The sequence below is a fragment of the Streptomyces sp. NPDC049687 genome (assembly GCF_044465285.1).
Classification (GTDB): Bacteria; Actinomycetota; Actinomycetes; order Streptomycetales; family Streptomycetaceae; genus Streptomyces.
Genome location: NZ_JBITLN010000016.1, coordinates 1 through 109,442 on the forward strand (window position 1 = coordinate 1; position 109,442 = coordinate 109,442).

General features: G+C 71.3%; 95 protein-coding genes, 2 tRNA genes and 1 riboswitch. Of the genes, 40 read left to right on the plus strand and 57 right to left on the minus strand.

The annotated features are described in order from the left end of the window. Nucleotides 1-105: 105 nt before the first annotated feature. The 4 genes from ACIBVL_RS35785 to ACIBVL_RS35800 all read right to left on the minus strand — a co-directional run bounded on the left by ACIBVL_RS35785 (nt 106) and on the right by ACIBVL_RS35800 (nt 3,318). Entirely contained in the window at nt 106-435 is a 330-nt protein-coding gene (locus ACIBVL_RS35785; RefSeq protein ID WP_399104078.1) for a DUF952 domain-containing protein, read from the minus strand. Between the two features lie 9 nt (nt 436-444). Continuing rightward, nucleotides 445-648 (minus strand): hypothetical protein, encoded by a 204-nt coding sequence (locus ACIBVL_RS35790; protein ID WP_399104080.1) that lies wholly within the window; start codon nt 646-648, stop codon nt 445-447. Between the two features lie 148 nt (nt 649-796). Next, nucleotides 797-1,888 (minus strand): family 2 encapsulin nanocompartment cargo protein polyprenyl transferase, encoded by a 1,092-nt coding sequence (locus tag ACIBVL_RS35795; protein ID WP_399104082.1) that lies wholly within the window; start codon nt 1,886-1,888, stop codon nt 797-799. Between the two features lie 23 nt (nt 1,889-1,911). Beyond that, a complete protein-coding gene (locus tag ACIBVL_RS35800) occupies nt 1,912-3,318 on the minus strand; it encodes a family 2B encapsulin nanocompartment shell protein (RefSeq protein ID WP_399104084.1) in 1,407 nt (468 codons plus the stop codon). Between the two features lie 173 nt (nt 3,319-3,491). On the opposite strand from ACIBVL_RS35800, the gene ACIBVL_RS35805 reads away from it, so the two are divergent. Then, complete coding sequence (locus ACIBVL_RS35805; protein ID WP_399104086.1) at nt 3,492-4,379, plus strand: 1-aminocyclopropane-1-carboxylate deaminase/D-cysteine desulfhydrase; 888 nt, start codon at nt 3,492-3,494, stop codon at nt 4,377-4,379. Nucleotides 4,380-4,527: 148 nt separating this feature from the next. Here the strand turns inward: ACIBVL_RS35805 and ACIBVL_RS35810 are convergent, their stop codons facing one another. Next, nucleotides 4,528-6,123 (minus strand): Na+/H+ antiporter, encoded by a 1,596-nt coding sequence (locus ACIBVL_RS35810; RefSeq protein WP_399104088.1) that lies wholly within the window; start codon nt 6,121-6,123, stop codon nt 4,528-4,530. Between the two features lie 59 nt (nt 6,124-6,182). On the opposite strand from ACIBVL_RS35810, the gene ACIBVL_RS35815 reads away from it, so the two are divergent. The 3 genes from ACIBVL_RS35815 to ACIBVL_RS35825 all read left to right on the plus strand — a co-directional run bounded on the left by ACIBVL_RS35815 (nt 6,183) and on the right by ACIBVL_RS35825 (nt 8,278). After that, nucleotides 6,183-6,443: a UBP-type zinc finger domain-containing protein gene (locus tag ACIBVL_RS35815; RefSeq protein ID WP_399104090.1), complete on the plus strand. Its 261-nt coding sequence runs from the start codon at nt 6,183-6,185 to the stop codon at nt 6,441-6,443. 291 nt (nt 6,444-6,734) lie between these two features. Further along, nucleotides 6,735-7,148 (plus strand): anti-sigma regulatory factor, encoded by a 414-nt coding sequence (locus ACIBVL_RS35820; RefSeq protein ID WP_004925829.1) that lies wholly within the window; start codon nt 6,735-6,737, stop codon nt 7,146-7,148. Continuing rightward, entirely contained in the window at nt 7,145-8,278 is a 1,134-nt protein-coding gene (locus ACIBVL_RS35825) for a SigB/SigF/SigG family RNA polymerase sigma factor (RefSeq protein WP_399104092.1), read from the plus strand. Before ACIBVL_RS35820 ends, ACIBVL_RS35825 begins: the two co-directional genes overlap by 4 nt. A gap of 40 nt (nt 8,279-8,318) precedes the next feature. Here ACIBVL_RS35825 and ACIBVL_RS35830 read toward each other — a convergent pair whose 3' ends face one another. Next, nucleotides 8,319-8,771: a hypothetical protein gene (locus ACIBVL_RS35830; protein WP_399104094.1), complete on the minus strand. Its 453-nt coding sequence runs from the start codon at nt 8,769-8,771 to the stop codon at nt 8,319-8,321. Between the two features lie 116 nt (nt 8,772-8,887). On the opposite strand from ACIBVL_RS35830, the gene ACIBVL_RS35835 reads away from it, so the two are divergent. Further along, on the plus strand, nt 8,888-9,856 hold the full coding sequence (locus ACIBVL_RS35835; RefSeq protein ID WP_399104096.1) for a diacylglycerol/lipid kinase family protein: 969 nt from the start codon (nt 8,888-8,890) through the stop codon (nt 9,854-9,856). A gap of 320 nt (nt 9,857-10,176) precedes the next feature. Next, nucleotides 10,177-10,434, plus strand: coding sequence for a WhiB family transcriptional regulator (locus ACIBVL_RS35840; RefSeq protein ID WP_016639615.1), 258 nt, complete (start codon nt 10,177-10,179; stop codon nt 10,432-10,434). Nucleotides 10,435-10,625: 191 nt separating this feature from the next. Here ACIBVL_RS35840 and ACIBVL_RS35845 read toward each other — a convergent pair whose 3' ends face one another. Continuing rightward, nucleotides 10,626-12,092, minus strand: coding sequence for a sensor histidine kinase (locus ACIBVL_RS35845; protein ID WP_399104371.1), 1,467 nt, complete (start codon nt 12,090-12,092; stop codon nt 10,626-10,628). Nucleotides 12,093-12,505: 413 nt separating this feature from the next. Here ACIBVL_RS35845 and nagB point away from each other — a divergent pair, with 413 nt between their 5' ends. After that, on the plus strand, nt 12,506-13,291 hold the full coding sequence (gene nagB / locus ACIBVL_RS35850; protein ID WP_399104098.1) for a glucosamine-6-phosphate deaminase: 786 nt from the start codon (nt 12,506-12,508) through the stop codon (nt 13,289-13,291). A 66-nt stretch (nt 13,292-13,357) separates the two neighbouring features. Here the strand turns inward: nagB and ACIBVL_RS35855 are convergent, their stop codons facing one another. The 4 genes from ACIBVL_RS35855 to ACIBVL_RS35870 all read right to left on the minus strand — a co-directional run bounded on the left by ACIBVL_RS35855 (nt 13,358) and on the right by ACIBVL_RS35870 (nt 18,031). Continuing rightward, nucleotides 13,358-14,839 (minus strand): glycoside hydrolase family 3 protein, encoded by a 1,482-nt coding sequence (locus ACIBVL_RS35855; RefSeq protein ID WP_399104100.1) that lies wholly within the window; start codon nt 14,837-14,839, stop codon nt 13,358-13,360. An 8-nt stretch (nt 14,840-14,847) separates the two neighbouring features. After that, complete coding sequence (locus ACIBVL_RS35860) at nt 14,848-15,684, minus strand: carbohydrate ABC transporter permease (protein WP_399104102.1); 837 nt, start codon at nt 15,682-15,684, stop codon at nt 14,848-14,850. A 5-nt stretch (nt 15,685-15,689) separates the two neighbouring features. After that, nucleotides 15,690-16,676, minus strand: a complete 987-nt coding sequence (locus ACIBVL_RS35865) for a carbohydrate ABC transporter permease (RefSeq protein WP_399104104.1) — start codon at nt 16,674-16,676, stop codon at nt 15,690-15,692. 74 nt (nt 16,677-16,750) lie between these two features. Then, nucleotides 16,751-18,031 carry an extracellular solute-binding protein gene (locus tag ACIBVL_RS35870; RefSeq protein ID WP_399104107.1) on the minus strand — a complete coding sequence of 427 codons (1,281 nt, stop codon included), beginning with the start codon at nt 18,029-18,031 and terminating at the stop codon, nt 16,751-16,753. 344 nt (nt 18,032-18,375) lie between these two features. Between ACIBVL_RS35870 and ACIBVL_RS35875 the strand changes: the two genes are divergently transcribed. From ACIBVL_RS35875 to mctP, 3 genes are all read left to right on the plus strand, one after another. Continuing rightward, nucleotides 18,376-19,140 carry a GntR family transcriptional regulator gene (locus tag ACIBVL_RS35875; protein ID WP_399104109.1) on the plus strand — a complete coding sequence of 255 codons (765 nt, stop codon included), beginning with the start codon at nt 18,376-18,378 and terminating at the stop codon, nt 19,138-19,140. Between the two features lie 100 nt (nt 19,141-19,240). Continuing rightward, nucleotides 19,241-19,498, plus strand: a complete 258-nt coding sequence (locus ACIBVL_RS35880; RefSeq protein WP_399104111.1) for a DUF3311 domain-containing protein — start codon at nt 19,241-19,243, stop codon at nt 19,496-19,498. Continuing rightward, on the plus strand, nt 19,495-21,123 hold the full coding sequence (gene mctP / locus ACIBVL_RS35885) for a monocarboxylate uptake permease MctP (RefSeq protein WP_399104113.1): 1,629 nt from the start codon (nt 19,495-19,497) through the stop codon (nt 21,121-21,123). Before ACIBVL_RS35880 ends, mctP begins: the two co-directional genes overlap by 4 nt. A 203-nt stretch (nt 21,124-21,326) precedes the next feature. Here the strand turns inward: mctP and ACIBVL_RS35890 are convergent, their stop codons facing one another. Then, a complete protein-coding gene (locus ACIBVL_RS35890) occupies nt 21,327-24,908 on the minus strand; it encodes an ATP-binding protein (RefSeq protein ID WP_399104115.1) in 3,582 nt (1,193 codons plus the stop codon). A gap of 140 nt (nt 24,909-25,048) precedes the next feature. On the opposite strand from ACIBVL_RS35890, the gene ACIBVL_RS35895 reads away from it, so the two are divergent. The 3 genes from ACIBVL_RS35895 to ACIBVL_RS35905 all read left to right on the plus strand — a co-directional run bounded on the left by ACIBVL_RS35895 (nt 25,049) and on the right by ACIBVL_RS35905 (nt 29,245). Beyond that, a complete protein-coding gene (locus ACIBVL_RS35895) occupies nt 25,049-25,555 on the plus strand; it encodes a GNAT family N-acetyltransferase (protein WP_399104117.1) in 507 nt (168 codons plus the stop codon). A 90-nt stretch (nt 25,556-25,645) separates the two neighbouring features. Then, nucleotides 25,646-25,736, plus strand: a riboswitch (cobalamin riboswitch). Between the two features lie 144 nt (nt 25,737-25,880). Further along, nucleotides 25,881-28,232 (plus strand): ribonucleoside-diphosphate reductase subunit alpha, encoded by a 2,352-nt coding sequence (locus ACIBVL_RS35900; protein WP_399104119.1) that lies wholly within the window; start codon nt 25,881-25,883, stop codon nt 28,230-28,232. Continuing rightward, nucleotides 28,232-29,245 (plus strand): ribonucleotide-diphosphate reductase subunit beta, encoded by a 1,014-nt coding sequence (locus ACIBVL_RS35905; protein ID WP_399104121.1) that lies wholly within the window; start codon nt 28,232-28,234, stop codon nt 29,243-29,245. The genes ACIBVL_RS35900 and ACIBVL_RS35905 overlap by 1 nt, the downstream gene beginning before the upstream one ends. A 56-nt stretch (nt 29,246-29,301) precedes the next feature. On the opposite strand, the gene ACIBVL_RS35910 is transcribed toward ACIBVL_RS35905, so the two are convergent. From ACIBVL_RS35910 to ACIBVL_RS35955, 10 genes are all read right to left on the minus strand, one after another. Next, a complete protein-coding gene (locus ACIBVL_RS35910; protein ID WP_399104123.1) occupies nt 29,302-30,672 on the minus strand; it encodes a cytochrome P450 in 1,371 nt (456 codons plus the stop codon). Beyond that, a complete protein-coding gene (cyc1, locus tag ACIBVL_RS35915; RefSeq protein WP_399104125.1) occupies nt 30,669-31,766 on the minus strand; it encodes an epi-isozizaene synthase in 1,098 nt (365 codons plus the stop codon). The genes ACIBVL_RS35910 and cyc1 overlap by 4 nt, the downstream gene beginning before the upstream one ends. Before the next feature lie 274 nt (nt 31,767-32,040). Further along, nucleotides 32,041-32,691, minus strand: a complete 651-nt coding sequence (gene def / locus ACIBVL_RS35920; RefSeq protein WP_399104127.1) for a peptide deformylase — start codon at nt 32,689-32,691, stop codon at nt 32,041-32,043. A gap of 76 nt (nt 32,692-32,767) precedes the next feature. Then, nucleotides 32,768-33,748: a tetratricopeptide repeat protein gene (locus ACIBVL_RS35925; RefSeq protein WP_399104129.1), complete on the minus strand. Its 981-nt coding sequence runs from the start codon at nt 33,746-33,748 to the stop codon at nt 32,768-32,770. Between the two features lie 105 nt (nt 33,749-33,853). Next, entirely contained in the window at nt 33,854-35,125 is a 1,272-nt protein-coding gene (locus tag ACIBVL_RS35930) for an HD-GYP domain-containing protein (RefSeq protein ID WP_399104131.1), read from the minus strand. Continuing rightward, nucleotides 35,122-36,426: an HD-GYP domain-containing protein gene (locus ACIBVL_RS35935; RefSeq protein WP_399104133.1), complete on the minus strand. Its 1,305-nt coding sequence runs from the start codon at nt 36,424-36,426 to the stop codon at nt 35,122-35,124. Before ACIBVL_RS35935 ends, ACIBVL_RS35930 begins: the two co-directional genes overlap by 4 nt. Before the next feature lie 149 nt (nt 36,427-36,575). Next, nucleotides 36,576-36,878, minus strand: a complete 303-nt coding sequence (gene rsrA / locus ACIBVL_RS35940; RefSeq protein WP_399104135.1) for a mycothiol system anti-sigma-R factor — start codon at nt 36,876-36,878, stop codon at nt 36,576-36,578. Beyond that, nucleotides 36,875-37,570, minus strand: a complete 696-nt coding sequence (gene sigR, locus ACIBVL_RS35945; protein ID WP_399104373.1) for an RNA polymerase sigma factor SigR — start codon at nt 37,568-37,570, stop codon at nt 36,875-36,877. Before sigR ends, rsrA begins: the two co-directional genes overlap by 4 nt. 258 nt (nt 37,571-37,828) lie before the next feature. Then, a complete protein-coding gene (locus ACIBVL_RS35950; RefSeq protein WP_399104137.1) occupies nt 37,829-38,458 on the minus strand; it encodes an alpha/beta family hydrolase in 630 nt (209 codons plus the stop codon). 1 nt (nt 38,459) lies between these two features. Next, nucleotides 38,460-39,275, minus strand: a complete 816-nt coding sequence (locus tag ACIBVL_RS35955; protein WP_399104140.1) for an SOS response-associated peptidase — start codon at nt 39,273-39,275, stop codon at nt 38,460-38,462. Between the two features lie 50 nt (nt 39,276-39,325). Between ACIBVL_RS35955 and ACIBVL_RS35960 the strand changes: the two genes are divergently transcribed. The 4 genes from ACIBVL_RS35960 to ACIBVL_RS35975 all read left to right on the plus strand — a co-directional run bounded on the left by ACIBVL_RS35960 (nt 39,326) and on the right by ACIBVL_RS35975 (nt 42,911). Next, a complete protein-coding gene (locus ACIBVL_RS35960; protein WP_399104142.1) occupies nt 39,326-40,048 on the plus strand; it encodes a M50 family metallopeptidase in 723 nt (240 codons plus the stop codon). Between the two features lie 113 nt (nt 40,049-40,161). Next, complete coding sequence (gene aroA / locus ACIBVL_RS35965; protein WP_399104144.1) at nt 40,162-41,469, plus strand: 3-phosphoshikimate 1-carboxyvinyltransferase; 1,308 nt, start codon at nt 40,162-40,164, stop codon at nt 41,467-41,469. Nucleotides 41,470-41,480: 11 nt separating this feature from the next. Next, nucleotides 41,481-42,491, plus strand: coding sequence for a ribosome small subunit-dependent GTPase A (gene rsgA / locus ACIBVL_RS35970; protein ID WP_399104146.1), 1,011 nt, complete (start codon nt 41,481-41,483; stop codon nt 42,489-42,491). A 96-nt stretch (nt 42,492-42,587) separates the two neighbouring features. Continuing rightward, the gene (locus ACIBVL_RS35975) at nt 42,588-42,911 is read left to right on the plus strand and encodes a DMT family transporter (protein ID WP_399104148.1); all 324 of its coding nucleotides are present in this window, start codon (nt 42,588-42,590) and stop codon (nt 42,909-42,911) included. 40 nt (nt 42,912-42,951) lie between these two features. Here ACIBVL_RS35975 and ACIBVL_RS35980 read toward each other — a convergent pair whose 3' ends face one another. Beyond that, the gene (locus ACIBVL_RS35980; protein WP_399104150.1) at nt 42,952-43,572 is read right to left on the minus strand and encodes a TetR/AcrR family transcriptional regulator; all 621 of its coding nucleotides are present in this window, start codon (nt 43,570-43,572) and stop codon (nt 42,952-42,954) included. A 142-nt stretch (nt 43,573-43,714) separates the two neighbouring features. Here ACIBVL_RS35980 and hisN point away from each other — a divergent pair, with 142 nt between their 5' ends. The 6 genes from hisN (at nt 43,715) to ACIBVL_RS36010 (ending at nt 48,533) form a co-directional block, all read left to right on the plus strand. Beyond that, complete coding sequence (hisN, locus tag ACIBVL_RS35985) at nt 43,715-44,515, plus strand: histidinol-phosphatase (RefSeq protein WP_399104152.1); 801 nt, start codon at nt 43,715-43,717, stop codon at nt 44,513-44,515. 167 nt (nt 44,516-44,682) lie between these two features. Next, nucleotides 44,683-45,075: a cyclic nucleotide-binding/CBS domain-containing protein gene (locus ACIBVL_RS35990; protein WP_399104154.1), complete on the plus strand. Its 393-nt coding sequence runs from the start codon at nt 44,683-44,685 to the stop codon at nt 45,073-45,075. Between the two features lie 128 nt (nt 45,076-45,203). Next, a complete protein-coding gene (locus ACIBVL_RS35995; protein WP_399104156.1) occupies nt 45,204-45,620 on the plus strand; it encodes a Fur family transcriptional regulator in 417 nt (138 codons plus the stop codon). Between the two features lie 134 nt (nt 45,621-45,754). Further along, entirely contained in the window at nt 45,755-46,522 is a 768-nt protein-coding gene (locus ACIBVL_RS36000) for an ABC transporter ATP-binding protein (protein WP_399104158.1), read from the plus strand. Next, nucleotides 46,519-47,391 carry an ABC transporter permease gene (locus ACIBVL_RS36005; protein WP_399104160.1) on the plus strand — a complete coding sequence of 291 codons (873 nt, stop codon included), beginning with the start codon at nt 46,519-46,521 and terminating at the stop codon, nt 47,389-47,391. Before ACIBVL_RS36000 ends, ACIBVL_RS36005 begins: the two co-directional genes overlap by 4 nt. After that, nucleotides 47,388-48,533 carry an ABC transporter substrate-binding protein gene (locus tag ACIBVL_RS36010; RefSeq protein WP_399104162.1) on the plus strand — a complete coding sequence of 382 codons (1,146 nt, stop codon included), beginning with the start codon at nt 47,388-47,390 and terminating at the stop codon, nt 48,531-48,533. The genes ACIBVL_RS36005 and ACIBVL_RS36010 overlap by 4 nt, the downstream gene beginning before the upstream one ends. Before the next feature lie 50 nt (nt 48,534-48,583). Here ACIBVL_RS36010 and ACIBVL_RS36015 read toward each other — a convergent pair. From ACIBVL_RS36015 to ACIBVL_RS36030, 4 genes are all read right to left on the minus strand, one after another. Then, nucleotides 48,584-48,657, minus strand: a tRNA-Met gene (locus ACIBVL_RS36015). An 81-nt stretch (nt 48,658-48,738) separates the two neighbouring features. Next, the gene (locus ACIBVL_RS36020; RefSeq protein ID WP_399104164.1) at nt 48,739-50,580 is read right to left on the minus strand and encodes a sel1 repeat family protein; all 1,842 of its coding nucleotides are present in this window, start codon (nt 50,578-50,580) and stop codon (nt 48,739-48,741) included. Between the two features lie 207 nt (nt 50,581-50,787). Further along, a tRNA-Met gene (locus ACIBVL_RS36025) sits at nt 50,788-50,861 on the minus strand. A gap of 40 nt (nt 50,862-50,901) precedes the next feature. Next, nucleotides 50,902-53,871 carry a UPF0182 family protein gene (locus ACIBVL_RS36030; RefSeq protein WP_399104375.1) on the minus strand — a complete coding sequence of 990 codons (2,970 nt, stop codon included), beginning with the start codon at nt 53,869-53,871 and terminating at the stop codon, nt 50,902-50,904. A gap of 163 nt (nt 53,872-54,034) precedes the next feature. On the opposite strand from ACIBVL_RS36030, the gene ACIBVL_RS36035 reads away from it, so the two are divergent. Beyond that, nucleotides 54,035-54,577, plus strand: coding sequence for a PPA1309 family protein (locus ACIBVL_RS36035; protein ID WP_399104166.1), 543 nt, complete (start codon nt 54,035-54,037; stop codon nt 54,575-54,577). Between the two features lie 9 nt (nt 54,578-54,586). On the opposite strand, the gene ACIBVL_RS36040 is transcribed toward ACIBVL_RS36035, so the two are convergent. From ACIBVL_RS36040 to ACIBVL_RS36055, 4 genes are all read right to left on the minus strand, one after another. Further along, a complete protein-coding gene (locus tag ACIBVL_RS36040; RefSeq protein WP_399104168.1) occupies nt 54,587-55,678 on the minus strand; it encodes a PDZ domain-containing protein in 1,092 nt (363 codons plus the stop codon). 55 nt (nt 55,679-55,733) lie between these two features. Continuing rightward, nucleotides 55,734-55,916 (minus strand): hypothetical protein, encoded by a 183-nt coding sequence (locus ACIBVL_RS36045; protein WP_399104377.1) that lies wholly within the window; start codon nt 55,914-55,916, stop codon nt 55,734-55,736. Between the two features lie 191 nt (nt 55,917-56,107). Next, entirely contained in the window at nt 56,108-56,566 is a 459-nt protein-coding gene (locus ACIBVL_RS36050; protein WP_399104170.1) for a molybdenum cofactor biosynthesis protein MoaE, read from the minus strand. Nucleotides 56,567-56,700: 134 nt separating this feature from the next. Continuing rightward, entirely contained in the window at nt 56,701-57,810 is a 1,110-nt protein-coding gene (locus ACIBVL_RS36055) for an SDR family oxidoreductase (protein WP_399104172.1), read from the minus strand. 196 nt (nt 57,811-58,006) lie between these two features. Between ACIBVL_RS36055 and ACIBVL_RS36060 the strand changes: the two genes are divergently transcribed. Then, on the plus strand, nt 58,007-59,467 hold the full coding sequence (locus ACIBVL_RS36060) for a zinc-dependent metalloprotease (RefSeq protein WP_399104174.1): 1,461 nt from the start codon (nt 58,007-58,009) through the stop codon (nt 59,465-59,467). Then, nucleotides 59,464-59,979 (plus strand): NUDIX hydrolase, encoded by a 516-nt coding sequence (locus tag ACIBVL_RS36065; RefSeq protein ID WP_399104176.1) that lies wholly within the window; start codon nt 59,464-59,466, stop codon nt 59,977-59,979. Before ACIBVL_RS36060 ends, ACIBVL_RS36065 begins: the two co-directional genes overlap by 4 nt. Nucleotides 59,980-60,054: 75 nt before the next feature. Here ACIBVL_RS36065 and ACIBVL_RS36070 read toward each other — a convergent pair whose 3' ends face one another. The 4 genes from ACIBVL_RS36070 to ACIBVL_RS36085 form a co-directional block, all read right to left on the minus strand. After that, complete coding sequence (locus tag ACIBVL_RS36070) at nt 60,055-60,810, minus strand: AIM24 family protein (protein WP_399104178.1); 756 nt, start codon at nt 60,808-60,810, stop codon at nt 60,055-60,057. A gap of 18 nt (nt 60,811-60,828) precedes the next feature. After that, complete coding sequence (locus ACIBVL_RS36075) at nt 60,829-61,509, minus strand: AIM24 family protein (protein WP_399104180.1); 681 nt, start codon at nt 61,507-61,509, stop codon at nt 60,829-60,831. 11 nt (nt 61,510-61,520) lie between these two features. Further along, nucleotides 61,521-63,197, minus strand: a complete 1,677-nt coding sequence (locus ACIBVL_RS36080) for a TerD family protein (RefSeq protein WP_399104182.1) — start codon at nt 63,195-63,197, stop codon at nt 61,521-61,523. A gap of 145 nt (nt 63,198-63,342) precedes the next feature. Further along, nucleotides 63,343-63,939, minus strand: a complete 597-nt coding sequence (locus ACIBVL_RS36085; protein ID WP_399104184.1) for a M48 family metallopeptidase — start codon at nt 63,937-63,939, stop codon at nt 63,343-63,345. Nucleotides 63,940-64,179: 240 nt separating this feature from the next. On the opposite strand from ACIBVL_RS36085, the gene ACIBVL_RS36090 reads away from it, so the two are divergent. Together ACIBVL_RS36090 and ACIBVL_RS36095 are read left to right on the plus strand one after the other, a co-directional pair. Further along, entirely contained in the window at nt 64,180-65,418 is a 1,239-nt protein-coding gene (locus tag ACIBVL_RS36090; protein ID WP_399104186.1) for a TOMM precursor leader peptide-binding protein, read from the plus strand. After that, nucleotides 65,411-66,787, plus strand: coding sequence for an ABC1 kinase family protein (locus tag ACIBVL_RS36095; RefSeq protein ID WP_399104188.1), 1,377 nt, complete (start codon nt 65,411-65,413; stop codon nt 66,785-66,787). Before ACIBVL_RS36090 ends, ACIBVL_RS36095 begins: the two co-directional genes overlap by 8 nt. 139 nt (nt 66,788-66,926) lie before the next feature. On the opposite strand, the gene ACIBVL_RS36100 is transcribed toward ACIBVL_RS36095, so the two are convergent. From ACIBVL_RS36100 to ACIBVL_RS36115, 4 genes are all read right to left on the minus strand, one after another. Continuing rightward, nucleotides 66,927-67,250 carry a hypothetical protein gene (locus ACIBVL_RS36100; protein WP_399104190.1) on the minus strand — a complete coding sequence of 108 codons (324 nt, stop codon included), beginning with the start codon at nt 67,248-67,250 and terminating at the stop codon, nt 66,927-66,929. Continuing rightward, nucleotides 67,247-67,615 (minus strand): WhiB family transcriptional regulator, encoded by a 369-nt coding sequence (locus ACIBVL_RS36105; RefSeq protein WP_019072119.1) that lies wholly within the window; start codon nt 67,613-67,615, stop codon nt 67,247-67,249. The genes ACIBVL_RS36100 and ACIBVL_RS36105 overlap by 4 nt, the downstream gene beginning before the upstream one ends. Nucleotides 67,616-67,777: 162 nt before the next feature. Next, nucleotides 67,778-68,095 (minus strand): hypothetical protein, encoded by a 318-nt coding sequence (locus tag ACIBVL_RS36110; protein ID WP_399104192.1) that lies wholly within the window; start codon nt 68,093-68,095, stop codon nt 67,778-67,780. Nucleotides 68,096-68,240: 145 nt separating this feature from the next. After that, nucleotides 68,241-70,475, minus strand: coding sequence for an ATP-dependent DNA helicase UvrD2 (locus ACIBVL_RS36115; protein ID WP_399104194.1), 2,235 nt, complete (start codon nt 70,473-70,475; stop codon nt 68,241-68,243). A 171-nt stretch (nt 70,476-70,646) separates the two neighbouring features. Here ACIBVL_RS36115 and ACIBVL_RS36120 point away from each other — a divergent pair, with 171 nt between their 5' ends. Further along, nucleotides 70,647-70,889, plus strand: coding sequence for a mycoredoxin (locus ACIBVL_RS36120; protein WP_399104196.1), 243 nt, complete (start codon nt 70,647-70,649; stop codon nt 70,887-70,889). 54 nt (nt 70,890-70,943) lie between these two features. Here the strand turns inward: ACIBVL_RS36120 and nudC are convergent, their stop codons facing one another. From nudC to ACIBVL_RS36145, 5 genes are all read right to left on the minus strand, one after another. Then, entirely contained in the window at nt 70,944-71,888 is a 945-nt protein-coding gene (gene nudC / locus ACIBVL_RS36125) for an NAD(+) diphosphatase (RefSeq protein ID WP_399104198.1), read from the minus strand. A 150-nt stretch (nt 71,889-72,038) separates the two neighbouring features. Beyond that, complete coding sequence (locus tag ACIBVL_RS36130) at nt 72,039-73,451, minus strand: dipeptidase (RefSeq protein WP_399104200.1); 1,413 nt, start codon at nt 73,449-73,451, stop codon at nt 72,039-72,041. A gap of 10 nt (nt 73,452-73,461) precedes the next feature. Beyond that, entirely contained in the window at nt 73,462-77,004 is a 3,543-nt protein-coding gene (locus tag ACIBVL_RS36135) for an ATP-dependent helicase (protein WP_399104202.1), read from the minus strand. A 103-nt stretch (nt 77,005-77,107) separates the two neighbouring features. Continuing rightward, the gene (locus tag ACIBVL_RS36140) at nt 77,108-80,428 is read right to left on the minus strand and encodes an ATP-dependent helicase (RefSeq protein ID WP_399104204.1); all 3,321 of its coding nucleotides are present in this window, start codon (nt 80,426-80,428) and stop codon (nt 77,108-77,110) included. 159 nt (nt 80,429-80,587) lie between these two features. Continuing rightward, nucleotides 80,588-80,974: an MGMT family protein gene (locus tag ACIBVL_RS36145; protein ID WP_399104206.1), complete on the minus strand. Its 387-nt coding sequence runs from the start codon at nt 80,972-80,974 to the stop codon at nt 80,588-80,590. Between the two features lie 185 nt (nt 80,975-81,159). On the opposite strand from ACIBVL_RS36145, the gene ACIBVL_RS36150 reads away from it, so the two are divergent. Next, nucleotides 81,160-83,874 (plus strand): lysylphosphatidylglycerol synthase domain-containing protein, encoded by a 2,715-nt coding sequence (locus tag ACIBVL_RS36150; RefSeq protein WP_399104208.1) that lies wholly within the window; start codon nt 81,160-81,162, stop codon nt 83,872-83,874. Nucleotides 83,875-84,095: 221 nt separating this feature from the next. Next, complete coding sequence (locus ACIBVL_RS36155; protein WP_399104210.1) at nt 84,096-85,658, plus strand: alpha/beta hydrolase; 1,563 nt, start codon at nt 84,096-84,098, stop codon at nt 85,656-85,658. A gap of 65 nt (nt 85,659-85,723) precedes the next feature. Here the strand turns inward: ACIBVL_RS36155 and moeZ are convergent, their stop codons facing one another. From moeZ to ACIBVL_RS36190, 7 genes are all read right to left on the minus strand, one after another. Continuing rightward, nucleotides 85,724-86,902 carry an adenylyltransferase/sulfurtransferase MoeZ gene (gene moeZ / locus ACIBVL_RS36160; protein ID WP_399104212.1) on the minus strand — a complete coding sequence of 393 codons (1,179 nt, stop codon included), beginning with the start codon at nt 86,900-86,902 and terminating at the stop codon, nt 85,724-85,726. Between the two features lie 63 nt (nt 86,903-86,965). After that, nucleotides 86,966-87,724, minus strand: coding sequence for a spherulation-specific family 4 protein (locus ACIBVL_RS36165; RefSeq protein ID WP_399104214.1), 759 nt, complete (start codon nt 87,722-87,724; stop codon nt 86,966-86,968). After that, nucleotides 87,712-88,668 carry an NAD-dependent epimerase/dehydratase family protein gene (locus ACIBVL_RS36170; protein ID WP_399104216.1) on the minus strand — a complete coding sequence of 319 codons (957 nt, stop codon included), beginning with the start codon at nt 88,666-88,668 and terminating at the stop codon, nt 87,712-87,714. The genes ACIBVL_RS36165 and ACIBVL_RS36170 overlap by 13 nt, the downstream gene beginning before the upstream one ends. A gap of 607 nt (nt 88,669-89,275) precedes the next feature. After that, the gene (locus tag ACIBVL_RS36175) at nt 89,276-90,583 is read right to left on the minus strand and encodes a hypothetical protein (protein WP_399104218.1); all 1,308 of its coding nucleotides are present in this window, start codon (nt 90,581-90,583) and stop codon (nt 89,276-89,278) included. Continuing rightward, nucleotides 90,580-92,352: a DUF3492 domain-containing protein gene (locus tag ACIBVL_RS36180; protein WP_399104220.1), complete on the minus strand. Its 1,773-nt coding sequence runs from the start codon at nt 92,350-92,352 to the stop codon at nt 90,580-90,582. Before ACIBVL_RS36180 ends, ACIBVL_RS36175 begins: the two co-directional genes overlap by 4 nt. Nucleotides 92,353-92,541: 189 nt before the next feature. Next, nucleotides 92,542-93,564: a DUF3152 domain-containing protein gene (locus ACIBVL_RS36185; protein WP_399104222.1), complete on the minus strand. Its 1,023-nt coding sequence runs from the start codon at nt 93,562-93,564 to the stop codon at nt 92,542-92,544. A gap of 319 nt (nt 93,565-93,883) precedes the next feature. Continuing rightward, on the minus strand, nt 93,884-94,855 hold the full coding sequence (locus tag ACIBVL_RS36190) for an alpha/beta fold hydrolase (protein WP_399104224.1): 972 nt from the start codon (nt 94,853-94,855) through the stop codon (nt 93,884-93,886). Between the two features lie 199 nt (nt 94,856-95,054). Between ACIBVL_RS36190 and ACIBVL_RS36195 the strand changes: the two genes are divergently transcribed. The 4 genes from ACIBVL_RS36195 to ACIBVL_RS36210 all read left to right on the plus strand — a co-directional run bounded on the left by ACIBVL_RS36195 (nt 95,055) and on the right by ACIBVL_RS36210 (nt 96,937). Continuing rightward, nucleotides 95,055-95,276 carry a hypothetical protein gene (locus ACIBVL_RS36195; protein ID WP_399104226.1) on the plus strand — a complete coding sequence of 74 codons (222 nt, stop codon included), beginning with the start codon at nt 95,055-95,057 and terminating at the stop codon, nt 95,274-95,276. Nucleotides 95,277-95,465: 189 nt separating this feature from the next. Then, the gene (locus ACIBVL_RS36200; RefSeq protein ID WP_399104228.1) at nt 95,466-96,107 is read left to right on the plus strand and encodes a TetR/AcrR family transcriptional regulator; all 642 of its coding nucleotides are present in this window, start codon (nt 95,466-95,468) and stop codon (nt 96,105-96,107) included. Nucleotides 96,108-96,253: 146 nt separating this feature from the next. Next, nucleotides 96,254-96,481 carry a DUF3107 domain-containing protein gene (locus tag ACIBVL_RS36205; RefSeq protein WP_030784015.1) on the plus strand — a complete coding sequence of 76 codons (228 nt, stop codon included), beginning with the start codon at nt 96,254-96,256 and terminating at the stop codon, nt 96,479-96,481. Nucleotides 96,482-96,664: 183 nt separating this feature from the next. Then, nucleotides 96,665-96,937: a hypothetical protein gene (locus ACIBVL_RS36210; RefSeq protein ID WP_399104230.1), complete on the plus strand. Its 273-nt coding sequence runs from the start codon at nt 96,665-96,667 to the stop codon at nt 96,935-96,937. Nucleotides 96,938-96,947: 10 nt separating this feature from the next. Here the strand turns inward: ACIBVL_RS36210 and ACIBVL_RS36215 are convergent, their stop codons facing one another. Next, nucleotides 96,948-97,718, minus strand: coding sequence for a ferritin-like fold-containing protein (locus ACIBVL_RS36215; RefSeq protein WP_399104232.1), 771 nt, complete (start codon nt 97,716-97,718; stop codon nt 96,948-96,950). 521 nt (nt 97,719-98,239) lie between these two features. Here ACIBVL_RS36215 and ACIBVL_RS36220 point away from each other — a divergent pair. Together ACIBVL_RS36220 and ACIBVL_RS36225 are read left to right on the plus strand one after the other, a co-directional pair. Beyond that, on the plus strand, nt 98,240-100,906 hold the full coding sequence (locus ACIBVL_RS36220) for a DEAD/DEAH box helicase (protein WP_399104234.1): 2,667 nt from the start codon (nt 98,240-98,242) through the stop codon (nt 100,904-100,906). A 113-nt stretch (nt 100,907-101,019) separates the two neighbouring features. Continuing rightward, a complete protein-coding gene (locus ACIBVL_RS36225; RefSeq protein WP_399104236.1) occupies nt 101,020-101,904 on the plus strand; it encodes an alpha/beta fold hydrolase in 885 nt (294 codons plus the stop codon). A 107-nt stretch (nt 101,905-102,011) separates the two neighbouring features. Here the strand turns inward: ACIBVL_RS36225 and ACIBVL_RS36230 are convergent, their stop codons facing one another. Next, nucleotides 102,012-102,908, minus strand: a complete 897-nt coding sequence (locus ACIBVL_RS36230; RefSeq protein WP_399104379.1) for an NYN domain-containing protein — start codon at nt 102,906-102,908, stop codon at nt 102,012-102,014. 169 nt (nt 102,909-103,077) lie between these two features. Here ACIBVL_RS36230 and ACIBVL_RS36235 point away from each other — a divergent pair, with 169 nt between their 5' ends. Beyond that, complete coding sequence (locus tag ACIBVL_RS36235; RefSeq protein WP_399104391.1) at nt 103,078-103,254, plus strand: hypothetical protein; 177 nt, start codon at nt 103,078-103,080, stop codon at nt 103,252-103,254. Between the two features lie 77 nt (nt 103,255-103,331). On the opposite strand, the gene ACIBVL_RS36240 is transcribed toward ACIBVL_RS36235, so the two are convergent. The 3 genes from ACIBVL_RS36240 to ACIBVL_RS36250 form a co-directional block, all read right to left on the minus strand. Then, on the minus strand, nt 103,332-103,937 hold the full coding sequence (locus ACIBVL_RS36240) for a MarC family protein (RefSeq protein WP_399104238.1): 606 nt from the start codon (nt 103,935-103,937) through the stop codon (nt 103,332-103,334). 67 nt (nt 103,938-104,004) lie between these two features. Continuing rightward, nucleotides 104,005-104,862: a PHP domain-containing protein gene (locus ACIBVL_RS36245; protein WP_399104240.1), complete on the minus strand. Its 858-nt coding sequence runs from the start codon at nt 104,860-104,862 to the stop codon at nt 104,005-104,007. Nucleotides 104,863-104,985: 123 nt separating this feature from the next. Then, the gene (locus tag ACIBVL_RS36250; protein ID WP_399104242.1) at nt 104,986-105,627 is read right to left on the minus strand and encodes a DUF6758 family protein; all 642 of its coding nucleotides are present in this window, start codon (nt 105,625-105,627) and stop codon (nt 104,986-104,988) included. A gap of 148 nt (nt 105,628-105,775) precedes the next feature. Here ACIBVL_RS36250 and ACIBVL_RS36255 point away from each other — a divergent pair, with 148 nt between their 5' ends. Beyond that, a complete protein-coding gene (locus ACIBVL_RS36255; protein WP_399104244.1) occupies nt 105,776-106,999 on the plus strand; it encodes an MFS transporter in 1,224 nt (407 codons plus the stop codon). Nucleotides 107,000-107,039: 40 nt separating this feature from the next. Here ACIBVL_RS36255 and ACIBVL_RS36260 read toward each other — a convergent pair whose 3' ends face one another. After that, nucleotides 107,040-107,624 (minus strand): suppressor of fused domain protein, encoded by a 585-nt coding sequence (locus ACIBVL_RS36260; RefSeq protein WP_399104246.1) that lies wholly within the window; start codon nt 107,622-107,624, stop codon nt 107,040-107,042. A gap of 463 nt (nt 107,625-108,087) precedes the next feature. Between ACIBVL_RS36260 and ACIBVL_RS36265 the strand changes: the two genes are divergently transcribed. Beyond that, entirely contained in the window at nt 108,088-109,233 is a 1,146-nt protein-coding gene (locus tag ACIBVL_RS36265; protein WP_399104247.1) for a magnesium and cobalt transport protein CorA, read from the plus strand. The last annotated feature ends 209 nt before the right edge of the window (nt 109,234-109,442 follow it).

A 109,442-nucleotide genomic window follows, 5' to 3' on the forward strand; every position in this document is an offset into this window, starting at 1 on the left:
ACGTGCACACCGTCCGCAAACCAGGCACTACGAAACAGCGAACCAAGAAGTCAACAACCCCACGACCCCGCCGCACAGGTTAAAGATCAAGCTAGGGGTGCCCCGTCACCCCCAGCTTTCCACGTCCACCACGGCGTCCACCGGGATCGGCCCGTACACGTGCGGGAACTCCTCACCGCCGGGCTCCGGGGCCTCATACCTCAGCGGGACGTCCAGCCGGGCGGGATCCACGACGAGGACCACCAGGTCGTCGGGGCCGTCGTAGGAGCCGTAGAGGAAGGCGGCCACCTTGGGGAGCTGGGCTCGGGTGGAGCAGTGGATGAAGCCCTCCTCCGCGAGGGTGCGGCCACGCGTGGACCAGTCGTACGCGCCCTGTTCGCGGGCCGCCGCCCAGAGCGCGCGTTCGGTGATGTGGAGGATGTGGGGTTCGGTCATGGAGGCACGCTAGCCGGTCGGCTCGGCCCGGGCGTCGTGCTCCTCGCGCTCACGAGGGACGGGAGCGCCCTCCGCGACGTACGCCTCGCATTCCGGGTTGTGGCACGGGCCCGGCACCCAGCGCGGGACCCACGCGCCCAGGGTCTTGTGGCGCCGGACGACGGACTGGACGGGCTGCCCGCAGACCGGACAGACGCGTTGTTCTCTGTCCATGCCATCAGGGTAGGGCGGACCGGCCGTCAGTGCTCCCTTCTGTACGTCCGAAGCGCGCCGGACCGGTCCGGCGCAGACGCCGGTCGGCCCCGCACACCGTGGGGATGCGCGGGACCCACCGGGGTCTGCACCGGGCGCCGCACGACGACTACGCGCTGCGCCGCGTCACGAACTCCGCCAGGGCCAGCAGGCCGCCCGCCGACTCCGGGTCCGGGATGGCCCGGGCCAGTTCGTCCATCGCGCGGGACATCCGCTCGGCCGCCTGGTCCTGGGCCCAGGCGCGGCCACCGGCCCGTTCGACGGCCAGGGCCGTGCGGTCCAGGTCGGCCGGCTGGTACGGGGCCGCGTAGAGCCCGGCCAGTTCCGCGGCGGCCGGGGTGCCGGAGGCCAGGGCGGCCACCACCGGCAGGGACTTCTTGCGGACGGCGAGATCCGCGCCGGCCGGCTTGCCGGTGTACCGCGGGTCGCCCCATATGCCGATGACGTCGTCGATGAGCTGGAAGGCGAGCCCGGCCTCCCGGCCGAACGCGTCCAGCGCCTCGACGTCCTCGTCCGCCGCGCCCGCGTACAGCGCGCCCACCGCGCAGGCGCACCCGAGCAGCGCGCCCGTCTTGGCCTCGGCCATGGCGAGCACCTCGTCGAGGGTGACCTCGGCCGGGCCGCGCTTCTCCATGGCCGTGTCGGCCTGCTGGCCCTCGCAGAGTTCGACCACACAGGCCGCGAGCCGGGCCACGGCCGCCGAGGACGCCGGGTGCGGGTCCCCGGCGAGCATGCCGAGGGCCAGCGCCTGGAGGGCGTCCCCCGCGAGGATCGCGTCGGCGTCGCCGAAGACCCTCCAGGCGGTGGGGCGGTGCCGGCGGGTGGTGTCCCGGTCCATCACGTCGTCGTGCAACAGCGTGAAGTTGTGGACCAGTTCGACCGCCGCGGCGGCCCGGACGGCGGCGGGCGGGTCCGCCGGTCCGCCCAGCGCGGCGGCCGCGGCGAGGACGAGCGCGGGACGGATCGCCTTGCCCGCGTTGCCCTCGGCCGAGGTGCCGTCGGCGTGCTCCCAGCCGAAGTGATAGCGCGCGATCCGGCGCATCGAGGAGGGCAAGGCGTCGACGGCCGCGCGCAGTTCGGGATCGACCGCCACCCGGGCGCGCTCCAGGATCGCCGCCGCCTCCTGCCCGTCGCACGCCGCCGGTCCGGCCGCCGCCCGGCTGTCCCCCCGGCTCCCGATGGACGTCCGCCTGTCCCGCATCCCGTACGGCCTGGTGGCGAAGGTCACCGCCAGCGGCCGATCTCGACGTTCTCCAGTACGCCCAGCGCGTCCGGCACCAGGACCGCCGCCGAGTAGTAGGCGGTCACCAGGTACTTGATGATGGCCTGTTCGTTGATGCCCATGAACCGCACGGACAGGCTCGGCTCGATCTCGTCCGGGATGCCGGACTGGCGCAGGCCGATGACGCCCTGGTCCTGCTCGCCGAGACGCATGGCGATGATCGAGCTGGTGCGGGCCTCGCTGACCGGGATCTTGTTGCACGGATAGATCGGCACTCCGCGCCAGGTGGGGATCCGGTTGCCGCCGACGTCGATCGTCTCGGGCACGAGCCCGCGCTTGTTGAGCTCGCGGCCGATCGCCGAGATGGCGCGCGGGTGGGCGAGGAGCATCTTGGTGCCGCGCCGCCTGCTGAGCAGCTCGTCCAGGTCGTCGGGGCTCGGCACACCGTCGTGCGGCTGGAGCCGCTGGTCGTACTCGCAGTTGTGGAGCAGCCCGAACTCCCGGTTGTTGACCAGCTCGTGCTCCTGGCGCTCCTTGATCGCCTCGACCGTCAGCCGCAGCTGCTGTTCGGTCTGGTTCATGGGCTGGTTGTAGAGGTCCGCCACGCGTGTGTGGATGCGCAGCACGGTCTGGGCGATGCTCAGTTCGTACTCGCGCGGACGGGCGTCGTAGTCCACGAAGGTGTGCGGGATGTCCGGTTCACCGGCGTGGCCCGCGGCCAGGTCGACGGCCTTCTCGCCGTACTTGTTGGTGCGCTGCTCGGGGATCGCGCGCTGCCGCTGGAGGTGCTCGCGCAGGGAGTCGGCGCGCTCCGCGACCTGCTCGACGTCCTGACGGGAGAGGATCAGGACCGTGGTCGCCGTGACGGTTCGGGCGGTGTACTCCCAGATGGGGTCGGCGTCGAGCAGGGCGTGCTCGCCGAAGTACGCGCCGTCGGCGAGGACGCCGAGGACCTGGTCGTCGCCGTAGGGGCCGGTGCCGACCTTCTCGATCCTGCCGTGGGCCAGCAGATAGACCTCGTCGGTCTGGGTGCCGAAGGAGGTGATGACCTCGCCCGCGGCGTACTCCCGCTGCCGGCAGCGGGAGGCGAGCTCCGACAGCACCTCCTCGTCCTCGAAGTCGCGCAGCGCCGGCAGTTCGCCCAGTTCGGCCGGGATCACCTCGACACGGTCGCCGGTCTTGACGAACGTGATGCGGCCGTCCCCGACCGCGTACGTGAGCCGCCTGTTGACCCGGTACGTACCACCCTTCACATCGACCCAGGGCAGGTTCCGCAGCAGCCAGCGGGAGCTGATCTCCTGCATCTGCGGTGCGGACTTGGTCGTGGTGGCCAGGTTCCGCGCGGCCGCGGTGCCGAGACTCTGCTGCGGCTTGACCGAATCCGTGCGGACCTCTTCGCCTACCGACATGGAGAAATGCCCTCCCGAATCACGCACGGGCGCCGAACTGCGCCGGTGCACTGGTACGTGCACCAGGCTTCCATCACGGTGTGTGCTCGTGCTATTACCCGAAAGAGCGGGAATGGATCATCACGGGCCGGGGAAGCAGGCCGGTTCCGCGATCGGTGTTCGACAATGGGCGGGTGACCGATCTGCGCCCCCGTCTGCCCTCCCCGCTCCAGGAAGTGGCCGACGACCGGTTCGCACGGCACGGCGTACGGCTGCTGCTGAAGCGGGACGACCTGATCCATCCGGAGCTGATCGGCAACAAGTGGCGCAAGCTGGTGCCCAATCTGGAGGCGGCGGCCGGGCGCACGGTCCTCACCTTCGGCGGCGCCTACTCCAACCACCTGCGCGCCACGGCCGCCGGCGGCCTGCTGCTGGGACTGTCCACGGTGGGCGTGGTGCGCGGTGACGAGCTGTCCGGCCGACCGCTGAACCCCTCGCTCGCCCGGTGCGCGGCCGACGGTATGCGGCTGCACTTCGTGGACCGCTCCACCTACCGCCGCAAGGCCGAGCCGGACGTGCTCCGGAAGCTCTCGGCCGCGGTCGGCGCCGAGGAGGCGTACGTCGTCCCCGAGGGCGGCAGCAACGCGCTCGCCGTCCGCGGCTGCCGGGCCCTCGGCGCGGAGCTGCGCGGCCGCGCCGATGTCGTCGCCCTCGCCTGCGGCACCGGCGGCACCCTCGCGGGCCTGGCCGCCGGCCTCGGCCCCGGACAGCGGGCCCTGGGCATACCGGTCCTCAAGGGCGGCTTCCTGGGCGACGGCATACGGGCCCTGCAGACCGAGGCCTTCGGCGCTCCCACGCGCGCGTGGGACCTCGACGAGCGCTTCCACTTCGGCGGATACGCCCGGGTCACCCCCGAGCTCGACGCCTTCGCCGAGGACTTCGAGCGCCGGCACGGCGTTCCGGTCGAACGTCTCTATGTCGCCAAGTTGCTCTACGGACTGGTCGCCCTCACCGAGGAGGGCGCCTTCCCGCGCGGGACCCGCCTCGCGGCGGTGGTGACCGGATCACCCTTCACCGTCTGAGCGATCCGAACCCGACACCGCACCTCTAGGGCGTGTTGTGACCCGCAGCGTTGTTCACACGGCTGATGGGTGGCCGGCCGCCGAGTGCGGTGTGGCAGCGGTGGTGGTTGTGGGTGTGCAGGAAGTCTGCCAGGGCTGCGGTGCGGTCCTAGGCCGTCTCCCGGTAGGCCGCCGCCTCCTCCAGGTCCAGTCGGCGCAGCAGGGTCCGCAGCATCTCGTCGTCGATGTAGCGGCCGTCGCGCAGCCGTACGAACATCGTGCGCTCGGCGCTGATCATCTCGCGGGACAGCCGGCGGTAGGTGTCGTCGACGGTCTCACCGGTGATCGGATTGACCTGGCCGAGGCGCTCCCAGACGGCGTTGCGGCGGCGTTCCAGGACGTCGCGCAGACGGTCGGCGAGCGGCGGGGGCAGGGCGTTGCGCTCGTCGGACAGCAGGGCTTCCAGGCGCTCCTCGGCCACGCGGGAGGCCTGCGCCTGGGCGTTGGCCTCGGCGAGCGTGGCGGCCTGCGGGTCGGGCCCGGGGAACTTCAGCACGCGGATCAGCGGGGGCAGGGTCAGGCCCTGGACGACCAGCGTGCCGATGACCGTGGTGAACGTCAGGAAGAGGATCAGGTCGCGGCGCGGGAAGGGCGCGCCGTCCTCCACGGTGAGCGGGATGGAGAAGGCGATGGCCAGCGAGACCACGCCCCGCATGCCGGCCCAGCCGATGACGAAGGGTCCCCGCCAGGTGGGGTTCTCCTCCCGCGAGCGGATGCGTGCCGACAGCGCCCAGGGCAGGAAGGTCGCCGGATAGACCCACAGGAAGCGGGCGACGACGACCACGAGGAAGAGGGCGACCGCGTACCAGGCGGCCTCCACACCCTCGTACGAACCGAGGCCCCTGAGGACCACCGGCAGTTGCAGGCCGATCAGGGCGAAGACCGCCGACTCCAGGACGAAGGCGACCATCTTCCACACCGCCTCCTCCTGGAGCCGGGTGGCGAAGTCGACCTCCCACGCGCGGTGACCGAGGTAGAGGGCGACGACGACCACGGCGAGCACGCCGGAGGCGTGGAACTGCTCGGCGGACGCGTACGCGACGAACGGGATCAGCAGGGAGAGCGTGTTCTGGAGGAGGGGCTCCTTCAGGTGGGTGCGCAGCCAGTGCAGCGGGGCCATGAGGATCAGGCCCGCGACGACCCCTCCGACCGCCGCGACCAGGAACTCCTCGATGCCGCCCGCCCAGGACGCGCCCTCGCCGACCACGACCGCCAGGGCCACCTTGTAGGCGGTGATCGCGGTGGCGTCGTTCAGCAGGGACTCCCCCTGGAGGATCGTGGTGATCCGGGACGGCAGGCCGACCCGGCGCGCCACCGCCGTCGCCGCGACCGCGTCCGGCGGAGCCACCACCGCGCCCAGCACGAGCGCCGCGGTCAGCGGAAGTCCGGGGACGAGCAGGTAGGCGGCCCAGCCGACGACGACCGTCGCGAAGAGCACGTAGCCGACCGACAGCAGGGCCACCGGTCTGAGCTGGGCGCGCAGGTCGAGGTAGGAGCTGTCGGTGGCCGAGGTGTACAGCAGCGGCGGCAGCAGCAGCGGCAGGACGACGTCCGGGTCCAGGGTGTAGTCAGGGACTCCGGGCACGTACGACACCGCCAGGCCGACCGCGACCAGCAGCAGCGGGGCCGGCACCGGGGTGCGCCGGGCCGCCGCCGCGATCGCAGCGCTGCCCGCCACCAGCAACAGCAGTGGCATCACGTCCATGTCTCGCCCGCCTCGTTTTTCCGCGCGGGCGTCCGCACGCCCGTCGTAATCTGGCAATCATGAAACAGTGCACGCACGCCGACGCGCTGCCCGACCCCGAACCCGTCCCGCTCGGCGAGACGTGTCCGGAGTGCCTGCGTGACGGCACCCACCCGGTGCAGTTGCGGCTGTGCCTGACGTGCGGCCACGTCGGCTGCTGCGACTCCTCGCCCAGCCGGCACGCGACGGAACACCACAAGGAGACCGGGCATCCCGTGATGCGGACCTTCGAGCCCGGGGAGAATTGGCGTTGGTGCTTCGTCGACCACGTCCTGGTGTGAACATCTGAGGAGGTCCGGACGTTCTACTTCCGAGACGGTCAGGCCGTCCGGCGGGTACGGTTCGACCATCTGACGCCTGGGTACGTCAACCCGGCGCGCCCTCTTCCCTTTTGGGCCCGCAGCCCCCTAGACACGGAGCGTGTTCACAGCTTTACTGTGAGTGACGCCAGGGGGTTGGGGTCCCAGGGACAGAAACGTGAGAGCGCGATAGCGTCACCGCTGCACCACACACGCGTTACCCCGGGGGGCAACCCTCGGCCCCGAAAAGCTTGTACCACCTTGGAGGTGAGGGTGTCCCAGATCGCAGGCGAGCCCGCGACCCAGGACTTCGTGGAAGTCCGGCTGCCGGCTGCGGGTGCCTACCTGTCGGTGCTGCGGACGGCCACGGCCGGTCTCGCGGCCCGTTTGGACTTCACCCTGGACGAGATCGAGGACCTGCGCATCGCGGTGGACGAGGCCTGCGCGATCCTGCTCCAGCAGGCCGTGCCCGGCTCGGTGCTCAGTTGTGTCTTCCGGCTCGTCGACGACTCGCTCGAGGTCACCGTCTCGGCACCGACCACCGACGGACATGCCCCCTCGCGGGACACCTTCGCCTGGACCGTGCTGTCCGCCCTCGCGGGCAAGGTCTCCTCCGCCGTCGACGAGGACAAAACCGTTTCGATCAGCCTCTACAAACAGCGCGGCGCGGGACCCGGGCCGGCGTGAGGAACGGGGACGGGCCGGTGCGGGACGAAGAGCGCGGCACACGGGAGCTGCCGGCCGAGAACGATTCAGTCTCTCCGGGCGGTTCCCGACGCATGACGGCGGACGGTATCGACGGTATCGACGGCATTCCCGAGCAGGCCCGGCCGCATCCGGAGGATGCCCCGGGACAGCGGCGGGACCTGGATACCGTGCAGGACCCGCCCCGTGAGGGGCGGATCGGGGGCTCCCCCGGCCGGGCTGAGGACAGGGCTCGACAGAGGGCGACGGGCGGGACGATGAGCGAGCACGAGCGAGACGACGAACACCGCGTGCCGGGCACGCAGCACGAGCCACGCAACCAGCAGGAGCCCCGCAACCAGCAGGAGCCCCGGGAGCAAGGGGATCGCAGCGGGGCGCGGGCGATGTTCGTCGAGCTGCGCGGGCTGAAGGACGGCAGCCCCGAGTACGCGGAGCTGCGCAACCAGCTGGTCCGTATGCACCTTCCGCTCGTCGAACACCTGGCGCGGCGTTTCCGCAACCGCGGCGAGCCGCTGGACGACCTCACCCAGGTCGCCACCATCGGCCTGATCAAGTCGGTCGACCGCTTCGACCCGGACCGCGGCGTCGAGTTCTCGACGTACGCGACCCCGACGGTCGTCGGCGAGATCAAGCGGCACTTCCGGGACAAGGGCTGGGCGGTGCGTGTCCCGCGCAGGCTCCAGGAGCTGCGCCTCGCGCTCACCACGGCGACGGCGGAACTCTCCCAGCAGCACGGCCGCTCCCCCACCGTCCATGAGCTGGCCGAGAAACTGGCCATCTCGGAGGAGGAGGTCCTGGAGGGCCTGGAGTCCGCCAACGCGTACTCCACGCTGTCCCTGGACGTCCCCGACACCGACGACGAGTCCCCCGCGGTCGCCGACACCCTCGGCGCGGAGGACGAGGCGCTGGAGGGCGTCGAGTACCGGGAGTCGCTCAAGCCGCTCCTGGAGGACCTCCCGCCGCGCGAGAAGCGGATCCTGCTGCTGCGGTTCTTCGGCAACATGACCCAGTCGCAGATCGCGCAGGAGGTCGGGATCTCGCAGATGCACGTCTCCCGGCTGCTGGCGCGCACACTGGCACAGCTGCGGGAGAAGCTGCTGGTCGAGGAGTAGGGCTAGGGGGAGGTGGTGAGGCCTTCCCGCGGAGCGACCGCTACTTCGGCGGGTTGCCGGGCCCCCGGATCCCGAGGGCCCGGGTCGTCTCGCCGTTGACGAGCAGGACGAGCGCCGCGACGGCGACGACCGCCAGGGCGATGCCCGCCGGGATCGCCATGCTGTCGGCCTGCAACAGGTTGTAGGCCACCGGCAGCGCCATGACCTGCGTGATGACGGCGGGCCCCCGGCTCCAGCTGCGCCGGCCGAGCAGTCCACGGGCGGCGAGGAGCGGCAGCAGCGCGAGCACCATCAGGGTCACGCCGCCGGTGACGGCCTGCTGACGGTCGTCCGGGTCGCCGGTGATCCCCAGGACCGAAATCCACACCCCGCCGACGACCAGCGCCAGCCCCTCGAGGCCGGCCAGCGCGGCGGCGTAGATCAGCCGGCGCGGCCGCGGACCGGTGGCGTCCGGGGCGGTTTCGGGGGCGAGGGGGCTCTGCTCACTGCTCACCTCTGAAGGGTAGCCCCGCCCGTGCGCGGGCCCGTGTCGAGGCTCACGCCCGATCTCTTACCGCTTCCCCACCTCGGCCTGTGCCCGGGTACCACCCAGTAGGTACGCTGCAACTCATGCGTGCACTCCTCGTGGTCAACCCGGCAGCCACCACTACGAGTGCACGGACGCGTGACGTCCTCATCCACGCGCTCGCCAGCGAGATGAAGCTGGAGGCGGTCACCACGGAGTACCGCGGACACGCGCGCGACCTCGGCCGGCAGGCGGCGGAGAGCGGGAACACCGACCTGGTGGTGGCCCTCGGCGGCGACGGCACGGTGAACGAGGTCGTCAACGGCCTTCTGCACGCCGGCCCCGAGCCGGACCGGCTGCCCGGTCTCGCGGTGGTCCCCGGCGGCTCCACGAATGTCTTCGCCCGCGCCCTGGGTCTGCCCAACGACCCCGTTGAGGCCACCGGCGCCCTGCTGGACGCCCTGCGCGAGCGGAGCCAGCGCACGGTCGGCCTCGGTCTCGCCTCCGGCACGCCGGGCACGGAGGACGAGGCGGTGCCCTCGCGCTGGTTCACCTTCAACGCCGGGCTCGGCTTCGACGCGGGAGTCGTCGGCCGGGTCGAACAGCAGCGGGAGCGGGGAAGAAGGTCCACGCACGCCCTCTATCTCATGCAGGCCGTGCGTCAGCTCCTCGGAGAGCCGGACCGCCGGCACGGATCGATCACGCTGGAACGGCCGGACGCGGACCCGGTGACCGATTTGGTGCTTTCCATAGTCTGCAACACGGCTCCGTGGACCTATCTGGGCAATCGCCCGGTGTACGCGTCGCCTAAGGCCTCGTTCGATACGGGGCTCGACGTACTCGGTCTGAGCCGTCTGTCCACGCCCGCGGTTGCCCGGTATGGCACCCAGTTGCTCACTTCGTCCCCCGAGCGGGGACCACAAGGGAAGCATGCCCACTCCTTCCACGACCTGGACCGGTTCACCTTGCATTCGAAGGTGCCCCTGCCCCTCCAGATGGACGGCGACCACCTCGGGCTGCGTACGAGCGTGACGTTCACAGGCGTACGCCGTGCACTGCGTGTGATTGTGTGAGCAGAAAGGGCTGAAGTCCTTTCACTCGAACGTTTAGGCCAGGGTCCACCCCATGGAAGTACGGCTGTGACCTAGTCGACACCGAGGAATCAAAAAAAACTTTCCGGAAGGGGTTGTATCCGCCGCTGAGGTTTGCGAGTCTCTACGTGGCGATCGGGACGGCCCGCAACACCAGCCTCCACTGATCACCAGAACCCCTCTTCAATCCACAGGACCACGCCAGCGAACCTGGCGGGTTGGCCCTTCACTTGTTGAGGGATTCGTGAAAGCGTTCACATTCACAAGCAACCTGCACGTAATACCAAGGAGAGGTAGCAGCCATGGACTGGCGTCACAACGCCGTTTGCCGCGAGGAAGACCCCGAGCTCTTCTTCCCCATCGGCAACACCGGTCCTGCGCTGCTGCAGATCGAGGAAGCCAAGGCCGTCTGCCGTCGCTGCCCGGTTATGGAGCAGTGTCTGCAGTGGGCGCTCGAGTCCGGCCAGGACTCCGGCGTCTGGGGTGGTCTCAGCGAGGACGAGCGCCGTGCCATGAAGCGTCGCGCCGCCCGCAACCGGGCCCGTCAGGCCTCCGCCTGACAACACCCGCCCCGCACACAGCCTGAGCTTGGCGGCGCGTACAGCGAGTACGCTTCTCCCGCCCCCGAGCCGCAGCGCGCAGTACCCCCGATGCGCAGCTAATCGCTGGCAACGAGCATTCGAGCCCCGGACCCCTGAACGGTCCGGGGCTTCTTGCTGCGTGCCGCCCCCTTACCGGCTCGCCTCTCCCCCTACTTCTGCGCGCGCACCGGGATGTCCAGGATCACCTGGGTACCGCGCTCCGGTGCCGGGACCATGTCGAAGCTGCCGCCCAACTCGCCCTCCACCAGCGTCCGTACGATCTGCAGGCCGAGGTTGCCGGAGGTGTGCGGGTCGAAGCCGTCCGGCAGGCCCACGCCGTCGTCCTGGACGGTGACCAGCAGGCGGGCCTCCTTCGTCGTCCCGCCGCGGACCGCCGAGACCTCGACCGTGCCGGTGTCGCCCTCGCGGAAGCCGTGCTCCAGGGCGTTCTGGAGGACCTCGGTGAGGACCATGGACAGCGGGGTGGCGACCTCCGCGTCCAGGATGCCGAAGCGTCCGCTGCGCCGGCCGGTCACCTTGCCCGGCGAGATCTCCGCCACCATCGCCAGGACGCGGTCGGCGATCTCGTCGAACTCCACGCGCTCGTCCAGGTTCTGAGAGAGCGTCTCGTGCACGATGGCGATCGAGCCGACCCGGCGGACCGCCTCCTCCAGAGCCTCCCGGCCGCGCTCGGAATCGATTCGACGGGCCTGCAGGCGGAGCAGGGCGGCGACCGTCTGGAGGTTGTTCTTCACCCGGTGGTGGATCTCCCGGATCGTGGCGTCCTTGGTGATCAACTCACGTTCGCGACGACGGAGTTCGGTGACGTCCCGGAGCAGGACGAGCGAACCGATGCGGGTGCCCTTGGGCTTGAGCGGGATCGTACGGAACTGGATGACCCCGTCGCTGGACTCGATCTCGAACTCGCGGGGTGCCCAGCCGCTCGCGACCTTGGCGAGCGCCTCGTCCACCGGGCCCCGGGTGGGGGCGAGTTCGGCGGTGGTCTGCCCCAGGTGGTGGCCGACGAGGTCGGAGGCGAGGCCGAGGCGGTGGTAGGCGGACAGCGCGTTCGGAGAGGCGTACTGGACGATGCCGTCGCCGTCGACGCGGATCAGGCCGTCACCGACACGCGGGGCGGCGTCCATGTCCATCTGCTGGTTGGGGAAGGGGAAGGAACCGGCCGCGATCATCTGCGCGAGGTCGGAGGCGCTCTGGAGGTAGGTCAGCTCCAGCCGGCTCGGGGTGCGCACGGTGAGCAGGTTGGTGTTGCGGGCGATCACCCCGAGGACGCGCCCGTCACGCCGTACCGGGATGGACTCGACACGGACGGGGACCTCCTCGCGCCACTCCGGGTCGCCCTCGCGCACGATCCGGCCCTCGTCGAGGGCGACGTCGAGGAGGGGGCGGCGGCCGCGCGGCACCAGATGGCCGACCATGTCGTCCTGGTAGGAGGTGGGGCCGGTGTTGGGGCGCATCTGGGCCACGGAGACATAGCGGGTCCCGTCGCTGGTGGGGACCCACAGGACCAGGTCGGCGAAGGAGAGGTCGGAGAGCAGCTGCCACTCCGAGACCAGCAGATGGAGCCACTCGAGGTCGGAGTCGTCGAGTGCGGTGTGCTGGCGTACGAGTTCGTTCATGGAGGGCACGTCTGCGAGCGTACCCGGGCGCCGGGACGTGTCCGAAAAACACCCGCGGGCCGCGGCGCCTGGGAGGGACCCTCAACCCTCCCGGCACCGCAGCCCGGAGCAATATCGACCACGGGGTGTGCGGTCCCGTCGGCCGAAGGTGAGGAGCCGGGGCAGTCAGGGCAGAGAGCTCCGGACCCTCGGTCCGCCTTCCTGTGCGGGGAAGACGGAAGTTCTCGTGTGGTTCCTCCGGGGTTGTTCCCCCGTGAACCATTGTGGACTAGACCACAAGGTGTGTCCATGCCCCCGCGTGCATAACGCAGCCTAGCCGCTGCGGGTTCCTCCAAGGGATGAGATATGGGGGGCAATTTCACGACGCTCTGCTAGATTGGTCTAAACCACTCAGCTCAGAACGGCAGGCCAGCGTGGAAGTTGTCATCGTTCCGGACGCCAAGTCGGGTGGCGAGCTGATCGCCGAGGCCATGGCGGGGCTGCTGCGGCGCAAGCCGGACGCGCTGCTCGGCGTGGCCACCGGCTCCACCCCGCTGCCCGTCTACCAGGCGCTCGCGGCCAAGGTGCGCTCCGGCGAGACGGACACCTCACGAGCGCGGATCGCCCAGCTCGACGAGTACGTCGGGCTGCCCGCCGAGCACCCCGAGTCCTACCGCTCGGTGCTGCGGCGCGAGGTGCTGGAGCCGCTCGGCATCGACATGGAGGCGTTCCTCGGGCCCGACGGCACGGCTGTGGACATCCAGGCGGCGTGCGCGGCGTACGACGCGGCGCTGGCCGCGGCCGGCGGGGTGGACCTCCAACTGCTCGGGATCGGCACCGACGGGCACATCGGTTTCAACGAGCCGTGCTCGTCGCTGCGCTCGCGGACCCGGATCAAGACGCTGACCGAGCAGACCCGGGTGGACAACGCGCGCTTCTTCGACGGGGACATCGAGCAGGTGCCGCACCACGTCATCACCCAGGGCATCGGCACGATCCTGGAGGCGCGGCACCTGGTGCTGCTCGCCACGGGGGAGGGCAAGGCCGACGCGGTCGCGGCGACGGTCGAAGGGCCGGTTGCCGCGGTGTGTCCGGCGTCGGCATTGCAGCTGCATCCGCATGCGACGGTCGTCGTCGACGAGGCGGCCGCTTCCAAGCTGAAGCTTGCGGAGTACTTCCGGCACACATATGCCAATAAGCCGGAGTGGCAGGGAATTTGACGCGGGGATGAAGCACTGCGGGCGCCGGTTCCGAAAAGGGAACCGGCGCCTTTCGTGTCGTGGGATTCACTTTCCGGCGATGATCTCCGCCGCCGCCCGGCCGCACACACGGGCCGCGCCGTGGGTCGCTATGTGCAGGGCGCCGCGGGGGGACGCCTGGGGGACGCCCATCTCCACCACGATCGTGTCGGGGCGGGCCGTCAGGAGGGTGTCCAGGGCCGCTGTCATCCAGGGGTGGCGGTGCTCGTCGCGGAGCACGGCGACGATGCGCCGCTCCCCCGCCGCGGCCAGCGCCGCCCGTCCGGCGTCCTCCCCGGTGAAGCTCCCCGTCATGGTGCCGGGCAGGATCCGGGCCAGCTCGGGTGCCAGGCCCCACGGCGTCTCGTCACCGACGGCGATGTTGGCGACCGGGGTGAGGGCGGCGACGTACGGGGGTTCGGTGAGGGGGGTGAACGTGCCGGCGCCGGTGACGCCGAGGGCGCGGCGGGCGGCCAGCAGGCCTACGTCCGGCCTGGCCCCACCGGTGTGCTCGGGAGCCGCCCCCGTCCAGCGGGCCAGGGCCCGTACCCGTTCCGCCGCGTCCGCCAGGCGCTCCTCGGGGAGCTCGCCGGTGCGGACGGCGGTGATCAGGGCGTCGCGGAGGCGGCGTACCGTCGCGTCGTCGGCGAGGCCGCCGCCCACGCAGATGGCGTCGGCGCCGGCGGCGATCGCCAGGACGCTGCCGCGTTCGATGCCGTAGGTGGCGGCGATGGCCTGCATCTCCATGCCGTCGGTGACGATCAGGCCCTGGTAGCCGAGGTCGCGGCGGAGGAGGTCGGTGAGGACGGGACGGGACAACGTTGCCGGGCGGATGGGGTCCAGGGCCGGGACCAGGATGTGCGCGCTCATGATCGCCCTGGTGCCGGCCCCGATGGCCGCGAGGAAGGGGATCAGTTCGCGTTCCGCCAGGGCGTCGGCCGGTACGTCGATGCGCGGGAGCGCGTGGTGGGAGTCGACGGCCGTGTCGCCGTGCCCCGGGAAGTGCTTGGTGCAGGCCGCCACGCCCGCCGACTGCAGGCCGGTGACGTAGGCGGCGGTGTGGCGGGCGACCAGGCCGGGGTCGGCGCCGAAGGAGCGGACGCCGATGACCGGGTTGGCGGGGTTGGAGTTCACGTCCGCCGACGGGGCCCAGTTCAGGTTCACCCCGCACTCCGCGAGCCGGCGTCCCAGTTCGTACGCCACCTCCCGGGTCAGGTCCGGGTCGTCCACCGCGCCCAGCGCGTGGTTGCCGGGGAAGCTGGAGCCCGTACGCACCTCCAGGCGCGTGACGTCTCCGCCCTCCTCGTCGATCGCGACCAGGACGTCGTCCCGTTCCGCGCGCAACTGGGCCGTGAGTGCGGTGAGTTGTTCCGGGGAGGCGATGTTGCGGCCGAACAGGCCGACCGAGGCCAGGCCCTCGCCGAGGCGGCGCAGCAGCCAGTCGGGGGCGGTGGTGCCGGGGAAGCCGGGCTGGAGGACCGTCAGGGCGTCCCGGGTCAGCGTGTCGGTGCCGCTGGCGAGTGTCGTCATCGGGGGCGTCATCCCTTCACGGCGCCCGCGGTCAGACCCGCGGCCATCTTGCGCTGGACGAGGAGGAACAGGACGACGATGGGGATCGCCATCATGGTGGCGCCGGCCATCATCGGGGCGTACTCGGTGCCGTGCTTGGTGGTGAAGTTGCCGAGCCAGACGGTCGCGGTCTGGTTCTTCTGACTGAGCAGCATCAGGGCGTACAGGTACTCGTTCCAGGCCTGGATGAAGCCGTAGACCGAGGTGGCGACCATGCCGGGGGCGAGGAGGGGGAAGACCACACGGACGAAGGCGCCGGTGCGGCTGCAGCCGTCGACCATCGCGGCCTCCTCCAGTTCCTTCGGGATGTTGACGATGAAGCCGCGCAGGGTCCACACCGTGAAGGGCAGGACGAAGGTCAGGTAGGTGATGATCAGGCCGGAGAGCTTGTCGTACTGCTCCAGGTCGTTCAGGAGCAGGAAGACCGGGATGATCATCGCGACCAGCGGGACCATCTGGACCGCGAGGATGCCCACGATCACGATCTTGCGGCCTCGGAAGGCGAACCGGGAGATGGCGAGGGCGGCCAGCATGCCGACGACGACGCCGATCGCCACGACCGCCAGGGAGACGATCAGGCTGCGGCCGACCGGGCCCCAGAAGTCGGCGATGGCCAGCGCGCGACGGAAGTTGGACAGCGTGACACCCGTCGGCAGCAGGCTCGGGTCGGGGTCGATCGCGTCCTTCGCCGGCTTGAACGCCGTGTTGAGCATCCAGTAGACGGGGAAGCCGACGACGGCGAAGACGAGGAGGCCGAGGAGGTTCCAGCCGAGCTTCGGCCGCCTCGGAGCGGAAACCGTACTCATGCTGCTCATTCGACTTCTCCGATCTTCAGCATCTGACGCATGTAGACGGCGACCACGCCGAGCAGCAGCAGGACGGTGATCAGGGCTATCGCCGAGCCCTGGCCGTAGTCGTTGACGACGAAGGCGCGGTCGTAGGAGTACGTGGTCAGGAGCTGGAACTCGGGCTCGGGGTGGCCGTTGCGCATCACGAACACCTGCGGGAAGACGCCCATGTCCCAGATGACCGAGAGGGTCGTGAGCATCACGACGATCGGCTTGAGGACGGGCAGGGTGACGTACCGGAAGACGCCCCAGGAGCCGGCGCCGTCGAGGCGGGCGGCCTCCTCCAGTTCGGCCGGGACCTGGGTGAGGCCGGCGCTGAGCGTGATGACCACGAAGGGGACCGCGCCCCAGATCACCAGCAGCATGATGACGGCCAGGCCCTGCGGTCCGCTGGCGAACCAGTTGTGGCCGATCAGCTCGACACCGGGCAGCTTGCTCAGGACCGCGTTGAGGATGCCGTAGTCGGAGTCGAACAGCCACTTGAAGACGGTGGTGGCGACGATGACGGGCATGCCCCAGCTGGCCACGAGCGCGATGTTGACGAGGGTCTTCACCCAGCCGGAGACCCGCTGGAGCAGCAGCGCGACCAGCATGCCGAGGACCATCGTGAGGATCACGCAGCCGGCCGCGAAGACGATCGTGCGGACGACGACCTGCCAGAACTCGCCGTCGCCCAGCACGCCCGCGAAGTTGTCGAAGCCGACGTTCTCGGCCGGCTGGAAGCCCCACAGCTGGGACTGGCCGAACTTCTGGAAGGAGAGCGTCACCAGGCGGACCAGCGGATAGCCCATGACCAGCGCGAGGATCAGCAGACAGGGCGCGAGGAGCAGCCAGGGGGTGGTGGCGGAGGTCTTCCGCCGCCCCCGGGGCTGTCTCGCCTCGGTCCGTGGTGGGGGTGACGGCCGCGTCGGCGGCACCTTGACAGGGGTGGTCGTGTCTGCGGCACTCATCCGCGCGCTCCTCAGCGGTCCCTCGGGTCGTACGGGAGGCGGCGCCCGGCACAGGGCGGGGCGCCGCCTTCAGGTCACTTGGTGTTGATGACCTTGTCGATCGCGGCGTCCGCTTCCTTCGCGGCCTCCTCGACCGACTTCTTGCCGGTGCCGATGCTCTGCAGCATGTTCTGCAGGACCTGGGCCTTCTCGACCTGGCCCCAGCCGGGGGCCATCGGGACGAACCAGTTGGACTCGGCCGCGGTGGCCGGGACGGCCGTCGCCGGGTCGTTCTTGAGGGTGGCGAGGTCGGTCTTGTTGTTGGGCAGGTTGCCCTTGGCCATCAGACCCTTCTGGCCGGAGGGGCCGGTGAAGGCGTTGATCCACTCTGCGGCGAGGTCCTGCGCGTCCGACTTCACCGGGACGGCGAGGTCGGAGCCGCCCAGGAAGACCGGGAGGTTCTTGCCGGACGGGCCGGGCATCACGAAGTTCTCGACGTTGCCCGCGAGCTTGCCGGTCTTGTCGTTCTCCTTGGCCGCGGCGGTCGCGCCCTCCCAGGCGGGGGCGAAGATCATGCCGGACTTGCCCTGGCCGTAGACGATGTACCGGTCGGACTCGTCCTTGGTCTTGTCGCCGTGCATGTACGAGTCGACGACCTTCTTGAACTCGGTCAGACCCTTGAGGGAGTCGGCGGAGGAGAGGTTGCCCTTCCACTGACCGCCGGACTCGACGGCGATCGAGCCGCCGGCGTCGTAGACGAAGGACATGGCCGCGTACCAGTCGCGGGTGGGCTGGTACCAGGCGGAGAACTTGTCGCCCTCCTTCTTCTGGACCTTGTCCAGGGCGTCGGTCAGCTCGGCGTACGTCTTCGGCGGGGACTTCACGCCCACCTTGGCGAAGACGTCCTTGCGCCAGTTGGCGACCCGGCCGCCGGCGTAGTACGGGACGCCGTAGATCTTGCCGTCGTAGGTCACCGAGGCCTTGAGGCCGTCCAGCCAGGCGGAGGAGTTGTCGAACTTCGAGGCGTCGAGGGGGGCGAAGGCGCCCTTCACCATGTAGCTGAGCATCTCGGTGTTGCCCATCTCGACCACGTCGGGCGCCTTGTCGGTGGCGAGGACCGCGTCGAGCTTGGCGTTCTTGTCGGGCCAGCCGTAGTACTCATGGGTGATCTTGAGGCCGGGGTGCTTCTTCACCATCGCCGCGTCGGCCGCCTTCACCAGCGCGGGCCAGTTGTTCTGGGCGTCGACCGTCAGCCAGACGGTCAGTTCCTTGGCGTCGGAGCCCTTCGAGTCCCCGCTGCCCTTGTCGTCCCCGCACGCCGCGATGGAGATCATGATGCCCGCGATTCCGATCGCGGCTATCAGCTTGCGCTTCACGCCACCCTCCTCAGGATGCCCACACACCCCCCGCGCCACGACGCCGGGACCTGGACCAATGGTGTAGACCAGTGCGCAGAGCTTGGCTCAGACCAATAGGCCTGTCAAGGGTGGCCGAAAACGCTTTGACCAGCCGTTATGCGACCTACATATGCAGGAACCTTTAAGTAAGAAACCGTCGAAAACATCGAGACCTGCGACCGCGCCTCCGCTAGACCACTCGGCGGTTGGACTAGACCAGCAAAGGTTGCGACGGTATACAGAGGGGATCACGGAACAGCGGGGCACTCACCGCCGTATCCGTGCCACGATGTGACCCGCATCCGGAGCCGGGAAGGCAGGCCATGACCACCGACGTCAGCAGTGCGGAGAACGAGGGTGGGACGACCGTCCGTACCGCGCGCGTGCCCAAGTACTACCGCCTGAAGAAGCATTTGCTCGATATGACGGAGACCCAGGCCCCGGGCACCCCCGTCCCGCCGGAGCGGACGCTGGCGGCCGAGTTCGACACTTCCCGCACGACGGTCCGTCAGGCGCTGCAGGAGCTGGTCGTCGAGGGCCGGCTGGAGCGCATCCAGGGCAAGGGCACGTTCGTCGCCAAGCCGAAGGTCTCCCAGGCCCTGCAACTCACCTCCTACACCGAGGACATGCGCGCGCAGGGCCTCGAACCCACCTCGCAGTTGCTGGACGTCGGTTACATCACCGCCGACGACACCCTCGCCGGTCTGCTCGACATCACCGCGGGCGGACGCGTGCTGCGCGTCGAGCGGCTGCGCATGGCCAACGGCGAGCCGATGGCCATCGAGACCACCCATCTCTCCGCGAAGCGTTTCCCCGCCCTGCGCAGGTCACTGGTCAAGTACACGTCCCTGTACACGGCGCTCGCCGAGGTCTACGACGTCCATCTCGCCGAGGCCGAGGAGACCATCGAGACCTCCCTGGCCACCCCGCGCGAGGCCGGCCTGCTCGGCACCGACGTCGGCCTTCCGATGCTGATGCTCTCCCGCCACTCGCTCGACAAGGACGGCCAGCCGGTGGAGTGGGTGCGGTCGGTGTACCGGGGCGACCGCTACAAGTTCGTGGCACGGCTGAAGCGGCCGGCCGAGTAGAGAGTCTGTGGAGGGTCTTCCGCTGGGCTTACCCGTCACTTACATTGCCTGCGCATTACAACGGTGATCAAGGCGATCAGTGAGGGGACGGAAGCCGCCGATGTCAGAATCCCCGGAAGTGACCAAGGAGCCGGTGGTGACGCCTCTGCGCGTCGTCATCGGCCTCTGTCTGCTCGCACCCTTCGTGGCGATGCTGTGGGTGGGTTCCTACGCGAAGGTGGACCCGGCGTTCATCGGGATCCCCTTCTTCTACTGGTACCAGATGCTCTGGGTGCTGGTCTCGACCGTGCTCACGATGGTCGCGTACAAGCTGTGGCAGCGTGACCGGCGGACGCGCCGGGGAGGTGCCGGCCGATGAACGACGGCGTGAACGGCGTCGCACTCGGCGTCTTCATCTTCTTCTTCCTGGCCGTGACGGCCATGGGCTTCCTGGCCGCGCGCTGGCGCAAGGCCGAGAACGAACACAGCCTCGACGAATGGGGCCTGGGCGGCCGGTCGTTCGGCACCTGGATCACCTGGTTCCTGCTCGGCGGCGACCTGTACACGGCGTACACCTTCGTCGCCGTGCCCGCGGCGATCTACGCGGCGGGCGCGGCCGGCTTCTTCGCGGTGCCCTACACGATCCTGGTGTACCCGCTGATCTTCACGTTCCTGCCGCGCCTGTGGTCGGTCTCGCACCGGCACGGGTACGTGACGACCTCGGACTTCGTGCGCGGCCGCTGGGGTTCGAAGGGCCTGTCGCTGGCGGTGGCGCTGACCGGCATCCTCGCGACGATGCCGTACATCGCGCTCCAGCTGGTCGGCATCCAGGCCGTCCTCGACGTGATGGGCGTGGGCGGCGGCGAGAACACGAACTGGTTCGTGAAGGACCTGCCGCTGCTGATCGCGTTCGGCGTGCTGGCGGCGTACACCTACTCCTCCGGTCTCCGGGCGCCCGCGCTGATCGCGTTCGTGAAGGACACGCTGATCTACATCGTCATCGCGGTGGCGATCATCTACATCCCGATCAAACTGGGCGGTTTCGACGACGTCTTCGCCAAGGCGGGCGAGGCGTTCAGCCAGACCAACCCGGCGACGGGCAAGCCGCGTGGCGCCCTGGCACCGGCGGAACCGGGCCAGTGGACGTACGCCACGCTCGCCCTCGGCTCCGCGCTCGCGCTCTTCATGTACCCGCACTCGATCACCGCGACCCTCTCCTCCAAGAGCCGTGAGGTGATCCGCCGCAACACCACGATCCTGCCGCTGTACTCCCTGATGCTCGGCCTGCTGGCCCTGCTGGGGTTCATGGCGATCGCGGCGGGCGTGAAGGTGCAGAACGGCCAGCTGGCGATCCCGCAGCTGTTCGAGAACATGTTCCCGGACTGGTTCGCGGGCGTCGCCTTCGCGGCCATCGGCATCGGAGCGCTCGTCCCGGCGGCCATCATGTCGATCGCGGCCGCGAACCTCTTCACCCGCAACATCTACAAGGACTTCATCAAGCCGGACGCGACGCCCGAGCAGGAGACCAAGGTCTCCAAGCTGGTCTCCCTCCTGGTGAAGGTGGGGGCCCTGGTCTTCGTCCTCACCATGGACAAGACCGTCGCCATCAACTTCCAGCTCCTGGGCGGCATCTGGATCCTGCAGACCTTCCCGGCCCTGGTCGGCGGCCTCTTCACCCGGTGGTTCCACCGCTGGGCCCTGCTCGCCGGCTGGGCGGTCGGCATGATCTACGGCACGGTCGCCGCGTACGGCGTCGCCTCCCCGACCCAGAAGCACTTCGGCGGCTCGGCGAAGGAGATCCCGGGCATCGGCGAGATCGGCTACATCGGCCTGACGGCGTTCGTGCTCAACCTGGCCGTGACGGTGGTCCTGACCTTCGCCCTGAAGGCCCTGAAGGCCCCGGAGGGCGTCGACGAGACCAGGCCGGAGGACTACACGGCGGACGCGGGCGACCCCGGGGTCGAGGTGGAGCTCCCGCCGGCGACCGCGGGCACGTCCCACTAGGGCGTTGGTGAAAGTAGCGTCGTCCGCCCGGAGGGCGGGCCCGGCGGTGCCCGGTGCGTGCGATCGCAAGGCGGAGGGTCGCCCCGACACTGGATGTATCGGGGCGACCCCGACAACGCAGCGAGCGTGCGTGCCAGGCGCCGCCGGGCAGGCGGGACTTTCACCACATGCCCTAGGAACGGGACTTTCGCGACACGGCCCGGTCAGTCCCGGGTCCGTCTGGCCATCGCGTCCCAGAAGCGGTCCAGTTCACGGACTCGCATGCCGACCCAGTGCGGGGTCTTCCTGCGCACTCCCCGGGGCAGCCAGCGCCGGACGCTGCCGGGCAGCAGGGCCTGCTGCTGGCGGCAGAACGGCTCGCGGATCTCTCCCCGGGGCAGACCGCCCCGGGGAGGGTACGGGCAGAGCTGGAACTTGCAGTCGGGCAGACAGGTGGAGCCCGGTGCGGGCGGGGTGGAGGTGCCGATCCGCAGCCCGGGGCGCAGCGGTTCCCGGTTGGTGCGGATGCACGGCGGCAGCGGCATGCCGGGCTGCTCCGCGCGGGCCAGCCGCTCCTCCACCTCGTCCGGGTGTCCGTCCCGTTCGATGAGGTTCAGCATCACCAGTACGTCGGCGACGAGACGTTGGGCGCGCGGGTCGAGGGTGCTCCAGCCGACCGAGGGCGGGATCCACAGGCTGTGCTTGCGGTACCCCCCGGTGTTGCCCGCGCGGGCGCCGATGTTGTCGGCGACGCCCTTCTCGTCGATCCACAGGAACCGCTCGGGCTGTCCGGTCTCCAGGGCGAGGGCGACCAGGTCGCCGGCCTCGGCGACGAACGGATGCAGACACCGCCGGGCCGGCTCGCCCGGCTGGTCCTCGTGGCCCGGCACGGAGTTCACCGTGCCCGCCATCGACAGCCAGCGCTCCGCCGTCTGTACGGCGGTGGCCCCGCCGAGCGGCTGGAACGGCTGGTGCCCGTCGGGGCGGCCGCCGGCGTTGTCCGCGAGCTCCCACAGGCACAGCGCCTGGAGCAGGCTGAGCTGCGCGTACCAGCACCGGGACTGCTGCAGCACGGTCTCCGCCTGCCGGATCAGGTCGGCGCGGCCGCCCGAGTAGGTGTGCGGGTGCCGTTGGCGCCGGTTGGCCGCGTACTTGAAGCCCTGGGCCAGCGCGGCCTCGAGGGCGAGCGGCAGGTCGGGGACCCCTCCGGTGAACTTCGGGTCGAGGTGGCGCAGCCACTTCGTGAGGCGCTCCCGGGCCTCGTCGCGATGGGCCTCGTCCACGGAGCCCAAGAGCATCGGGAGCATCCAGGCCCGCATCACGAACTCCCGGAAGAGAGCGAGCCGTTGCCCGCGGTAGCGCCGGTTCAGTGCCTTGCGGTCCTCCTGCAGCCGCCCGATGTCCTCGGCCGACTCGCCCCGCGGGGACGTACGGGCCGCCCTCGCCCGCCCCATGCGCGCGGCCCATGCCTCGTACTCCCGTCTCTTCCAGGCCCTCAGCCTGTCCAGCCGGTCGTTGTACTCCTGCACGGGGTCGCTGTTGAGACCGACCCGCTCGCGGATCACGGCGAACGCCGCGTTGCCGCCGGTGCCGAACTCCTGCGCGACGACCAGGCGGATGGAGTACGAGGATTCCTGGATGCCCAGCTGGAAGAGCTCCCAGTACAGCGGGGTGGTGTCGATCCGCTCGGAGACCTTCCGCAGCGCGGCTCCGACCTGTTTGAGGACTCTGCGCTTGGCGTCCCTCAGGGTGCGCCGGTCTCCCTTGATGCCGGGCCAGTGCCGGCGCAGCGCGATGACGATCTCCCTCAGGTGTCTCGGGTCGTTCTCGGCGCTCTCGATCTCCAGGGCGGCCGCATAGAGGTCCAGGGCCTTGGGGTCGTCGGTGCGGCGGCCCGCGGCGGCGCACAGCCGTTGGGCGAGCGGGCGGCCCCGTACGGGCGCCTGCCGTACCAGTTCCGCGATCTCCTTGCGTATCTCCGCCCGGACCCCGTGTCCCCGGACCGGAGGGTTCGCCGCCCGCCCACGGGAGAGCAGCACGAGGGCGATGAGCAGTTCGCGGCTGGGGCCGGGCGGTTGAAGCGCCTGCTCGGTCAGATCCCCCGCGCCCCGCTCCCCCAGGTGGTTGAGCACGCGACAGCCGAAATAGGCCTGGATGATGCTGTGCGGGAAACGGACCCGGTGCTCGAAGCCCTCCACCAGTTTGAGCTTGCTCGCATGGGCCGCGAAGCGGGCGAGGACGGCATGGCACTGGTCCATGTTGCCCTCGCGCAGCCGTCTGCGCTCCCCTTCGCCGAGCCGCTCGCACAGGGCGTCCCAGATCTGCTGCCGGTGCCACTCGGAGAGGGTGTTCCCGCGCTTGCCGTACTGGTCGAAACCGCGGCCGGCCCACACGTGCTCGGCTCGGGCCCGCGCGCGCCGTGCCGCGCCGGGGTGCAGGACGTCGGGGTCGGCCAACTCCGCGAAGCCGACCTCCAGCTTGTCCTGAAGCAGTCCGACGCAGGCCAGGGCGGAGACCACCTCGAGTGTGTCGCGGCGCTCCTGCGGAGCCAGCGCGACGTCCTCCCGCAGCTTCCCCTCGCACAGCGCCTCCGCCCAGGTCTCCAGCAGCCACAGCCGCAGGGTGGCGCGGTCGCGGCTGCGGGTGTTCATGTGCTGGGGGTCGTCGTCCGGCCGGTCGTGCTCAAGGATTCCCCGCCGGTGGAGTTCTCGGGCGATCTGAAGATAGATCGGCGACTCGGTCACCTCCGCCGTCTCCACGATCCAGTCCACCCGGCGCTCGTCGGTCTCCGGTACGTCCGCCTCGACGAAGCGCAGCGCCTCCTCCTCGCTGAGCGGTTCCAGCACGACGATCGCGGCGGAGGTGGTCTCCAGCGGGCTGTGCGGCCGGGAGGCGATGACCAGGGGCAGCTTCTCCTCGCGGGCGCGCTCGATGGCCCGGCGGATGACGTTGTCCCGGTTCTGCTGCCGGCCGTCGTCGAGCAGGGCCTCCTCAAGGCCGTCGGCGAGGACGACCGGCTTGTCGTCGGCGAGGAGTTGGTGCCAGACCCGGTCGGTCTTGCCCCGCGCCAGGATGCCCTTGGGCGCCTCCTCGGCGAAGCGCTGTCTGGCCAGGCGCTCGAAGTTCAGGTCGGCGCCGCCCGCCGCGTCCCGCAGTCTGACCGGCACCGGTACGGCGTGCTGACGGGCCAGGAGTTCGGTGAGCCGTACGAGGACGGCGGTCTTCCCCGCTCCGACGCCGCCGACGAGGAGATACGGCCGACGGGTGTCGCGCTCCCGCAGCCGCTCGGCGATGACCTGGGCGATGTCTTCGCGGCCCACGATCTGGGAGGTGTCGTATCCGGCGGTGGGCACGAGTCTGCGCGGATCCCGCAGTGCCTTGGTGAGATAACGCCGTTTGGTCCAGCGGTACCACCAGAACAGGAAGAGCGCGGCGGCGATCGAGGCGGCGAGGATCGGACCGACGAACTGGTAGACGGTCTTGAACCCCTCGTTGTCCTGCCGCCACTGCTCGAAACCGGTCGTGTCGCTCGTGATGAGGATGGACAGGCCCTCGCCGATCCAGGCGAGCAACGTCAGCACGGCGACCAGCCAGATCAACCTGGTGACGTTGGCGTAGGAGACGCACCGGCGCCACTTCTTGGGGCGGGTGACGCCGCGGCGGGCCTCCAGACGGATCGTCAGGGCGTGCCAGTGGCCGACGAACCCGCGTCCGACCCGGTATCCCGCCCGCCGGAAATGCAGTGTCGCCATCGGCGCGTCGCGCGGTCGCTCCTTGCCGGGCGGATGGCGGACGACCCTCGTCATGGTGCGGTCTCCTTCCGAGTTCCGGAGCGATTCCCGGGGCGGAGGATGCGCGGGGCGGAGGATTCGGCGGCGCCGTCGGCTTCTTCCATGGAAGCACTCCCGGCACGCTCCGCAACCCGGGCGTCCGGCAGACTCGGGCCATGGACATCGTGATACGGCATGTGGAGCCCGGCGAGTACGAGGTCCTCGGGGAGATCACCGCCCGGGCCTATCTCCAGGACGGGCTGCTCGACTTCGGGGAGAGTGACGGGTACCTGGAGGAACTGAAGGACGTGGCGAAGCGCGCCGCCTCCGCCCAGGTGCTCGTCGCCGTCGAGGGCGACAGGCTCCTCGGCGGAGTGACCTTCGTCCCGGGCCCCGGCCCCATGGCCGACCTCGCGGGTCCGGGAGAGACGGAGATCCGGATGCTCGCGGTCGACGGTGCCGCCCGCGGCCGGGGGGCGGGCGAGGCGCTCGTCCGCGCCTGTGTCGAGCGGGCGCGGGCCGTCGACGGCTGTGAGCGTGTCGTGCTGTCGACGCAGAAGGCGATGCGCGCGGCCCACCGCGTCTACGAACGGCTGGGGTTCGTCCGGGCGCCGGAGCGGGACTGGAAGCCCCTTCCGGAGCTGTACGACCTCACTCTCCTCACCTATGAGTTGACGCTCTGAAACCACCCTGCCACACCACCCCCGACACAACATCTGGGGGTGGCGTGCCAGGCGAGCACAAGATGTATGCTCATGCTCGCTGTCGCCCAGGGGAATCCGGTGGGAATCCGGAACTGTCCCGCAACGGTGTACTGGCGTGTGCGCACAGCCGTATCCGCACGCCTGTTTCAGTCCGAGGACCTGTCGACAGCGCGCCCGGCCGTCCGGTCCGGGTGCCTTGACGTCCGGGCCTCGTGGAGTGGGCCGGTGGACGCGACGCCGTGCGCGCTCGTGTGCTGCCCCCTGCCCCGCGCCAGGCCCCTTGCCGAGCGAGGGAGAGCCCCACGTGACCATCGCGCCAGCCGATCCGGCTTCAGCCACCCAGCTGGAACCCGACGGTCCCGGTGCCGCGCTGCTGCGGACCCTGACCGAGCTGACCGCCGACCTCCCCGACGCCGACCCCGGCCGGGTCGCGGCCGCCGCGCTGCGCGGCCGGTCCCTGCGGGCGGACGAGACGGAGCTGCGCGAGCTGGCCACGGAGGCGGCCGCCGGCCTGATCTCCGAGGACCCCGCCTACTCGAAGCTGGCCGCCCGGCTGCTGACGATCGGCATCGCGGCGGAGGCCGCCTCCCAGGGCGTGACCTCGTTCACCGAGTCCGTGGCCGTCGGCCACCGCGAGGGCCTCATCGCCGACCGCACCGCCGACTTCGTACGCCTGCACGCGGCCCGCCTGGACGCGCTCGTCGACACCGGTGCCGACGACCGCTTCGGCTACTTCGGACTCCGTACCCTGCACAGCCGTTACCTCCTGCGGCATCCCCTGACCCGCAAGGTCGTCGAGACGCCCCAGCACTTCCTGCTGCGGGTGGCGAGCGGTTTGGCCGAGGACGACACGACCCGTTCGGTCGACGAAGTCGCCGCGCTCTACGGGCTCATGAGCCGCCTCGACTACCTCCCGTCCTCCCCCACGCTCTTCAACTCCGGCACCCGGCACCCCCAGATGTCGTCCTGCTACCTCCTCGACTCCCCCGTGGACGAGCTGGACTCCATCTACGACCGCTACCACCAGGTGGCCCGGCTCTCGAAGCACGCCGGCGGCATCGGGCTGTCGTACTCCCGGATCCGCAGCCGCGGTTCACTGATCCGCGGCACCAACGGGCACTCCAACGGCATCGTCCCGTTCCTGAAGACCCTGGACGCCTCGGTCGCCGCCGTGAACCAGGGCGGCCGGCGCAAGGGCGCGGCCGCGGTCTACCTGGAGACCTGGCACTCCGACATCGAGGAGTTCCTGGAGCTGCGCGACAACACCGGCGAGGACGCCCGCCGTACGCACAACCTGAACCTCGCGCACTGGATCCCGGACGAGTTCATGCGCCGGGTGAACGCCGACGAGCAGTGGTCGCTGTTCTCCCCCTCCGATGTACCCGAGCTGGTCGACCTGTGGGGCGAGGAGTTCGACGCCGCCTACCGCAGGGCCGAGGAACAGGGCCTCGCCCGCAAGACCATCCCGGCCCGTGACCTGTACGGCCGGATGATGCGGACCCTGGCGCAGACCGGCAACGGCTGGATGACCTTCAAGGACGCGGCCAACCGCACCGCCAACCAGACGGCCGAGCCGGGCCAGGTGATCCACTCCTCCAACCTCTGCACGGAGATCCTGGAGGTCACCGACGACGGCGAGACGGCGGTCTGCAACCTGGGGTCGGTGAACCTGGGGGCTTTCGTGGTCGACGGCGACATCGACTGGGAGCGGCTGGACGCCACCGTCCGCACGGCCGTCACCTTCCTCGACCGGGTCGTCGACATCAACTACTACCCGACCGAGCAGGCCGGCCGGTCGAACGCCAGGTGGCGCCCGGTGGGCCTGGGCGCGATGGGCCTGCAGGACGTCTTCTTCAAGCTGCGTCTGCCCTTCGACTCCCCGCAGGCCCGTCAGCTGTCCACGCGTATCGCCGAGCGGGTCATGCTCGCCGCGTACGAGGCCTCCGCGGACCTGGCCGAGCGCAGCGGCCCGCTGCCGGCCTGGGACAGGACCCGTACCGCGCGGGGCGTCCTGCACCCCGACCACTACGGCGTCGAGTTCACCTGGCCGGAGCGCTGGGCGGCGCTGCGCGAGCGGATCGCGACGACCGGCCTGCGCAACTCGCTGCTGCTCGCCATCGCGCCGACCGCCACCATCGCCTCCATCGCCGGCGTGTACGAGTGCATCGAGCCGCAGGTGTCCAACCTGTTCAAGCGCGAGACGCTGTCGGGCGAGTTCCTCCAGGTCAACTCGTACCTGGTGCGGGACCTGAAGGAGCTGGGCGTCTGGGACGCGCGTACCCGTGAGGCGCTGCGTGACGCGAATGGCTCGGTGCAGGACTTCGCCTGGATCCCGGCCGAGGTACGGGCCCTGTACCGCACGGCGTGGGAGATTCCGCAGCGCGGTCTGATCGACATGGCCGCCGCCCGCACTCCGTACGTGGACCAGGCGCAGTCCCTGAACCTGTTCCTGGAGACGCCGACCATCGGCAAGCTCTCCTCGATGTACGCGTACGCCTGGAAGTCGGGCCTGAAGACCACGTACTACCTGCGTTCGCGCCCGGCGACCCGCATCGCCCGCGCCGCCCGGGCGGCTGTCCCCGTCCAGCAGGCCGCCGACCCCGACGCGGTCGCCTGCTCCCTTGAGAACCCCGAGTCCTGCGAGGCCTGCCAGTAATGACCAGCGAAGCCAAGAACCTGCTCGACCCGGGCTTCGAGCTGACCCTCCGTCCGATGCGCTACCCGGACTTCTACGAGCGGTACCGGGACGCCATCAAGAACACCTGGACCGTCGAGGAGGTCGACCTCCACTCGGACGTCGCCGACCTGGCGAAGCTGTCCGAGGGCGAACAGCACATGATCGGCCGGCTGGTCGCGTTCTTCGCGACGGGCGACTCGATCGTGGCGAACAACCTCGTGCTGACGCTGTACAAGCACATCAACTCCCCCGAGGCGCGCCTCTACCTGTCGAGGCAGCTCTTCGAGGAGGCCGTCCACGTCCAGTTCTACCTGACGCTCCTGGACACCTACCTCCCCGATCCGGAGGACCGGGCGGCCGCCTTCGACGCGGTGGAGAACATCCCCTCCATCCGCGAGAAGGCCGCGTTCTGCTTCAAGTGGATCAACGAGGTCGAGAAGCTGGAGCGTCTGGAGTCGCGAGCCGACCGCCGCCGCTTCCTGCTCAACCTGATCTGCTTCGCCGCGTGCATCGAGGGCCTGTTCTTCTACGGCGCCTTCGCGTACGTCTACTGGTTCCGCAGCCGGGGTCTGCTGCACGGCCTCGCCACCGGCACCAACTGGGTGTTCCGTGACGAGACCATGCACATGAGCTTCGCGTTCGAGGTGGTCGACACCGTCCGCAAGGAGGAGCCGGAGCTGTTCGACGAGCAGCTCCAGCAGCAGGTCACGGACATGCTCCGGGAGGCCGTCGAGGCGGAGCTGCAGTTCGCGCGGGATCTGTGCGGCGACGGTCTGCCCGGCATGAACACCGACTCCATGCGGCAGTACCTGGAGTGCGTCGCCGACCAGCGCCTCACCCGCCTGGGCTTCGCCCCGGTGTACGGCTCGGAGAACCCCTTCTCCTTCATGGAGCTCCAGGGCGTTCAGGAGCTGACCAACTTCTTCGAGCGGCGTCCGTCCGCGTACCAGGTGGCGGTGGAGGGCACCGTCGACCTCGACGAGGACTTCTGAGCCGTCCGTCGCCGGCGCCCGTGGAGACGCTCCCCGGGCGCCGGACCGGGCTTGCGTCACCCCGGCAGCGCGCGCAGCAGCAGCCGGCGCGGCCGGAGGGTGATGCCGATGTGCGTCCGGTCGTCGGAGCCGGGTGCCGGCTCGAAGCGGAACGCGCTCGCCACCACCGCGGTGATCAGGGTGAGCTCGGCCATCGAGAAGTGGTCGCTCGGGCACTTCCGGTTGCCGACGCCGAACGGCGCCATGGCGTGCCTGGGCACCGCCTCGGAGCGGCCGGGCAGCCAGCGGTCGGGATCGAACTCCTCATGCCGCTCGAACGACCGCGGATCGCGCTGGACCGCGTACGGGCTGTAGACGATGTCGGCGCCGGCGGGAATGCGGTATCCGCCGAGCTCGGTGTCGGTCACCGCACGCCGGGTCAGTATCCATACGGCGGGACGCAGCCGCATGGTCTCGATGACGACATTGGCGGTGTGCCGCAGTTTTCGCACGTCGTCGAATGCGACCGGCCGGTGACCGACAACGTTTTTCACCTCTTCGCGGATCTTGTCCACCTGCTCCGGGTGCTCCGTGAGGACGAGGAGCAGCGACATGAGCACGGAGCCGGCGGTTTCGCTGCCCGGGGTGAGTATGGCGACGACCTGGTCGTGGATCTCCTGTTCTCCGATCGAGTCGCCATTGTCGTCCTTCGCCTCCAGCAAAGCCGTCAGCAAATCGTCCGGTTTCTCACCGGACACCCGGCGGTCGGCCACGATCTCGTCGACGAGGCGATGCAGGTCGGCCAGTGCCCGGTTGAATTCGCGGTTGGCCGGAATCGGCACCTGATAAAGCGGTCCGAGGGGCACCACCATGCGTTGGTACATACCGGCGAACAGGGTGGCGAGCGCCGAGGTGATGCGCTCGGACCGGGCGTCCATGTAGCTGCCGCGCATCAGACAGCGGGCGGAGATGCGCACGGACACCCGGAAGGACTCCGCGGTGACGTCGAGGACCTCGCCCTTCGCCCAGCGCTCGACGAGCGCGTGGGTCTCCTCCTCCATGATCGGCCCGTAGGCGGGGATGGCGTCGAGGCGGAACGCGGGCTGCACGGTGCGTCGCTGGCGGCGGTGGAGCGGGCCGTTGGACGTGGCCACGCCCTCCTTGCCGAGCAGGCTCTCCAGGGACTCCCACAGGGGTCCGGCGACGATGAAGTCGGGGCTGAGGGCGAGTGCCCCGGTGAGCTCCGGCGCGGTCACGGCGTACACCGTCTTGGGGCCCAGCCTGAGGCGGACGACGTCGCCGTGCTCGCGGAGCCGGGCCAGGAAGGCCAGTGGGTCGCGGGCGAGCTTCCAGCCATGGCCGAGAAGCGGAACCCTGCCCCCGGCCAGGGGCGGCTCCCGCAGTTCGGACCTCTCGGGGGGTAAGGATTTCACGGACTCGACGGTCATTTCTCACCTGCCGCTTCGTTGGTGACGTACGGGGGCGTGGACCGGTCGTCCCAGCTGTCGACCATGTATCGGCCGGACTCGTGGTGGAACCAGTAGACGGAACTGAACCAGTTCCGCATGTTCGCGAGGCAGTTCCGTACGGCGGCGCCGAGTTCCTTTCCGTGAACCGCCCCGTCGGCGATCCGGTCGGCGAGCCGTATGACGTCCATTTCGACGGCGAGAAACCCGGATATGCATTCCCCGACGCGCCTGCGGACTTCTTCCACCGCCTCTTCCAGCGTCAGTCCCTCATGGACGATGAGACTGATTCCGAGATTGTGCACCTCGTCGCCCGCTATTTCCTTGGGCAGCGAACAGAGGTCGTTGTACAGGGCGGCGAACTCCTGACTCAGCGTGGCCGCCCGCCGATAGGAAGGGTGTTTCCGCACCGCGTCCGGGAGTTCCCTTCCCGCACTCAGCTCCAGCAGGTCGTTCCAGATGGAGTGCGCGAAGGTGAGCCGACGCAGTGCGAGGTATTCCTCGACACCGGGAATCCGCCCTTCGGTACGATTGCGGAATTCCCGGTCGTAGGCCTCGATCACGGCGTGGAAGTGGCGCGTGAACCGCGCGTTCCAGGTGCCGGGGAGGAAGGCGAACAGCCGGGCCACGCTGTCCGCGAGTCCGGCCACCAGCGCGTCCGGATGGTGCAGGTGGACCGCCGGGGCGTCCAGGGCGGCGTGCAACCGGAACCTCAGTCGGCGCCAGTCCGCGGCGCGGCCGTGCACGACGTCGCGGTCGTGCCGGTCGTCCCAGACGAAGAACCAGGCACTGTAGTCGGCGATGGCCTGCAAAACCTCGTCGGAGGCACCGAGGTAGTACCCCGCCATCAGGTCCGTATAGCACAGTCCGTCGGCATATTCTTCGACCTTGTCCGCCGGCATGAGGCGCTTTTCCAGCAGCCAGGAGCGGGTCTTCTCCTGCAACCGGGGCCAAAACGGATGCAGTTGCCGGGGAAAAGCCGCCTCGATGACCGGAAGCGAGAGCGAGGGCGGGACCGTGGGTACGGTCGCCGTCGCCGTGGTGCTGTATGTGGTGCTGTATGGGAAGGCTGGCACGAACAACCCCTCTCAGCCGCCAGTGGGCGCACACCCCTTCCGTCGTGCCGGCTGTGCGCCGGTGCATATCCCCGCACTCCCCATTCAGCACTACAACCGACCGTTCTGGGAATGGATTTGCTGCATTCACTACCCCGGCATGCCGGGAATCCACTTCGGCATGACCGGTTATGGATCAGCGGATGTGCATAAGCGATCGAACGTCCGTCGGACATACGAACGACGCCTGGCCGGGAGGATTCCCGGCCAGGCGTCGTGTAGGTGGTGGCGTGGTTCAGTCGTTGGCGACCACGGGGTAACGGGGCTCGTTCTCGGCCATCTGCCGCAGGGCGTCCTTGCGTTCGCGCTTGGACAGGCGGTCGATGTACAGGTACCCGTACAGGTGATCGGTCTCGTGCTGCAAACACCGAGCGAAGTATCCGGTGCCGCGCACCTTGATCGGGTTGCCCTTCTCGTCCTGCCCGGTCACCTCGGCGTAGTCGGGACGGGCGAGCGGCGCGTACGCGGTCGGCACGGACAGACACCCCTCGTTGCTGTCGTCCAGCCGGCGCTTGTCGGCGGGCAGTTCGACGAGCTTGGGGTTGCAGACGACTCCGGTGTGCCGGACGCCCTCGTCGTCGGGGCAGTCGTAGACGAAGACCTTCAGGTCGACACCGATCTGGTTGGCGGCCAGGCCGACGCCCTCGGCCGTGCGCTGCGAGGCGAACATGTCCGCGACCAGTTGCTGGAGCTCCTCGCCGAACGCGGTGACGTCCTTGCACTCCTTGTGCAGCACCGGGTTGCCGACAACGGTGATCGGCCGCGAGGTACCGGCCTCCCGCCAGGCCTGCTCGCGCTCCTCCGTCTCCTCGGTGTCGATGACGAAGCCCTCGTCGTCCACGGGGAGCACGCCCGCGTGCTGCTGATCGGTGTCCTGCTGCGCCATGACCGACGTATGCCTTCCTGCAACCTGAAGAAATCTGCGGAGTACAGCCTAAAGGGCGAGAGCTGGGGGGAGCCGTTCAGCAAACCTCTTCCAGGTCCCGCCAGTCCCTCGAATCCGGGCTGTCGGCCACCCACCCGTCCAACAACCCCCTCACCAGCGATGCCGGCGCGGCCACGCCGCACTCCCGCTCGGGAACCCACAGCTGCCCGTCGGTCCGATGGCCGAGCGGTCCCGGATGTCCCGGTTCGCTGTGGTCGTGCGGGTCGAGATGCTCCCCGTCGCCCTCGTCGGACGGCATCCGTGACTCCGAGCACATCCGGCACAGCAGCCGCACCGACGAGGACCAGTCCTCCGCGGCGAATCCCGCGTCGGCGGCCAGCCGCTCCAGCGCGTCCCGGTCGTCCTCGGTCGCGGCCTCCAGCAGGACCACCCAGGTAGGCACGGGGGACGGCGCCCACAGCTCGATCTCGTCGAAGACCGGGTAGGAGTGCCCGGCGGCCGTGGTCCGCTCACCGTGCGGGACGCCGTCGTGCAGCACGACCTCGCCCCAGCGCCGCCCGGAGGACGGCAGCGGGATCGACAGCACCTCCATGCGGGCGGGGTCCAGCCGCCGCCCCCACACCACCTCGGCCTCCCCCTCGGGCGACAGCCGTACGGCCGCGCTGCCCAGCTCCATGCCGAGCGGCTCGCCGGAGCCGATGCCGCTGCCGGGCACATGCAGCCCGTACGCCTGCCAGGCGCGGCGGGCCAACGGCCAGTCCTGCAGGGCGGTGGCGGCGATGCCCACGTTCCACCAGTCGGGGGCGCCGGTCTCGCGGTCGAGCAGGGCGACGGCACGCAGGCCGGCGGTGCGGGCCTGCTCCCAGTCGTGCCGGAACTTGTGCAGCAGCGCCAGGTTGAACCAGGACTCCGACAGCCAGGGCTCCAGATCGGCGGCACGTGTCAGCAGCGCGCCCGCGTCCTCGTACCGTCCGTCGCCGATCAGCGTGAACGCACGGTCGGTGGCCTGCCGCCAGGAGGCGGAGGGCCGGTGCCGTCCCTTGCCGAAGATCCTCACGATTCCCGCCTGCCAGTTCCGTGGTGTGGGCTGGCCAGTGCCCCCGGACACTCTCTCCCTCGCATCCAACCACGTGTGGCTGGGAGGTCGCTCATTACCCATGGGTTACCCAGCCTTGGGCAGAGTCAGACAGTCTCGTGACAGCACCCTGGCCAGCGCCTCGACGACCTCCGGCGCGTACTCCCCGCCGGTGCCGAGGCGCAGCTCCTCCAGGGCGGTGAGGGGGCCGCCGGGGCCGGCGCCCTGCACCTTCTCGTCGTACGCGTTCACCACCCGGACTATGCGGGCGGCCACCGGCTGCTCCGGGTAGGGGTCGGCCTGCCGCTCGACGACCGCGGCGACCTGGGCGCCGGCCCCGGTCTGGCGGACCACGGCGCCGCCGAGCAGCGCGATCCGCCGCTGCTCGGCCGCCGTGAGGCCCGAGGTGGCCCCGGCGGGCACCGGGTCGACGAGGCTGAGCTGGCCGATGTCGTGCATGAGGGCCGCGTACTCCAGGACGGTCAGCTCGGCCTCCGGCAGCCCCAGGTCCCGGCCCACGGCCTGACTGAGGGCGGCGACCCGGCGGGCGTGGCCGGCCGGGGTGTACCCGGCGATCTCGGTGGCGCGGGCGAGGGAGGCGATGGTCTGCCGGTAGGTGGCGCGCACGGCGGCGTACCGGCGCAGGGACAGCTGGGTGAGCAGCAGCGGCACGGAGAACACCGGCAGCGCCCACAGCCCCACGACGGCGACGGCGAGCGCCATGACCGCGCCGGTGGCGCACACGGCCGACCCGATCCCGGGGACCGCGCGCAGCTCGTCGCGCAGCAGTGGGGGGAACGGCCAGCCGGTGCGGGAGTGCGCCAGCGCGGCGGCGACCACGGCGTCGCACAGCACGGTCAGGACCAGCAGGGCGAGCAGGACGAGGGCGTGGGCGGGGCCCCGCCCGTGGTCGAACGCCCCGTGGTGGTAGAGGGGCTGGAAGCAGACGGCCGCGAAGCCGACGGCCAGGACGCGGCGGACGAGGTGGTCGAGAACGGGTCCCTGGCCGCGTGCGAGATGCGGCACGCTGCCCAGCAGCGAGGCGGTGGCCACGACCGAAACGGTCTGGGCGACCCCGTGGTGGCTGGGGTGTCCGGCGTGCTCCCCCAGCAGGGCGTACGACAGCGCCCCGGCGGCACCGAGCGGCGCGGTCTCCCGCAACCCGGGCCCTCCCGCGGTCGAGCCGGGCCCGCAACGGGGAAGGGTCAGCTCGCCGACGGCGACGAGGGTCCCGAAGGCGAGCGCGACGGCTCCCTCCTCGACGCCGGTGCGGAAGGTGACGAGGAGGGAGACGGCGGTGAGAAGGCCGGCGGCGGTGTGCAGAGAGGTGGCGGTGTCCAGGGGACGGCGCGCGGTCATCGGGGCACCCCGGGCCGGTCGGGAGCGGCCGGTGCGGGCACGGTGGGCGAGACTTCGTCGGCGGTGACCACGGGGTGCCAGCCGTCCCGCCCGATCACCCGTACCAGGGCGGTGACCATCCGCGGGTCGAAGTGCGTCCCCGCGCACCGCTCCAGCTCCGCCAGGGCGACCTCCACCGGCCGCGCCCGGCTGTAGCAGCGGTTGGACGTCATCGCGTCGAAGGCGTCGGCGACGGCCACCACCCGGGCGGGCTCCGGGATCTGACCGCCCACCAGCCCGTACGGGTAGCCGCTGCCGTCGATCCGCTCGTGGTGGTGGAGGATCGCCGAACGGGCCTCGCCGAGGAAGGAGATGCCCCGGGTGATCTCGTGCCCGTACTCCGGATGCAGCTCGATCACCCGTCGTTCCTCCGGTGTCAGCGGCCCGTCCTTGCGCAGCAGCCGGGTGGGCACGCCGAGCTTGCCGACGTCGTGAAGGATCCCGGCGAACCGGAGGACCTCCACCCGGCTCTCGTCCATCCCCAGCTCACGCGCGATCATCATGGAGGCGTGGCCGACGCGTTCGCTGTGGCCGCGCGTGTAGCCGTCCTTGATGTCGACGGCCTGCACCAGAGCGCGGATCGTCGCCCGGTGGGCCGCCCGTTCCCGGTGGTACTGCGCGAACACCCACCAGGAGACGGCCATCGGGAAGAGCACGAGCAGCGCGGCGACCGGCCCGTAGGGGCTGCGCCACAGCACGGCCATCATCAGCCCGGCGAGTCCGTGCACGGCGAGGGGCGCGAGCGAGCGCAGGAACAGCCCCCGGCAGCACCGCTGAAGCGGCAGCCCCTCGGCGAGCGCGAGCATCCCGCCGTCCAGGACGGCGAGCACCCCGCAGAAGACGAGAACGCCCGCGCCCGCCGGAACCAGCGCGTACGGCACGTCGGAGCCGGCCACGGCGTCCCGCCCGCCCAGCGCCCCGTGGACGCCGGACGCGGCCCACACCGCGAGCGAGGACTGGGCCGCCCGCCAGACCCGGCGCAGCAGGAAGGGGCCCTGCTCGACATGCGAGAACAGGGCCCCGGGAAGCGGTACGAGCGCCGCGGCGGGCGGTGACAGCAGAAAGGCCCCGGCGAGCAGGACGGGGGAGAAGGTCCCGGCGAACCGGCGCCGCGCGATCTGCTCGCCCCCGGCGTACAGGGCGGCGAGCAGGACCACGGCCCACCAGGGCGCGCGGGCACCGGTGATCGGCGACAGACAGAACAGGGCACCGAGGGCGATACAGGAGACGTACGCGCGCGCCCGCGCCGGAACTCCCTCCATGACGCCTCCCCAGCCGTCCCCGTCAGGCTCCGTCGCCCGTCCAGGCTCCGTCCTGGGTTCGGAGCCTAGGGTGGCGTCGGGTGCCCATGGGGCCGTATCACCCGGGGATTAGCACATTCGGGTGACGCCCGTGCTCACGGCGGTGGCCTTCAGGATTCCTGCGGGGTGGCCGTCACGTCGTGTTCGGGCACGGACTGTCCGGAGCGGATCAGTTCGATCCGGCCGATGACCTTGGAGCGCAGGTCGATCGGCACGTCGTCATGGCCGCAGCACCGCTTGACCAGCTTCTTCACGGCCTCTTCGAGCCCGTACTTCTCCAGGCACGGCGAGCACTCGTTGAAGTGCTGCTTGAACTTGTCCCGATCGACGTCCGGCATCTCGCTGTCGAGGAACTCGTAGAGATGATCCAGGACCTCACTGCAGTCCGTCTCATGCGGCTCTCCGCAGCTCATGACCCCGAGCCTTTCGCTTCGTTCGACTCTCCGGCGCCGGCCGGGACGAGCCCGCGCTCACGGGCGTAGTCCTCGAGCATGCCGCGCAGTTGACGGCGGCCCCGGTGCAGCCGGGACATCACCGTACCGATGGGTGTCCCCATGATGTCCGCGATCTCCTTGTAGGCAAAGCCCTCGACATCCGCCAGATAGACGGCGATGCGGAACTCCTCGGGGATCGCCTGAAGTGCTTCCTTCACGTCCGAGTCGGGCAGGTGGTCCAGCGCCTGCGACTCCGCGGAGCGCAGACCGGTCGACATGTGCGACTCGGCGCGGGCGAGCTGCCAGTCCTCGATCTCCTCGGCCGCACTGCGCTGGGGCTCGCGCTGCTTCTTGCGGTACGAGTTGATGAACGTGTTGGTGAGGATCCGGTACAGCCAGGCCTTGAGGTTGGTGCCCTCACGGAACTGGTGGAAGGACGCGTACGCCTTGGCATACGTCTCCTGCACCAGGTCCTCGGCGTCCGCGGGGTTGCGCGTCATGCGCAGCGCGGCCGAGTACATCTGGTCGAGGAACTCGAGCGCGTCCCGCTCGAAGCGCGCGCTGCGCTCCGTGGTCGACTCGTCGCTCGTCCCCACGTCCACGCCCTGGCCCTCGGGCAGCTCCGCCTGGCCGTTGTCGGTCCCTGCGTCGGTACCGGTGACCGGACCCACCTCCTCAAAGATCTGGGCGGGACCGAGACCGGTCCCACTCGAATCGGAGGATAGACGACGACCGGTGCCTGCCGCCGCTCCAATTGGAGCGGTCTTGGCCGCGTGCAGCACCGTCCAGTCCAGGGCGGTGCGGCTGGAGCGGCTCGGGCAGATGGTCGAACCCATGCGGCGGACTTCCTCTCCCAATGACGTCGGTGCTGGGTGTTCAGCACTTCTGTCGGGCTCAACAGCGGCCCGCCCCGCAACATTCCCCGGCCTTCACCCCAGTGACCCGGCCCACTTCACGACGGCGTCGGTGACAATCGCCACGGCCTCCTCCTGGCTGATCTCCGCCCTCTTGGGCACGGCGAAGCCGTGATCGCCGTAGGGCACCTCGACGAGTTCGTAGTCGCCGCCGGGGAACTCGCCGGGCCGGCCGAAGGTGTCGTTGCCGCCCTGGACGACCAGTGTGGGCACCCCCGCGCCGAGCAGTTCGCCGGCCCGGGACTTCTCCGGCCTGCCCGGCGGATGGAGCGGAAAACCGAGCGCGAGGACGGCGTGGGCGCCGAGCTCGGTGGCCGTGCGGCACGCCACGCGGGCCCCCGCCGACCGCCCGCCGGAGATCACCGGCAGCCCCGGCGCGGCGACGGCCGGCCAGATCCCGCGCCAGCCGACGTCGAGCGTCTTCGGCGCGGGCGCCACCTTCTTGCCGGCCACCCGCCAGGGCTGCTCGACGAGGGCGACGGTCACGCCGTGCGCGGGCAGGGCGGCGGCGAGGGCCTTGAGGTCACGGGCCTCGATGCCGCCGCCGGCGCCGTGGCCGACGGCGAGGACGAGCTTCGGCTGCTCGGCGGCGTGCCAGGTGATGCGGGCGTGCCCCGCGTCCGTACCGACGATCTCAGTGGTCACGCTAGAAGAGTGTGCCCTCTTCCGGCCCCTCCAGCTCCTTCAGCAGCTCCGGGCTGTTGTTGCGGACGTTGCTGACGGCGGTGGACACGGGGTAGGCGCGCATCAGCCCGGCCGGCGGGGGTTCCAGCAGGGACCGCAGGTCGTCGAGGTCCGTGCGGGCCGGGTCCAGCCAGGCGTCCCAGCGGTCCGGGGTGAGCATCAGGGGCATCCGGGGGTGGATGTCGACGAGGGCGTGCGGGCCGTCGTCGGGGGCGACGGCGAGCGGGGTCCTCTCCGCCTCCGTGGTGATGACGGAGCACGTCACCCACCAGGCCTGCGGATGGTCGTCGGGCAGGGTGCGGTCGCGCCAGAACTCGTAGAGCCCCGCCATCGCGAACACCGAGCCGTCGGCCGGCAGCACGAAGTACGGCTGCTTGCGCGCCCGCTTCTTCTTCCCCTCCACCTCCAGCTCCCGCTCCTCCTGGGCGGTGACCCACTCGTAGTAGCCGTCGGCGGGCAGGATGCAGCGCCGGGAGGTGAAGGCACGGCGGTACGACGGCTTCTCGTGCACGGTCTCGGCCCGCGCGTTGATCATCCTGGCGCCGCCCTCGGGCGACTTGGACCAGGAGGGCACGAGTCCCCACTTCAGCTTCCGCAGCTGTCGAACCGGCCGCTTGGTCTCGGCGTCTTTCAACGGACGGTCGAGGACGGCGTAGACCTCCTTGGTCGGCGCCACGTTGTAGTCGGGGGCCAGGGTCTCCTCGGGCTCCCACTTCTCGACTTCAAAGATTCCTGCGAGATCCTCGGGCCTGCGACTCGCTGCATACCGTCCGCACATACGTGCCACACTGCCAGACTCCGTACGACGAGAGGGAGCCACAGCCGAACATGGAGAGCACCGCCGCCACCGCTCTGCCCGACCTGTGGGACCGTCTCGTGGGCACCCAGCCCGACCCCGACCTGTGGGTGGTGATCGCCACCGCGGTCGCGGCCCTCGCGGTCGTCGTGCCGCACACCCTGTGGCGGATATCGCGCAACGCGATCACGATCGCCCACGAGGGCGGCCACGGCCTGGTCGCGCTGCTCACCGGCCGCCGGCTCACCGGCATCCGGTTGCACTCCGACACCAGCGGCCTCACGGTGAGCCGCGGCAAGCCGCACGGTCTCGGCATGATCCTCACGGCGGCCGCCGGCTACACCGCTCCCCCGCTCCTCGGCCTCGGCGGCGCCGCGCTGCTCGGCGCCGGCCGCATCACGCTGCTGCTCTGGCTGGCGACCGCCCTGCTGGTCGCGATGCTGGTGATGATCCGCAACGCGTACGGGGCGCTCACGGTGGTCCTGACCGGGGGCACGTTCCTGCTGGTGTCGTGGCTGGCCGGGCCTCAGGTACAGGCGGCGTTCGCGTACGTGGTGGTGTGGTTCCTGCTGCTCGGGGGCGTGCGCCCGGCCTTCGAACTGCAGATGAAGCGCCGCGCGGGCGGGGCCGGCGATTCGGACGCGGACCAGCTGTCCCGCCTGACGCACGTACCGGCGGGGTTGTGGCTGTTCCTGTTCCATGTGGTGAGCCTGTGCTCGCTGATGGGAGGGGGCCGCTGGCTGCTCGAGATGTGAGGGCGAGCTGCCTTCCGGAGCGCGAAGCCGTATCGCTACGCGGCTCCGCCGCGGGGCGCGACCAGCCCGGACGGCGCAGCACCCGAACGACGGCCAAAGACTAGAGTGGCCGCATGCCCGAAACCCCCGCCCTCTGGCCCGCCCCCACCGCGAGCGAGGCCGTCGACGCGACGGTCCACGTGCCGGGGTCCAAGTCCGTCACCAACCGCGCCCTCGTCCTCGCCTCCCTCGCCTCCGAGCCCGGCTGGCTGCGCCGCCCCCTCCGCTCCCGCGACACGCTGCTCATGGCCGAGGCCCTGCGGGCGATGGGCATCGAGATCGAAGAGGGCGTGGGCCCCGACGGCACCGGCGAGGCCTGGCGCGTACTCCCGGCGGGCCTGCGGGGCCCCGCCACGGTGGACGTCGGCAACGCGGGCACCGTGATGCGCTTCCTCCCGCCGGTCGCCGCCCTCGCCGACGGCCCCGTCCGCTTCGACGGCGACCCCCGTGCGTACGAGCGCCCCCTGAACGGCGTCATCGACGCGCTGCGCGTCCTCGGCGCCCGGATCGACGACGACGCCCGGGGCGCGCTGCCGCTGACGGTGCACGGATCGGGCGCGCTGGACGGCGGCCCGGTGGAGATCGACGCCTCCTCGTCCTCCCAGTTCGTCTCGGCTCTGCTCCTCTCGGGCCCCCGCTTCAACCAGGGGGTGGAGGTCCGCCACATCGGTTCGACGCTCCCCTCCCTGCCCCACATCCGGATGACGGTGGACATGCTGCGCGCGGTCGGCGCCCAGGTGGACACCCCGGAGTCGGGCGGCGAGCCGAACGTCTGGCGGGTCACGCCGGGCGCCCTGCTGGGCCGGGACCTGACCATCGAGCCGGACCTGTCGAACGCCCAGCCGTTCCTCGCGGCGGCGCTCGTGACGGGCGGCCGGGTGCTGATCCCTGACTGGCCGGCGCGTACCACCCAGCCGGGTGACCGGCTGCGGGAGATCTTCACCGAGATGGGCGGCTCCTGCGAGCTGACGGACTACGGCCTGGTGTTCACCGGTTCGGGTTCGATCCACGGCATCGATGTCGACCTGGCCGAGGTCGGCGAGCTGACCCCGGGTGTCGCGGCCGTCGCCGCCCTCGCCGACTCCCCGTCCACCCTGCGGGGGGTGTCCCATCTGCGCCTGCACGAGACGGACCGGCTGGCGGCCCTCACCAAGGAGATCAACGAGCTCGGCGGTGATGTGACGGAGACGGCCGACGGCCTGCACATCCGCCCGCGCCCGCTGCACGGCGGAACCTTCCGCACCTACGACGACCACCGTATGGCGACGGCCGGTGCGATCATCGGCCTGGCCGTGGCGGACGTTCGGATCGAGAACGTGGCGACGACGGCGAAGACGCTGCCCGATTTCCCCGAGCTGTGGGCCGGGATGCTCGGGATCTAGGGACTTTCGCCATGCGCCGCTACGGCAAGCACACCGACGAGGACGACATCCGCTCCCGCCCCAACCGCAAGGGCAACCGGCCTCGTACGCACATCAGGCCCAAGCACGAGGACGCCGCCGAGGGCATGGTCCTCACCGTCGACCGGGGCCGCCTGACCTGTCTGGTGGACGACCGGATCGTGATGGCGATGAAGGCCCGCGAGCTGGGCCGCAAGGCGGCGATCGTGGGCGACCGGGTGGCCCTGGTGGGTGATCTGTCCGGCGCGAAGGACACCCTCGCCCGGATCGTCCGCATCGAGGAGCGCACCTCGGTGCTCCGCCGTACCGCGGACGACGACGACCCGTACGAACGGGTGGTCGTGGCCAACGCCGACCAGCTCGCCGTGGTCACCGCCCTCGCTGACCCGGAGCCCCGCCCCCGTCTGATCGACCGCTGCCTGGTGGCGGCCTACGACGGCGGCCTGACCCCGCTCCTGGTCATGACGAAGTCCGACCTGGCCCCGCCGGACAAGCTCCTCGAGCTGTACGGCGACCTGGACATCCCGTACGTCGTCACCAGCCGTGAGGAACTGGAGAACGGGGACGCGGCGGACCGGGTGCGCGAGCATCTGGCCGGGCGGATCACGGCGTTCGTCGGTCACTCGGGCGTCGGCAAGACGACCCTCGTCAACGCGCTCGTCCCGCACGACAGGCGGCGGCTGACCGGTCATGTCAACGCGGTGACCGGCCGTGGCCGTCACACCACGACCTCGGCGCTCGCCCTGCCCCTGGCGGGCACCGACGACTGGGTGATCGACACCCCGGGCGTACGGTCCTTCGGCCTGCACCACGTCGACCCGTCCCGCGTGATCCACGCCTTCCCCGACCTGGAGCCGGGCACGGCGGGCTGCCCGCGCGCGTGCAGTCACGACGAGCCGGACTGCGCGCTGGACGAGTGGGTGGCCGAAGGGCACGCGGACCCGGCCCGGCTGTACTCGCTGCGCCGGCTGCTGGCCACGCGGGATCGCACGGAGGGCGACTGACCTCCGCGTTGTTTGTGATGCGGTGAGTGCGGCAAGTGCATAATCGCACCGAGCCGACCGGGTCGACCGCCGGGCGGACGAACGGGAGGACAGCACATGGCGTGGCTGCTGGTCATCGTCGCGGGACTGCTCGAGACCGGCTTCGCCGTCTGTCTGAAGCTGTCGCACGGCTTCACACGGCTCTGGCCCACCATCGCCTTCTGCGCCTTCGCTCTCGGCAGCTTCGGCCTGCTGACGCTCTCCCTGAAGAAGCTCGACGTCGGCCCGGCCTACGCGGTGTGGACGGGCATCGGAGCGGCGGGCACCGCGATCTACGGCATGATCTTCCTCGGCGACCTGGTGTCCATCCTCAAGATCGTCTCGATCAGCCTGGTGATCATCGGCGTCATCGGCCTTCAGCTGTCGGGGTCGGCGCACTGAGGTGAGCAAGCCTTGCCGGCGTCGACAACGCTCGTGATCACTACACCTGGGCGCTGCTGTGGCGTTGCAGGGCGCCCCGTACCAGTTCGGCCACCCCGTCCGCCCCGGCCGGCGGTGCCGCCACGCAGGACAGGGCGAGGCGGAGGGCGAGTTCGCAGGCACGGGCCAGGTCGGAGGTGTCCGCGCGGGCGGCGCCGGGGCCGCCGAGCACGGCGACGGCCCGGTCCCGGACCGCCGTCATGAGATCGCCGGGCGAGGGCAGCGGCCCGTCCGCCCGCCGCTGCGCCGGTACGGCGGAGGAGGACGGCACCGCCGAGAGCGTCGGCGCGGGCAGGCGCTCGCTCCAGCAGCCGGTGAGCAGGGCCCGTACGAGTACGTTCTCCCGGGCGAGCGAGGCGGTCCACTCGGCGGTGGCGACGAGCCGCTCACGGACGTCGCCGGGCACGGCCAGCGCCCGCTCGACCCCGGCGAGATAACCGTCGGCCTCCCGCCGCACCAGCGCCCTGGCCAGGCCTTCCTTGCTGCCGAACTCGTTGTACAGGGTCTGCCGGGACACCCCGGCGGTCGCCGCGACGTCCACCATCCGCACCGCGGACCACGGCCGCTTGGCGAGCGCCGAGAAGGCGGCGTCCAGTAGGGATTCCCGCGCTGCAGGCATCATCGCCTCCCGGGGGCGAGCGGATGGTGCCCAGGTTTGACGCGCCGGGGGGCACTGTCAAGGGTTCGTGTGGGGCACATGGGGGGTCTGTCCGCACTGCGGCCTGATGTAGCCCCGTCCCGCCCCGCCGGATACGGTTCGTCCCATGCCGGACTACCTCGACGACCTCCGTCTCGCGCACGTCCTCGCGGACGCCGCCGATGCCGCGACCATGGACCGCTTCAAGGCCCTCGACCTCAAGGTCGAGACCAAACCGGACATGACCCCGGTGAGCGAGGCGGACAAGGCCGCCGAGGAACTGATCCGCGGCCAGCTCCAGCGTGCCCGGCCCCGGGACGCGATCCTCGGCGAGGAGTACGGCATCGAGGGCACGGGCCCGCGCCGCTGGGTGATCGACCCGATCGACGGCACCAAGAACTACGTGCGTGGCGTGCCCGTCTGGGCCACGTTGATCTCCCTGATGGAGGCGGGCGAGGGCGGCTACCGGCCGGTGGTCGGGGTGGTCTCCGCTCCGGCCCTGGGCCGCCGCTGGTGGGCGGCGAAGGGGCACGGCGCCTACAGCGGCCGCAGCCTCTCCTCCGCCACCCGGCTGCACGTCTCCCGTGTCTCGAAGCTGTCCGACGCCTCGTTCGCGTACTCCTCGCTCTCCGGCTGGGAGGACCGCGGCAGCCTGAACGGCTTCCTCGACCTCACCCGCGAGGTGTGGCGCACGCGCGCGTACGGCGACTTCTGGCCGTACATGATGGTCGCCGAGGGCTCGGTGGACCTGTGCGCCGAACCGGAGCTGTCCCTGTGGGACATGGCGGCCAACGCGATCGTCGTGACGGAGGCCGGCGGCACCTTCACCGGCCTCGACGGCCGCCCGGGTCCGCACAGCGGCAACGCGGCCGCGTCCAACGGGCTCCTCCACGACGAGCTGCTGGGATATCTCAACGAGCGCCACTGAGGCCCACAGATGAGCGCGTGCGCCCTCAATTGGCGGCGCGCGCCCTCTTGTTGACTCTCGCTTTACCTGAGACTCTGAGGATCCCCCCACTTGTGAACTTGTGAATCCGTGCACGCGCGGGTCCGTCCGCCGGACGCACGGATTCCAGTAGGAGGTGGCTCCATCCCATGCTCGTCCGCGACGCCATGAGTTCGGTGGTCCTCACCATCGGCCCCGCCCACACCCTCCGCCAGGCCGCCGCCCTGATGTCCGCCCGCCGGGTCGGCGCGGCCCTCGTCCTCGACCCGGACGCGGGCGGCATGGGCATCCTCACCGAGCGGGACATCCTCAACTCCGTCGGCCTGGGCCAGGACCCGGACACCGAGCGCACCCACGCCCACACCACCAACAACGTCGTCTTCGCCGCCCCGACCTGGACCCTCGAGGAAGCGGCTCGCGCCATGGCCCACGGCGGCTTCCGTCACCTCATCGTCCTCGACGAGGGCGAGCCGGCCGGCATCGTCTCGGTCCGCGACATCATCCGCTGCTGGGCACCGGCCCGACAGCGCGTCCCCGCCTGAGCACACTCCCGGCCACCGCCGGCCGAGATGGACAGCCCCGATCCTATAATGGACAATGTCTAAGTCAGGGTCCGCTCCAAAATCACACCCGATCGGGATCTGTTCCTCCTGCTGTTAGGCTGGTGCGCATGAGTGACCTTCTGGAACGGCTGCGCGGACGCGGATGGCGGATGACCGCGCAGCGACGCGTCGTGGCCGAGGTCCTCGACGGCGAACACGTCCACCTGACGGCCGACGAGGTGCACGCCAGGGCTGTCGCCAAGCTGCCCGAGATCTCCCGGGCGACCGTCTACAACACGCTCGGCGAGCTGGTCTCCCTCGGCGAGGTGCTCGAGGTCGCCACCGACAGGCGCGCCAAGCGGTACGACCCCAACGCGCACCGTCCGCACCACCACCTGGTGTGCGCCCGGTGCGGCGCGATCCGTGACGTCCACCCGACCGGCAACCCGCTGGCCGACCTCCCCGACTCGGAGCGCTTCGGCTTCTCCGTCTCGGACGTCGAGGTGACCTACCGCGGCGTCTGCCCGGACTGCGCGGCAGCCTGACGGCTCGCGCTGAAGCCCCGGCCCCCTCCATGGCGGCCGGGGCTTCGCGCTGTGTGCGACCTTCCCGAATCTGACGGCCCGTCATAAAGTCGACGGCGCCCACACGTCCGTACCGCACCGCGCGAGGAGCGCCCGTGGGAGAGCCGTATCCAAAACTCAGCGCACACGATCTGACCCGAACCTTCGGCCGGGGCCCGGGCGCGGTCGACGCCCTCGGCCCCCTCGACCTGTCCGTCGCCCCCGGCGAGTTCGTCTGCGTGGTCGGCCCCTCCGGCTGCGGCAAGTCCACGCTGCTGCGGATCGCGGCGGGCCTGCTGCGCCCCGGCACGGGCACACTGGAGATCCGCACGTCGAGCCCCCGCCCGGCCGCCATGATCTTCCAGGACTACGGCATCTACGACTGGAAGACCGTCCGCGCCAACGTCCGCTTCGGCCTGGACGTCCAGCGCGTCCCACGCCGTGAGGCGAACGCCCGCGCCGACGACTGGCTGGCCCGCATGGGCCTGGCCGACTTCGCGGACGCGTACCCGGCGGCCCTGTCGGGCGGTATGCGCCAGCGGGTGGCGATCGCCCGGGCCCTGGCCGTGGAGCCGGAGATCCTGCTGATGGACGAGCCCTTCGCGGCCCTGGACGCCCAGCTCCGCAGGATCCTCCAGGACGAGCTCCTCGACCTCACCCAGACCACCCGCACCACCACCCTGTTCATCACCCACAGCCTGGAGGAGGCGATCGTCCTCGGCGACCGTGTCCTGGTGATGTCCGCCCGCCCCGGCCGGATCATCGCCGAGCACCGCCCGCCGTTCCCGCGCCCGCGCACCGGTGACATCCGTACGACACCGGAGTTCACGGCCCTCCAGGGCGAGCTGTGGGACCTGCTGAGGAAGGAGGCGGTGCCGGCATGACCACGACCGCTCCGGACAAGGAGAAGGAAAGGGAATCCGTCCTGATCCGCCGCCCCGGCCCCGAGGAACTCCACCCCGTCCGTACCCACCGCCGCCGCAGAACGGCGGAACTGACCCTGGCCGTCGCGGTCCCCGCTCTCCTGGTGCTGCTGTGGCAGCTGGCCGCGGCACGGTCCTGGATCGACGACCGCGTCTACCCCGCCCCCTCCACCATCCTCGCCGACGGCTGGGACCGCGCCGCGGCCGGCGAGCTGTGGCCGGACGTGTGGGCCACCCTGAAACGCGTCCTGGCGGGTTACGCGACCGGCACGGCGGCGGGCTACGCCCTGGGCCTGCTGATGGGGTCGGTGTCCTGGGTGAGAGCGGCGCTGGAGCCGACCCTGGACGCCCTGTACGTCGTACCGAAGCTGGCCCTGCTGCCGGTCTTCCTGAACATGTTCGGCCTGGGCGAGGGTCCGCAGGTGGCCCTGGTGGCGGCCACGGTCTTCTTCTTCGTCTGGATCTCGACCATGGCGGCGGTGATGGCCGTCCCGTCCGGCCACCGCGACGCGGGCCGTGTCTTCGGCGCCTCTCCCTGGCAGATGTTCCGCCATGTCCTGCTGCCGGCCTCGCTCCCGTCGGTCCTGGTGGGCGCGCGGATCGCGGCGGGCGTGGCAGTCCTGGTCATCGTCGCCTCGGAACAGATCGCCGCGACGGACGGCCTGGGCCACCTGATCTTCGACTCGCGTGCGCTGTTCCAGAACGACGTGATGTTCGTCGGCATCGTGTGCGTGGCCGTCCTGGGCGTGATCTTCTCCGAGGTCGTACGGCTGCTCGGCCGCCTGCTGACCCCGTGGGCGCCGACGGACCGGGGACGGGGGCAGTCATGAGGACGCTCCCCAGGACGTTCCACGGCGTGGCGGTCGTCGTCGGTGCCCTGCTGGCGTCGGCGGCGTGCACGTCGCCGGACGCGGACGGGGCGGCCCCGGAGGCGGCGGCTCCGCGCACGGTCCGCCCCGTGGCGGGCTGCGGCGACACCTCCTGGACGGACCCGTCGGACCTCTCCCCCACCCGCGCCCCGGCCCGCTGCCGCACCGGCGCCCCCGCTCCCGTCCCCCTGCCGAAGCGACGGAAGCTGACGATCGCGACGGGCACGCTGAGCGCGGAGTACGTGGCACCGCTGGAGGTCGCCCTCGACAAGGGCGAGTTCGAGCGGGAGGGCCTGGACGTCGAGCTGAAGGTGCTCCCCACCCCCGAGGCCCTCCCGCTGCTGGCCAAGGGCGAGGTCGACGCCCTGTGGGCGGCCCCGGAGGCGGCCGTGATGAACGGCGTCAGGGGCGGCTTCGACATCCGCTGGGTCGCGGGGAACTTCTCCCCCGACCCGTCCTCCAAGAGCGGTCTGTGGGTGAGGCTGAAGGACGGCGAGACGGCCGCGGACGTCTCCATGGCCGGCCGGCGCCTGGGCACGATGATCGGCAAGGGCTCGGTGATCGCGTATCCGATGGAGAAGGCGCTGAAGAGCCACGGCGGTGATCTGTCCCACATCCAGTACCAACAACTGGGCTCGGCGGACGTCCTCACCGCCCTGCAGAACGGCGGCGTCGACTCGGCCTGGCTCCTCGACCCGGTGTGGCGCAAGGTCGACGGCGACCCGTCCTACGCCTTCCTCGGCGGCCAGCCGATGGGCGAACCCCTGGGCGGCCTGCTGTACGGCCCGAACCTGCTCGCCGACGACATCGACGCGGGGGTGGCCCTGCTGCGGGCCTACATCCGCACGGTGAACACCTACTTCTCGGGGGACTACAAGAAGGACGCGGCTTTCGTCACCTACCTCGCGAAGCTCCTGAAGACCGACCGGCGGATCCTGGAGTCCACACCAGCCCTCCGTATGGACTGGGAGATCCGCGCCGGCACGACGGACCGCCTCCAGGCGGCCTACGAGGCCCAGGGCGTGGCGGAGGACGAACCCCTCCCGGAGTCACGGACGGTGAACCGAAGCCTCTACGAGGAGGCGGTGGGCCATACGCCCTGATCATGCACCGAGGGCCGGAACCCTTTCGGATTCCGGCCCTCGGCCTTCAGTAGCGGGGACAGGATTTGAACCTGCGACCTCTGGGTTATGAGCCCAGCGAGCTACCGAGCTGCTCCACCCCGCGTCGATGAATGCAACGTTACGTGAAGGATGAGGGCAGAGGCAAATCCGTTGTCCGGGGGTGCCTTTTCGACCGACCGCTTCGTCACGCCGACAGTTCCTCCCGCAGCGCGTCCCGCAACCGCGCCGCCCGCTCGGCAACCTCCCCCGGCCCCAGGGACACCGCCCGATCCGCCCACCGCTTCCCCTCCGCCAGCTCTCCCCGACGCGCGTAGACCAGGGCAAGCCGCAACGCCGCCCGCCCGTGCCCGTCGTCGGCGGCCCGCGTCCACCACACCACCGCCTCCGGCTCGCTCCCCTCCCGCGCCAGCAGCAGCCCCAGATTGAACGCCCCGTTGCGCGAACCGGCCTCGGCGGCCTCCCGGTACCACCGCGCCGCCTCGCACACGTCACCCCGCGCCGCGGCCAGCATTCCGACCCTCACCTGTGCCCGCCGGTGGCCCTGCTCGGCCGCCCGCTCGTACCACTCCTCGCACTCGGTCTTCTCGTGCACGATCTCGCCGAGCTCATGCGCGGGCTGCGGCGGACGCCGCGCGTCCAGTACGGCCGCCAGCCGGTACGCCGCCTCCGCGCTGCCCCCGCCCGCGGCGCACCGCAGATGCCGTTCGGCCTCCTGCTCGTCCCCCTCCCGCAGCCGGGCGATCCCGACCTGCAGCGCCGCCTCGGTGTGCCCGGCGGCGGCCGCCCGCTCGTACCAGCGCAGCGCGACGACGTCCTCGCCCCGCCCCGCGAAGAGGATTCCGAGGTTGAACGCGGCGTCGACGCTGCCCGCCTCCGCCGCCTTGGAGAACCAGGGCTCCGCCCCGGCGGTGTCGCCGACCTGGAGCAGCAGGACGGCCAGCGCGTTGGCCGCCTCCCGGTGCCCGGCGTAGGCCGCGCGCCGGTACCACTGCTCGGCCTGCGCGGTCCGGCCCTGCTCGGCGCAGAGCAGCCCGAGGTTGTAGGCGCCGTTGTCGTCACCGGCGTCCATCGCGGCCCGGTACCAGCGCTCGGCGGTCTGGGTCTGCCCCCGCTCGGCGTGCAGCGCGCCCAGCGCGTTCGCCGCGTTGCCGTCGCCGTCCTGGGCGGCCCGCAGCCACCAGATGGCGGCGTTCTCGGTGTCTCCGGCGTCGCGCAGCAGGAACCCCAGCGCACAGGCGGCCCGCGCCTCGCCGTCCTTGGCGGAGGTCAGGTACCAGCGCCCGGCCTCCTTGAGCTCGCCCCGCCGCTCCAGGATGGCCCCCAGGTGCAGCGCGGCCCTGCGGTGTCCGCGCGCGGCGGCCTGCCGGTACCACTGCTCGGCCTCCGTGTGCGGGGGGACACCGTTGTCGCCGTCGGAGTCCTGCGGGGCCCCGCGGTCCAGCGTCCGCGCCAGCCGGTACGCCGCCTCCCGGTGCCCCCGCTCGGCGGCGGCCCGCATCCACCGCTCGGCGTCGGCGTCCGCGCGGTGCTCCAGCAGATCGGCGAGGGCGTACGCGCCGAGGGCGTGCCCCTGCTCGGCGGACTGGCGCAGCCAGTACTCGGCGGCGGGCTCGTCGCCGCACTCACGGCAGTGGCGCCCCAGCGCGTGCGCGGCCGCGGCCGAACCGGCGACGGCGGCGACCCTCCACCATCCGGCGGCCTCGTCGGCGTACCCACGCTGATGGAGAAGGACACCCAGGTTGTTGGCCGCGGCCCGGTCGCCGGCCGCGGTGGCGGCGCGCAGATGGGGCTCGGCACCGTCGAGGTCGCCGCGGCGCAGCAGCATGGCCCCGAGGACGCTCGTCGCCTCGGCGTCGCCGGTTTCCGCGGCGAGCCGCAGGCGCATCTCCTCGACGGCTTCCCCCGTCTCGACGGCCTCGGCCGTCTCGTCCCGGCTCTCGTCCGGGGTCGCTTCTGCTTCCTCACCGGAAGTCTGCACAAACCGCCCTGTCTCGAACAGAGTTGCCTTGTCCCCCATAACGTCCATCGTCGCACCACCTGCAACCCGGGTACACCTGGTATACCGCAGCCCGTAAGGTCACTTCAGCGTTTTGTCGACATGCCCACAGAGAGACAAGTCAAACACAGTTCGGGCAACTCCCCACAGCGGCACAGCGGTCCGTCTCACCGGCACATGCGTTCGCACACCACGAAGGCCCGGATCCGTGTGCCGGATCCGGGCCTTCGTCTTCAGTAGCGGGGACAGGATTTGAACCTGCGACCTCTGGGTTATGAGCCCAGCGAGCTACCGAGCTGCTCCACCCCGCGTCGTGTTCCACAACCGTATCACGACGCGGGACGGGCTTGATCAGCCGCTACCGGGACTGCTGCTCGGACTGGGACTGCTGCCGGCCTTCGGACTGCCGCTCGCGCTCGGTGAGCTGCTCGGACTCGGGCTGCTGCTCGCCTTGTTGCCGCTCTTGTCCGCCTCGTCCTGCGCGTCCTCGGCCCGCTTCAGCGCGGCCTCGAGGTCCTTCTGCGCCTTGCCGTAGGCCTCCCAGTCGCCCTTCTTCAGGGCTTCCTGGCCGGCGGTGAACGCCTTCTGCGCGTCGTCCAGCGCCTCCTGGACCGTGGGGTTGGTGGAGTTCGGCGGTGTGGTGGTGCCGCCGCCCTCGTCCTCCGGCGGGGTCGTACTCTCCGCGCCGAAGACCTTGTTGAGGGCCGCGTCGAGGGTGTCCTCGAAGGCGGTGTTGCCGCCGTAGGTCACCAACACCTTCTTCAGCAGCGGGTACTTGAGTCCCCCACCGCGTACGTAGACCGGCTCCACGTAGAGCAGTCCTCCGTCGAGCGGCACCGTCAGCAGGTTGCCGTACTCGATGTCGGAGTCGCCGCCCTTGAGGAGTCTGATCGACTCGGCGATGTCCTGTTCGGAGTTGAACTGGCTCTGGACCTGTTTCGGTCCGTCGACGGTCGTGCTGGTCGGCAGTTTCAGGACTCTGATCTTGCCGTAACCGGGCGTCCCCGCCTCGGAGTCGACCGCCATGAACGCGCTGAGGTTGTCCCGTCCGTTGGGCGTGAACGTCGTCGTCAGCGAGAACGACTGCGCCTTCTGGTCGGGCATCTTCATGCTCAGGTAGTACGGCGGCACCGCGTCGCCCGACTTGTTGCTCGGATCGTCCGGCACCTGCCACACCTCGCTGCCGCTGAGGAACGTCGTGGCGTCCTTCACGTGGTAGCGGGTGAGCAGCTCGCGCTGGACCTTGAACAGGTCCTGCGGGTACCGCAGATGGGCCATCAGCGCGTCCGAGATGGCCGTCTTGGGCTCGACCGTGCCGGGGAAGGCCTTCATCCAGGTCTTCAGGACCGGGTCCTCGGTGTCCCACTGGTAGAGCTTGACGTCGCCGGTGTACGCGTCGACGGTCGCCTTCACCGAGTTGCGGATGTAGTTGACCTGGTTCTGCTGGGCCACCACTGCGCGGTTGTCGTTCGTCGCGGTCAGTGAGTCGGCCGTGGTGTCGCCGAGGGTCGTACGGGAGGCGTACGGGTAGCCGTTCGTCGTCGTGTAGGCGTCGACGATCCACTGGATCTTGCCGTCGACCACGGCCGGGTAGGCGTCGCCGTCGATGGTCAGCCACGGGGCGACCGCCTCGACGCGCTCCTTCGGCGTGCGGTTGTAAAGAACCCGCGAGCCCTCGCCGATGGCTCCCGAGTACAGGATCTGCGGCTCGCCGAACGCCACGGCGTACGCGGCCCGGTTGACCGGGTTGGAGAGGTTGACCCCGCTCTTGCCCGTGTAACTGGTGGTCTTCTCGCCCTTGTCGTCGGAGTAGTCGATCTCCTTCTGGGGACCGCCGACGATCGAGTACGTGGTCGTCTTCTCGCCGTAGTAGACCCGCTGCTGGTACGTGCCGAGGTCGCCCTCGGACGGCAGGTTGGACTCGGTGAAGACCGGGCGGCCCTCGGAGTCGGAGGTGGTGCCCTTGGCGGCGACCACGCCATATCCGTGGGTGTAGCGGAAGTGGTTGTTGATCCAGTTCTGCTTGTCGACGCCCGCGAGGTTCAGCTCGCGCAGACCGATGACCGTGTCCTGGTCGGTGCCGCTCTCGTTGTAGCGGTCCACGTCCAGGTTGGTCGGGAAGGCGTAGTACTTCCGCATCTGCTGGAGCTGCTGGTAGGTCGGCGAGACGATGTTCGGGTCCAGGACGCGGATACTGGCCGTGCTGTCGACGTCGTCGCGCAGCTGCGTCTTGTCCTTGGTGGTGCTGGTCCCCGAGTACTCGGTGACCTGGGCGCCGTCGATGCCGTACGCCTCACGCGTCGCCTTGAGGTTCTTCTCGACGTACGGGGCTTCCTTGGCCTGCTCGTTCGGCTGGACCTGGAACTTCTGGACGATCGCCGGGTACAGCCCGCCGATGAGGATCGCGGAGAGCACCATCAGGCCGAAGCCGATGACGGGCAGCTGCCAGGTGCGCCGCCACAGGGTGGCGAAGAACAGCAGGGCGCAGATCACCGCGATGCAGAACAGGATCGTCTTGGCCGGCAGGTAGGCGTTGGCGTCGACGTACCTGAGGCCCGTCCAGTTGTCCGTCGCCTTGAAGTCGCTGGACTTGACGGCGAGGCCGTACCGGTCGAGCCAGTAGGCGACCGCCTTCAGCGCGACGAAGACACCGAGCAACACCGACAGATGGCCGGTGGCCGCGGCCGTGGCCCGCGCGCCGGGGCTGGTGACGCGCAGCCCGCCGTACAGGTAGTGGGTGAGCGCGGCGGCGATCAGGGAGAGGATCGTGGCGGCGAAGCCGAAGCCGAGCAGGAACCGGTACCAGGGCAGGTCGAAGGCGAAGAAGGACACGTCGAGGTGGAACTGCGGGTCCTTCTGTCCGAAGGACACGCCGTTGACCCACATCAGCCAGGTCCGCCACTGGCCGGCCGCCGAGGCTCCGGCGATCAGTCCCACCAGGGCGGTGATGCCGAGCAGCAGCCACCTCTTGTAGGGGGCGATGCCCATGCGGTAGCGGTCGAGGCTCTGCTGTTCCACGGACATCGCGCTGAGCGGTGGCCGCAGCCGGTGGGCCAGCCAGATGTTGAAGCCGACGGCCAGGGCCATCAGCAGACCGAAGACGAAGAACAGGCCGATCTTGGTCCAGAGCGTGGTGGTGAACACGGAGGAGTAGTTCACCGACCGGTACCAGAGCCAGTCCGTCCAGAACCCGGCGAACATGGTGAACGCCATGCCGAGGACGGCAAGGACGCCCAGCGTCATGAGCAGGGTCCGGACACGCCGGGACGGGCGGCCCACTCTCATCCGCGGCCCTGTCGGGCCTCCGCCGCGGTCCGGCATCTGGAAAGCCAAGGTCTGCACCTCGAAGTCGCTGTCGATCCCTCAGGCCCACGTGTTCGCCGGCCCCCAGTGGCCCCCCGTGATCGTGGGCCCACACCTATGCAACTTACTCACCGTTTACTCGGTTCCCGATTCCGCCCAGGAACGAGGCAGGATTGTGACCATGTCCAACACTCCCATGGCGGCGAACCCGCTCACCCGGGCCGTACTCGAGATCGACGAGTACGCCTCCGGCCTCGGCTGGGACCAGCCCGCCCGCCTCTTCGCCCTCGTAGACACCGCTCAGCTGCGGGCTCAGGAACCTGCGCTCGCCGCCCAGCTCGGTCTGCAGGACGAGCCCGAGAACACCGGCCTCACCCCGATCGAGCAGGACGAAGTGCCAACGGACAAGCCGCTCGACGAGTTCCTGGCCACGATCGCCTGGCCCAACGCGGTGACCGGCTGCGCCCTCACCGTGGAGCGGCTGATGCTGCCCCCGTCCGCCGAGGCCCAGGTTCCGCAGGGCCTGAGCGAGGCGAAGCTCGCCACGTGGGTGGCCGAGCACCCGGACCGCCAGGAGGTGCGCATGACGGTCGCCGTCCTGCGTGACGGCACCCGCGAGTCGGCCCTGCGCCTGCGGGAGAAGGACACACCGACGGAGGTCCTCACCGGCGGTGCCCTGGTCCCCGGTCTGGCCGAGGCCCTGTCGGCGACCTTCGAGGTGTAGCGACCGACGTCACTCGGTGCACTTCGGCAGATCGGCGGTGTCGCCGCCGCGGATGTCCTTGAGGGCGCCGAGGGCGTCGTCGATGGTGTCGACCTTGACGAGCCTGAGGCCCGAGGGGGTGTCCTTGGCGGCGGCCGCGCAGTTGTCCGCCGGGGTGAGGAAGTACTGCGCCCCCTGGTTCCTCGCGCCGACGGTCTTCATCTCGATGCCGCCGATCGGCCCGACCTTGCCGGCGTCGTCGATGGTCCCGGTGCCGGCGACGAACTTGCCGCCGGTGAGGCTGCCGGGGGTGAGCTTGTCGTAGATGCCGAGCGCGAACATCAGCCCCGCGCTCGGCCCTCCGACATCGGCGAGCTTGATGTCGATGCTGAACGGAAACGTGTGATCCGTTCCCGCCGAGATCCCCACGATCGCCCGCTTCTCCCCGCTGTCGTCGGAGGTGGCGGTGGTGATGGTGATGTCCTGCGTCTTCGTCGCGGTCTTGTTCGCCTTCTCCGCGGCGGCCTGCTCCTTGGCGGGGGTGATCGTGAAGACGACGTTCTGCCCCGGCTTGTGCTCGGTCACCAGCTTCGCGACGTCACCCGGCGCCTTCACCGCGGTCCCGTCCACAGCCTTGATCACGTCCCCGGCGTGCAGCTTGCCCTCCGCCGGGGATCCCTTCACCACCGTGGAGACGATCACCCAGGACGTCACCCGGATGTCCAGCTCCTTCAGGGCCGCGACCTTGGCGCTCTCCTGGGACTGACTGAACTCCTCGGCGTTCTCCTGGGTGGACTCTTCCTCGGTCTTGCCGTCGGGGTAGAGCGCGTCGTGCGGCACCACTTTGTTGTCATGCGCCAGCCATCCGTACACGGCCTCGACGAGATTCATCCGGTAGTCGGCGCTGGTGACCCGCACCGTGGTCATGTTCAGATGACCACTGGTCGCATAGGTCTTCCGACCGGCGATCTGCAGCACCGGCTCGCCGTCGTGCTCACCGAGCGTGTTCACCGTCGGCCCCGGGGACATCTCCGAGTACGGCACGGGGATGAGTACCCCCGCGCACAGGAGCGCGATCAGCATCAGGGTGGAGGCGAGCATCGTCGCGGTGCGGCGTGGCATGCCTCGACAGTACGGGACGCCTCTGTCAGCGCACCGTCAGGGCCTCCACCCGGGTTCAGGTACCGGAATGGGACCTCTCCATGCCGGCGGATTTCTCCATGGCGGCCCGGAAGCGGGCGTATCCGTCCAGTTCGGGCCCGTCGCCGCGCATCTTGCGGGTGCGGTTGGCCCAACTCCCCCAGAGTCCGGCACCGATCGCAGCCACAAACGGAATCAGCAACCAGGCGAGCGCCGCCATGCCGACCTCCCAACCCCATACCGGCAACTGACTGATCAGCAGATTAACCATCCGCACTGACAACGCTCACGGCAGGGGTCCGGTTACGCAACCGGAGCACGCGGGCCGACCCCGCCCCGTCGCCCCCAACGACGGCGGCTACGCGCCGACCCGCCCTCCCGTCGCCCGACCACCACCCCCCAACGACGGCGCTACGCGCCGACCCATTCGTCTGTCCCGTCGGAGAACCTCTGATGCTTCCAGATGGGCACCTCGTGTTTGAGGTCGTCGATGAGCTTGCGACAGGCCTCGAAGGCTTCGCCCCGGTGCGGGCAAGAGACGGCGACGACGACGGCGAGATCCCCGACGGCGAGATCCCCGACCCGGTGCACGGCCGCCAGCGCCCGCACCGGGAACTCGGCGACGACCTTCTCCGCGACCCGGCGCATCTCCGCCTCGGCACTCGGATGGCAGGAGTACCCGAGCGCGTCGACATCGGCACCCCCGTCATGGTTCCGCACGGTGCCCACGAACAACGCGGTCCCGCCTGAGGCGTCGTCCCCGACGGCCCGGAAGACCTCGTCCAAGGAGAGCGCGGTGTCCCGGACGGCGATCAGCTTGACTGGGTCCTCTGCCGCCTGCTCACCGGGATGATCGTTGGTGGATGCCATACCCCCATCGTGCCGCACGCCGGGAAGCGGCGGGAATACGGGATCGCCCGGCACGCGCACGTGACGCATCGAGGGTCCTGCAGAGGCGGGAGGGCCCTACTGAGGCGGGAGTGACCTCTTCGGGGCCGGCCGCCTCATCTCCTCCGCGCCTTGCGAGCCCGCCGCACCACGGCCGCCGCCCCCAGCAGGGCGACCGTCGCCCCGGCGGCGCCCGCCGCGGTCGCGTCCTTGCGCCCGAGCCGCCGCCCGGCGACCGTGTGCCGCCCGGCCACCTCCTCCAGCAACTCGGCGAGCACCTCCTCATTGGTCCACTGCGCCCGCCACCCGGCGTCATGCAGCCGCGAACCGCTCACCACCCACGGATACATCGTGTAGGCCAGATCCCCCGCCGGAGACGGCGTCAGCCCGATCCGGTGCAACCGAGCCGCCGCGCCCAGCGCCACAGCCGAGGGCAGTTCCATCCGCCGGATCCCGCTGAGCTCCTCCACCTCCTCCTGCTCCAGCCACCCGTCACACCCCACGGCCAGCTCCCCGTCGACCTTCTCGAGGACGGCGTACTCCAGAGCACCGCACAGGTCCTCGACATGGCAGAACTGCCAGGCCGGCCGGGACCCGGCCACGACCAGCAGCCTGGGCGACTCGAAGTACCGGGTCAGCGCCGTGTCCGTGCCCCCGACCAGCACCGCCGGCCGCACCACCGTGACGTTCAGCCCCGGATGCGCCCGGGGCGCCCGCCGCGCCAGCCGTTCGATTTCCAGCAGGTCCCCGACGCCCGTCGCCTCCGCCGTCGCCCGCAGCTCCGCGTCCTCCGACAGCGGCAGCTCGTTGTCCGGCAGCGCCCCGTAGACCATCGCGGAGGTGCACAGCACCACCCGGCGCACCCCGGCCGCCGCCGAGGCGGTCAGCACGGTCTGGGTCCCCCGCACGTTGTAGGCCGTCCGGGCGGCGGCGTCACTCCCGAGGTCGAGGTCGAGCGCGAGGTGGACCACGACGTCCGCCCCGCGCAGCTTGTCGGCGATCGCCGGATCACGGACGTCGAGGATGTGCCACAGTGCCGCGTCGCACTCGCCCCGCCGCTCGTCGATGGCGATGACCTGCTTGACCTCGTCCGATGCGGCGAGCCGCTCGGTGAGCAGCGCGCCGACCCCGGTGGCGGCGCCGGTCACGGCGACGACGGGCCCGCGCGAACCGCCCGGGGTCGAGTGGTTTCGCGCTGCGCGAACCTGCGGATCTGGGGAACTCACCAGGTGTCTCCAGCGGTTGTCTTGGCATACGGGCGCGAGGGACGCGTACGTACCAGGTGGCATCCATCCTGCCGCAGGCCAAGAGTCGGCGAAGCACCGAGGCCCGATCGAGCCCCGGGGTGTCTACGCTGGGTGGTGTTGCAGGGCAGCCGCGCCGCCGGGCGAGAACCGGTGGCCTTACCAGCCGAGGAACTCCGTGAGTGACACCCCATTCGGATTCGGCCTTCCGCCGGAGGAGCCGGAAGACGGCGACGAGGGCAAGAAGAAGGACCAGGAGAGCGGTGGTGGTCAGGGACCGGCCAACCCGTTCGGCTTCGGGTTTCCCGGAGCCGGTGGCTTCGGCGGGCCCGGCGGTCCAGGTGCCGACAATCCGCTCGCGGCCATGTTCGGTTCGCTGAACCCCACCGACCTGGGCGCCGCCTTCCAGCAGCTGGGCCAGATGCTCTCCTACGAGGGCGGCCCCGTGAACTGGGACATGGCCAAGCAGATCGCCCGCCAGACGGTCTCCCAGGGCACGTCGGACGGTGTGAAGGACGCGAGCGTCGGTTCCGCCGAGCGCACCGCGGTCCAGGAGGCCGTCCGCCTGGCCGACCTGTGGCTGGACGACGCGACGTCCCTGCCGTCCGGTGCCGGCTCGGCCGTGGCGTGGTCGCGCGCGGAGTGGGTCGAGGCGACCCTGCCCGCGTGGAAGGAGCTCGTCGACCCGGTCGCCGAGCGGGTCGGCGCGGCCATGGGCGATGTCCTGCCGGAGGAGATGCAGGCCATGGCGGGCCCGCTGATCGGCATGATGCGCTCGATGGGCGGCGCGATGTTCGGCTCGCAGATCGGCCAGGCCGTCGGCGTGCTGGCGGGCGAGGTCGTCGGCTCCACCGACATCGGCCTGCCGCTCGGCCCGGCCGGCAAGGCCGCCCTGCTGCCGCTGAACATCGAGTCCTTCGGCAAGGACCTGGGCATCCCCCAGGACGAGGTCCGGCTCTACCTCGCGCTGCGTGAGGCCGCCCACCAGCGTCTCTTCGCGCATGTGCCGTGGCTGCGCTCGCACCTGTTCGGCGCGGTCGACGGCTACGCGCGCGGGATCAAGGTCGACACCGCCAAGCTGGAGGACGTGGTCGGCCAGTTCGACCCGCAGAACCCGGAGCAGTTGCAGGACGCGCTCCAGCAGGGCATGTTCCAGCCGGAGGACACCCCGGAGCAGAAGGCCGCCCTGGCCCGTCTGGAGACGGCCCTGGCGCTCGTCGAGGGCTGGGTGGACGCGGTGGTGCACGCGGCCGCGAAGCCGCGCCTGTCGTCGGCGGACGCGCTGCGCGAGACCCTGCGGCGCCGCCGGGCCACGGGTGGTCCGGCGGAGCAGACGTTCGCCACGCTGATCGGCCTGGAGCTGCGCCCGCGCCGCCTGCGGGACGCCTCCCGACTGTGGGCCTCGCTGACGGACGCGCGCGGTGTCGACGGCCGTGACGCCCTGTGGGCCCACCCGGACATGCTGCCGACGGCCTCCGACCTGGACGACCCGGACGGCTTCGTGCACCGCGAGCAGATGGACTTCTCCGAGCTGGAGAAGATGCTCGGCGAGGCGGGCAGCGGTGACGGCCCGGCCGGGAAGCCGAACCTGAAGAAGGACGACACCAAGGACGACGACAGGGGCGACGACGCCGAGTGAGTCTCTACGACGACGCGGTCCTCGTCCTCAAGGACTACGAGGAGCAGGCCGACCTGCGCCAGGTCTATCTGGACCATCTCGCGTCCCACCCGGACGGGCTGTGGAAGGCCTGCGGGGACGGGCACATCACGGCGAGCGCCCTGGTGATCGACCCCTCACGCGGGCGCGTGCTGCTCACGCTCCACAGGAAGCTGCGGATGTGGCTGCAGATGGGCGGCCACTGCGAGCCGACCGACGAGACGCTGGCGGCGGCCGCCCTGCGGGAGGGGACCGAGGAGTCCGGCATCCCGGGGCTGAGCCTGCTGCCCGGTGGTCCCGTGCGTCTGGACCGGCACCTGACACCCTGCGCCTGGCATCTCGACGTCCAGTACGCGGCGCTCGCCCCGGGCGGCGCCGTGGAGGCGATCAGCGACGAGTCCCTCGACCTGCGCTGGTTCGCCTACGACGAGGTCGCGGAGGTGGCGGACGACTCGGTCGTACGACTGCTGGAAGCGACCCGCGCGCGGATGTGAGCCCCGCGCATGCGCACGGGGCGGTCACCTGGGTGACCGCCCCTCACGTTTGCCTTTCGAACCGTCCGGGACGGGTCAGCTCCAGACATTGCCCTGGTTCTGCCCCCGGGCCCCGTGCTGGCCCATGCCGTAATGGGCGGCGAGGCCGGAGCCGATCTGGGCGTTCTGCGGCGGCAGCAGTTCGCTGGGCTGGACGAGGGCGAAACCGGTGCCCATGAAGCTGAGCTCCCAGCCCTCGCCGGTGTTGCCGCGGCGCCTCCACACCCCGGAGGAATGCGTCTGCGCCTGCATCTGCACACGGAGTCCGGTGGACCAGGCGACGATGGCGTCGGCGTCGCAGTTGACGTACCTGTCGGGCGTGACCTGCATCATCAGCGGCGCGCCCGAGGTCATCAGGGCGACCCGGCCGCGGCCGGTGATGTTGAGCTGGTACTTCCCCGAGCCGGAGATGCCGTAGAGGCTGTCGACGGCGATGACCTCGTGGTGCAGCGAGGAGTCCATGGCGAGGACGTAGCTGCTGTCGACGGTCAGGCCGTCCTGCTCCACGTCCACGAGGTGGACGTACTGGGCGAGGTTGGCGAGGTAGACCGTGCCCTGCCCGTGACAGCGCATCAGGTCCAGGCCCTCGCCCGTGTACGCACGCGCGCGTCCCTGCTGATTGCTCTGGTACTCGGCGTCGAACTCGACGAGTCCCTGGTAGGCGACCATCGTGCCCTTGCGGGCCAGGATGTCGTCGTGGCCCTCCAGGGCGACCCGGAGCATCTGCTTGTTCTGCAGACTCCAGCGTTCCTGGGTCTGCGAGTCGTTGTGCGCGAAAAGTGAGCTCTGCATGGCGGTTCTGGCTCCCCCTCAGCCCCGGACCCGGAGGCGGTCGGTGCTGTCCTCGCTGGGCTGGACGACGACGATGCCCTGGCCGGAGAAGGCCATCTGGAAGGCCTCGCCGCTGCCCCGGCCGATGAGCGACTGCGCCTTGAAGCTGCGCTTGCCCTTCACCTTGAGGTTCGGCGACCAGGCGACGAGCGCGTCCGGGTCGACGTACGTCTCGTCCTCGCCGCCGCCGCAGTCGACGACGATCGGCTTGCCCCGGGAGGTGAGCGCCACCCAGCCCTGTCCGGAGATCTTGGTGTTCCACAGGCCCTGCCCGGCGAACTTCGCCAGACCCTTCACCCGCTCGACGCCCCACGTCAGATGCGCGTCGAAGGCGAGCAGGTTGGTGGCGTTGACGGAGATGCCGTCGCCGTTGAGGTTGATCACGACGACGTTGGCGCCGTAGTCGGCCAGGTAGAGCAAGCCGTCGCCGGTGCACTTCATCAGGGGCGCGCCCTCGCCGGTCATCCAGTCGCGGGCGATCTGGCGCACGGCCGGCGGGTTGGGCTCGTACTGGACGAAGCCCTCGTAGGCGACCATCGAGCCCACGCGCGCGAGGAGGTCGTTCCCGGTCTGCATGGCGACCTTCAGCATGTGGTTGCCGTGGTTCTCCATGCGGGCGGTGACGGGTGCGGGGGCAAAGCCCGCGAGCGGCTGGTTCATGACGGGCTCCCTCAGACCTCGTACGGCTGGACGACGATGAAGTTGCCGGGCGCGGCCCGGAACTGGAGGTTGACGCTCTCCCCGGTGTCTCCGGGGTAGGCGTTGCGACGCATCCGCACCTGGCTGGAGACGATCACCTGGGCGGCCGACGACCAGGCGACCACGGCGTTGCAGTCGGCGAACGTGGTGGGGGTGACCGGCAGGACGACGGGCGTGCCGTGCGTCTTCACGACGATCGTGCCGGTGCCCGTGAACTGCATGGTGAACAGCGCGCCACCGGGGATGCCGTGCCCTTCGATGCGGCGGACCTCGTACTGGAGGCTCTCGTCGAAGGCGAGGACGTTCTCGGCGGAGACACAGATGCCGTCGCCCTGGAGCTCGATGGGATGCAGCATCGTGGAGTTGTCGGCGAGGAACACCTGGCCCTGGCCGGTACAGCGCATCAGCTGCATCTCCTGGCCGGTCGCGTTGCCCACCATGCGGCCGGCGAACCCGGCGCCCTTGTAGCTGAAGTCGACCTTGCCCTGGTAGAGCACCATGCTGCCCTGACGGGCGAGCACGGGCTGGCCGCCGATGCCGAGGTCGACGCGGATCAGCTTCTTGTTCTGCTGGGTCCAACGCTGCCCGGTGGGCGTCTCCTTGAACTGCTGGAGCGCCGCGGACACTCCGGCGCCGCCCTGGGGTGCGCCCTGCGGGGCCCCGTACACCTGCTGGCCGGGGACCTGCCCGAAGGGGGGCTGCTGGCCGTAGCCGGGCGGCATCGGGGCCTGGGGCGCCTGCGGTGCCTGGGGCTGGCCGTAGCCGGGGGGCATCGGGGCGGTCGGGGCACCTGGGGCCTGGCCGTACGGCTGCTGCTGGGGCGGCTGGCCGTAGGGCGACTGAGGGACACCGGGGGGCCCGGGCGGCGGCGGGGCCTGGATGCCGCCGGGCGGGGTGGTCATGGGCGCGACGATCGTCGGCGCGGCATGCACCGGGGGGACGGGCGCCGGGGCGGGCGGGGTCGCTCCGGGGGGCGGCGCGAAGCCCTGCGCGGCGGGCTGCGGCTGCTGCGGGGCGGGAGCCGGCGCCGGTACGGGCGCGGACGGCGCGGCGAACGCGGGCGGGGCGAAGCCGGGGGCCGCGCCGGTCTGGGGCTGCTGAGGGGCGGCGGGCGCCTCCTCCTCCGCGACCTCGCCGCCGAAGTTCTTCAGCAGCGCGTCCAGGCCGCCGTCGAATCCCTGCCCGACGGCCGCGAAGCGCCAGACGTCCTTCAGGTACAAGTCGCCCAGCATCACGGCCCGCTCGGTGGAGAACTCCGAGCCGTTGAACGCGTACCGGGCCACTTCCTCGCCGCCCGCGACGATCCGGATGTAGCCGGGGTTGATCTGCGACATCTGTCCGGCACCGTCGACGGTCGCCGTGAAGGACAGTTTCCGGATCTGCGGCGGGATCCGGTCCAGGGTGACGCGGAAGGACTCCGTGTCACCGGCCTGGGCGCCCAGGAGCTGGATGGATTCCTCGGGGGACTTCGGCTGGTTGAAGAAGACGAAGTACCGGTCGTCGGAGAGCCGTTCGTCGGCGTCGAGGCCGAAGCAACTGATGTCGAAGCTCAGGCCGGGAGCGGAGATCTGCACGCCTACGTACAGATCGGTGCCCGCCGTGAGGTCACTGATCCTGGCCTTGTGGCCGCGTTGGAATTCCCTGGGCATGCGTAACGACCGTCCCCCATCCCGAATTGCGAGTGCGTCGCGTCAGGCTAACGGCAAACTCCGACAACGCACGATGTCGGTACAGACCCGGTACACAACCCGCGTCTGCCGATACCGGGCGGAGCGACACTCCGCGCCGGTCGTGTCACTCCTCGCGCACGCCCGGCGGATGCGGCAGCCGCTCCGCGGCGACCACGCCCTCGAGGTAGCCGCGGGCCCGCTCGGTGCGCGGATAGGCCTCCAGCAGCCGCCAGAAGTCGGGGCCGTGGCCGGGCACGAGGAGATGCGCGAGTTCGTGGGCGAGGACGTAGTCGATGACGTACTCGGGCATGCCCTTGAGACGGTGCGACAGGCGGATGCTGCCCTCGGCCGGGGTGCAGGAGCCCCAGCGGGTGTTCTGATTGGTCACCCAGCGCACCGAGGTGGGCCGGGCCCGGCCGTCGAAGTACTGCGCCGACAGCCGCTCGGCGCGCTCCGCCAGTTCGGCGTCGCCCGGCACCCGCCTGCTCTCCTGTGCGGCGAGCTTGTCGAGCATGACGCCGACCCAGCGTTGCTCCTCCGCCTCGGACATCCGGGCAGGGATGAGCACGACGGTGCGATCGCCCTCGCGGTACGCGGAGACCGTCCGTCGTCGACGGGCGCTCCTGCGGACCTCGATCGCGCTCGCCCCCGAGCCGCCCGGCGGCTGGCTCGTCGTGCTGCGCTGTGGCGTTCCGGCGCGGTGCAGGGGGTCGGCGGGCACGCCCCGACGTTACCCGCTGCACATGGGGGAAGTCCCGACTCCGGGGCGGTCGGCTTTCGATCACGCACCCCCGCTTTGCCTCATACGACGGATTTGTACGATGAATCCCGCTGCCTGTGGACAACTTTCGGCACGCCGCGGCGAGTCCGGGCATGCTGGCACTCGTCGGCGGAGCGAGGACACCCCCACGCCCCCGCTCCGTCGGCTCACGGGGAGTTTCCAGACATACGGGGGCTTTTGATGCATCCGATGGTGAAGCCGGCGCTGCGGCGCGGCTGGCGGGACCTCAACACCGTGCAGTTCGGGATGACCCCGGCGCACGCTGTGACGCTCGGTCCGGTGGACACGGCGACGGGCAGTTTCCTCGACCTGCTGGACGGCACCCGCGGGCTCGGTCTGCTGCGGGAGGAGGGGCGCCGCATGCACCTGCCCGACGGCCATGTCGACCAGCTGGTGGGAAGGCTGGCCCGGGCGGGACTGCTCGACGACGCGCGCGGTGGCGGGCCGGACGCGGCGGCCCTGCGTGAGAAGACGGAGGTAGTGGACCGGCTCCGTCCCGATCTCGCCTCGCTGTCGCTGACCACCTCGGCGCCGGGTGACGCGATCGGACGGCTCGCGGCCCGGCGCCGCATGCGGGTGCAGGTGCGGGGCGCCGGCCGGGTCGGGTCGGTACTGGCGGCGCTGCTGTCGGGGGCGGGGGTCGGCGAGGTGGACGTGCGGGACGGCGGTCTGGTGGAGCCGGGGGACGTCGCACCGGGCGGGCTGCCCGCCGACGCGGTCGGCGAGCGCCGTGAGGCGGCCGCCCGCCGCGCCGTGTGCCGGGCCGCCCCCGGCCGCCCACCCCGCAGGAGCACACGGTCACCGGCCGAGGCGGACGCCCCCGGCTTCTCCCTGGTGATCATCACCCCGCGCGACGACGTATCCGTGCACGCGCCCGCTCCGCCCGCCGCGGAACCCCTGATCGCCTCGGGCACTCCGCACCTCCATGCCGGGGTGGTGGAGGCGACGGGTGTCGTGGGCCCACTCGTTCTGCCAGGGGAGACGGGCTGCGGGGGCTGTCTGCAGCAGGCGCGCACCGACCGGGACGCGACCTGGCCACGGCTGGTCGCGCAGTGGCAGTCCGGGAGGCGCCGTCCGGTGCAGGCCTGCGACCTGGCCCTGGCCACGACGGTCGCCGGCCTGGCGGCCGCCCACGCACTCGCCTTCCTCGACGGCCTGGTCCCCTCCAGCGCGGGAGCCCGCTGGGAGGTCTCCCTCCCCACCCTCCATTGGCACGCCCGGCCCGTGTGGCCGCACTCCGCGTGCCCATGCGGGGCCGCGAAGAAAGGCGAGAAGCAAGGCCAGGAGAAAGGTAAGCAGGAACACACCCCCGAGGACGGGGGATCGCACGCGACAATGGCAGGGCATCGGCATTCGAAGGAATTACGCCGTACGACAGTGGCGGCGCGGCAGGCTGGGACTTGGAGGGCGCATGTCTGATCTTCCCCGGAAGGCGGTCACCCGGACCGCCAAGCTCGCCGCGCTGCCACTCGGCTTCGCCGGACGGGCGACCTGGGGCCTGGGCAAGCGGATCGTGGGCGAGTCCGCGGAGATCGTCGGCCGTGAGCTGCAACAGCGGACCGCCGAGCAGCTGTTCAAGGTCCTCGGCGAGCTGAAGGGCGGTGCGATGAAGTTCGGGCAGGCCCTGTCCGTCTTCGAGTCCGCCCTGCCCGAGGAGGTCGCAGGCCCCTACCGCGCGGCGCTGACGAAGCTCCAGGACGCGGCACCGCCGATGCCGACCCGCACGGTGCACTCCGTGCTGGCGGAGCGGCTCGGGGAGGACTGGTCCGAGCTGTTCCTCGAGTTCGACGACAAGCCCGCGGCGGCGGCCTCCATCGGCCAGGTGCACCGCGGGGTGTGGCACGACGGCCGGGCGGTCGCGGTGAAGGTGCAGTACCCGGGGGCGGGCGAGGCCCTGCTCTCCGACCTGAACCAACTCAGCCGGTTCGCCCGCCTGTTGGGTCCGCTGATCCCCGGCATGGACATCAAGCCGCTGATCTCCGAGCTCAGGGACCGGGTCTCCGAAGAGCTGGACTACGCTCTGGAGGCGCAGGCCCAGCAGGCCCACGCGGAGGAGTTCGCCGGCGATCCGGACGTGGTGGTCCCGGCGGTGGTGCACCAGTGCGACCAGATCCTGATCACCGAGTGGATCGACGGGGTCCCGCTGTCCGAGGTCATCTCCGACGGCACCCAGGAGCAGCGCGACCGCGCCGGCCAGTTGCTGTCCCGCTTCCTGTTCTCGGGCCCGGCCCGCACCGGTCTGCTGCACGCGGACCCGCACCCCGGCAACTTCCGTCTGCTGCCCGGCGGACCGGACGGCGAGGACGACTGGCGCCTGGGCGTCCTGGACTTCGGCACGGTCGACCGGCTCTCGGGCGGCCTGCCGGAACCGATCGGCGAGTCCCTGCGCATGACCCTGGACGGCGAGGCGGACGCGGTCTACGAACTGCTCCGCACGGAGGGCTTCGTCAAGGAGTCCATCGAGCTGGACCCCGACGCGGTCCTCGACTATCTGATGCCGATCATCGAGCCGGCCAAGGTGGAGGAGTTCACCTTCACCCGCGGCTGGATGCGCAGCCAGGCGGCCCGGATCGCCGACCCCCGCTCCCCCGCCCACCAGTTGGGCAAGCAGCTCAACCTGCCGCCTGCCTATCTGCTGATACACCGGGTGACCCTGAGCACGATCGGTGTGCTGTGTCAGCTGGGGGCGACGGTGCGGCTGCGGGACGAACTGGAGGAGTGGCTGCCCGGATTCGTCCTCCCGGTGGCCATGGAGGAACTCGACACGGAGGAAGTGGCCGAGGCCTGACGGGAGCGCGCCGCCGGGTGGTGCCTCGGCGCCGCTCGACACGACGCACCGCGGGGGCCGGTCCGTCCGAACGGACCGGCCCCCGCGGGGACAGTTTCCGCCTCCCACGCGGGGAGGCCACCGCTTCCGGTGAGTGGGGTTACTGCATCACGGCCATGGCGAGCGCCCGGCGGGCACGCATCGAGGCGCGCTCGGCCTTGCGCTGCATCCGGCGGGCGGCCGCCAGGCGCACGGCCTGCCGGTCCCGCTCGGCCTCCCGCAGTCGCTCATGCATATGCGCACGTGCCAGGGCTTCTGGGATGAGTTGCATCTCGCGGGTCCTGTTCTGACGCGAGTCGATCGCGCCGGTGGTGGTGACGTCTTCGGTTGCGGAGCCTTCGGGCTCGCTGGTGAACGGCTTCATCGGGGCCTGCTTCTGGGGGTCTTGCGTGAGGGGGCGGTCGATCGTTCCTGCGGTGTTCATGCCGTGACCGGGTTCTTGCGCGGGCGGCCACGCGGCCGCTTCCGGGCGACGACGACACCCTGGACGAACAGCTCGCCACCCCAGACGCCCCAGGGCTCACGCCGCTCCTTGGCGCCGGCGAGGCAGGCCTCGATCAGCGGGCAGGTGCGGCAGAGGGACTTGGCGTACTCCACGTCCGCGGGCGACTCGGCGAAGAAGACCTCCGGGTCGTAGGAGCGGCAGGGGACGGGTACGCCGAGGTTCTCGATGGCGTCGTCGAGCGCGGTGAGCGCGGTGAGCGGGGTCAAGGTGGAGTCCTCCGTGAGGCCGGGCGGGGGGATCGTTTCGGAAGGCGGTACGGACGGGGCGTGCGCTTCGAGTTGCACGGTTCGTCTTCCTCGTCTGTCGGTCCGGTCCTGTTGGACCGGTATCGGCTTTTCTTGTCCCGAGGCCCCTTCGCCCGTCTGTCCCCGGTACGGGGACAAACAGAAGGGCCGCGGATCCCGGATGGGGTTCCGCGGCCCTGAAGGCGCCGGCCTGATCGACGATCAGGCTGGATCACTCCAGGGTTCTGGCCCACGGAAGGCCCACATCAGGTGGTGCTGCGTCGTCTGCTTCCGGAATCCGGCACCGGCCGCCGCAAAGGCATAGGCCTGCGCCTGTGCCGCTACTGCTTCCAGTGCCTTGGTCGGTCGCTCATTGCGCTCACGGACGGGAAGGCCCGCGGGAGCAACGGAGGAGGACGCCAGCCGGTCGGCACGAATGCCGGACAGACCGGTGCCCAGGGTCGAGGCGCCGAGCATGCACGTGGAGACGACCGAGCGATCGGTCAGTTTGGCGGTGAAGCTGCTGTTGATGATGATCACTGGAATCGCCTCCTCTCGGCGTCTCGGGGGACCGGGGGTGAGCCCAGCCCGACGGGTATGCAAGTACAGCACAGAATCAGGGCCTTCGAGAAGGCCGCCGTTCCCGTGTGCAAGAACCTATGGGGATTGCTGGGGCATGCGCAAACTATTTTTTCGACGAGTTCGCATCCATGCCCGTCCCGTCCCCTTCTTCCTCGTCCGCGAGCTGTTGGCCTGCGCAGATGGCCAGGACATCGGCTCCGTAGCGGTTGAGCTTGCGCACTCCGACGCCGGGGATCCGCGCGAGTTCGCCCGCGTCGTCCGGGACGGTCTCGGCGATCGCCATCAGCGTCTTGTCGGTGAAGACGCAGAACGCGGGCTGTCCATTGCGCCGGGCCTGCACCGCTCGCCACTCCCGCAGCCGCTCGTAGATCCCCTCGTCCATGTCGGAGGGGCAGCCCTCACAGCGCATCAGCTTCATCTCGCCGGCGTCGGTCAGCGTGCGCCCGCAGACCCGGCACCGGGCCGGGGTGCGCTGGGTCCGGCGCGGCACGGCCGCAGCACCCACGGCGGCGCCGCCGTAGCCGCGCTCGATGCCCCCGGAGGCTCCGCCGCCCCGGGCGGCTCCCGTCCCGGAGCCGGGGCGCAGTCCGTCAAGGAAACGGCTGGGACGGCGGCTCGGACGTCCGCCGGGTGAGCGGGCGAGCGCCCAGGAGACATGAAGGCGCTCGCGGGCCCGGGTGACCCCGACGTACAGGAGCCGGCGCTCCTCCTCGACCTGCTCGTCGGTCCTGGCGTAGGTGATCGGCATCATGCCCTCGGCGATGCCGACCAGGAAGACGACGTCCCACTCCAGGCCCTTGGCCGAGTGCAGGGAGGCGAGGGTGACGCCCTGGACAGTCGGGGCGTGCTGGGCGTTGGCCCGCTCGTCCAGTTCGGCGACCAGGTCGGCGAGGGTGGCGCCGGGGCTGGCGGCCGCGAAGTCCTGTGCGAGGTTGACCAGGGCGGCCAGTGACTCCCAGCGCTCCCTGACGGCCCCGGAACCGGCCGGTGGCTGGGGAGTCCAGCCCTCGCCGGAGAGGACGGCACGCACCTGCGAGGGCAGGTCGACGGTGTCCTCCAACAGGGTGTCGTTGCCGCCGAAGCGGGCCGCGCCGCGCAGGGCCACTCCGGCCTTGCGCACCTCGGGCCGGTCGAAGAAGCGCTCGGCGCCGCGCAGCTGGTAGGGGATGCCGGCGTCGGCGAGGGCCTGTTCGTAGGTCTCGGACTGTGCGTTGGTGCGGAACAGGACGGCGATCTCCGCGGCGGGGACCCCGGCGGCGAGGAGCTCGCGGATGCGGCGGGCGGCCCCCTCGGCCTCGGCGGGCTCGTCGGTGTACTCGGCGTAGACGGGCTCGGGTCCCGCCTCGCGTTGGGAGATCAACTCCAGGCGGTGGTCGGCGGCGCGGCCGCGGGCCTGGGAGAGCAGGCCGTTGGCGAGGTGGACGACCTGGGGGGTGGAGCGGTAGTCACGGACCAGCTTGACGACGGTGGCGCCGGGGTGGCGGGTGCGGAAGTCGAGGAGGTGGTCGGGGGTGGCGCCGGTGAAGGAGTAGATCGTCTGGCTGGCGTCGCCGACCACGCACAGGGTGTCCCGGTCGCCGAGCCACAGCTCCAGCAGACGTTGCTGGAGGGGGCTGACGTCCTGGTACTCGTCGACCACGAAGTGCTGGTACTGGGCGCGGACCTGTTCGGCGATGTCGTGCCGGTCCTGCAGGACGGCGACGGTCAGCAGCAGGACGTCCTCGAAGTCGATGACGCCGCGGTCGCGCTTGAGGTCCTCGTAGGCGGCGTAGAGCTGGGCGATCTCCGCGCGGTCGCGGGGGGCCTCTCGGCCGGCCTTGGCGGCGGCGAGGGCGTAGTCGGCGGGGACGGTCTGGGTGACCTTGGACCACTCGATCTCCGCGGTGACGTCCCTCAGCTCGCCCCGGTCGAGGCGGATGCGGCAGGCGGCGGCGGCGTCGGCGACGAGCTGGATCTTGCGGTCGACGAGTCGGGGCAGCGAGCCACCGATTGCTTTCGGCCAGAAGTACTGCAGCTGACGCAGGGCCGCGGAGTGGAAGGTGCGGGCCTGGACACCCTGGGCGCCGAGCTGGCGCAGCCGACCACGCATCTCGCCGGCGGCTCGGTTGGTGAAGGTGACGGCGAGCACGCTGGAGGGCTGCAGGATGCCGGCGCGCACGCCATAGGCGATGCGGTGGGTGATCGCGCGGGTCTTGCCCGTGCCGGCTCCCGCCAGCACGCACACCGGACCGTGCAGGGAGGTGGCCACCTCGCGCTGCTCGGGGTCGAGCCCTTCGAGCACCGCGTCGGCCGAGTCAGGTACCCGCGGGAAGAGGGGGGAGTGCGTTGCTGCTGTCACATGGCCATGCTGCCAGGTCGGCGGAGACGGCCGAGCCGGTTGTCCACAGGCGGGGCATCGCAGTCATATGAATGCGGCGTGCAGCACGCCCCGGGAATGGTGGCCCTTTCAAGTACGTTCACACTCTGCGAGCACCTGTCGTCCCCGACCCGTCGAAGGAGCACACGAGACATGCTGGGCACTGTGACGATGTACAGCACCACGTGGTGCGGCTACTGCCAGCGGCTGAAGAAGCAGATGGACCGCGAGGGCATCGCGTACACCGAGATCAACATCGAGCAGGACCCGGAGTCCGCGGCGTTCGTGGAGAAGGCGAATGGCGGAAACCAGACGGTGCCGACCGTGCTGTTCGCCGATGGTTCGACGCTGACGAACCCGTCGCTGGCGCAGGTGAAGCAGAAGATCGGCGCGTAGGCGGTTCACGCAGGCAGGAGGGGCGTCCCGGAGCGGGGCGCCCCTCCTGCGTCGTCAGACGAAGCTGCGTGTCGGCAGCGGCTTGCCGTACCAGAGCTCGATCAGGCGGGCCGCGATCGAGATGCCGTAGGGCGGCAGGACCTCGCCGGACTCGAAGGCGGCGCCCAGCTCGTCGCGGGAGAACCAGCGTGCCTCGTGGATCTCGTCGCCGTCGACGTCGATGTCGGTGGAGGTGGCGCGGGCGACGAAGCCCAGCATGAGGCTGGACGGGAACGGCCAGGGCTGGCTGGCGATGTAGTCGACCTGCCCGACGGTGATGCCGGCCTCCTCGAAGACCTCGCGGCGCACGGCCGCCTCGATGGACTCGCCGGGCTCCACGAAGCCGGCGAGGGTCGAGAAACGGCCCTCGGGCCAGTGCACCTGGCGGCCGAGGAGGATGCGGTCGTCCTCGTCGGTGACGGCCATGATCACCGCGGGGTCGGTGCGCGGGTAGTGCTCGGCGCCGCACGCGGGGCAGCGGCGGATGTGGCCGGCCGCCGCGATGACCGTGCGTTCGCCGCAGCGCGAGCAGAAGCGGTGGGTGCGCTGCCAGTTCTCCAGGCCGACCGCGTGCACCATCAGGCCGACGTCCCGCGGCGACAGCAGCAGTCCCGCCTCGCGCAGCCCGGCCGGGCGCGCGGACTGGTCGATGCGGCCGGGCAGGGCGTCCTTCTGGAGGGCGAAGTATCTGACGCCGTCCTCGTCGGTGCCCAGGAAGTAGCGGTGCGCCTCGGTGAGGGGGGCTTCGAAGGAGGGCGTCATGACGAGTTCGGTCCGGCCCTCGGGCGTCTCGTCGATGAGGACCTGGCCGCCGGAGACGACGAAACAGCGCGTCGTGGGGTGGCTCCACGCCGCGGCGAGCCAGGCCTCGTCGAGCCGGTGGTGGGCGGCCCGGTCGATGCCGCTCGGGGCGGTGAGCGAGATGGGCCGGTCGGCGTTCTGGTCGGTCCAGGTGGTCACGGGTGCTTCCAACTCCCCCGGTGGAACGGTTGATTCGGCGGGCGGTTCAGCGGGACGTGCGGGAGGGGGCGACCGGGTCCGGTGCGGCGCTGCGGTGCGGTCTTTCCAGTGTGCGCCGCGCGCAGACCCGCTCCGGGCCGAGCGGGGTTGTCAGGGCGCATGGCGCCAGTTCTCCGCCAGGTCGCCCCAGAGGTGGGCGGTGGTCTCGACGCCTTTGAGAAGGAGGTCCAGCTCGACCTTCTCGTCCGGGGCGTGCCAGCCGTCCGAGGGGACGGAGATGCCCAGGAAGAGCACGGGGGCGCCGAGGACCTCCTGCAGGTCGGCGGCGGGTCCGGAGCCGCCCTCGCGGGTGAAGCGGACGGGCCCTTCGAAGGCGCGGCCCATGGCGCGGACCACGGACTGCAGGGCGGGGTGGTCCAGGGGGGTCAGGCACGGGCGCGTGGCCGGGCTGAACGCGATCTCGTGACGGATCCCGGCGGGGATCTGCGCGGCGGCCCAGGCGCGGACGGCCTTCTCGACGTGCTCGGGGTCCTGGCCGGCGACCAGCCGGAACGACAGCTTCACGAAGGCCGAGGACGGGATGATCGTCTTGCTGCCGGGGCCCTGGTAGCCGCCGCCGATGCCGTTGACCTCGGCGGTGGGACGGGCCCAGATGCGCTCCAGGGTGGTGTGTCCGGCCTCGCCGTGGGTGGCGTGCGACTTGGCGGTGCGCAGCCACTCGTCCTCGTCGAAGGGCAGCTCAGCGAAGAGTTCGCGCTCGCGGTCGGTGAGCTCGACGATGCCGTCGTAGAAGCCGGGGACGGCCACGCGTGCGTGCTCGTCGTGCAGGGCGGCGACGAGGCGGGCTGCCGCGGTGGCCGGGTTGGGCACGGCTCCGCCGAACGAGCCCGAGTGGATGTCCTGGTCGGGGCCGAGGAAACGGATCTCGCACTCGGCGAGACCGCGCATGCCCGTGCACACGGTGGGGGTGTCCTCGGACCACATGCCGGTGTCGGAGACGATCACCGCGTCGGCGGCGAGCCGCGCGGTGTGCTCCTCGACGAGGGCGCGGAAGTTCGGGCTGCTGGACTCCTCCTCGCCCTCGATCAGCAGCTTGAGATGGACGGCCGGGGTGGTGCGGCCGGTGGCCGCGAGGTGGGCGCGCACGCCGAGGGTGTGGAAGAAGACCTGGCCCTTGTCGTCGGCCGCTCCGCGCGCGTAGAGGCGGTTCTCGCGGATGACGGGCTGGAAGGGGTCGCTGTTCCAGCCGTCCTCGCGGGCGGCCGGCTGCACGTCGTGGTGCCCGTAGACCAGGACGGTGGGCGCCCCGGGATCGTCCGAGGGCCACTCCGCGTAGACGGCGGGGGCGCCGGGGGTCTGCCAGACCTCGGCGGTCGGGAAGCCGGTCTCCTTCAGCTTGGCGGCGAGCCAGTCCGCGCTGCGCCGTACGTCGGGGGCGTGGTCGGGCTGGGCCGACACCGACGGGATGCGCAGCCACTCGGCGAGGTCGTCGAGGAAGGCGGCGCGGTGCTGCTCGATGTACGTGCGGACGGCGCTGACGGCACTGTCAACGGGATGGCTCATGGTCACGAGCCTATCGGCCCGCGCCGGCATCCTCGCCGGGCGGTCGGGCACGCTCTTCCCGCACGCCCGGTCCCGCGTCGTCGTCGGCGGGGGCTTCCTCTCCCGTCAACAGGCGCTCCAGGGCGGCACGATCGGGCAGTCCGTCGGGCCGTACGACCTCGCCGGTGCGCACATAGAGGAACGCCGCTGTGACGGATTCCACGGGCACACCCTGCTGCTCGGCCCAGGCAAGCCGGTAGAGGGCGAGCTGGAGCGGATCGGCGGTGCGGGCGCGGTGGGTCTTCCAGTCGACGATCTCGTACGTCGCCGTGGGGCCGTCGCCCTCCCTGTAGACGGCGTCGATACGGCCCCGTACGACGCGGCCGGCGAGGGCGAGCTGGAAGGGGGCCTCGACGCGGTGGGGGGTGCGGTGGGCGTACTCGGTGCGTTCGAAGGCCTCCTTGAGGTCTTCCAGGTCGCGTTCGTCGGCGATCTCGGCGTCGGCGCCGGGAAGTTCGTCCGGTTCCAGGAGCGGAAGCGTCAATTCCTCGAAGCGGGCCTCCACCCAGGCGTGGAACCGGGTGCCACGGCGGGCGGCCGGTTGCGGGGGGCGCGGCATGGGGCGCGCGAGTTCCTGTGCGAGACCGTCCGGGTCGGCGGCCAGGCGCAGCAGCTGTGAGGCGGTCAGTGTCGTCGGGAGGGGTACGTCGGTGACGCTCCGGCGGGTGCGCAGGAGTTCTCCGGCGAGCGCGTCGAGGTCACGGTCCCAGGAGGCGACGGCGCGGGCCTCTTCGGGCGTGAGGGAAGCCTGTCGGGGGCGCGCGGCAGGAGGCTCGGGGGCTGTGGCCTGGTGGGGGACAAGGGGGCGGGTGGGGGTCCAGTCGTCCCAGTCGGCGGGGTTCTCGGCGAGGTCCGCGGGCCTCTCGTCGAAGTCGGCGAACTCGGTGTCCGGGTCGTCGTCGAAGGGATCGGCCTCCTCGTAGGGGGGCTCGTCCTCGTCGGGCGGTGGGGGCCAGTCCGGGTCGTCGTACGTGTCCGGGTCGTGCGTGGCGGCGGGGTGGCCGTCCTCGTGGCGGGCGAGGGCGTCCAGGTGGGCGAGGACGGTCTCGGCGGCGGCGCGGCGGCGGGCGAGCGCGGCGTCGTCCAGAGGCAGCGGCCAGACCTGGTCGGCGGTCGCCCGGTGCAGGGTGGGGTTCTCCTCGTCCTTCTCCGGTGCGTCCGCCCAGGCCTCGATCTCGCCGTACCCGGCCGCGCAGTGGTCGTACAGGGCCTGGAGGAAGTCGGAGGGGCCGCGGGGCTTCTTCTGGGTGGGGCCCCACCAGTGGCCGGAGCCGAGGAGCAGGGAGCGGGGGCGGGTGAAGGTGACGTAGCCGAGGCGGAGTTCCTCGGTGTGCTGGTGGTCCTTCATGGCTTCGTGGAAGGTCTTCATGCCCCGGGAGTCCCAGGAGTCGATGTCGGGGAGCGTGTCGGCGTCGCCGCGCAGTCCGTGCGGCAGCACCTTGGCCTGGGCGGTCCACTTCTCCCGGCCTTGGCCGCTGGGAAAGGTGCCGGTGACCAGGCCGGGGACGGCGACGACGTCCCATTCCAGGCCCTTGGACTTGTGCGCGGTGAGCACCTTGACGGTGTTCTCGCCGCCGGGCAGGGCGTTGTCGAGACCCTTCTCGTACTGGGCGGCGGTGCGCAGGAAGCCCAGGAAGGCGAGCAGACTGGCCTCCTGCTCACCGGCGGCGAAGGAGGCGGCGATGTCGAGGAAGTTCGACAGGGTCTCCCGGCGGCGGGCGGCCAGCGCGTGCGGGGACGCCGACAGTTCCACCTCGAGGCCGGTGACGGCGAGGACGCGGTGCAGGACGTCCATCAACGGGTCGGACAGGGAACGGCGCAGGTCGCGCAGTTCGGTGGCGAGCCGCGCGAACCGCACGCGCGCGTCCGGTGAGAAGGGCAGACCGTCGTCCTCCGCACCGCCCAGGGGTGTCTCCAGGAACGTGTCGAGGGCGTCCGCGAGGGATATCACCTCGGACGGGTCGACCCCTTCCACGGCCTCGGCGAGCCTGCGGTCCGGGTCGTCGCCGTCGTCCCCGCGCGCGTGGGCGACGAGGAGCCGTGCCCGCCGGCCCAGGAGGGCGAGGTCGCGCGGGCCGATGCGCCAGCGCGGGCCGGTGAGCAGCCGGACCAGGGAGGCGTTGGCGCCGGGGTCCTGGAGGACCTCGCAGACGGCGACCAGGTCGGCGACCTCCGGCAGGTGCAGCAGTCCGGAGAGACCGACGACCTCCACGGGCACGTCCCGTGCGACCAGAGCGCCCTGGATCTCCGCGAAGTCGGTGGCCGTACGGCACAGGACGGCGATCTCGCCGGGCGCCTTGCCGGTGTCGACGAGGTGGGCGACGGAGTCGGCGATCCAGTCGATCTCCTCGGCGTGGGTGGTGAGGAGCGCGCAGCGGACCAGTCCGTCGCGTTCGGCGCCGGGGGCGGGGCGGAGGGCCTCCACGCCCGCGTGCATGGCGCGCAGGGGTTCGGCGAGGCCGTTGGCGAGGTCGAGGAGGCGGCCGCCGCTGCGGCGGTTCTCGCTGAGCGCCTGGCGGGTGGCGGGCCAGCCGTCGGCGTGGGCGAAGTGCTCGGGGAAGTCGTCGAGGTTGGCGACGGAGGCGCCGCGCCAGCCGTAGATGGCCTGGCAGGGGTCGCCGACGGCGGTCACGGGGTGGCCGGTGCCGCCGCCGAACAGTCCGGCCAGGAGGATGCGCTGGGCGACGGACGTGTCCTGGTACTCGTCCAGGAGGACCACGCGGAACTCGTCGCGCAGGATCCGGCCCACCTCCGGTACCTGGGCGAGCTGGGCGGCCAGGGCGATCTGGTCGCCGAAGTCCAGCAGATCGCGTTCGCGTTTGGCCGTGCGGTAGCGCAGCACCAGGTCGGCCAGTTCGCGGCGGGCCGAGGCCGTCTCGGGCACCTTCCGAAGATCGGCGTTGGTCAGCTCGGCGCCCTCCAGGGTGCGCAGCAGTCCGGCGTCCCAGGTGCGCAGGTCCTCGGGGCGTACGAGGTGTTCGGCGAGCTCGGAGTCGAGCGCGAGGAGGTCGCTGACCAGGTCGGCGAAGGAGCGCGTGAGCGAGGGGTAGGGGCCGGGGGCTTCGCGCAGCACTCGCGCGGCGAGCTGGTAGCGGGTGGCGTCGGCGAGGAGGCGGGACGTCGGTTCCAGGCCGATGCGCAGGCCGTGGTCGGTCAGCAGACGGCCCGCGAAGGCGTGGTACGTGGAGATCACCGGTTCGCCCGGCGGGTTGTCCGGGTCGATGACGTCCGGGTCGGTCACGCCCGCCCTGACGAGCGCCTTGCGGACGCGTTCGGCGAGTTCGCCGGCGGCCTTGTTGGTGAAGGTCAGGCCGAGGACCTGTTCCGGGGCGACCTGTCCGGTGCCCACCAGCCACACGACGCGCGCGGCCATCACGGTCGTCTTGCCCGACCCGGCTCCGGCCACGATCACCTGCGGGGCGGGCGGCGCGATGATGCAGGCCGTCTGCTCCGGGGTGAAGGGGATCCCGAGGAGCTCTTTGAGCTGCTCGGGATCGGTGATGCGGGCGGGCATGGGGAGAGGCTAGCGGCGGCCTCTGACAGTCGATGACACATCGCCCACCGTCACCTGAAGAAGCACAGGTCAGCATGGGCGGTGCAGTCGGTCACACGCCCCGTCACTCCACCACGTGCCGTCCCTCCGGCCGCGCGCTGCACGACGCCCGGAACGCGCAGTGCGTGCAGTGCTGGCCGGCACTCGGGGTGAACCGCTCGTCGAGGACCTTGCCGGCCGCCGTGGCGAGCAGTTCGCCGACCCATTCGCCTTCCAACGGCTCCTGGGCCTGAACCTTGGGGAGGGTCTCGCCGCCGTCCTTCCTGGCGGCGCCCTGCCGGAGCTGGACGAGCTCGGCGCCGCCCGGCTCGGGCCGTACGCCGCCGAAGGCCTCGTCGACGGCGCCCTCGTGGACCGCGAGCTGGTAGACGGCGAGCTGCGGGTGGCGCTCCACCTCGCGCGCGGTCGGCGCCTGCTTGCCGGTCTTGAAGTCGACGACATAGGCGCGGCCTTCGCCGTCCGCCTCTACGCGGTCCATCTGACCGCGGATGCGTACCTCGTAGTCGCCCGCGTCGAGGGTGACGTCGAAGTCGTGCTCGCTGGCGACGGGGGTACGCCCCGTGCGGTCCATGACATGCCACTTCAGGAAGCGTTCGAGCGCCATGCGGGCGTGCTCTTTCTCCTGCGCGGACTTCCAGGGCGCGTCGAAGGCGAGCGCGTTCCACACGGAGTCGAGACGCTCCATGAGGACGTCGAGGTCGGCCGGGGTGTGCCCGGAGGCGACCTCGTCGGCGAGGACGTGTACCACGTTGCCGAAGCCCTGGGCGACGGTGGCGGGGGCGTCGGCCTTCACCTCGCGGCCCAGGAACCACTGCAGGGCACAGGTGTTGGCGAGCTGGTCGAGGGCGCTGCCGGAGAGCACGACGGGCTGGTCGCGGTCGCGCAGCGGCATCTTGCTCTCGGTCGGCTCGAACATGCCCCACCAGCGGTAGGGGTGCGCGGACGGCACCAGCGGGCGGCCGTCCTCGTCGGCGAGCGCGGCGAGGCGCGCGAGGCGGCGGGCGGCGGCCTCTCTGAGGGCGGCGGAGGCGCGCGGGTCGACGGTCGTGGCGCGCAGTTCGGCGACGAGCGCGGCGACCGACAGGGGGCGGCGGGGGCGGCCGGTGACGTCCCTGGGTGCGACGCCGAGTTCGGTGAGGAAGCGGGAGGGCTGGTCGCCGTCGTCGGCGGGCGCCTTCACGGCGGTGACGACCAGGCGGTCACGCGCGCGTGTGGCGGCCACGTAGAACAGGCGGCGTTCCTCGGCGAGCAGCGCGCCCGGGGTGAGCGGTTCGGCGAGTCCGTCGCGGCCGATGCGGTCGGCCTCCAGGAGGGAGCCGCGGCGGCGCAGGTCGGGCCACAGGCCCTCCTGGACGCCGGCGACGACGACCAGGCTCCACTCCAGGCCCTTTGCGCGGTGGGCGGTCATCAGGCGTACGGCGTCGGGGCGTACGGCTCGGCGGGTGAGGGTGTCGGCGGCTATGTCCTCGGCCTCGATCTCGGCGAGGAAGTTCAGGGCGCCGCGGCCGCCGGTGCGCTCCTCCGCGCGCGCGGCGGTGGCGAACAGGGCACAGACGGCGTCCAGGTCACGGTCTGCGTTGCGGCCGGCCGCGCCGCCGCGCCGGGCGGCCCGCTCCAGGCGCGTGGGCCACGGTGTGCCCTCCCAGAGGTCCCACAGCGTCTCCTCGGCCGTCCCGCCGCGCGCGAGGCGTTCTCTGGCGGTGGCGAGCAGCGCGCCGAGGCGCTGGGCTCCGCGCGCGTACACCGGGTCGTGCGTGACGAGCCGTTCCGGCTCGGCCAGGGCACGCGCGAGGAGCTCGTCGGAGGGCGGCGGCAGCGGGTTGCCCGCGGCGCGCTCCTCCTCGCGCAGGGCGCGTCCCAGGCGGCGCAGGTCGGCGGCGTCCATGCCGCCGGCGAGGGGGGAGGCGAGGAGGGTGAGGGCGGTTTCGGTGTCGAGCCAGCACGGGGGCGGCTCCTCGGAGGGGGGCTCTCCGCCTTGGGGCTGCCCGGCGGCCTCCGCCGTCGCCACTGCCCGCAAGGCCGTCAGCAGGGGTGCCACCGCCGGTTCGTGGCGCAGGGGCAGGTCGTCGCCGTCGATGTCGAGGGGGACACCGGCGGCCGTGAGGGCGCGGCGGACCGTCGGGATCGTGCGGGAGCCGGCGCGGACCAGGACGGCCATCTCGCCCCAGGGCACGCCGTCCTCGAGGTGTGCGCGGCGCAGGATGTCGGCGACGTTGTCCAGTTCGGTGCCGGGGGTCGGGTACGTGTAGACCTCGACGCGCCCGCCCTCGCGCGCGGGGGCGAGGTCGCGGTGGGCGCGGACCTTCTCTGCCGGGAGGCGGGTCAGGGGCATGCGCTGGGTCAGCAGGCGGGTGGCGGTGAGCAGGACGGCGCCGGAGCGGCGGGAGGTGCGCAGGACCTCCACGGGTGCCGGGCGGCCGTCGGGGCGCGGGAAGGCGTTCGGGAAGTCCAGGATGCCGTTCACGTCGGCGCCCCGGAAGGTGTAGATCGACTGGTCGGGGTCGCCGAAGGCGACGAGGGTGCGGCCGCCGCCGGCGAGGGCGTGCAGCAGCCGGACCTGGGCCGGGTCGGTGTCCTGGTACTCGTCGACGTAGACGGCGTCGTACTGGGCGGCGAGCCGCTCGGCGGTCTCGCGGCGGTGGGCGAGGAGGACCGCGCGGTGGACGAGTTCCGCGTAGTCGATCACGCCGTGCAGGTCGAGGACGTCGAGGTACTCGGCGAGGAAGGCGGCCGCGGCCCGCCAGTCGGGGCGGCCGATGCGGGCGGCGAAGGCGTCCAGGGCGTCGGGGCCGAGGCCCAGCTCACGGCTGCGGGCGAGCACCGCGCGGACCTCGTCGGCGAAGCCGCGCGTGGTGAGGCAGGCGCGCAGTTCGTCCGGCCAGCGCACATGCGCGAGGCCGAGGCGCTGGAGGTCGAGCTGGCCGGCGAGCAACTCGCGGACGGCCACGTCCTGCTCGGGGCCGGACAGCAGCCGCAGCGGCTCCACGAACAGCTCGCTGTCCTGGTGGGCGCGGACCAGGGCGTAGCAGTACGAGTGGAAGGTGGTCGCCTGGGGCGCGCGGGCGGCACCCATGCGCAGCGCCATCCGGTCGCGCAGCTCCACGGCGGCCTTGCGGCTGAAGGTCAGCACCAGCACGCGCGCGGGGTCGCCGCCGCGGGCGATCCGGGCCGCCACGGACTCGACGAGCGTGGTGGTCTTGCCGGTGCCCGGGCCGGCGAGGACGAGCAGCGGGCCGGTGGCATGGTCAACCACGGAGCGCTGTGCGGCGTCCAGACGAGGGGGGTCCGTCCGGGCCGGCGGGGTACGCACCAGTCGGTAAGCGCCACGGTTCCCCTGTCGCCCCTGGGGGTGCGGCAGGCGCCTGGTGGAGGAAGAGGAGCTCACGTGGTTCGCCGGTCCTGGTGGGTGTGCTGGATGGTCGGGGGCCGCTTTCCCCGGCCCGTGCCCCTCGAACGTACGTCATGCCACCGACGTGCCCGGTTTTCCGGTTTTCCCCCGTACGGGCCACAGGGTCCCCTCCGGCGCGTCCGATGGCGGAAGCTGTCAGGTGTGACCGTCCGCGCGTTCGCCGCCGTCCCAGCGTGCGCGCCTCATGTCGAGGCGCGGCAGATGACCTTCGGCGGCCTTGCCGGCCTCCTTCAGAGGCGTGCCCTCGGCGCGGTAGTGGCCGAGGGCCCGCAGTTCGTGACCCGGCAGCAGCGCCCCGTCGGCGCGCACGACACGCCACCACGGCACGGCGCCGCCGTAGAGGGCCATCACCCGGCCGACCTGGCGGGGTCCGCCCTCTTCGAGCCACTCGGCGACGTCCCCGTACGTCATGACCCGCCCGGGCGGGATCAGCTCCGCGACCTCGAGGACCCGCTCGGCATACTCCGGCAGGGCTTGCGGGTACTCGGGGCGGGCGTCGTCCGGGCTGCTCTGCTCGCTCATCCGCCCCATCCTGCCCCACCCCACCGACATCGGGACGGTGCGGCGACCGAGCGTGACCCTCGCCCCCGCGCGGCGCTTCGGGCAGACTGTGCGCCCCGCGTTTGCACCCTGATGCCCCCGTGTGTCGGTGGAGCATGCCACCATCGTGCGGGCGGTGACCGGTGATACGAGATCAAGAAGAGACGATGAAGCAGCAGGGTGTGCATCCCGAGGACGCGGAGGGCACCTCTGACGCTGCGTCGCGCCCGGACGGCCCGGACGGCGCCGACGGCCCGAGCGAGGCCCGCGAAGAGGAATACGAGGAGGTGCACGCCGACGAGGTCGAGGGCGACGAACCGCTGCTCCCCGCGCGCGTGCACCGCCCATCCGACCTCATGCGGCTGCTGGTGGGCGTACTCGCGGTCGTCGTGCTGCTGGGGATCGCGGCCTTCGCACACGGGACGACCTCGGGTCTCGAGCAGGACATCAACAAGGGCACCGGGCAGGCGCCCGATCTGCTCATCAAGATCGCGGGACTGGCGTCCAGCATCGCGATCCTGCTGGTTCCGGTGGCCTTCGCGATCGAGCGGCTGATCAAGCGCGACGGGCTGCGCATCGCCGACGGTGTGCTCGCCGCCGTCCTCGCGCACGGTGTGACACTCGCCACCGACCTGTGGGTCGCCAAGGCCGCCCCGGACTCGATCCAGGAGGCCCTCACCCAGCCCTCGCCCGGTGACATCCACGCCCTGACGGACCCGGTGCACGGCTATCTCGCACCCGTCATCGCCTACATGACGGCCGTCGGCATGTCGCGTCGGCCGCGCTGGCGCGCGGTGCTGTGGATCGTGCTGCTCCTCGACGCCTTCTCGATGCTGGTCACCGGCTACACGACGCCGTTCTCGATCATCCTGACGGTGCTGATCGGCTGGACCGTGGCCTACGGGACGCTGTACGCGGTCGGCTCGCCGAACGTCCGGCCGACGGGACGGACGCTGATGGCGGGCCTGCGGCACGTCGGCTTCCACCCGGTGAGCGCGGCCCGCGAGGAGGCGCCGGACACGTCGGAGACCGGAGACCGCGGCCGGCGTTACTTCGTGACCCTGGAGGACGGCCCGCCGCTGGACGTCACCGTGGTCGACCGGGAGCAGCAGGCGCAGGGGTTCTTCTATCGGGCGTGGCGCAATCTGACCCTGCGGGGCTTCGCCACCCGCAGCAGCCTGCAGTCGCTGCGGCAGGCGCTGGAGCAGGAGGCGCTGCTCGCGTACGCGGCGATCGCGGCGGGCGCCAACGCGCCCAAACTGATCGCGACCTCCGAACTCGGTCCCGACGCCGTGATCCTGGTCTACGAGCACACCGGCGGGCGCACGCTCGACTCGCTGGCGGACGAGGAGATCACCGACGAACTGCTGCGGGACACCTGGCACCAGGTGCGCGCCCTGCAGTCCCGGCGCATCGCGCACCGCAGGCTGGTGGGCGACGCGATCTTGGTGGATCGTTCCGGCACGGTGATCCTCACCGATCTGCGGGTCGGCGAGATCGCGGCCGGCGATCTGCTGCTGCGCATGGACATCTCCCAGCTGCTCGTGACCCTGGGGCTCAGAGTGGGCGCCGAGCGCGCCGTCGCCTCGGCGGTGAGTGTGCTCGGCCCGGACGCGGTGGCGGACTGTCTGCCGATGCTGCAGCCCATCGCGCTCAGTCGCTCCACGCGCGCGACGCTGCGCAAACTGGCCCGGGAGCGCGCGCAACGCGAACGCGAGGCGGTCCTGGAGGCGTCCCGGCAGGCCAAGCAGGCCCGGCTGGAGGCCGGACACGAGGCGGAGCCAATCTCCGAGAAGGCCGAGAAGAAGGCCGTACGCGCGCAGGCGCGGGCCGAGAAGCGGGCCATCGACGAGGCGCTGGAAGGGGCGCGCGAGGAGGATCTGCTGACGCAGATCCGCCACGAGGTGTTGCGGATCCGGCCGCAGGCCCCGGTCGAGCCGGCCCGCCTGGAGCGGGTGCGGCCACGCACACTGATGAGCGTCATCGCCGGTGCGATCGGTGCCTACTTCCTGCTGACGCAGCTCACGCACATCGAGTTCGGTCCGCTCATCGCCAACGCCGAGTGGGGCTGGGTCGCCGCGGCCGTGCTGTTCTCGGCGCTGAGCTATGTCGCCGCGGCGATGAGCCTGCTGGGGTTCGTGCCGGAGCGGGTGCCGTTCCCGCGGACCGTCGCCGCTCAGGTCGCCGGGTCGTTCGTGAAGATCGTGGCCCCGGCCGCGGTCGGCGGGGTCGCCCTCAACACGCGCTTCCTGCAGCGCTCGGGCGTGCGCCCCGGGCTGGCGGTGGCGAGTGTCGGCGCGTCGCAGTTGTTCGGGCTCGGCTGTCACATCCTGATGCTGCTGTCGTTCGGCTATCTGACCGGCACCGAGAAGACTCCGTCGCTGTCGCCGTCCCGCACGGTCATCGCGGGTCTGCTCACCGTCGCGGTGCTGGTGCTGGTGGTCACGTCGGTGCCGTTCCTGCGGAAATTCGTCGTCACTCGCGTGCGCTCGCTGTTCGCGGGTGTCGTGCCGCGCATGCTGGACGTGCTGCAGCGGCCGCAGAAGCTGGTCACCGGCATCGGCGGCATGCTGTTGCTGACCTTCTGCTTCGTGATGTGCCTGGACGCCTCGATCCGCGCGTTCGGCACCGAGTCGAGCTCGATCAGCATCGCCAGCGTCGCCGTCGTCTTCCTCGCCGGCAACGCGCTGGGCTCCGCCGCCCCCACCCCGGGCGGTGTAGGCGCGGTGGAGGCGACCCTGACGGTCGGTCTGATCGCGGTCGGCCTGCCCAAGGAGGTCGCCGCTCCCGCGGTGCTGCTCTTCCGTCTGCTGACGCTGTGGCTCCCGGTACTGCCGGGCTGGCTGGCCTTCAACCACCTGAACCGCAAGGGCGCTCTCTAGAAACAGCGAGAACACGTGTCTGCACGGCGGTGGACGGACATCTGCTGGCCGGCACGGTGCCGGCCAGCAGGAACCGTCTGCTCCTGGCTGCCCCAGAATCTCGGGGAAACAGCAGGTCACAAGGTTATCCACAGGCTCGGACGGGTGGGCCGCACGCGGCCTACCATGGCCTGACAGCCGTCCCGCCACCCGGCGCGAACGGTCCGTGAGGGGGGAAGCACATGGGGCGATTCCTACGGTGGACGGCGCTGGGCGCCGCCACCGCACTACTGGTGGCGGGCTGCGGCGGCGGCTCGTCGGACGGTGACGAGGACGGCAAGGGCAGGACGGCGGACGCACGGCCGTCGGCCGGTTCCTCGAACACGGCCACGACGGCCGCCCTGCCCGCCTCGCTCACCGGCCAGAAGCTGGACTGGGGGCGTTGCAAGGCCACCGGCGACTCCGCCGCGCCCAGCAGCGACTGGCAGTGCGCCACCATGAAGGTGCCCCTGGACTGGTCGAAGCCGGACGGCGAAACCATCGGGCTCGCGCTGATCCGCGCCAGGTCCCGCGGCAGCGGCAGCGAGCGGATCGGCTCCCTCCTTTTCAACTTCGGCGGCCCCGGCGGCTCCGGCGTGTCGACACTGCCGCCGTACGGCGGCACGTTCTCCCAGCTCCGTGAGCGTTACGACCTGGTGAGCTGGGACCCGCGGGGGGTGGGCGGCAGCGAGGGCATCCGCTGCCGCAGCAACAAGGACATCCAGGCCGCCGAGTCCGTCGACATCACCCCGGACACCCCGGCCGAGGAACAGGCGTACCTCCAGGACGCCACCGATTTCGGCAAGGGCTGCGAGAAGGCGGCGGGCGAGCTGATGGCGCACGTCTCGACCACCGACACCGCGCGCGACATGGACCTGATGCGGCAGGTCCTCGGCGACACACGGATGCACTACTTCGGCATCTCCTACGGCACCGAACTGGGCGGTGTGTACGCCCACCTGTTCCCGAAGAACGTGGGGCGGCTGATCCTCGACGCGGTCGTCGACCCGAGCGCCGACACGGCGGGCCACGCCGAGAACCAGACGCGGGGCTTCCAGCGGGCGCTGGACGACTACCTGAAGTCGACGGGCCAGGACCCGGAGCGGGGCACCGCGAAGATCGCGGACTTCCTGGACGGGCTCGACGGCAAGCCGCTGCCGGCCGCCGACGGGCGCGAGCTGACCCAGGCACTCGCCGTCACCGGCATCGTCCTGCCGCTCTACAGCGAACAGAGCTGGCCGACCCTGACCAGCGCCCTGGAATCGGCCGAGGACGGTGACGGCTCCGAACTGCTGGCGCTCGCCGACGGTTACAACGAGCGGGACCCCTCGGGGAACTACGGCACGACGACCCACTCGCAGCGGGTCATATCGTGCTTGGACGACAAACAGCGGCCGACCGCCGAGGAGACGAAGGAGCTGCTGCCGGAGTTCGAGAGGATCTCGCCCGTCTTCGGCGACTTCCTGGGCTGGGACACGGCCGGCTGGTGCCACGACTGGCCGGTGGCCGGACAGTACGACACCCCGGAGGTGAGCGCGGCGGGCGCGGCACCCATCCTGCTGGTCGGCAACACCGGGGACCCGGCGACACCGTACGAGGGCGCCCGGAAGATGGCCGACGAGCTCGGCAAGGGCGTCGGGGTGCTGCTCACCTGGAAGGGCGAGGGGCACGGGGCGTACGGCAGCGGGAGCGACTGTGTCGACTCGACGGTGAACGCGTATCTGGTCAGGGGCACGGTGCCGAAGGACGGCAAGGTCTGCTCATGACGGCGGCGGGGGCTTCGGGCACTCGTGGCACCCGAAGCCCCCGCCGACCGGACAGGCAGAGCGGGTCAGTAGACCGGCTTGCTCGGCTCGATCTGGTTGACCCAGCCGATGACGCCGCCGCCGACGTGCACGGCGTCCGCGAAGCCCGCGGACTTCAGCACGGCGAGGACTTCCGCACTGCGGACACCCGTCTTGCAATGCAAGACGATCTTCTTGTCCTGCGGCAGGCCCTCCAGGGCGGTGCCCAGGAGGAACTCGTTCTTCGGGATCAGCCTGGCGCCCGGGATGGAGACGATCTCGTACTCGTTCGGCTCGCGAACGTCGATGATCTCGATGTTCTCGCCGTCGTCGATCCACTCCTTGAGCTGCTTGGGAGTGATCGTCGAACCGGCCGCCGCCTGCTGGGCCTCCTCGGAGACCACGCCGCAGAAGGCCTCGTAGTCGATGAGCTCGGTGACGGTGGGGTTCTCGCCGCAGACCGCGCAGTCCGGGTCCTTGCGGACCTTGACCTGGCGGTACTGCATCTCCAGGGCGTCGTAGATCATCAGGCGGCCGACCAGGGGCTCACCGGTGCCGGTGAGGACCTTGATCGCCTCGGTGACCTGGATGGAGCCGATGGACGCGCACAGCACGCCCAGCACGCCGCCCTCGGCGCAGGAGGGGACCATGCCCGGCGGCGGGGGCTCGGGGTAGAGGCAGCGGTAGCAGGGGCCGTGCTCGGACCAGAACACGGAGGCCTGGCCGTCGAAGCGGTAGATCGACCCCCACACGTACGGCTTGTTCAGCAGCACGCACGCGTCGTTGACCAGGTAGCGGGTCGCGAAGTTGTCCGTGCCGTCGACGATCAGGTCGTACTGGCTGAAGATGTCCATCACGTTCTCGGCCTCGAGCCGTTCCTCGTGAAGGATCACGTTCACGTACGGGTTGATGCCGAGGACGGAGTCGCGCGCGGACTCGGCCTTGGAGCGGCCGATGTCGGCCTGGCTGTGGATGATCTGGCGCTGCAGGTTCGACTCGTCGACCTCGTCGAACTCCACGATGCCGAGCGTGCCCACGCCCGCCGCGGCCAGGTACATCAGCGCGGGCGAGCCCAGGCCGCCGGCGCCCACACAGAGCACCTTGGCGTTCTTCAGCCGCTTCTGCCCGTCCATCCCGACATCGGGAATGATCAGGTGGCGGGAGTACCTGCGAACCTCGTCTACGGTGAGCTCAGAGGCTGGCTCGACCAGGGGTGGCAGCGACACGGGGACTCCGTTGGTCGGTCGATCACTACAGTTGTTCTCCCTGTAACACTGCCATGGCCTTCTTCATTCCGAGACACCCGTTCCGATCCGCGAGACGATTTCGTCCCAGTAGCCGGGCATGGCCTCCCAGGGGTCGTCCAGGCCGCCGCGATCACCGCGGTCGGTGAACCAGATGGTCGCCGCGCCCTGCCAGCGCGCGATGCGCAGTGCCTCGTCGAGGTGCCCGCGGGGCAGGCCGTGCACCAGGTGGCAGAACCGCTCGGGCGGATGGTCGGCGGTCCACTCGGCCACCTGGGACCAGCGGTAGTCGCTCCACGGGCCGGAGAAGGTGACCAGTTGGTCGGCGTGCTCGGCGTAGCCGTGATGCGGGTGGGTGCCATGACCGAGGACGATGTGGGGCGCCTCCCGGAGCGTGCGGAGGGTGCCGACCGTACGGCGGATCGCGGGCAGCGTCTCGCGGTCGGCCGGGCAGCGGTCCAGGAGGAAGCCGTCGACCTGGTACCAGTCGAGGTGGCGCTGCGCGTCGGAGACCAGTTCGGCGAAGGCGCGGGCTCCGTGGGCGGTGTCGAGGTGCCCGAGGACACGCACGCCCGCGTTGCGCAGCCGTCCGGCGGCCTGGAGGCAGTCCGGGTCGGGGCGGACGCCGGGGCCGTCGGCGATGTTCAGGACGGCCCAGTGCAGGAGCGTGCCGGTGCGGGCGAGGTCGCCCCACTCGGCCGGGGCGAGGAGAGGATGGGCGATACCGGGCACGCCGAGGCCGGTGCGCAGGTCGGTGGTTCCGGTGCCGGCGGTGCCCGCCGGGGTGCCGGTCAGATACGACATGCCGCCTCCATCCAGATGTCGGCGAGGGACTCCTCGAGGTTGATCCGGGGCCGCCAGCCGAGCCGGTCGCGGGCGGTGCGTACGTCGGCCTGCTGCCAGCTGCCGCAGCCGTCCGGGTACGCGACCGGGGTCGCGTGGTCGGAGTCGGCGCGCGGGTGTCCGATGGCCGGCCTCAGGTGGGTGCCGGGCGGGCCGTCGAGCTCATGGAGGGCGCCGCCGTATCCGGCCACGCGGGCGAGGACGGCGGCGGCGTCGCGGAGCCGGACGGCGCGGCCCGAGCCGATGTTGATGACGCCCTGCGCGGCGGAGAGGGAGGCGGCGTGCACGGCGCGGGCGACGTCACGGACGTCGACGAAGTCGCGCTGGGCACCGAGCCCGCCGAGCTTCAGCTCGCCGTCACCGGACTGCATGGCCCGGCGCATGGCCTCGGCGAGGCGCCCCAGTGGGGAGCCTGCGGGCGTGCCCGGTCCGGCCGGCGAGAACACCCGGAGCACGACCGCGTCCAGGCCGGAGCCCAGGACCAGTTCGGTGGCGGCGAGTTTGCTGACGCCGTACGGGCCGCCGGGGCGAGGGACGGCGTCCTCGGCGGTGGAGGAGCCGGGCTGGCTCGGCCCGTACTCGGCGCCACAGCCGATCTGCACCAGACGGGCGCCGCAGCCGCTGCGACGCAGGGCCTCGCAGACGGTGGCGACGGCGACGGTGTTGTGCCGGGTGAGTTCGCGGGCACCGCCTCGGGTGGCGCCCGCGCAGTTGACGACGACCTGGGGGTGGACCGCGTCGAGGAAACGGGTGAGTGCGCCAGGACTGCCGGACGCGAGGTCGAAACGGACGTCGGCGTCGTCGCCGCGGCCGAGCGCGGTGAGCTGGACGGCCGGGTCGGCGAGCAGTCGGTCGGCGACGAAGCGGCCGATGTAGCCGTTGGCTCCGATCAGCAGAACCCTCATCGCGCGGCTCCCTGGGTGTGCGCTGCGGCTGTCCGGGTGGCGGGGGCTCCGGTCGCCCCGGATGCTCCGGCTGCTCCTGTGACCGCGGGGGCTCCTGCGACCGCGGGTGCCCCGGTGGCTCCGGTCGCTCCGGATCGGGAGGTGGTCATCTGGTCTCTCCTTCAAGGGTGGTGCGGGTTGCCTGCGGCTGGATCAAGGAGCGCGTGCGTCGTGCGCCCGGCGCACGGTGGGGGTGGCGCTGCGCGCGGTGGTCGGGTGGCGGAGGAAGGCCGGCATCTGCGGAACCGCGTTCGCGCAGCCCCACGCTCGTCGGGGGGCGGAGAAAGCCCCGTGCCCGCGGAAACACTCTCGCCCCACCCCGCCCCGGCCGGAGGCGCAGAAGGCCCCGCTTCGGCGGAACCCCCCTCGCGCCACCCCGCCCCGGCCGGGGGCGGAGAAAGCCCCGCGCCCGCGGAACCCCCCTCGCGCCACCCCGCGCCGGAAGGGGGCAGCGCCGGCCCCGCGCCCACGGTGGAGCGCGGCCGTCGCCGGGCGGGCGGCGCGAGGGCGAGTGTGGCGCGGGTGCCGGGTGGCGAGGGCGCGGCGGGAGTGCGGGCGGTGGGGCGGGTCAGCACGGGTGGGCCGTTCGGGCGTGGGCCGAGGCTCTGGTCAGCGTGCGGGTCGCGTGGATGAGCAGGAGCAGGGTGGCGGCTCCGCGGAGCAGGACGGGGACGCTCGCCGGGCCGTGGGTGGTGACCAGGGTCTCGACAGGGACGGACAGGACACCGCAGCGCGGGAGACGGCCCGCGAAGACCGTGGCCAGGGCGAGTGCCTCGGCGGTGACGGTGGCGCCGAGGACGACCGCCGGGGCGTGGGAGAAGCCGTGCACGGTGAGGAGGCGGGCGAGGAAGAGCAGCGCCCCCAGGGTGAGGATCCGGGCGTAGGCGGCCGGCTCGCCCAGGGCGGCGGCGCAGAGCGCGGTCAGCGCCGCGAGGGCGCCCAGGAACAGGGCGAACACGCCGAGCAGCAGCGGCTGTACGGAGGCGGTGAACTCCTCCAGGCCCCGGCTGGCGTCGAGTCGGCGGCGGGCACGGGTGGCGAGGAGGTGCGCGCACCAGGCGGCGGGCGCACAGGCCAGGGTGAGGGTGAGCAGCGGCGTGACGGCGAGGGGCCAGGAGCCGTCCGGCGCACCGGTGGGCAGCCCGTCGGGGCCTCCTTCGACCGCGGAACGCAGAAGGCCGTCGCCGAGGGCCGCGTAGGCGAGGAGCCAGCAGGTCAGGGCAGCGGTCCCCAGTCGGCCGGAGCGAGTGCCGCCGCGTGGGCTCAGCGGGCCCCGGCGCAGGGCCGCGTGCAGGGCGAGAGTCACCGCGAGGATGCCGGCGGTGGCCACGAGGAGGCGCGTCCGCCCCTGGGTGAGGCGCAGTCCGGCCACCGCCCCGGCGCACAGCGCGCCCGGCAGGAGGGAGAGCAGGGCCCGGTCCAGACGGGGGCGGGGAAGCGTGGTGGGGGTCGGGCGCGCGGGTGTGTCGTCGCCGCGAGAGACGCGGGCGTACATCTCCTCCGCCAGGGAGAAGACGTCCCGGTGCCGGAAGCGGGCGGCGGTGCGGTCGGTGACGCCCTGGGCCTCCAGACCCGCCGCGATCTCCAGAGGGTCGACGGCCCTTTCGCACAGCTCCCGGTGACGGTGCATCAGCGCCTTCACGGGGTCCGCGGTGCCCCGCCGGGGAGCGGGCGGCACACGGTCGCCGGAACCGGCGCCGAGCGCACCCTCGGGGGCGCTCACCGCGGTGTGGGCGCCCGCGCTGCCGTCCTTCAGCTCCTCCCCGCACTCCGCTCCCCCGGCGCGCTCCCCCACGACCCACGCCTCGGACCGCTCGTCCCTGGCCTCGCCGCTCTCCGGGGCGCCCGGCCGGTCCAGTTCGCCCAGCCCGCTCATCGCGCCCCCTCGGGGACGGGGACCGCCGCGGCGGGCGACGTCCCCTGCGGTGGCCTCCCCCGTACCGGTGGTCCCGCCGTCCAGCCCGGGCTGTGCCGGGCGGCGCCCCGCGCTGCCGGGCCGGTCCAGCGGCCCGGCAGCCGGGCCTCGGCGGGGACGGCGAACGGCCGGGGGTCGCCCGCGTCGTCGAGGACGGTCCTGCGGGCCGGGCACTGGGAGACGATCTCCAGGTAAATGCCGTGGAACGCCGCGACGTTCTGTTCCACCGTGAACAGTTCCAGCGCGCGGGCGCGGGCGGCCGCGCCCAGGCGTGCACGGCGCTCGGGGTCGTGCAGCAGCGCCCCGCACGCCTCGGCGAGCGCCCGAGGATTGCGCGGCGGGACGACCAGTCCGGTGCCGCCGATGACCTCGACCACCGCGCCGACGTCCGTGGACACGGTCGCCCGGCCGCAGAACATCGCCTCGACCAGGCCGACCGGGAACCCCTCGACGACACTGGACAGGACGACGACGGCACCGGCCGCGTACACCTCGGCGAGGCTCGGCGCCTCGGGGCCGCCGATCTCCTCGAAGGACACCGGGTTGTCGCCGACGGAGTGGGGCCCCTCCGCCTCGTCGGGGAAGAGCTGCGCGGCCAGCATCCTGCAGTGGCCGAGGTATTCCTGCCCCTCGGGCCCGGCGGGCGCGCCGATGATCCGCAGGCGCGCCCTCGGTTCCGCCCTGCGGACCTGGGCGAAGGCGTGCAGCAGGGAGACGAGGTCCTTCGCCGGTTCGACCCGGCCGACCCAGATCAGGGTGTGCGGATCGGCGGCGTCCGGGGCGTCGCCCACCTCCGCGAAGCGGTCCGCGTCCATGCCCGGGTAGACCGTGCGCACCTTGCCGGGGTCGGCGCCGCAGCGTTCCTGCCAGCGGCGGGTGTGTGCGTTGCCGGGGGTGACACGGGCCGCCTGCCGGTAGACCTCGGCGGCGAGCCGGCCGTGGAAGGCGGCGAGCAGGGCGCGCACGGCGGGGGTGGTCTCGGCGGAGGGCGCCCCGGAGCTCAGGTAGTGCGTCCGCAGCCGCACCCCGTACTCCGTGACCAGCAGCGGTACGTCGAAGAAGTGCCGCGCGAGCAGCCCGGGCAGCGCCGCCGCCCCGCTGGACGCGGCATGGCACAGGTCCACCGAACCGAGAGCACCGCCGTGGGCGCCGTCGTTCTCGTACCAGTCGAGCGAGAGGGGGCGCAGGGCGCGCTCCAGGTGCCCGGCCACGGCGAGCAGCTCGGGCACACGGGCCTCGCGCGCCGGGCGCAACGCGCCGGGCGCGCGACAGGCGCTCTCCAGGGCGCGCACGGCGCTTTCCGAGCGGAGCGCTCTCACCAGCCCGCCTTCGTCGCGGGCGAGTTCGGCGAGCCCGTAGAGGGCATTGGCGAAACGGTCCGCCTGGGAGGCGGAGCCGTTCCGCGAGGGATCCGGAGAGGTCTGGGAGAGCTCGGGTCCGCCCGTGCACAGGGCGGCCACCAGGTCGCCGTAGGACTCGGTGAAGCGCCGGCGCGCACGCCGGCCGTACACGACCCCGTCGTCCTCGGCCGTCCACAGGGGTGCCGTCCGCACCCGCCCGACCTGCGGCGGAAGGTCGACCCAGCCGGCGTTCTCCTGCTGTTGGGCGTTGCTGAGCGCGTAGATGTCGAATTCGTGCTGCCCGAGCCCGCGTACGAGCCGGTCGCACCAGAGCCCGGCGTCACCGCTCACATACGGATAGCCACCCTCCGTCAGCAGTCCGATGCGCACGCACGCACCCCCGATCTCCCGTTGGGTGAGCCGTCGTTGACCCGGCGGCTCGCAGCGGGAAGAACGTATGCGGACAAGTGGGTGGCGCGACGGACGGTTGTCCATCGCGCCACCAAAAGGGGTGAACGGTCGTAACTTTCCCGTGCGGGCCGCGTTCGGTCGCGCTAGGAGTTCACTCCGGCGCGAACGCTACGACGGATAGGGCCAGGGATTGGGCAGGCAGTGGATGCCGTCGTGGTCGAGGAACTTCGTCTGCTGCTGCATGACCGGTGCGAGCTCGCCGTCCTTCTGACAGTTCGCGTGGTGGTTGCCGAGCCGGTGGCCGACCTCGTGATTGATCAGCATCTGGCGGTAGGCGTGGATCTCGTCGCCGTACGTCTCGGATCCCTGGGCCCACCGGTAGGCGTTGATCATGACGCGTTCGGTGGCGGCCGAGTCGCAGGAGACGTTGTCCACCGTGGTGTCCAGGCCGGACTTGGCGCACCAGGTGGCGGTCGTGCCGGGGCTGGCGAGGGTGATGACGAAGTCGGGTTTGCCCGAGTAGATCCGTTCGAAGGTGCGCGCGCCGTTGTGCGCCCAACTGCGGTCGTCGTTCAGCGTCTTCTGCACGGCCTGCGCGAAGAGCGTGCCGTCCAGACCGAGCCCCTGTTCCACGTCGACCCGGTAGGTGTACTTCTGTCCCTTGCCGGGCGCCTTGGCGATGCCCGGGATCGCGTCGAACTTCCCGTTGCCCTTGAGCTTGGCACCGAGTCCGTACTTCGTGTCCATCTTCTGCTCGTACGTCAGCTTCACGGCCGACGGGGACGCGGAGGGGCTCGGCGCGGCGGTGTCGAGGGTTCCGCCGGCCGCCGACTGCGACTGGACGCGGTCGTCGCGCCCGTCGGTCACCTGGCCGGCCACCACGACGGCCAGCACGGTCGTGACCGCGGCGGCGGCGATACCGGTGAACGTCCGACCCTTGGTGCCCTTGACGTCCACGGGCACGCCGGTGGGCGGCGCGTCGTCGTCCACCGGGAGCGCGACCGGGGCGCGGGGGTCCGCGACGGGGGCGTACGGATCACGCGGGCGCGGGGGCGTGACCGACCGTCCCGCGCGCGTGAAGACGTCGTCGTCCTCGTCGAGGCCGAAGGCGTCGAGGTACTCCTGGCGCGGGCCCTGGCGGGGGCCCTGTCGCGGGCCTTGGGCAGGAATGGGTCTCTGTCGCGGTATCACCGGCTGCCCGGTACCCGTCTGGCGGCCCCTCAAGTCACCCCAGCCGCCCCCGGCTTCGCGCTGTTCCGGATGCCCGCCCCGGACCTGCGGGAAGCCGTGGGCCGGGGTCGGGTCGGGGTGCCGGCCGGCGGCACCGTCTCCCGCGCCGCCGGAGAGCCCGGGAAAGCCGTACGGGGGTGTCCCGTCGGGTAGGCGGGGTGTTCCGCGCGCGGGCGTGCCGTCGGCGTCACGCGAGGGGGCACTCGGAGAGGTACCGGACGAACCCCTGGGCGCACTCTTGGGCGCCGGTCCACGCCGGCTGTGGCGTCCCACGTCTGCCTCAGCCCCCCGAGGTGGCGTCGGCGGTCTCGGCGAGCAGCTCCCGGAACGCCATGGCCACCGTGTCCGGGTACTCCATCATCGCCACGTGCCCGGCGTCCGGCAGCGTGAGCAGGCGGGAGTCGCGGAAGGCGCGGGCGGCACGCCGGGCCATGCGGAAGCCGACGAGCTGGTCGCGGCCGCCGTAGATCAGGAGGGTGGGGGCGAGGACGCGCTCGGCCTGGCGCCACAGCCCGTGCTGGCCGCCCAGGAGGTAGGCGCTGACCAGCCCGCGCGTGGAGCGCGTCATCGCGTCCCAGAAGTACGGCAGCCGCAGTCGCCGCTCGAGTTCCTCCACCGCGTGCCGGAACGCCTCCGGCGAGACGCGGCCGGGATCGCCGTAGCAGAGCGAGACGACGCCTCTGACGCGCTGCTCGGCCGTCCACTCCCGGGTGAGCCGGGTGAAGAGCGTGGCCACGCCGGGCACGCTGACCAGCCCGGTGGGGACCGCGGTGCGCTGGACGCGCAGCTCCGGCAGGGCGGGGGAGACCAGGGTCAGGGTGCGGACGAGGTCGGGGCGCACCGCGGCGACGCGCGTGGACACCGCGCCGCCGAGGGAGTTGCCGAGGAGGTGGACCGGACCGCGGTCGGACGCGTCGAGGTAACGGATCACGGCACGCGCGTGTGCCGTGACGGAGTAGTTGCCGTCGTCCGGCGGTGGGGAGTCGCCGAAGCCGGGCAGGTCCACGGCCTCGCTCTCCACGGCACCGTCGAGCAGCGCCATCAGCGCGGACCAGTTCTGCGAGGACCCGCCGAGGCCGTGCACGAACAGAGCGCGCTGGAGTCCCTCGCGCGCGGGCGGCCTGGAGCGGATCGTCAGGGTCACGCCCGGCAGCCCCACCGACCTCAGGCGCTCGCCCTCCGCGACCCTGACGGAGGCCACCTTCGGCAGCACACTGGTGGGCGGCACGGACGGCAGCTCGGTCGAAGACATGCGGGCAATGTTACGAGACGATCACGCACGACCATGTGTGTTCGGCGTCACAGGCGTCGAACAGGACGCCCGCCAGTACCGGCGCGAATCGGGGGCACATCGCATAGCGTCCGAAACAGGTGTCTCCTAGGCTCGTACTGAGGGCACCCGCTTGTGGCCCCTGCGTGTTCCAGGGACGTTCGTAGGAAGGGAGCCCACCATGGCCGCCGACCCCACCGACCCCGAGACCTTCATCGAGGAGGACGACGACTTCGGGGAGATCGACGTCGAGGCGCCGGAGAACGACGCCGCCGAGCAGTCCGCGGACGTCACCCCGGAGCGCGACGACCCTCTGGAGAGCGTGGACCCCGCCCGGGCGAACGAGGCGGACCTCGTCGAACAGGCGCGCGTCGTCTCGCTCGACGAGGACGACTACCGCTGACGCCGGAGCCAGGGGTGCCGCGCAAGGGGGCCGCATTATGCCCGGACCACCCCGTTTCGAAACCTTCTGTACGGCTTTCGTGATCGTCCGGTCCGTGAAATTCTGCGCTCGCACCGCGCGCCACAGGGTTACCGAAAAGTACGATGGCCGCGCGGCGCACACCGCATGAGGACGACTTTGGGAGGCGGCGTGACAGCCATCGAGCAGACAGAGGCGGCACGCCCGCGAGGCACGCGCCTGCCGCGCCGTGCCCGACGGAACCAGCTGCTGGGCGCCGCACAGGAAGTCTTCGTGGCGCAGGGCTACCACGCCGCCGCCATGGACGACATCGCCGAGCGGGCCGGCGTCAGCAAGCCGGTGCTCTACCAGCACTTCCCCGGCAAGCTCGACCTCTATCTCGCCCTGCTGGACCAGCACTGCGAGTCGCTGATCGGGGCCGTGCGCGGCGCGCTCGCGTCGACGACCGACAACAAGCAGCGCGTCCGGGCGACCATGGACGCCTACTTCGCGTACGTGGAGGACGACGGCGGCGCCTTCCGTCTGGTCTTCGAGTCGGACCTGACGAACGAGCCGGCGGTCCGCGAGCGCGTCGACAAGGTCACCAACGAGTGCGCCGAGGCGATCTGCGACGTCATCGCCGAGGACACCGGCCTCTCGCGCGCGGAGTCGATGCTGCTCGCCTCCGGGCTGGGCGGCCTGGCGCAGGTCGTGGCCCGCTCCTGGCTGCACAGCGACCGCAGCGTTCCGCGCGACCAGGCGGTGCAGCTGCTGGCCTCGCTGGCCTGGCGGGGCATCGCCGGTTTCCCCCTGCACGGCACCGATCAGCACTGAGCACACCCGGCGCCGCGCGTTTGTTCCCGCCCGCTGTTCGCTCCTGGCGTGGACGGCCGCGCCGCCTACGTCCCCTCACCGGGCTAATGTGTGCAGCGTACGGCGCGGACGCCCGCGCATCTCATGACCGTCGGAGGGACATAGCCGTGGAGGTCAAGATCGGCGTGCAGCACGCGCCCCGCGAGATCGTTCTGGAGAGCGGTCAGACTCCCGAGGAGGTCGAGCGCGTGGTGGCCGAGGCACTGGCCGGGAAGTCGCAGCTGCTCAGCCTCGTGGACCAGCACGGCCGCAAGGTCCTGGTACCGGCCGACCGCCTGGCCTACGTCGAGCTGGGCGAGCCCGCCCCGCGCAAGGTGGGCTTCGGCGCGCTGTAAGGCACACGCATCGAGGAAGGGGCCCGGCGGTCACGACGACGACCGCCGGGTCCCTTCTCCGTTTCCGCGACTTGTTCACGGACGGCGCACGACGCACCCCCACGGCAGGATTGCATTCCGCAGGTCACGGGTATGACGGGCTACGACCTTGATGCACGGCCCGGCCGCTCGGAAGGGACCCAGATGATCTTGGAAGCGCTCGGCTCCGCCGCGCTCGGGCTCGCGCTCGCGTGGACGGCGTTCCAACGCCTGTCCCACCGCCTGCCGGTCCGCGCCCTCGTCCTCGCGACGGGCGTCGCCGGAGCCCTGTTCGGTGACTTCGTCACCCACAGCGCGCTGGGCCCCGGCACCGTCCTGGTGAGCCTGATCGGCGCGGCGGTCGTCTCCGCCGCCTCGCTCTCCCTGCTGCTGCGCCCCGCGGGCCGACTGCGCCGACGATCGGCCTCGCCGGCTTAGGGCCCGGTCGCTACGCCGCGAGCCCCAGGGCCGCCATCCGCTTGGTGTGGGCCTCGGTGATGCGGGAGAACATCCGGCCCACCTCGGCGAGGTCGAAGCCGTCCGCCACACCGCCCACGAGCATCGTCGACAGCGCGTCCCGGTCCGCGACCACCCGCTGGGACTGCGACAGCGCCTCGCCCATCAGCCGCCGCGCCCACAGCGCGAGCCGTCCGCCCACCCGCGGGTCGGCGTCGATCGCCGCGCGCACCCGGTCCACCGCGAAGCCGGCGTGGCCGGTGTCGTCGAGCACGGCGAGCACCAGGGCGCGGGTGTCGATGTCCAGACGGACCGCGACCTCACGGTAGAAGTCGCTGGCGATCGAGTCGCCGACGTACGCCTTGACCAGGCCCTCCAGCCAGTCCGAGGGGGCCGTCTGCTTGTGGAAGCCGTCGAGCGCGGCGACGAACGGCTCCATCGCCAGGGTCGGCTCCTCGCCGATCTCGGTGAGCCGGTCGCGCAGCCGCTCGAAGTGGTGGAACTCGGCCGACGCCATCTTCGCCAGCTCCGCCTTGTCCTCCAGCGTGGGGGCCAGCTTGGCGTCCTCCGCGAGCCGCTCGAACGCGGCCAGCTCGCCATACGCGAGAGCGCCCAGCAGGTCCACGACCGCGGCCCGGTACTGCGGATCGGCGGAGGCCTGCGACCAGTCCTGGGCGGCGATGCCCGTGGGCGCGGCGGACTCGGTGGCGGAGGATTCGGCAGGCTCTTCGGACGCGTGGTCAGGCTTGTCAGAGGTGGTCATGGAGCGCACAATAGCCCGCTCGCCGCGCAGCGGAAGTCCCTGGTCAATCAGTGTGGCCACGACGACGCACCCGACCGCGTCCGACGGTGTGACAACCACAACGTGACCGAATCGGCCATCACGTGTGCACGTTTCCGGGGTATGGTGGTAATGCGCCTGCCGAGTATTCGACGGGCCGCACGTATGAGGATGCCCGGTCGGTGGCCCGATCGGCTCCGACCCGACAGCCCTCCCTGGCCGTACGGCACATTGCGTACGACGACCGGAGGGACACCCTCCAGCGGTACGAGCGCTAGAGCGTCGGCAGAGGTCCCGTGCCAAACGGCTTGCCCCTCGAGGCTTGCCCGTATGGCAGCCGACGTCCCCGGCACGGTCCGTCAAAGACCCCCGCGCTCGCCTCGCACCGCACACACAGAAGAGGCAGCACCCTGACTACGACGTTTCGAGAGCTCGGAATCCTTCCCGAGACCGCCGAGGCCCTGGAGGCCGTCGGCATCACCACTCCCTTCCCCATCCAGGAGATGACGCTCCCCGTGGCCCTGTCGGGCACGGACGTCATCGGACAGGCCAAGACCGGCACCGGCAAGACGCTCGGCTTCGGCCTCCCGCTCCTCGAGCGCGTGACCGTCCCCGCCGACGTCGAGGCCGGCCGCGCGAAGCCCGAGGACCTCACCGACGCCCCGCAGGCGCTCGTCGTCGTCCCCACGCGCGAGCTGTGCACCCAGGTCACCAACGACCTGCTGACCGCCGGCAAGGTGCGCAACGTACGCGTCCTCGCCATCTACGGCGGCCGGGCCTACGAGCCCCAGGTCGAGGCCCTCAAGAAGGGCATCGACGTCGTCGTCGGCACCCCGGGCCGGCTCCTCGACCTCGCGGGCCAGAAGAAGCTGAACCTGCAGCACATCAGGTCCCTCGTCCTCGACGAGGCCGACGAGATGCTCGACCTGGGCTTCCTGCCCGACGTCGAGAAGATCATCAGCATGCTGCCGGCGCGCCGCCAGACCATGCTGTTCTCGGCGACCATGCCGGGCGCCGTCATCGGCCTCGCCCGCCGCTACATGTCGCAGCCCACGCACATCCGCGCCACCGCGCCGGACGACGAGGGCGTGACCGTCGCGAACATCTCGCAGCACGTGTACCGCGCGCACAACATGGACAAGCCCGAGATGGTCGCGCGCATCCTGCAGGCCGAGGGCCGTGGTCCGGTCATGGTCTTCTGCCGCACCAAGCGCACCGCCGCCGACCTCGCCGACCAGCTCCAGCAGCGCGGGTTCGCCTCCGGCGCGGTCCACGGCGACCTCGGCCAGGGGGCACGCGAGCAGGCGCTGCGCGCCTTCCGCAACGGCAAGGTGGACGTCCTCGTCTGCACCGACGTCGCCGCCCGAGGCATCGACGTCGAGGGCGTCACCCACGTCATCAACTACCAGTCCCCCGAGGACGAGAAGACGTACCTGCACCGCGTCGGCCGTACGGGCCGCGCGGGCGCGAAGGGCATCGCGGTCACGCTGGTCGACTGGGACGACATCCCGCGCTGGCAGCTGATCAACAAGGCGCTCGAGCTTTCGTTCAACGATCCGCCGGAGACGTACTCCACCTCCCCGCACTTCTTCGAGGAGATGAAGATCCCCGCGGGCACCAAGGGTGTCCTGCCGCGCTCCGAGCGCACGCGCGCCGGGCTCGACGCGGAGGAGCTGGAGGACCTGGGCGAGACGGGCGGCCGCGGGGCACGCGGCGGTCGTGGTGGCGGCCGGGGCGAGCGCGGTGGCCGGGGCGAGTCCCGCTCCGCCGACCGTTCCGAGCACGAGCGCCCGGCCCGCACGCCGCGCCGCCGCCGTCGTACGCGCGGCGGAACCGCCCTCGACGGGACCCCGGAGGTCTCTACGGCGGAGCAGACGCCGGTGGCCGAGGAGGCCGCCGCGTCCCGCACGCCGCGCCGCCGGCGCCGTACGCGCGGTGGAGCGGGCGCCGAGACGGTCGCCGTGACTGCCGTGGAGTCCGTGCCGTCCGCCGCCCCTGAGGCCGCGGAGGCGGCCGTGACGACGGCGGAGGGCCCCGCCCTGGACGCCCCCGAGGCCACCGAGACCCCGGCCAAGCCGCGCCGGCGCCGCACCCGCAAGTCCGCGGAGACGGAGCCGACGGTTGTTCAGACCCCGGCCGCCGAAACGGCCGTGGACACGGCCGAGGCCGCGGAGGCCACGCCCCGGCGCCGTACCCGCAAGGCGGCGGCTCCGGCTGTCGCAGAGGTCGCGGCCGAGGCGGCGGAGGTCGTCGAGACCAAGCCGCGCCGCACCCGCAAGACGGCTGCGACCGCACCCGAGGCAGCGGTCGAGACGGTCGAGGCCGCACAAGCCGTCGAAACCAAGCCGCGCCGCACCCGCAAGACCACGGCCACCGCACCCGAGGCAGCGGTCGAGACGGTCGAGGCCGCACAAGCCGTCGAAACCAAGCCGCGCCGCACCCGCAAGACCGCGGCGACGGCCGCCGTCGACACCGCCGAGGCCGTCGAGGCCGCGCCGCGTCGCCGGACCACCCGCAAGGCCGCCCAGGCCCCGGAGACGGCCACGGCCGAGATCCCGGCGCAGGCCACGCAGGAGCCGGAGGTCAAGCCGCGCCGCACCCGCAAGACCGCGGCCGCGGCTCCGGCCGAGGCCGCCGTCGACACGGCGGAGGGTACGGAGGCCAAACCGCGCCGTACGCGCAAGACCGCGGCCGCTGCCCCGGCGGAGGCCGCCGTCGACACGGCCGAGGCCACTGCGGCCAAGCCGCGCCGCACCCGCAAGACGGCCACCGCGACGGTCGAGACCCCGGAAGCGGCCGCCGCGGCCGTGACCAGGCCCCGCCGCACGCGCAAGACGGCGGAGGCCCCTGCGGACACGGCCGAGGCCGTCGAGGCCAAGCCCCGCCGCACGCGCAAGGCGGCCGCCACGGCGGAGGCCGCTGTGGAGGCCGCTGTGGACACCGCCGAGGCCGTCGAGGCCAAGCCCCGCCGCACCCGCAAGACCGCGGCGACGGCCACGGCCGACATCCCGGCGCAGGCCACGCAGGAAGCGGAGGTCAAGCCGCGCCGCACCCGCAAGACCGCGGCCGCCGCCCCGGCAGCGGCCGAGGCCTCCGAGACGGCCGAGGCGAAGCCGAGGGTGCGCCGCACCCGCAAGGCGACGGCCGCCGCGGAGCCCGCGGACGGCTGACCGACACGGCGTCACCACCCGGACGGCCCGGTTCCTCCAGCGCGGAGGAGCCGGGCCGTCGGCGTTCGTGCCCAACAGGTCCCGGAGGGCGGCCCTCCGGGTAGCCTCGGCACGTGACCAGGCCGACCAGCACCTCGCCCGCTTTCCCCCCGCCCCCCGGCGCCCGCGCGTACCCGCTGCGGACCGCGCGCGGTGACTTCGCCGTCGTCGACTCGCCCGTGGCCGCCGGTGTGGAGCAGCGGGGTGTCGCGCTGCTGCTGCCCGGGTTCACCGGCAGCAAGGAGGACTTCCACCAGCTGCACGAGCCGCTCGCGGCGCGCGGCTACCGGACCGTCGCCGTGGACGGACGCGGGCAGAACGAGTCCGACGGTCCGGCCGACGACGAATCCCCGTACGCCCGCGAGGAGTTGGCGCGGGACGTGCTCGCGCAGGCGGCCGCCCTCGACACCCCCCTGCACCTCGTCGGGCACTCCCTGGGCGGCCAGATCGGCCGCGCCGCCGTCCTGCTCGACCCCTCCCCCTTCGTGTCGTTCACCCTGGTCGCCTCGGGCCCGGCCGAGATCTCGGAGTCGCAGAAGCAGCGGGTGAAGCTGCTGCACGACGCGCTCGCCGTGATGACGATGGCGCAGGTGTGGGAGGCGATCCTGGCGATGGGCCCGCCGGAGGAGGTCGGCGGTCCGGCGCGTGGCTTCGGCGACCCGGAACGGCTGCGGCTGCGCTGGCTGAACCACAAGCCGGCCCAACTCCTCGCCACCGGCCGCGAGCTGTGCACCGAGCCGAACCGCGTCGCCGAACTCGCCGCCGTCCCCCTCCCGTTCCACGTCCTCTCGGGCTCCCGCGACGACACCTGGCCGGTGCCCCTCCTGGACGAGATGGCCGTACAGCTGCGCGCGCACCGGACCGTCGTCCCGGGCGCCGAGCACTCACCGAACCAGGACCGGCCGCTGCCGACGGCCCACGCCCTCGCCGACTTCTGGGACCGCCACACCACGTCCTAGGAGTCTGAAGACCTTGCTCCGCCCGCCCGCCTCGCCCTGATGTGCCAGCACATGCCCATCGGGCCTGAAGCGGTGCGAGCCGGGGGCTGTTTCAAGATCTTCACGTCCTAGTACTGCGCCTGAACGTGCTCCCAGAACCCGTCCCGCAGTGCGCGTCTGAGGTCGGACTGGCCGCGCAGGGAGTACTGCAGGATGCCCTCGGCCTCGACGAGGAGGTCCTGATCGACGGAGCCGGGCAGGTAGGGGTGGCCGGGCAGCAGCTCGACCAGGGCCTCGCGGCCGCGCGCCGCCAGCCACTTGGCCGCGATCTGGGCGCCGACGAAGCGGACGTCCTCACGGGTGGGCCGGTTCGTGCCGTTCGCCTCGTAGGCCGGGGCGGTGCGCCGGGAGACGTACGGCTTGAAGAAGTCGAGGTCGAGGGTGCGCTGGCTGTCGACCTCCCAGAGCAGCGGCTCGGCCTGGTTGCGGCCCTCGGGTGCCTCGATGCCCCAGAGGTGGACGCGGGCTCCGTACCCCTGGGCGGCCTCCACCGCCGAGACCAGGTCCTCGTCCCCGCCGAGCAGGGCCGCGTCGCTGATGGCCCGGTGTCTGGCCAGTGACTCCAGGTCGCTGCGGATCAGCGAATCGACGCCCTTCTGCTGGTTGTTGGCGTTGAGGTTGCCCAACCTGACCTTGACGTCCGGGAGCTCGGCGATGGACTGCTGCTCGGCGGTGTGGATGCGGCGCCGGGCGCCGTCGTACCAGTAGACGCGCAGCAGGCGGCTGTCCGCGAAGATCGTGCGGGCGCGGTCGATGAGCGCCTCGAGCAGGCCCTCCGCGTCGAGGTCGAAGGCCCGCCGGTCCTCCGTCCCGGCGATCAGCCGGCCCGCGGCCGCGTAGAGATACCCCGCGTCGACGAAGATCGCATGGGTCGAGGGCGTCTTGGCCACCTCGGCGAGCATGCGGGTCAGCAGCTCGTTCGTGCGGTCGATGCGGGCGGCCAGGGCCGCGAGGTCGTCGTTCATCACCTCCATTGTCCTGGCGGTCACGCTGTGAACACAACCGATCCCGTTCAGTCTCCACAAGCTCTCGTACCGGTTGGTAATTAGCCGTTCGAAAAATTTCTTTAGCGTAGGGAATGTTTGTAACACGCAGCCCGTTGACTACTCGTGTAGCAAGCAATCCTCCAGGAGGATGACCAGACGAAGGGAGAAGCCGGTGCGCTTCGAAATCATGCGACTCGACGACGTCGACGGCACGCCCGTGGACAGCACCGTCGTGGACGCCGCCTCCGTCAACCGGATCGTTCAGGACGCCGCCGCCATCGGGCAGCGGCTGTGGATCCGTCCGGCCGACTCCACGGCCTCGTAACCCACGGGTCCCTTACAGAACCTTCAGAGCCCCGTACGGCGTCGACGCCGTACGGGGCTCTGTGCGCACCGGAGCGGTCAGCTCCCCCGGATCACCTGGGTGACCCCGTTGATGATCTGCTGCACGGCGATCGCGGAGAGCATCATGCCCGCGAGCCGTGTCACCAGGACCACGCCACCGTCCTTGATGACCCGGATGATCAGCAGCGAGTAGCGCATCACCAGCCACAGCACGACATGGATGGCGAGGATCGCCGCCCACACCGACACCTGCGTGGCGACACCGTCGGCCCGCTGCACGGCGAGGATGACGGACACGATCGCACCGGGACCGGCCAGCAGCGGCATCCCCAGGGGTACGAGCGCGACATTGACGTCCTTGGTCTGCTTCGGCTCGTCGGTCTTGCCGGTGAGCAGGTCGAGCGCGATCAGCAGGAGCAGCAGCCCGCCCGCGATCATCAGCGCGGGCACCGAGACGTGCAGGTAATCGAGGATCTGGTGACCGAGGAGCCCGAAGACGGCGATGACACCGCCCGCCACGCAGACCGCCTGGAAGGCCATCCGCTTCTGCACCTTGCCCGGACGTCCGGCGGTCAGGGCGAGGAAGATCGGGGTGATCCCAGGGGGATCCATGATGACAAAAAGGGTGAGGAAGAGGGAGCCGAAGACGGCAACGTCGAACATCAGTGCAGAGGCCTTGCGGAAGAGGGGTGAAGCGGAAGACGGGTGAATACGAGCCGAGGGGTGAGCCTCAGGCCCCGCCGGTCCCCGGCACCGGGAACGCCCCCGTCGCCCGCCGGGTGATCTCCCCGTACACCTCGGGGTCGGTCGTGTACTCGCCGAGCACGCAGGTCTTGCGGCTGCCGTGGTAGTCGGACGAGCCGGTGACCAGCAGTCCCAGTTCCTTCGCGAGCCCGCGCAGGCGCGCTCGGGTGTCGTCGTCGTGGTCCATGTGGTCGACCTCGATGCCGTCGAGGCCGGCGGCGGCCATCTCGGCGATCGCCGACTCGGGGACCGTACGGCCGCGCTTGGCGGCGCCCGGGTGCGCGAAGACGGCGACCCCGCCGGCACCCTTGACCAGCCGGATCGCCTCGAACGGATCGGTCTCGTGCTTCTCGACGTAGGCCCGCCCGCCGTCGGCCAGCCACCCGGCCGTGAAGGCGTCGCTCACCGTCGGCACGACACCCAGCTCGACGAGCGCGGTCGCGACATGCGGCCGCCCGACGGAACCGTCACCCGCGATCCGCGCCACCTGCTCCCAGGTGACGGGCACACCGAGCCCCTGAAGCCTGGCGACCATGCCCTGCGCCCGCGGCACCCGGTCGTCGCGCACCAGCTCGCGCTCGGCGAGCAGAGCGGGCTCCTCCGGGTCGAAGAGGTAGGCCAGCATGTGCATGGAGACCCCGTCGATACGACAGGACAACTCGGCACCGGTGACCAGCGTGAGCCCCTCCGGCACCGCGGCGATCGCCTCGGCGTACCCGCGAGTAGTGTCGTGATCGGTCAGGGCGACGACGTCCAGTCCGGCCGCGGCGGCATTGCGCACCAGCTCGGCGGGGGTGTCCGTACCGTCGGAGGCAGTGGAGTGGCAGTGCAGGTCAATGCGCACGAGCGAACTCCAGGACGGGACGGGGCGGAACGGGACGCTCCAGCATAGCGCCCATTTCGAACACCCCATGTCACACCCGCACCCCGGAAGCACCCCCTACACACCCGGCCCCGCGACCGCGGTCTACGGCTTGAGCAGGCGCGGCGACAACGCCCCGCAAGGCACCAACTCCACCTCTGCCCCCGCATCCCGCAGATCCGTCAGCACCAGCTCGTCGTACATCAGCAGCCCCGACTGCTCGGGCCACACCACCGCCCACAGCCACAACCCCCGCGCCTCCCCCGCGAACACCGCCCGGTCGTCCGGCGTGGCGGAGACATGCCACAGGGGAGTCGGCCGCCCGGCCGCCAGCACCTTCGCCTGCGCGGGTTTCTCCACGCTCATGTAGGGCCCGGGATCCGGCCCGTCGATCCCGGCGTACCACGCACCGAGTCCGACCCCGAGCTCCTCCGCGACCAGGATCAGCTCGCCCACCCCTCCGAGCGGCCCCGGTCCGGAGCAGGCGACGGCGGTGGCGCGACCACCACTGCGGTCGTCACCGGCGTACGTCACCCCCGTGAAGAGCCATCCGACGGGCAGGGGCCACGGCATCCACACAGGCACCTGCGTGCGGTGCACCACGACACTGAGGGCCTCGACGCTGGGCGGGATCACGGGCTGCAGCGGATGCACCGTCCCGTGCACATCGCACTGCCAGGAGTCGGAGAAGAGTCCGGGAGCCCTGACCCGGCCACCACACTTCGGGCAACTGGGTTCGCCCCTCATAGGGCCCCACGGTCCTACCGGAGCAGGCCCACGTCAAGGACGATCACCCGTCCGGACGGAACCAAAAAGGTAGATGTAACTTGCATTAATTAGTCCGTCTAACTTATCGTGTGTAAATACCAACCTTCTACCAGGACGGAGTCATCCCATGGACCCCTTCGACGCGGGAGCCGGCGGCCTGCTGCGACAGCCCGGGGCGGTCTGGGCGACCGCCGGCGCCTCGGTGGTCGCCTTCATGGGCATCGGCCTGGTGGACCCGATCCTGCCGTCCATCGCCCAGGGCCTCGACGCCACACCGAGCCAGGTCTCCCTGCTGTTCACCTCGTACTTCCTGATCACCGCGTTCGCGATGCTGGTGACCGGCTTCGTCTCCAGCCGTATCGGCGGCCGCAGGACGCTGCTGCTCGGCCTCGCCCTCGTGGTCGCCTTCGCGGGCCTGTCCGGCACCTCCGACTCGGTCGCCGAACTCGTCGGCTTCCGCGCGGGCTGGGGTCTCGGCAACGCCCTCTTCGTGTCGACGGCCCTCGCGGTCATCGTCGGCGCGGCGGCCGGCGGCAGCGCGGCGGCGATCCTCCTGTACGAGTCCGCCCTCGGCCTCGGCATGGCCTGCGGCCCCCTGCTGGGCGCGCTGCTCGGCGACGCCAGCTGGCGCTACCCCTTCTTCGGCACCGCGTTCCTGATGGGCGTCGGCTTCCTGTGCATCACGGTGTTCCTGAAGGAGCAGCCGAAGCCGGCCCGGAAGACCTCACTGCTCGATCCCCTCAAGGCGCTCGGCCACGGCGGCCTCGCCTCCGCCGCCGCCTCGGCGTTCTTCTACAACTACACGTTCTTCACCGTGCTGGCCTTCACGCCGTTCGTGCTCGACATGACCCCCTACAAGTCGGGGGCGGTGTTCTTCGCGTGGGGCGTGCTGCTCGCCGTCTGCTCGGTGGTCGTGGCCCCACGACTGCAGGAGCGGCTCGGCTCGCTCAAGGTGCTCGGCGGCTCCCTGGTGCTGCTCGCGGCCGACGTGCTGATCCTCGGTTACGGCGACCACACGACCGCGATCGTCTGCACGATCCTGTCCGGCGCCTTCATCGGCGTGAACAACACCGTCTACACCGAGCTGGCGCTCGGCGTGTCGGACGCCCCTCGTCCGGTGGCGAGCGCGGGCTACAACTTCGTGCGCTGGTTCGCCGCGGCGGCCGCGCCCTTCTTCGCGCCGAAGATCGAGGAGTGGACCGACATCCACATCCCGTTCGTGGTCGCGGCGGTCACCGCGGTCGTCGGCGCGGTCGTGGTCGTCGTACGGCGGAAGGCACTTGCCCACGAGGCGGAAGAGCTGACGCCCCGGCATGCGACCGAGGACGGTGTGACGGTCTTCGCCAACTGATGGTTTTCAGCCACCGGTTGGTGACATCGGTCACCCAAGCTCAGTCCAGCGGGACGGACTTGCGGGCGGGATCCCGCAGGTCCGTCCCGTTCGTCAGCCAGCGCTCCTGGAGGGCCTGGGCGCCGTGGACGCGCTTCCAGGCCGCCTCGTTCGGGGTCATGGGGAGCAGGGGCAGGAAGCGGACCGGATCGAGGGGGTCGTCGAGCTCCAGATCCTCCACCAGTCCGCCCGGCTCGGCGACCAGCACCGAGGTGAACGGAGCGCCGGGCCAGAGCGGCTCACCCACGTCGAGGGAGGCGCCCGGCGCCACGACCACACCCTCGACCTGCGGGGACGCGGCGAGCACGGCGAGCGGGCGGAGCACCTTGTCGGTCTCGGCGAGCCCGCCCCGTACGGAGAGGACGAGCTCGGCGCGCGGCCCCTTGACCGGATCGGCGACCGTCGCGGTGGGGTCCGTCATCGGCTGCGCGGACATGCCGAGCGTGGCGTAGCGGACGATGTCGCCCTCGTGGAAGCGGAGCACCTCGACGCGGTCCGTGCCCAGGAAGGTGACCGCCGCGCGGGCGTCCGGCTCGCCCAGCGCCGTACGCAACCGGGCCTCGACGAGAGGAAGAACATCAGCCATGTCGCGAGCATAGAACTCGTCAGTACCGGGCAAAGCAGCGCCTTGACACTTCAGTCGGCTGATACTCTTGCCCGGTGGTTCGGGGCAGCACGCAGAAGCGTCGCGATCTTGCCCCGACGCCGATGGGACTCCCTTACGAGGGACCGGCTGGAGGAGGTGGGGCTGTCATGGATCGAAGTCACCCGTGCAGTACCACTCGCTCTTCCCGCCGCTGATACAGCTGCTCTGGCTTCTGGGCCTCCGGCTGGTCGCCGCCTTTCCTGCTCGTTTCTTCGCGCGGAAGAGCACTTCGTTTCGCTTTGCCTGATCTGTCTGATCTGAATCAGTAACGAAACTCGCCACCGCGACGGTGCGGTGCTCCCCGCTTTGTGGACGTGCCAAACATCCGAAGCAGGACGTCCTCATTCCGGGTAGTTCCACCCGTCGCAGCGGCCTTTCGTCGCCCGATGCGAAGGAGCCTGCCATGTCGATGATCCGCGACCTGCGTGCCGTGGTCCGTCCCGCCCGTCCCTCCCTGCTCAAGGGCGGTGTCCGCAAGGGCACCGGCCGGGTGGACAGCGGCGCGTACGACACCACCCGCGACCCGGCCACGCCATCGGCGGTCGTCGACTGCGCCGTCTACCGCGACGGTTCCCGCGTGCCGTTCACGCAGTCGCTCACCCCGCAGGAGGCCATGCGCCAGGTGCGGCGCGACGGAGGCTTCGTGTGGATCGGGCTGCACGAGCCGACCGAGGCCGAATTCTCCGGTATCGCGAGCGAGTTCGGGCTGCACCCACTGGCCGTGGAGGACGCGGTCCAGGCCCACCAGCGCCCCAAGCTGGAGCGGTACGACGACTCCCTCTTCACCGTCTTCAAGACGATCCACTACATCGAGCACGACCGGCTGACCGCCAACAGCGAGGTCGTGGAGACCGGTGAGGTCATGTGCTTCACCGGCAAGGACTTCTTCATCACCGTCCGGCACGGCGGCCAGGGCTCGCTGCGCGCGCTGCGCCACCGGCTGCAGGACGACCCGGAGTTGCTCGCCAAGGGCCCCTCGGCGGTGCTGCACGCGATCGCCGACCATGTCGTCGACGGCTACATCGCGGTCGCCGACGCCGTGCAGGACGACATCGACGAGGTCGAGACCGAGGTGTTCTCGCCGGGTCGCAAGGGCACCCCGCGCGGCACCGACGCGGGCCGGATCTACCAGCTCAAGCGCGAGGTGCTGGAGTTCAAGCGGGCCGTCTCCCCGCTCCTGCGGCCCATGCAGCTGCTGAGCGAGCGGCCGATGCGGCTGGTCGACCCCGACATCCAGAAGTACTTCCGGGACGTCGCCGACCACCTCGCACGGGTCCAGGAACAGGTCATCGGCTTCGACGAGCTGCTCAACTCGATCCTCCAGGCCAACCTCGCGCAGGCCTCCGTCGCCCAGAACGAGGACATGCGCAAGATCACGTCCTGGGCGGCCATCATCGCCGTACCGACGATGGTCTGCGGGGTGTACGGCATGAACTTCGACTACATGCCGGAACTGCACTGGAAGTTCGGCTACCCGGTCGTCATGACCGTCATGGTCGGCATGTGCGTCGGCATCCACCGCACCCTGAAGCGCAACGGCTGGCTGTGACCGCCCCCGAGCAGGCCCTGACCAGTGCCGCGGCAGGCGACGTCCGCCCGGAGGGCGGGCCCGGCGGTGCCTGGTGCGTGCGATCGCAAGGCGGAGGGTCGCCCCGATACCGGATGTATCGGGGCGACCCCGACAACGCAGCGAGCGTGCGTGCCAGGCACCGCCGGGCCGGCGGGACTTTCACAACACGCCCTAGAAGGGGTACGGCG

Coding starts and splice junctions, on each gene's coding strand:
- ACIBVL_RS35975 (WP_399104148.1), top strand. CDS start 42,588: ATGGCGTGGCTGCTGGTCATCGTCGCGGGACTGCTCGAGACCGGCTTC.
- aroA (WP_399104144.1), top strand. CDS start 40,162: ATGCCCGAAACCCCCGCCCTCTGGCCCGCCCCCACCGCGAGCGAGGCC.
- ACIBVL_RS36020 (WP_399104164.1), bottom strand. CDS start 50,580: ATGGACGTTATGGGGGACAAGGCAACTCTGTTCGAGACAGGGCGGTTT.
- ACIBVL_RS36210 (WP_399104230.1), top strand. CDS start 96,665: ATGATCTTGGAAGCGCTCGGCTCCGCCGCGCTCGGGCTCGCGCTCGCG.
- ACIBVL_RS36045 (WP_399104377.1), bottom strand. CDS start 55,916: ATGGCGGCGCTCGCCTGGTTGCTGATTCCGTTTGTGGCTGCGATCGGT.
- ACIBVL_RS35880 (WP_399104111.1), top strand. CDS start 19,241: ATGTCAGAATCCCCGGAAGTGACCAAGGAGCCGGTGGTGACGCCTCTG.
- ACIBVL_RS36090 (WP_399104186.1), top strand. CDS start 64,180: ATGCATCCGATGGTGAAGCCGGCGCTGCGGCGCGGCTGGCGGGACCTC.
- ACIBVL_RS36170 (WP_399104216.1), bottom strand. CDS start 88,668: ATGAGGGTTCTGCTGATCGGAGCCAACGGCTACATCGGCCGCTTCGTC.
- ACIBVL_RS35930 (WP_399104131.1), bottom strand. CDS start 35,125: ATGACCGCGCGCCGTCCCCTGGACACCGCCACCTCTCTGCACACCGCC.
- ACIBVL_RS36005 (WP_399104160.1), top strand. CDS start 46,519: ATGACCACGACCGCTCCGGACAAGGAGAAGGAAAGGGAATCCGTCCTG.
- ACIBVL_RS36010 (WP_399104162.1), top strand. CDS start 47,388: ATGAGGACGCTCCCCAGGACGTTCCACGGCGTGGCGGTCGTCGTCGGT.
- ACIBVL_RS35790 (WP_399104080.1), bottom strand. CDS start 648: ATGGACAGAGAACAACGCGTCTGTCCGGTCTGCGGGCAGCCCGTCCAG.
- ACIBVL_RS36190 (WP_399104224.1), bottom strand. CDS start 94,855: ATGTCTTCGACCGAGCTGCCGTCCGTGCCGCCCACCAGTGTGCTGCCG.
- ACIBVL_RS36120 (WP_399104196.1), top strand. CDS start 70,647: ATGCTGGGCACTGTGACGATGTACAGCACCACGTGGTGCGGCTACTGC.
- ACIBVL_RS35840 (WP_016639615.1), top strand. CDS start 10,177: ATGGACTGGCGTCACAACGCCGTTTGCCGCGAGGAAGACCCCGAGCTC.
- ACIBVL_RS35845 (WP_399104371.1), bottom strand. CDS start 12,092: ATGAACGAACTCGTACGCCAGCACACCGCACTCGACGACTCCGACCTC.
- ACIBVL_RS36030 (WP_399104375.1), bottom strand. CDS start 53,871: ATGCCGGACCGCGGCGGAGGCCCGACAGGGCCGCGGATGAGAGTGGGC.
- ACIBVL_RS35795 (WP_399104082.1), bottom strand. CDS start 1,888: ATGCGGGACAGGCGGACGTCCATCGGGAGCCGGGGGGACAGCCGGGCG.
- ACIBVL_RS36035 (WP_399104166.1), top strand. CDS start 54,035: ATGTCCAACACTCCCATGGCGGCGAACCCGCTCACCCGGGCCGTACTC.
- ACIBVL_RS36040 (WP_399104168.1), bottom strand. CDS start 55,678: ATGCCACGCCGCACCGCGACGATGCTCGCCTCCACCCTGATGCTGATC.
- ACIBVL_RS36260 (WP_399104246.1), bottom strand. CDS start 107,624: ATGGCTGATGTTCTTCCTCTCGTCGAGGCCCGGTTGCGTACGGCGCTG.
- ACIBVL_RS36145 (WP_399104206.1), bottom strand. CDS start 80,974: ATGAGCGAGCAGAGCAGCCCGGACGACGCCCGCCCCGAGTACCCGCAA.
- ACIBVL_RS35800 (WP_399104084.1), bottom strand. CDS start 3,318: ATGTCGGTAGGCGAAGAGGTCCGCACGGATTCGGTCAAGCCGCAGCAG.
- ACIBVL_RS35875 (WP_399104109.1), top strand. CDS start 18,376: ATGACCACCGACGTCAGCAGTGCGGAGAACGAGGGTGGGACGACCGTC.
- ACIBVL_RS35810 (WP_399104088.1), bottom strand. CDS start 6,123: ATGGACGTGATGCCACTGCTGTTGCTGGTGGCGGGCAGCGCTGCGATC.
- rsrA (WP_399104135.1), bottom strand. CDS start 36,878: ATGAGCTGCGGAGAGCCGCATGAGACGGACTGCAGTGAGGTCCTGGAT.
- ACIBVL_RS35835 (WP_399104096.1), top strand. CDS start 8,888: ATGCGTGCACTCCTCGTGGTCAACCCGGCAGCCACCACTACGAGTGCA.
- ACIBVL_RS35905 (WP_399104121.1), top strand. CDS start 28,232: ATGACCAGCGAAGCCAAGAACCTGCTCGACCCGGGCTTCGAGCTGACC.
- ACIBVL_RS36215 (WP_399104232.1), bottom strand. CDS start 97,718: ATGACCACCTCTGACAAGCCTGACCACGCGTCCGAAGAGCCTGCCGAA.
- ACIBVL_RS36135 (WP_399104202.1), bottom strand. CDS start 77,004: ATGCCCGCCCGCATCACCGATCCCGAGCAGCTCAAAGAGCTCCTCGGG.
- ACIBVL_RS35980 (WP_399104150.1), bottom strand. CDS start 43,572: ATGATGCCTGCAGCGCGGGAATCCCTACTGGACGCCGCCTTCTCGGCG.
- ACIBVL_RS36155 (WP_399104210.1), top strand. CDS start 84,096: ATGGGGCGATTCCTACGGTGGACGGCGCTGGGCGCCGCCACCGCACTA.
- ACIBVL_RS36050 (WP_399104170.1), bottom strand. CDS start 56,566: ATGGCATCCACCAACGATCATCCCGGTGAGCAGGCGGCAGAGGACCCA.
- mctP (WP_399104113.1), top strand. CDS start 19,495: ATGAACGACGGCGTGAACGGCGTCGCACTCGGCGTCTTCATCTTCTTC.
- ACIBVL_RS35785 (WP_399104078.1), bottom strand. CDS start 435: ATGACCGAACCCCACATCCTCCACATCACCGAACGCGCGCTCTGGGCG.
- hisN (WP_399104152.1), top strand. CDS start 43,715: ATGCCGGACTACCTCGACGACCTCCGTCTCGCGCACGTCCTCGCGGAC.
- ACIBVL_RS36070 (WP_399104178.1), bottom strand. CDS start 60,810: ATGCAGAGCTCACTTTTCGCGCACAACGACTCGCAGACCCAGGAACGC.
- ACIBVL_RS35935 (WP_399104133.1), bottom strand. CDS start 36,426: ATGGAGGGAGTTCCGGCGCGGGCGCGCGCGTACGTCTCCTGTATCGCC.
- ACIBVL_RS35855 (WP_399104100.1), bottom strand. CDS start 14,839: ATGACGACACTCGCCAGCGGCACCGACACGCTGACCCGGGACGCCCTG.
- ACIBVL_RS36175 (WP_399104218.1), bottom strand. CDS start 90,583: ATGAGCGGGCTGGGCGAACTGGACCGGCCGGGCGCCCCGGAGAGCGGC.
- ACIBVL_RS36255 (WP_399104244.1), top strand. CDS start 105,776: ATGGACCCCTTCGACGCGGGAGCCGGCGGCCTGCTGCGACAGCCCGGG.
- ACIBVL_RS36230 (WP_399104379.1), bottom strand. CDS start 102,908: ATGAACGACGACCTCGCGGCCCTGGCCGCCCGCATCGACCGCACGAAC.
- ACIBVL_RS36250 (WP_399104242.1), bottom strand. CDS start 105,627: ATGAGGGGCGAACCCAGTTGCCCGAAGTGTGGTGGCCGGGTCAGGGCT.
- ACIBVL_RS36075 (WP_399104180.1), bottom strand. CDS start 61,509: ATGAACCAGCCGCTCGCGGGCTTTGCCCCCGCACCCGTCACCGCCCGC.
- ACIBVL_RS35990 (WP_399104154.1), top strand. CDS start 44,683: ATGCTCGTCCGCGACGCCATGAGTTCGGTGGTCCTCACCATCGGCCCC.
- ACIBVL_RS35960 (WP_399104142.1), top strand. CDS start 39,326: ATGGAGAGCACCGCCGCCACCGCTCTGCCCGACCTGTGGGACCGTCTC.
- ACIBVL_RS35815 (WP_399104090.1), top strand. CDS start 6,183: ATGAAACAGTGCACGCACGCCGACGCGCTGCCCGACCCCGAACCCGTC.
- ACIBVL_RS36220 (WP_399104234.1), top strand. CDS start 98,240: ATGACGCTCCCCGTGGCCCTGTCGGGCACGGACGTCATCGGACAGGCC.
- ACIBVL_RS36080 (WP_399104182.1), bottom strand. CDS start 63,197: ATGCCCAGGGAATTCCAACGCGGCCACAAGGCCAGGATCAGTGACCTC.
- ACIBVL_RS35910 (WP_399104123.1), bottom strand. CDS start 30,672: ATGACCGTCGAGTCCGTGAAATCCTTACCCCCCGAGAGGTCCGAACTG.
- ACIBVL_RS35955 (WP_399104140.1), bottom strand. CDS start 39,275: ATGTGCGGACGGTATGCAGCGAGTCGCAGGCCCGAGGATCTCGCAGGA.
- ACIBVL_RS35860 (WP_399104102.1), bottom strand. CDS start 15,684: ATGAGTACGGTTTCCGCTCCGAGGCGGCCGAAGCTCGGCTGGAACCTC.
- ACIBVL_RS35890 (WP_399104115.1), bottom strand. CDS start 24,908: ATGACGAGGGTCGTCCGCCATCCGCCCGGCAAGGAGCGACCGCGCGAC.
- ACIBVL_RS36095 (WP_399104188.1), top strand. CDS start 65,411: ATGTCTGATCTTCCCCGGAAGGCGGTCACCCGGACCGCCAAGCTCGCC.
- ACIBVL_RS36265 (WP_399104247.1), top strand. CDS start 108,088: ATGTCGATGATCCGCGACCTGCGTGCCGTGGTCCGTCCCGCCCGTCCC.
- ACIBVL_RS36195 (WP_399104226.1), top strand. CDS start 95,055: ATGGCCGCCGACCCCACCGACCCCGAGACCTTCATCGAGGAGGACGAC.
- ACIBVL_RS36100 (WP_399104190.1), bottom strand. CDS start 67,250: ATGAACACCGCAGGAACGATCGACCGCCCCCTCACGCAAGACCCCCAG.
- ACIBVL_RS35865 (WP_399104104.1), bottom strand. CDS start 16,676: ATGAGTGCCGCAGACACGACCACCCCTGTCAAGGTGCCGCCGACGCGG.
- ACIBVL_RS35995 (WP_399104156.1), top strand. CDS start 45,204: ATGAGTGACCTTCTGGAACGGCTGCGCGGACGCGGATGGCGGATGACC.
- ACIBVL_RS36150 (WP_399104208.1), top strand. CDS start 81,160: ATGAAGCAGCAGGGTGTGCATCCCGAGGACGCGGAGGGCACCTCTGAC.
- rsgA (WP_399104146.1), top strand. CDS start 41,481: ATGCGCCGCTACGGCAAGCACACCGACGAGGACGACATCCGCTCCCGC.
- ACIBVL_RS36240 (WP_399104238.1), bottom strand. CDS start 103,937: ATGTTCGACGTTGCCGTCTTCGGCTCCCTCTTCCTCACCCTTTTTGTC.
- ACIBVL_RS36130 (WP_399104200.1), bottom strand. CDS start 73,451: ATGAGCCATCCCGTTGACAGTGCCGTCAGCGCCGTCCGCACGTACATC.
- ACIBVL_RS35895 (WP_399104117.1), top strand. CDS start 25,049: ATGGACATCGTGATACGGCATGTGGAGCCCGGCGAGTACGAGGTCCTC.
- ACIBVL_RS36165 (WP_399104214.1), bottom strand. CDS start 87,724: ATGTCGTATCTGACCGGCACCCCGGCGGGCACCGCCGGCACCGGAACC.
- def (WP_399104127.1), bottom strand. CDS start 32,691: ATGGCGCAGCAGGACACCGATCAGCAGCACGCGGGCGTGCTCCCCGTG.
- ACIBVL_RS36235 (WP_399104391.1), top strand. CDS start 103,078: ATGACCAGACGAAGGGAGAAGCCGGTGCGCTTCGAAATCATGCGACTC.